This window comes from Aquimarina aggregata (genome assembly GCF_001632745.1).
Taxonomy (GTDB): domain Bacteria; phylum Bacteroidota; class Bacteroidia; order Flavobacteriales; family Flavobacteriaceae; genus Aquimarina; species Aquimarina aggregata.
Window position 1 is genome coordinate 173,015 of sequence record NZ_LQRT01000024.1, and the last position, 115,343, is coordinate 288,357.

Here is a 115,343-nt window from a genome sequence, read left to right on the forward strand (position 1 = left end):
CCCAAAGGCCAGCTGCTTCACCTCTTGCATTTAGAGGAGTTAGATCTACATTATGAGGAGCTTGTAACCATTTGTTAGTGCTTAAGCTTTTGAGGCCTACCTTATTGTTTCCTAGAGGTTTCCATTCAAATTTGGTCCAACTTCCATTTCCACCTAGGGCATCTACAATAGCGTTAGAGTCATTACCGATTATACGAACAAACTTATTTGAAGCTAATGATCTTAATGCTATTCCCGTTCCACTTGGATGTTCTTCGATTTTAAATTTTTGACGGTCACCAAAAATTTCACTTTGATTAGCATATAAGTCTTGATTTAATTCTACTACAGATGAAATGAATCTTTTGTCACCTCCTGATTTTTTTAAAGTAATGATACTGCCAATTGGTGCTTCAGTAGTAGTTGAAACAGGCTGGAATTCCCATTTTACTTCATCACCTAATGTAAGATTAGATCGTACTCCGTTACTATCTATTGCTATTGCAAATATCAATTTAGTAGAAGATCCATCTATAGAAAAGACACCTTGTCGTTCGTTACCGCCTGGGAAGATTTCGAAATCTTCACCAGCTTTTACAATACTCCAAAAAGGTAAAGTGGATCCCGAACTGTAATTTATTAAAAATGGGAGTACGTTTTGAGGTTGATTAGTGATAACATCAAATTCAGTATATCCAACATGAGTTTCCATGTATCTGTTATTTCCTACGTTCTGAATGAAATATGAATATGGAGGACTAAAAGTGATTTTCCATTGTGTGTTTTCATTAGAGTCATTGCTGGTTAGAATTCCACTACCATCATCACTAGAAATTAATTTTTCTCCATTCGCTTTATTCACGATTTCATATATGCCATTAGCAATAACTGGAGGAGCGGGGCTAAGTCTTTTAATATCTTGTTGTAAAGAATTGTACCCATTAATTGAAAATTGAGCATTATTTATGGGTAATTGCACCCTTATACTTTTGTTTTTTACTAGGCCTAAACCAGGGTTATTGGTAACGTTAATATCGTTAGAGAGTATTTCTGCAGGAATAGGTTCTCGATCTCTGGACTCATAAAAAGCAAAATCAATAGAATTATTACCAATAGCGTCAGCATCAGTAAAATCATTTCCTACAATTGTAATATTGCTACTAGCATAGGCAGATATAAAGAAATTGTAAGAACCAATAATTTTATTATTAGTGAATTCGATGTCTTCAACAGGTTGTAGATCTCTATCTAGTTGGCATATTCTTGTGCGCAAATTTATATTAGGCACTTGACAATTAAAGGTGTTATTTTTGACAGTTATGTTATTGGAAAACTCTTCAATATGCACTAAGTCTACAGCTCCAACTCGATCATTAAATATAGAGTTATCAATAGTCAAATTTTCACATCTCGATATAGCAATACCAGAGTCATTAATTATGCATGTATCGAAAGTCGTATTGTTCATGTCCCAGATTACTGGATATTCTGAGTTTCCTGCGTCAAAAGACACCGCTCTGTCATCAAAGCCTATAATATTGCTATCGGGATTGATTAAGCAATGTTTAAATAAAGCTCTAGGAGTTGAATTTGATCGTCCAAATCTATTTGCCCAATATCCTGTTCTTCTATAATTGATTAGGGATAAATTATTCATTTCAATTCCAACACCATTTCCAGAATGGAAAGTATAAGCGGCTCCATCTAATATGACATTGTTAAACTCTAAGCCTTTGTAGTTTAGTTGGTTAACTGATATAGGGTTAGACTCGAGATAAGTTGAGTGTCTAGCATCAATAAGAATATCAAATACACTTTCGCCTTGGTTTTTTCGAACAAGAGAAATGTTTATAAACTTCACATCATCTGATCGTATAGCAATGGTAGGTACATTATTTAATGTGGTTTGAATGCCAGAGGCGCCAATCTGTTGTTCATCAAAGCCTATAGGGGTTTTACCTTGAAAAGTAATTGATTTTGATATTGTAATAATTTTTAAACCATTTAAGTCATTCAGGTCATAAGAGTCACTATTAAATACGATAACATCTCCATCTGATGCCTCGTTAACGGCTTGTTGTATTTTAAGCAAAATATCCCCATTATTTCCATATTCTGAATCAAATAAAATGGTTTTTGCATGAGAATTTGTAAAGCTCAATAAGGATAGTGTTAAAAATAAGAATGCAGAGTAGAGAACATTCTTTTTCTTAAAAAAATAGATTTTAAATTTGTACATAATTTTAGGTTTTAAGTGTTTACGTGTTTAAAGTTGTAAATGGACTTAAATTTTATTCTCAGACAAAATTCATAAACTAGACTTGAACTGTACAGTGGGTATATTCTCATAGACAAAATTAAATCTAAATAAAACTGGATTATGTTTTATATGTAAATACAGTCGATTTAACACATCTTAACGCACTTTAACAGACCAATAAAGTAATAATCAACAGTTTTTTTCTACTAAATGGCTGAGATATAGATGTAATGCGATGATCTAAAAGCCAGAAATCATGAAAAAAATATACTGCCTACTGTTTATACTACTTCCATTTGTTGTAAATAGTCAAAATGAATGGAAAATAGCAAAGTCCAATAAAGGTATTCAAATACAAGTTAGAAAAACGGGAAATAGTCCTTATAAAGAATATAAAGCGATAACCTCGATCAATACATCATTAGATCAAGTGCTGAGGGAGTTATTAGAAGCCCCTGAGTATATGGAAAATTGTAAGGAAGGGATTAGTCATCTGGTAAAAATAAATAAGCAGGGGGATTATATATTTTATGCAAAAAATGAATTTTCGTGGCCAGTAAAAGATCGAGATGTTGTTTCAAGAATACGTATAGAAAGAATTTCTAAAACAGTAATCAAATTAAATATAGATGCTGTTCCAGAAGAAGTCCCTAGATTAAAAAACACACTTCGTATACAGGAAATGTCTGGGTTTTGGTTGCTAGAAGAAAAAAATGGAACAGTAGCAGTTACTCAGCAACTTTATATAAATCCAGAAGGATCATTACCTCCATTTATCACAAATTCATTATTGGTTACGGGGCCTTTTAAAACATTTTTAGAACTTAGAAACAAACTAGAAAAAGCAAATTCTTAATATTGATTTTATAAGACTTTACTTTTCATTAATATGCTTGAAAAGTAAAACGTATATTTGCAAAAAATTATTACGCTATTTTATGAGGAAATTACTTATTGTAGGCTCTGTTGCCTTTGATGCCATTGAAACTCCATTTGGAAAAACAGATAAAATTTTGGGTGGAGCAGCGCCTTATATAGCGCTTTCTGCATCCAGTTTTAATATTCCATCTGCAGTTGTATCTGTAGTTGGAGATGATTTTCCAAAAGATTATCTAGAAATGTTAAAGAAAAAAGATATTGATACTTCTGCTATAGAAATTGTGCAAGGAGGGAAAACATTTTTCTGGAGCGGTAAATATCATAATGATCTAAATTCTAGAGACACCTTAGATACACAACTTAATGTTCTTGCAGACTTTAGTCCTGTAGTTCCTGATAATTATAAAGACGCAGAAATTGTAGTTTTAGGAAATCTAAATCCACTAGTTCAGTTAAGTGTCTTAGAGCAAATGGTATCTAAACCAAAACTTGCTATATTGGATACGATGAACTTCTGGATGGAAGACGCTTTTTTAGCAGACCTTAAAAGAGTTATTGCAAAAGTAGATGTTATTACCATTAATGATGAAGAAGCAAGACAATTAAGTGGTGAGTACTCTTTGGTGAAAGCGGCGAGAGTAATTTCAAAAATGGGTCCAAAATATGTGGTGATTAAAAAAGGAGAACATGGAGCCTTACTTTTTCATGAAGAAGAAATTTTCTTTGCACCCGCATTACCATTAGAAGAGGTTTTTGATCCAACTGGTGCAGGCGACACTTTTGCAGGTGGCTTTGCAGGATATTTAGCCAAAACGGGTAATGTTTCCTTTGAAAGTATGAAAAACGCGATTATTCATGCTTCAAACTTAGCCTCTTTTTGTGTAGAGAAGTTCGGAACAGAGCGAATGGAAAATTTAAGTCGAGAAGAAATTCAAAAAAGGCTTAAGCAGTTTAAGCAATTAACACAATTTGAAATAGAATTGTCATAAATGAAAATATAGCCCTGAAATGATTTTGGGGCTTTTTTAATTATACTATAACACAAACTTAGAATACTGGAATACAATGAGTGATGCGTTAAAACACGAATGCGGTATAGCATTTATTCGATTATTAAAGCCATTGTCTTATTACAAAGAAAAATATGGCAGTGCATTTTATGGAGTTAATAAAATGTACTTAATGATGGAAAAACAACATAATCGAGGACAAGATGGAGCAGGTTTTGCAAGTATTAAATTAGATACTTCACCAGGAGAACGATATATAAGTAGAGTTCGTTCTAGTAAATCTCAGCCCATACAGGATATTTTTTCGCAAATAAATGATAGAATTAATAAGGAATTAGTTGATCATCCTGAGTACGCAGATGATGTTGATCTTCAGAAAAAAAATATACCTTATATAGGAGAGGTGTTATTAGGGCATGTACGTTACGGTACCTTCGGGAAAAATAGTGTTGAGAGTGTTCATCCTTTTTTAAGACAGAATAACTGGATGCATCGTAATCTTATTGTTGCAGGTAATTTTAACATGACAAATAACGACGTGTTATTTGACAACCTCGTGCGACTTGGGCAACATCCTAAGGATAAAGTTGACACGGTTACTGTAATGGAGAAAATAGGGCATTTTCTGGATTCAGAGGTTGCTAAATTGTATAAGAAATTAAAGAAAGAAGGTTTTAACAAAATTGACGCATCTCCGCAGATTGTTGAACGATTAAACGTAGCTAAAATACTTAAGAAATCATCAAGAGATTGGGATGGTGGATATGCTATGGCAGGAATGTTAGGACATGGAGATGCTTTTGTGCTTAGAGATCCAGCAGGAATACGACCAGCGTATTATTATAAAGATGATGAGGTAGTAGTAGTAGCATCAGAACGGCCAGTTATCCAGACAGTTTTTAATGTTGATTTTGATGATGTTAAAGAACTTGATCCCGGAAAAGCGATTATTGTAAAGAAAGATGGTAATACCTCTATAAAAGGGATTATAGAACCTTTAGAAAGAAAAGCTTGTTCTTTTGAGAGAATTTATTTTTCAAGAGGTAGTGATGCAGAAATTTATGAAGAAAGAAAAAAATTAGGTAGATTATTAATGCCTCAAGTTCTTAAAGAAATTGATCATGATACAGTAAATACAGTTTTTTCTTTTATTCCGAATACTGCCGAAACTTCTTTTTATGGTATGGTAGAGGCGGCACAAGATGAATTAAATAAACAGAAGAATGAAACTATTCTTTCTGAAAAAGAAACACTTACAGATGAGCGTCTTTCAGAAATTTTATCGTATCGACTGAGAACAGAGAAAATTGCTATAAAAGATGCTAAACTGCGAACATTTATTACAGAAGATAGTAGTAGAGATGATTTAGTAGCTCACGTATATGATGTTACTTATGGAGTTGTAAAACAAGAAGATAATTTGGTAATTATTGATGATAGTATTGTGAGAGGTACAACACTAAAGAAAAGTATTATCAAAATGATGGATAGATTGAATCCTAAAAAGATTGTTATTGTCTCTTCTGCTCCTCAAATTCGTTATCCAGATTGTTATGGAATTGATATGGCAAGATTAGAAGGGTTAGTTGCTTTTAAAGCGGCACTAGAACTTTTAAAAGAAGATGGTAATTATGACTTGGTTGAGCAAGTTTACGAAAAATGTAAAGCTCAAGAAAACCTAGAAGATTCTGAAGTGCAAAATTTCGTAAAAGAAATTTATAGTGGATATTCAGATCAAGAAATAAGTGATAAAATAGCTGAATTATTAAGCGACAATTCTGTAAATGCAGATGTAAAGATTATTTATCAAACAGTCGAGAACCTGCATAGCGCCTGCCCTAAGAACCTTGGAGATTGGTATTTTACAGGAGATTACCCAACAATTGGAGGAAACAGAGTCGTAAATAAAGCATTTATTAACTTCTTTGAAGGTAAAAACGAAAGAGCGTACTAAAAAAGCATAAAAAGTTTGTTGTTAAAAAGGGTTAATTTGTGTAGTTCAACAATTATTTTGACCTTTCATCTAAAACATTTTTTCACAATGAAATAACGCTTTATATTAGCAGAGCCATAGCATAAGTAGGTTAAGTTCATGGTAGATTTGGGGCAAAAAAAGGTGGACTTTCCACCTTTTTTTATTTTATGACAATTCGTAAGTTATACATATAAAAAAAAGAGTCACAATATTGTGACTCTTTTTTCTTTTAACAAAGAAAGAATAGTAAAAACCTATTTTCCTTGTGCATATCTACTTGAAACTTCATTCCAATCAATAACATTAAAAAATGCAGATACGTAATCAGGACGACGATTCTGATAATTTAAGTAATAAGCATGCTCCCAAACATCTAAAGCAAGGATAGGAGTACCTCCGCATCCAATACCTGGCATTAAAGGATTATCCTGGTTAGGCGTAGAACAAATTTCTACTTTACCCCCAGGATGAACACATAACCAAGCCCAACCTGAACCAAAGCGCGTACCCGCAGCACTAGCAAATGCGCCTTTAAAAGCATCAAAAGATTCATATGCTGCATTTATAGCATCTGCAAGCTCTCCAGAAGGCTTACCTCCACCATTAGGAGACATTACTTCCCAGAATAAGTTGTGATTATAATATCCGCCACCATTATTTCTAACAGCAGTATTATTCATGTCTAAATTAATAAGTATGTTTTCAATAGTTTTGCCTTCAAGATCAGTTCCTTCGGTAGCTGCATTTAATTTACTAGTATATCCTGCATGATGTTTGTCATGATGGATTTCCATAGTACGAGCATCTATATGAGGTTCTAACGCATCAAAAGCGTAGTTTAATTTTGGTAATTCGAATGACATAAAATTTATTATTTTGATTAATAAAAATACAAATGACCTCAAATTTAACAATTAGAGTGGTGAATAAAAATTTATAATTGTTATAAATTGATTAAATCAGAATATTGCTAAAAAAAATCGTATTACTTATAGATTTATAAATATCTCAGGGTTTCAGAATACCTGATTTTGTATTTTAGTAAAAAAAATTGAATCCTAATATTCCTTTTACCATATATAACGCTGCTGCCGGAGCAGGAAAAACATATACCTTAGTTAAGGCATACTTGATTACCGTTCTTAAAGGTGAATTTAGAGATAGTTATAAGAATATTTTAGCTATTACATTTACAAATAAAGCGGTTGCCGAGATGAAAACTAGGGTTTTAGAAAATCTCGTAGCTATTAGCAGTACCGATACTCCTATTAAATATCAAGGGTTATTAGATGAATTAGTTTTAGAGACAAAAATACCTAAAGAGAAACTTAAGTTAAAAGCCAAACGAACCCTAAAGAGTATTCTACATAATTATGCAGCCTTTGATATTGTTACTATAGATACGTTTACGCATCGAGTATTAAGAACATTTGCGTACGATTTAGGGATTCCTATGAATTTTGAAATTGAAATGGATTCAGACGCTTTGATCGAAGAAGCTGTAGCTGGCGTAGTTTCAAAAATAGGAGTGGACAAAGAGTTAACCAAACTTATTATCGATTTTGCATTAAGTAAATTAGATGAAGATAAAAGTTGGGATATTACCTTAGAGCTAAATAAGGTAGCCCGGTTATTATTTAGTGAAAATGATAGAGAACATTTAAATAAACTTTCTAAAAAGAAGATTGCAGATTTTGAAGCTTTTAAGAAATTGTTAATCCATAACAGTAAAGAACTAAGCAAAGCTGTAGTATCAGAGTCTAAGAGTTTGTTGGTCACAATTAATGAAAACGGACTAGCTACAGAAGATTTTACAAGAGGCTCTATCCCAAAACACTTTCAAAAATTAGCAGCAGGAGAGACCGCTGTAGATTTTAAACCAGTTTGGAAACAAGATATTACGAATGCTACTTTTTATGGAGCAAAACTAGAAGAAGATAAAAAAAGCCTAATTGATAAAATTCGCCCAGAAATTGAGGAAACTTTTTTAACTACTAAACAACAATTAGTACAAATACAACTTCTTAAAAACATCATAAAAAACCTCACTCCTCTTTCTGTATTAAATACAATAAATCAGGAATTAATCAAGATAAAAAAAGAAAGAAGAATTCTACTCATTTCAGAATTTAATACAATTATCAGTAATACTATTAAAGATCAACCGGCTCCTTTTATTTATGAACGTTTAGGAGAACGCTACCGAGATTATTTTATCGATGAATTCCAAGATACTTCAGAATTGCAATGGAATAACTTAATACCATTAATAGATAATGCAGTTTCGACAGAAACACTATCTGGAAAAAGAGGTCAGGTTACAATTGTAGGTGATGCAAAACAGGCTATTTATAGATGGAGAGGAGGGAAAGCAGAACAATTTATCGACCTTTCTTTTGATAAAAACCCGTTTTCAGTACAAGAAAAACAAGTTCTTAATCTGCCTAGAAATTATAGAAGTCATGAAGAAATTATAAAGTTTAATAATAACTTTTTTACTTTTCTGTCTGGTGAATTTAGTGATGAAAATCACCGACAATTATATCTTCAGGGAAATCAACAAAAGGTCAACTCAAAAAAAGATGGTTATGTAAATATATCTTTTATCGATGCCGCCAATGCTGAAGAAGAAAACGAGATATATCCAGAAAAAGTACTCGAATCGATAATCGAACTATTAGAAAAAGGTTATCGGGCAAATGATATATGTATTATAGTTCGAAAACAAAAAGAAGGTGCTGTATTAGCTGATTTTCTTTCAGAAAAAGGATTGTCTATTATTTCGTCAGAAACATTGCTAATTAATAATGACCCTCAGGTAGGTTTTATTATAGACTTACTCTCCTGGTTCACATACCCAGAAGATTTCTTGGCAAAGGCTAATGTTTTGCACTTTCTTATTGATCGATTAAACATACAGGACAAACATTCATTTTTACAAAAAATGATGATTGCAAAAAAAGACTTGTTTTTACTTGAGTTAAAGCAATTAGGAATAAACTTCGATTTTGATCAGTTAGCACTAAGACCTCTTTATGATGCAGTAGAGTATATTGTTAGTAGTTTTAATTTGGCTAATGTTAGTCCTGCTTATATACAGTTTTTTTTAGATGTAGTATTTGCATTTACCCAAAAACAAACTGATGGGATAATAGGTTTTCTTTCTTATTGGGATGATAAAAAAGAAAAATTAAGTATTGTGGCTCCCGAAACCGAAGAAGCCATTAAAATTATGACGATACACAAGGCTAAAGGACTTGAGTTTCCTTGTGTGATTTATCCGTATGCCAATATAGATGTATATAGAGAAATAGAACCTAAAACGTGGTTGAATGTAGATAAGGACGTATACTCAGGTTTTGAAGAAGTATTTATTGATTATAATAAGAATATATCAGAGTATGGTAGTTTTGCTCAAAAAACAATTCAGGAACGCCAAGCACAATTAGAGTTAGATACTTTTAATTTGTTGTATGTAGTTCTAACTAGAGCCAAAGAGCAGTTATATATAATTTCAAAATATGAGTTAAGTAAAAAAGGAGATAGTAACCCAAATAAATTTTCTGGAAAACTAATCAAATACTTACAAGAAAAAGGAGATTGGATCAAGGATGAAAAAAAATATGAATTTGGTAACCCCCTAAAACCAAAAGAAACAGAAGTTGAAACAGAACATAAAGCAAAAGCAATAAAATTATCGCGTTTTGATGATGTATCTAAAGTTTATAAAGTGAATATTGTTACAAATTCGGGAAAACTCTGGGATACTGCTCAAAAAGATGCTATAGAAAAAGGAAACCTGATACATGAGTTAATGGCATCTATTTATACATATGATGATATAAACAGAAGTATTGAAGATAAGTTCGTTAGGGGAGAAATCACCTTTTTTGAGAAAGATGTACTCAAAGATGAGATAAAAAATGTGGTAAAACACCCGAAACTTTTTAAATACTTTTCTTCAGAAAATAAAGTGTATAACGAAAGGGATATTATTTATAATGGCAGGTTATTTCGACCCGATAGAATTACGATTGACAAAGAAGGACTAACAAGCATAATAGACTATAAGACTGGTATTTACAGTGATTCTCATGCCAATCAAATAAATGAATATGGAAATATTCTACAAGAAATGGGACATGTAATAGAGAATAAAATTCTTATTTATTTCGATGAAAGTGTCACTTTAAAATACATATAAATAAACGATTATTTTCATAATTACTAAAAGAAATTTAAGGATAAAAGGTATTTTTATCTTATAATTGTATCGTAATTGCGAAGAAAATTATGATAATTTTTCTTCAGATCAGTTAAAATTGACATCATTTTTGGGGATAATAAGCTAATACAAAAAATATTAGTACTTCTCAAAGTGGTTATATTTACTGGCCTATTAAGAAAGATTTATTAGATTTGTCTTTGACAGTTATGTTTAACATATTACATTTGCTCTAATTAACACTTAAAAATTAAATTATTGAATATGAAACATCTTAGCAGATTTTTAGCGGCTTCGTTACTAGTACTAGGCTTTAGTACTGCGAACGCACAAGATGAAAACAATCCTTGGGCGGTTTCTATAGGCGTTAATGCCGTTGACATCTTTCCTACGGGGGGAGACCTTATTAATCAGGGAGAAATTTTCGACGAATTTTTTAATGCTAGTGACCACTGGAATATCCTTCCTTCTGTTTCCACATTATCTGTTGGTAAGTATATAGGAGATGGTTTTACTTTTACAGTAACTGGGTCAGTTAACAAAATCGAAAACGCAGGAGAACTTCCTGACGGAACTGATGTTCCAGCAGACGATTTATCATACTACGCTGCAGATGGTAGAATTAGCTATAGTTTTAAAAATGCATTAAAATCAGGTTGGTTTGACCCTTACTTAGGTGTAGGTGGTGGATACACTTGGGTAGACGAAAATGGTGCAGGAACATTAAACGGTTCTTTAGGTTTTAACCTTTGGTTAACTGAAAACTTAGCGTTCAATGTGCAGACTACTTACAAGCACGTATTCGAAGATTACGATATTCCTGGTGCAGGAGGTAACTTAAACTACCCTCCAACACATTTCCAACATTCTGCTGGTCTTACTTTCGCTTTCGGAGGTAAAGATACAGATGGTGATGGGGTATATGACAAAGATGATGAGTGTCCAGACGTTCCTGGTTTAGAGGAATTCAATGGATGTCCTGATACAGACGGTGATGGAATCACTGATGCTAAAGATGACTGTCCTGATACTGCAGGTACTGCAGAATTTAATGGATGTCCTGATACAGACGGTGACGGTGTACCAGATCCTAAAGATGAGTGTCCTACTGTTGCTGGTTTAGCAGATCTTAACGGATGTCCTGATGCTGATGGTGACGGAATCACTGACGCTAAAGATGAGTGTCCTAACGAAGCTGGTCCAGTTGCTAACAACGGATGTCCTTACCAAGATAAAGATGGTGACGGAGTATTAGATAAAGATGATAACTGTCCTGATGTTGCTGGTACTGTTGCTAACAATGGTTGCCCAGAAGTAACTGAAGAAGTTCAGAAAAAACTTAATGAGTACGCAGCTGAAGTATTATTTGACTCTGGTAAATCTTCTATCAAAGAACAGTCAAATGCTAGACTTGCTGAAATCATTGCTATCTTAAAAGAGTACCCTACAGCTAAATTTACTATCGAAGGTCATACAGACAGTCAAGGTAGAGCTACAAACAATCAGAGATTATCTGATTCTAGAGCTAACGCTGTAAAAACATACCTTACAGAAAATGGTATCGATCAGTTTAGATTATCAGCTATAGGATATGGAGAAGATAAGCCTATCGCTAGTAATAAAACTAGAGCTGGTAGAGCTAAAAACAGACGTGTAGAGATCAACTTAGTGAAATAAGAAATCTCTTAACAATAAATCATGAAAACGTCCCGATAATTTCGGGACGTTTTTTATTTTTAGAAAATTAACAATCCCAAAAATATCACTTAGCTTTCTAATGAAAGTATGGTATTCAAAATTGTAAACGCTTGAAAAGTTTTCTAAAAGAAGTATTATTAGAGTTGTACACCACAACCGAAGATATATCTAACCTTATCTTTTTGGTGCCCAGTAAAAGAGCAGGTCTTTTTCTTAAAAAAGAACTTTTAGATATCTATAGAGAACAACCTATTCTTGTTCCTGAAATTCTTAGTATCGAAGAGTTTATTACCAAATTATCTGGACTACAACAGATAGATACTATACAAACAGTATTCGAATTTTATGAAACGTATTTGAGTACTAACACACATTTACCAAAAGAAGATTTTGAAACTTTTACTACTTGGGCTCAAACCTTGATTTATGATTTTAATGAAATCGATAGATATTGCATAGATCACAAGAGCTTTTTTGCTTATTTATCAAGCATACAAGATATCAATCATTGGTATTTACAGAAAGAAAAGACAGAGCTAGTACAAAACTATATCCAGTTTTGGGAAAGCCTGTTGCACTATTATGATAGCTTTAAAAACAGACTATTATCTAAGAAAATAGGATATCAGGGATTATTATATCGCAAAGCTTCCGAAGATATCAAAGAGTACGTAAAAACCGAAAAGAGGAAACATATTTTAGTAGGCTTTAACGCGCTAAACAATGCAGAACAAATTATATTCCAAACACTTTTAGAAGCTAATCTGGGAGATGCCTATTGGGATGCGGATACTTTTTTTGTCGAAAACAAGTATCACGAAGCCTCTTTATTTTTGAGAGGTTATAAGGAACAATGGGAATATTATAAAAACAATACTTTTAAATGGATTAAAAATAATTTTTCTGAAGAAAAAGATATAAAGCTTATAGGAGTTCCTAAAAATGTTGGACAGGGTAAGTGTATCGGTCAGATACTAAAAAAAATTCCAAAACAAGATATAGAAAAAACGGCATTGGTATTAGCAGATGAAGGCTTATTGCAACCGTTATTAAACGCAATGCCAAATACGGTTGAATCTGTAAATATTACTATGGGATTGCCACTTAAGGAAATTCCGGTTTCAAGCTTTTTTGAGCTATTATTTGAGTTACATAAAAATGACAATCATAGGGGACTATATTATAAGTCGGTTCTAGAAATTTTAAATAGCCGTCCCGCTTATTGGCTTTTGGGAGATACAGCTAAGCAATTAATAAATACTATATCCAAAGAAAATATAGTGTATGTAACACTTAGAAATTTACAAGATCAATGTTCAAGTAAAGAGATAGAGATACTTGATTTGTTGTTTAAACCTTGGGATGGAGTTGCTATAGCATTAGAACATTGCAGAACTATTGTGCAATTAATTAAAGAAAAACTAGATAAAGATAAAGATGCTTTAGAGTTAGAGTATATCTATCAATTTTATCTGATATTCAATAAACTGTTTACATTATACAACACATACAAGTATATTACTACTATCGGAGCTTTATACACCTTGTATAAAGATATTTTAATGTCTGAAACTCTTGATTTTTCGGGGGAACCTTTTAGAGGCTTACAATTCATGGGTATGTTAGAGTCTAGATGTTTGGATTTTGAAACCGTAATTATAAGCTCTGTAAATGAAGGAGTTTTACCTGCTGGTAAAAGCACAAATTCTTTTATTCCTTATGATTTAAAAAGAGCATATAACCTTCCGACGTATAAAGAAAAGGATGCAATATATACGTATCACTTTTATAGATTAATTCAACGTGCCAAGAATGTGTATTTGATCTATAATACAGAAGACGAAGGTGTAGGAGGAGGAGAAAAGAGTCGATTTTTATTACAATTGGATATTGATAAGAGACCTAAACATACAGTAACACATTATACTGTTTCGTCTAATGTTCCTAAGTTTAATACGCAATCACATCAGGTAGGAAAAAACAATGCTGTTTTAATAAAATTAAGAGAACTAGCAGCGCATGGATTGTCCCCATCTGCCCTAACTTCATACATAAGAAACCCAATAGACTTTTATTACAAGTATGTTTTAGGGATTCGTGAAACAGATGAGGTTGAAGAGACCATTGCTGCCAATACCTTAGGAACAGTAATTCATAATACCTTAGAAACGTTTTATAAACCCCTTGAAAATAGTTTTCTTTCTATAGATGAAATAAAAAGAATGAGAGATGCTATAGATACAGAGCTTCAGGCAGAATTTAAACGAGAATATGCAGACTTAGATATCACTCAGGGTAAAAATCTCCTAATTTTTGAAGTAGCAAAACAATACATTCGTAATTTTTTAAAATCTGAAGAGAAGGTAGTAAGTGAAGGAGGTAAATTAAAGATCATTGCTATAGAGAGTAATTTAAAAACACAGGTACAAATTCCTGAGTTAGATTTTCCAGTATATATAAAAGGAAAAGTAGATAGAATTGATGAACTTGATGGTCAATTAAGAGTAATAGACTATAAGACTGGAAAAGTAACAAGAAATGATGTAGTATTAATGGATTGGGAAGTAATTACTGAAGATTATAAATATAGTAAGGCCGTGCAGGTTTTAGCCTATGGGTATATGCAACATAATGAAAACCCAATTTCTGAAGCCTTTACAGCGGGTATTATTTCTTTTAAAAACCTTAAAGAGGGATATCTTAAGTTTGGAACAAAAGAAAGCATCAGAAGTAAACCTAATCATAACATTACAAACGAGACTTTTGAAGCATACCTTTCCCAATTAAAAAAATTGATTCTTGAGATTTTTAATATCGAGATCCCATTTATCGAAAAAGAAGTATAGAGCAATGATTAAGAATGAAAACCTAAGCATTAAAGGAAAGCATAATAAACCAATCATGATGGATTTTTCCTATGTTTCAAATAAAACAAGAAAACCAATTGTAATATTTTGTCATGGTTATAAAGGTTTTAAAGATTGGGGAGCTTGGAATTTAGTTGCAGAAATGTTTGCTAAGGCTGGATTCTTTTTTGTGAAGTTTAACTTTTCTCATAACGGAGGAACAAAAGAACAGCCAATAGATTTTCCTGATTTAGAAGCATTCGGTAATAACACATTTATCATAGAGTTAGATGATCTAGAAAACGTTTTGGATTTGATAACAGCTTCAAGTTTTAAGCATAAGAACGAAGTTGATAGTACTAAAATTACATTAATAGGACATTCTCGTGGGGGAGGCATTGCAACAATTAAAGCCACCGAAGACCATAGGGTTAACAAGCTAATTACTTGGGCTAGTGTTTGTGATTATAAAAATAGATTTCCAAAAGGAGAAACGCTAAAGCAATGGAAAGAAGATGGAGTAATGTTTGTAGAAAATGGAAGAACAAAACAACAAATGCCACATTATTTTCAATTTTATACCTCTTTTGTTGATAATGAAAATCGTCTTACCATCAAAAAGGCTGTAAAGAATATTAAGGTACCACATTTAATAATTCATGGCACAAAAGACCCAACTGTAAGTGTTAAAGAAGCAAAAGAGATTCATTCCTGGAACGACAAAAGTGAATTATTTCTTGTAGAAGACGCAAATCACGTTTTTGGAGCAAAACATCCTTGGGAAACAGAGATTCTACCTCACCATTTACTAGAAATTGTTGAAAAATCGATGCAATTTGCAATACTTTAACAGATTTGTGTTGAAGAAAACACAATGTTTTTCTTTTTTTTTTGTTTATTTGTCAGTATGAAGTCAAGTAGACACATCATAGCATCCATTTTCCTAATGATTTTCAGTTTCATTCAGTTGGCTGATCTTCATGTTTTGGACCATGATGCCAATGATGTTGATTGTACTATTTGTCAATTTGCTTCTCAGGATCATAATGATGATTTTATATCAGCAGAGATAGTAATGCTTCCAGATGCTGTGATTATTCCGGCAGATGTGGTTCGCAGTACATACGAGAATCGATATTTTAAAACAAATAAGAATCATTCCTTTCTAAATAAAGCTCCTCCTGTAGCTTAATTTATTATTTCAACTTTTTTATTGACAATTAACTAGTAGCACTATTATATATGCTATTAGTATATCCATTATTTTATTTAACGAATGAAAAGACACACATGGTTATTAGTGTTTCTTCTCGGGATTAACCTCTTATCAGGACAAGACTGTAGTCAAATACTATCTGGTCGAGTCATAGATTTTCATGATGGGGTGCCCTTAGAAGGAGCAACGATAACATTTGATAACCGCACAATTATGACCGACAATAAAGGTTCATATAGTATAGATGGCTTATGCAGAATATCATACGCTTTTACCATATCTCATAAAGATTGTAACTCTCAGGTAGTAACATTAGATCTAGCTAAAATATCTTCAAAAGATTTTTACTTAGAACATCATCTTAATGAGTTGGAAGAGGTAAATGTAAACGAAAGTAAAACAAAAACATCATCGTCTCAAGAGGAAACAATTGATAAAAATATCATAGAGAGATACAGCAATGCTTCTCTAGGAGATGCTCTAAAAGAGATAACAGGTGTGTCTTCTTTAAACACGGGATCAACTATTGTTAAACCTATTATACAAGGTCTCAACGGAAGTAGAGTACTAATTATGAATAATGGTGTAAGAATGCAAGATATGGAGTGGGGAGACGAACATGCTCCAAATGTCGATATTAATGTAGCTAACAATATTACAGTGGTCAAAGGCGCATCTGCATTAAAATATGGAGGAGATGCTATTGGAGGTGTAATTATTATGGAATCTAATAAAGCTCCAGCCAAAGATACCCTATTCGGAAAAACAGTTCTTTCTGGAGGCACAAATGGAAGAGGTGGATCTTTAACTTCGAAATTGACAAAGGCTTATGAAAGCGGAATGTTTCTAAAAGTACAAGGAACTCTAAAAAGATTTGGGGATGTAGAAGCTCCGGATTATGTTCTTTCTAATACCGCAATTTTTGAAAAAGGGTTTTCTGCATCATTTGGAGTAAATAAATTTACCCATGGTTGGGATGTGTTTTATTCTTTTTATGCTAATGAGTTGGGCGTTTTAGCATCATCTCATATAGGTAACGTAGATAGACTTATTGCTTCCATAAATAGTGGTGAGCCGGATATTATTCGTGATTTTACTTATGATATTGAAAATCCAAAACAAGAGGTGACTCATCATTTGGGAAAAATAAAATATTTTAAAAGATTTGAACAGCTCGGTAAATGGACTACTCAATATGATTTCCAACTCAACAACAGATTAGAATTTGACATTAGAAGAACCGAAGAACGTAATAAAATACCAAGTATAGATTTAGAATTAACCACTCATTCTATAACCTCGGATTTTGAATTTGATTCTAGCGAAAAATATAAGTTTACCGCTGGAGCATTATTTAGATATCAAGAAAATTTTGCAAACCCACTTACAGGAGTGAGACGTCTTATTCCTGATTACAAGAAATATGATGCAGGAGCATTTCTTACCGTAGCATATGATTTAAAGGAAGATTTAATTGTGGATGCAGGAATTCGGTATGATTTTAATCAAATTGATGCACAGAAATTTTATTTGATCTCACGATGGGAAGAAAGAAATTATGATCAAGATTTTTCAGATATTGTTATTGATAGAAATGTAGCTGGATCACAGTTTCTAACAAATCCAGTTTTTGACTATCATAATGTTTCAGGAACAGCAGGGATTCAATACATATTTAATGATGACTATGAGTTTCGTTTTAATTATGCCTTATCCCAACGAGCTCCTAATCCGTCAGAATTATTTAGTGATGGCTTGCATCATTCTGCGGCAAGGATCGAATTAGGAGATCTTAGAATCGATCAAGAAACTTCTCATAAAATATCTTTATCCCTTAAAGATAGTCATGAAAAATGGGGATGGGAAGTGGCTCCATATGCTAATTTTATTCAAGATTATATTCTTTTAGAGCCAGTAGGTACAGAGTTAACTATTAGAGGTGCTTTTCCTGTCTGGCAATATAGACAAACGAATGTTAGATTATTAGGAGTGGATGCCAGAGCATATGCAAATTGGCACACAAACTGGATAACTGATCATAAGTTTTCCTTGGTAAAAGGACAGGAAACAGATGATAAACAAGCGTTAATAAACATGCCTGCTCCTAATTTTAATAATAAAATCACATTTACTAAAACAGAGTGGTATGATTTTACAGCTTCTTTAGAGAGCCAATACCATTTTAGACAAAATGAATTTCCACCAAATATAACGGTGTTTTCTCCCGATAGTGGACAAGACGTTTTACTAGAGATAAATACGCCACCTTCTGCCTATCATTTACTCAATTTCAATACAGGTATGAAATTTAAGATGGGAGATAAAAGTTCTTTAAACCTTGGATTTACAATTAACAATTTAGCCAATACAACATACAGAAATTATCTAAATCGTCAGCGCTATTATGCAGATGATTTAGGTAGAAATTTTTTATTACGAATATCAATTAACTATTAAATTTTAAAATGATGAACTTAAGTAAATTTTTAACCGTGTTTTTTGCAGCAGCCTTGATACTAACGTCTTGCTCAAGTGATGATGACGCTCCACCACCAGTTACTCCAGAAGAAGTTGTTACAACAATGGTAGTAACACTTACAGATGGTACAGATACGGTTACCCTTCGTTTTTTTGATGAAGATGGCGCAGATGGCCCAACTGAACCTACAGGAACAGTAAGTGGTGCATTAAAAGCAAGCACAACATATACGGGTTCGATTAGTATCCTAAACGAAACCGAAGACCCTGCTGAAAATGTTAATGAAGAGATTCAAGAAGAAGCAGACGATCACCAGTTTTTTTATATACCTACAAATTTAGGGGTTTCTACTACCTATACGGATAAAGAATCTGATTATGAGAATGCAAACGGAGTACAATTTACTTCTGAAAATCCTGTGGGATTAACATTTACAATGACAACGACAGCTGATACGGGCGATGGTATGTTAAGGTTTGTTTTAAGACATGAGCCTAATAAAGATGCTGCCGGAGTTTCTGGAGGAGACATTACGAATGCAGGAGGAGACCCAGATATAGACTGGACGTTTAATGTATCCGTAGAATAAATTTTAAAAAAATCTCCCGGACCAACACGGGAGATCTTTTAACCTATACTAGTATTATAAAAATTTAATTGTAAACATAGTGTGGTTTACGTTTTTTGATTGATTCATTGTGAATCATCCCCCATAGCAAATCAAAAAACAGAACCACTTCAATACAGAAAAATTGCTTTTTTTATTAAAGATTGAACTATAAATTTTAACTGATTAATTTATAAATTTTACTCTTATGACCTATTTTAAAAAAACATTTTTTGCCATTTCGATCGCATCACTTTGCCTGTGGTCGTGCCAAGAACCCGAAATTGCAGAAGAATCTGCAGAAACAATACCGCAAATACGTATTGATGAAATTAACCACACGTCAAAAGATATATTAAAGAAAGTGTTTGCAGAAGCCTTGGCTAAATCTTTAAATGAAAGCGTGTCACTTAGAATGCTCTTAAAAGAAGAATCTCTAAAAAAGTTCGATAATGATTATGATGTTCTTTATCACATGATAAAAGATCGTCAGCTATTAGATGGTAAAACATTAAGAACTACACTTGAAAATCACTTAGGAGAAGAAAAATTATTAGAAATAGAACAGGAATTACCAACTCTTACGATTTTTATCCCTGAGTTACCAGAAGACTCATTTTCTGCCGATATCTGGGATGCCACTACACAAATACCTCATGTGGCGTATAATGTAAAATCAACTAATGATGTACCTGTTATAAAAAGCAATAGCGAAATCTTCGTTTTACCATCACACGAGATACCTCTATTTCCGGTTATTGTAGTAAAAGAAAACGAAAGAGTAATATTAGATGGGAAATCCAGTTCTAAAGGATTTTCAACTAAAAACAGTGAAAAAAACATACTAAAAACCAATGATGGAATTAGTTTTCGGTTTTTAGATGATTCTTTCAATAGAAATCTAAATAAAGAAAATGAATCTTTTTCAGAAAAAGATTTGGCAAAATCCACTGTAGATCCAAAACATATAGCTGCTTTTGATTTTTTCGAAAACCAAGCAGGTTGGCAAAGAGATCATTTATATTATAATCAGTCTCCTACAAGTCCAAAAGGCCCATTTTTATTTGATTTTCAAGAACACATTACTTCTTTTAGACTAAAAGGAGGAGGAGGATGGTCTAATGGCGTAGTCGCATACAACAAAATTGCAGATCAAACGGGTGACCCTAGGATAGGGATACAATACGTACAAGGATATCCACAAACCTATGGTAGTTGGACAGATGGCGTTTTTGAATTTAAGGTAACGGCTCTTATCAATGCTAAAAATGGTATTGGTTCAGAGTTTATAACATACTTTCCCGTACAGGCACGAGATCTATTCCGTATAAGAAGATCAACACCTTCAGGAGAAGATTATAATACATTACGTTTAAGACACTTGAGAACTAAAAGAGTTAATCTTAATCTTCCTCTTATCAAATGGGATTTAGATCAGTATGCATCTACTATAAAAATCGAAATAGAAGAAGTAGATAGAACAGAGGCGATAACCACAACAGATACTAGAACAGTAAAATATGCAACTAATTTTGGTTTTGATATAGGATTTGGTAAAAAAGTAAAAATAGGATTAGAGTTTGGTGCTTCGCGAGAAGAGACCAAAACACAAACTATTACAAAAACATATACTGCAGAAAATGATAGACTAGGAGCTATCATCGCTGATTTTGCAGATGATTGTGTTAGGAAAAGCTCGTCTAATAACTATTCTGTAGGTAGAAGATATACTACCGGGTGGTTTGAAATAGATCTAGCGCCTTTACGAGTGCAATAATAAAAGAAAATTGATTGAAACTATGATAATTTGTATAAGTTGAGTTTGTAGTATTATATGCAATTAAGTTTCAATTTAAACCCTTTGGAGTAGTTACCAAAGGGTTTTTTATTTTTTAGAAACTATGTTATTTAATTTTTTTGAGAAACTAAAAGTCATTTGCTTGATGCATATGCTGTTAAATATGTCTTAATTACGCAACCTTTTAGTCTTTTTGACGTCTTTTAATTGGAATATATACGCTATTGTTTTTACAAAAATAAATAGCAATTAAAATTGGGGTTTTATTATCAATTTCTATGAAAGTTTTAACAACTTTAAGATGGGGTATTTTGCATCAAAGTTGTTATAATTATAACACATCTTTATGAATACTTGGTATAAATTTTGATGAGTTAAGAACAATGTATTAAGTCTATTTAGTTTTTGGCCAAAAAAGGACTGAGAATATATTAATAAAAGAGGCTTAATTATTTTAAAAAGAATAGTGAAAATTGATTTTCAATGCGTTAATAGCAATCGTTTTATCAAGATATTATGGCATTGTTAAATGTGAATTATCATAGATTAAATGTTAAAATATTTAAGGGATACCGCTTATATTCGTGGCGTAAAACCTAACCATATAAATAGTACAATTGAAACTATCATAATTAGTATAAGTTGAGTTTGTGTTAAATACAATTAAGTTTCAATTTAGACCCCTGGGAGTAGTTACCCGGGGGTTGTTTTTTAGAGTAGTACCTGCATCAATTTTGACTTATTTCTCCTGCTAATAGGAATCCTATTTTCACCAATATACACTACCTCTTTTTTTAAATCAAAACTTTCAATCTTTTTTATATTCACCACACAAGACCTATTAACTTTCATGAATTCTGAAGAATTGATTTTATCAATTAACTCTTTTAGAGAAAGCTTTATTCTTATTTCTTCTTTAGAAATGAGTATTGAACAGTATTTTCCTTCGACGTTGATTAAACAGATATCAGAAATGTTTATTTTTTGTAATACTTTATCCGTTTTTACAATAATATAGTCTTGCTCTATTTGAGAGTCTGAATGCTTAAAAGTTTTATAACTGAAATTATCTTTTTTATGCTGGCAAGCTAACGCAAAGGTTCTTTTGAAATTTTCTTTATCCAGAGGTTTAGTAATATAAGAATAGGGAAATGTTTCTTTTGCTTTGTTAAACGTAGCTTCATCAATTGATGAAGTTAGATACATAATAATAATAGGAAGATTATTTTCACGAACATATTCAGCTATTTCTATTCCGCTTCGTTTTCCTTTTAGATTAATATCCAACAGGATTAAATTTGGTTTAACAGCTTTTATTAAACGAAAAGCTTCTTCAGAATCCCCTGTGCTGTTTAATGAACTAATTTTCATTTCAGTTAATAGGACTTCTAATGCATTTACATAAATGACATCGTCCTCAACAATAAGTACTCTCACAATACAAATTTAATATTTCAATAATTAAAGTTTACTTTCAAAACGTAGTATAGCTATTTTTCTTTATGCAACATAAAAGAAAATTTGATTAGGTTTTAAGACGTTTATGTTATTAATAGCAAATACCATTCCTTTATAAAAAGAAATCTGATGTTTTGTCATAACAAAAGAGTATTAGGGGTTTGTCAAAGAGATAGTTACTAGGTTTCTAGAAACTAATCTTGAGCACTAGGAAAAGTTACATGAAATTGTGATCCGATATTCAAAGAACTTTCTACCTCTAGTTTTAAGTTGTTTAGTTTTATAAATTCTTTGCAAAGTATTAAGCCCAAACCACTACCTTCTTCTCCCCTAACACCGTAATTACTTTTTTTATATCCTATGTCAAAAAGTTTTTCTAAAGCATCTTTATCCATACCAATTCCATTATCTTGAACAGTAAACTTAATAGTTTTATCACCTGTGCACGTCGCTTTTAATTCTATCAGACCTTTTTCTTCTGTATACTTTATGGCATTGCTTAATAAGTTTCTTACAATACTAGTTGTCGTATTATAATCCGCATATATGTTTGTACTCTTGTCGATTAAAAAGAGAACTTGAATCCTATTTTTTTTAATACTTTCATCATATTGATCAAGGCATTCAGAAACTAGCGTATATAAATTTATTTTTTGAGGGTTAATGGTAATCATATTTTGTTGCGCCATTGCCCATTTCAAGAGGTTGTCTAGTAGATTGTTTAATTTAATCGAAGAACCTCTAATTTTATGAGATAATTCTTCTATTTTATCTAGTTCTTTATTTTTAATAAAGTGGTCTATTAAGTAGGGAACTTCTTGAAACGAAATAAGTGGGCTTCTTAGATCATGTGCTATAATGGCAAAAAAACGATCTTTTGTTTTATTAAGGATCTTAAGTTCATCGGTTCTTTTATTAACCACGGCCTCTAGTTGTCTTTTTTGTTGTTGGACATACCTAATGCGAAATGAATACATTACATATAAAGAGGTAAGGACTAATAATAGTAGTGTTGCTAGAAACCATGGAGTTGCCCAAAAAGGTGGTTTTACGAGAATAGAAATAGTGATTCCTTCTTCATTCCATACTCCATGATTGTTAGAAGCTTTGATACGAAGGGTGTAGTTTTTCGCAGATAGGTTAGTAAGCGTGATGGTGTTTTTAGTACCTAGATTAATCCAATCTTCATGCAGCCCCTCTAGCTTATAGGCATACTGATTAAGGTAATGATTGTAAAAGCTCAAGGCAGAAAAATCAAACGATATTACCGTATCTTCATGTGATAATTCTAAGATTCCATTAGATGAAAATGCTTGATGTAAGGGAATTTCTTTATTAAACTTTTTAAACCTGGTTAAGGCTACCTGAGGAATAAAGGTGTTTTTTTTTATTTCTTCAGGCTGAAAAGCATTTACTCCATTTGTACCCCCAAAAAACATTTTTCCTTCTTTGTTTTTAAAATAAGCATTGGCATTAAATTCATTGCCTTGTAAACCATTACTCTTATCATAATTAACAAAGGTTTCTTGTACTGGATTGAACATAGATAGGCCTTTATTAGTGCTTAGCCATAGATTTCCACGCTTATCTTCTAATATTCCATATACAACATTATTTGGTAAACCATCCTTAACGGTATAATGTTTAAACGATTCTTTATCTCTATCAAAAAGATTTAGCCCACCCCCATTCGTTGCAATCCAAAAGTTTCCTTTTTTATCTTCATAAAAAGAATGGATAAAGTATGAATTGATTCCGTTTTTCTTATCAGGTCGTTCTTTATATCGTATAAATTTTTCTGTATGTTTATCAAACTTAGCAAATCCATGGCCTTCGGTTCCTACCCAAAAAACACCTTTTCGATCCTTGTATATTGTATTTATTTTGTTTGAAGGGATACTGTAAGGGTTTTGTGGATCTGTTCTAAAAATTTTAGAGGATTTATTGGTTATGTCCACAATGTATAACCCATTAGAGGTTCCAATCCATAATTTGTCTTTGCTCTCAGGAACTATATCAAAAATAAAATTGCAGTTACCATAGAGATATTTAGGGTATCGGGTAAATTTTTTTTGATATTTATCTAGTAAGAATAGACCTTTATCATGTATACTAATCCAAAATATGTCTTTTGATATATTTGGATCATTATAGATTTCATAGACATCCATACCAACCATTTTAGAATACGTTGTAAAGTCATCGGCATAATGTTGTAATTTACCATTTTGGATATCGATAAGATCAAGCCCGCCGTACCCACCTATCCAGATGTTTTTATCCATATCCTCATAGATTGAACGAATACTAGAAAAACCTAAGCTGTTTTGATTATTTTCATCTCTTTTATAGGTTTCAATGGTATTAATAGCGGGAGCTAGCATGAATACTCCGTATCCCATTGTGCCTAACCAAACAATTCCTGATTGATCTACCCAAATGGTTTTAATTGAGTTTTGAGTTCCTTTTATAGGGTAAAAGCTAAACGTACCATTTTTAGGGTTAAAAACTTCTAATCCGTAATTAGTAGATTGCCATATGAGACCACTTTTGTCCTGGATCATGATCCCACTATGATATAAATAGTCGTTCCTTTTATAGTTTTTTTGTGTTGACCAGTTTGGTTTATAAAAAACACAAGTTTCTTTAGTCGCAAGATTTATTTGCTCTAAGGATTTGTTATCATGCCTACTTCTGTATAATAATAGTTCACCATAATTATTTTCCTGAATCATTTGATGACTATATCCAATATTGTTTATAACTGTATTATAAGAGGTTATAAATTGTTGTTTTTGAATATCGAAAATATAAATACTAGTATCCTCATCTTTTAAAGCTTCAATGTATAAACGATTTTCGGATTTATTACTTTTTATACGAGATATAGCTTTATCATCATTAATCGTATATCTTTCGGTTTTATTTGTATTAAGGTTGAATTTAAGTAGTTCTCCTTTAGATGTTCCTATCCAAACAATTCCTTTGGTATTGGAGTAGATTGTCCTTATTATATGTTGCGCGTTTAGATGTTCATTTTCAAAAAATTGAAAGCACTCTGTAAATGGGTCAAAACTATATAACCCGTTTAAAGTTCCTATCCATAGTACGCCGGTAGTATCTTCATAAATAGCAGTAATAACATTATTTTGTATACTACAGGGATTATCGTAATAATAATTATAGATTTTAAATTCGTATCCATCATATCGATTAAGTCCATCTTTGGTTCCGAACCACATAAACCCTTTTTTATCTTGAATAATACTAGATATATAGCCTTGAGAAAGTCCATCGTTAGTAGTTAAATGTATGTAAGATGAGGGGTCTTCTTGAGCGTATCCGCAATTAATTATACTGCTAAGAAGTACACTAATTAATAGATGATAAATTTTATTTTTTTGCATTCTCTAAGAATAAGTGGTACCTGTACAAAGCTGATTTTTAAGGCTGCAATAGTATTTCAATTTTGAAATAATCAAAAGTATAAACTCTAAAAATTATCTTAAAAATTTCTTTAAAATCACTCATACCAAAAAAACAACCAGTTGTACCAGTTAAAGCTAAAAAAGGAAGTCAAAGTTATTGAAACAGATACATCTAGTTCTCTTAGCGTACTTCAGTTTGACATAGTTTATTAATATGTCTGAAAAAACTTTATAAAACCGCTTATTCCTATTCTAAGACCAGTCGATTCGTATTTTTTGAGGATACTAAAACACGTTTCATCTTTACCGAATCTTAAATCAATAATTTATAAAACAATAAAAAATGAGTAAAAAATTTCACTTGTTATTTGCAATTATGATGGCTTCAACATTGTTAGTTTCATGTAATAAGATATTTCTAGGTAAAGGTACTTGTAAAATTGGTTCTGTTGAAAAGGAATTTACCAAGGCTAACTCTTTTAATAAAGGAGTTCTTGCTTTATCAAATGGAGATGATGAGTTTGTATCTTTCTTTTTTCCAATCCCAACGACCTTTCCCACAACGTATGATATGAATACAAGAAAAATAATCACAGTTGACTGTTCTGTTAATGGTAAACAATATAGTGCCACTAATGGGGCTTTAGGTTTTGGAAGACAAGGTTCATTTACTATTAAAATTACAAAGTATAGTAACTCCAGAATTTCAGGAACGTTTCAGTTTACTGCTATTAATGATGATCATGAGCAAATAGTTATTAAAGACGGAATCTTTAATGAAATTCCGGATTTAGAATTTTTTAATAAGAAACTTGGGCTAATGGAAGACAAACCGTCCCATACTCAAGACCCGCAAGATCCTAAAATAGAACACCAATCGAAGGAAAGTAAATCATTTCACATTACAGAGATTCAAGATCAAGAAAAAAGTAAAACTGAAGAAGAACTAATTTCTGATATCAGAGAAAAATTTGGTGCTATTAACTATAATATTAATTCTTATACAAAAGTCAAAAAAGACGTAATGGAAGAAAGTACAGAAGGTGGCGAGCTTGAGGGTTATTTTAAAAACACTGAATTAAGGAAAATGATAACGACTTACTACGGCGAAATGGGTAAGCTAATAGAAGAATACTATTTGTGGGACGATCAATTATTTTTTGTTTTCACACATGAACATTACTATGATAAGCCAATGCATATGGAAGGTTCAAAGGTTTCTAAAATAAATGAGAATCGATATTATTTTTATAAAGATAAGCTAGTAAGGTGGCTTGATCCACAAAAGAAAAAAGTTGCCAAATCAAAATTTACCGAAAAGGGGACAGAAATACTACAAAAATCTAAAAAGTTGAAAGAAAAAGTAAAATAAAAGCATAAGACAGAACAATCGTAACCAGCGAGTATGGTTAATGCTTATAAAATGACCAGTAATACCGCATGTAGTAAATAAAGGAGATTTGATACTTTAAAAGGTATCAAATTGATTCTCTTTGTTTTATGAAAATTAACTTGTTTGTCTATATACTTAGAAACCACTTATTCCTATTATAAAACCAATCGAATCCTATTTTTTGAGGATACTAAAACACGCTTCATCTTTGCCCGACAGTAATTCAAAAGATATATAAAAACTTCAAAAAAATGATTAAACAACTTTACTTATTATTTCTAGTCACCGTTGCTTCAACGCTATTAATTTCATGCAGTAATGATGATGATAGTTCACCTGATTTGTCAGATACTTTGGCGCTCGACGGTATTTGGAAGCTAACTAGTTTAAAAACAGAAAACGGAAAAATATCACCAGAGGATATTTCTTTAATAGCAGATTTTGAAATGATCGGAGAATATTATGGTCTCCTGATTGATTTTATTGAACCAAATATTTTAACTCAAACTGGTTTTTATGATCTAAGATTAAGAGCTGCTGGGAATGAGGAATTTGTAGAAGATATTGAAGTAGTTATACCTCCTGGGAGATGGTCAAAAGAAGGGAATGAGTTAACTATAAGTTTCAATAACAATACGCTAACTTTTGTTATCAACAAAATATCTAAAGACAAGATAAGCCTTGTAGCCGATCTTAATTCTTACTTATCAATAATGAATGTCTTCGAAGATGAAGATGAACCTAAACTTACGTTCAAAGGCGAGATTGTTTTAGAATTAACAAAACAGAACTAGAAAACGCTTTTTTTTGCCTCCAGATCAAAAACAAAGGCTTTTAGAAAGTTACTTTCTAAAAGCCTTATCATAATCGTTTATATATACTTAGCAAATATGTAAAATGCTTAGAATGCATTTAATAAACCGCCCCAGTATAACAATACAAATAAAAACAGACAATACTAATTAAAACCACAACCACTAGAATTTTAATAATAGAAGTTCTATAGATTATCAAAATAGTATAAAATGAAAAACAAATACTTTATAATTTACGTAATAACAGCACTATTGAGTTTAACTAGTGCAACGGCTCAAGAACAATTATGGAAAGGAACCTTTGAGGGTTGGGATTTTGGTTTTAAAGACGGAAAAGGAAACCGTGACGAATTTTGGAAAATCCAACCTAACGGAGAACTACATGCTATAGGAGGCACATGGTATGACCGCCAAAGTGGTATGCGCACAGCAAAACCTTACAGTAATTATGAATTAACATTAGAATATAAATGGTTAACACCAGGAAGTGGTGATAGAGATGGTAACAGTGGTATCTGGATTCATGGAGAAAATAATTTTGCTCAAGATAACGGTGGATTTCCAAATTCTATAGAAGTACAGCTTAAAAAAGGAGAAGCAGGAGATCTTCTTAGAAAAGGAATGGATATAAAAGCTAGGCCTGGCTATCTTAATAAAGGTAAATATGGAAATGGAAGAATAAGACATGAACAACTACCAAGACGTAGTGACCCTAAAGGTACCATAGAGTATTTTCATAAAGAATGGAATACAATGACCATACGATGTGAAGAAGACCTTATTTCTGTATATCTAAACGGATTTTTGATTAATCAAGGGAACGTTTTTAAAAATGGAAAAGCTGTAACATCTGGATTTATAACATTGCAATCTGAATTAAAAAATCTAGCTTTTAGAAACATTTATATTGAAGAAATAGAGAATACAGAGCGTTGTTCTATTAGTCCTATAGTATATGACAAACATGGTATTACTAATAATATAAGTAGAGAAGATGATTATGCTGAAATTGAAATTGGAGGCTATGTAGTATTATGTGCGATTACCCAGAGTGAAGGAACTTGGACCTGGACAGGACCTAATAATTTTAGTGATGTAGGAAGGTGTATTACTATTCCAAATGTTCAAGAAGATCAATTGGGAATCTACACAGCTACTTTTGCTGGAATCAATGGATGTAATGCCTCTCATAACTTTGAAATAGGACTTGAAAAAGATATATCTGGCACCTATCATTTCATTAACGTAAAAACTAAAAAGTACTTGGATGCAGATCCAAATACAGTGGTAAAACAAGGAAATAATGAAGCAAATGATAATGATACGCACTGGAACTTGATCCCTTCTACCCCTGGGTATTTTTTTATAGATAATGATAAGAATGACCGAGGGCCTTTGATGGCAGCATCTTCACTACATAATAGTATATCTTATGAGGCAGAAGAATTGCTTATGACTCCAGCTCCTCGAAGAGAGTGGAAAGCGATCAAAGTTGGTTATAACACTTACCAGTTTTTATGCAAAGATGAAGCAAGAGGATATTTAACAGCAGTGGTTGGTAATGAAAAAGTAATAAATACAAATAACTTAATAGGAGACGGAGTAGCTATAGAATGGGAATTGATTCCTGTTTCCAATAGTAAAAAGTCTGATAATAAACTGACTATAAATAAATCAAATCACAGTAATATTCTGGTTACCCAAGCCGCTAATAATGGATCATTTACGGTTCATTTTAACGGACAAAAAATATCAGATCTAATAATTTACAATATGACGGGTCAAAATGTGTACAAAAAAACCTTTGGAGAGCAAAAACCTACGAGTCATTTATTAGTAAATCAAAATTTTGTGTCAGGAATATATATACTACAAACCATAGACGCAAATGGTAATACGAAAAGTACCAAGTTTATGGTTGACTAGTGTAGAATAATATTATATGATGATCATCTTGCCTTTATCAATTCTGAATCAGAACATAAATCTGTTATTGAATTTAAAATAATTATTCCCAAGTGATTAAAAAAAATCAGAATTAAAAAAATGATATAACATCCATCATATTAATAATGGAAAAAAAGTAAGTAAGAATCTGTTTTTAACACATTAAACCCTATCAGATATGTTTAACAATGTATGGCTCCTTTTTATGTCTGATAGTTAGTATACAGGAGTTGAAATAATAAATTAATATTTAAATTATGAGAAAAATTTTAGTACTAGCTGTAGTTACTTTATTAGGAATGACAACTACAAATGCACAAGTTAAATTTGGTTTTGGTTTTGGTTATGCAGTACCTTCAGGAGATATTGCAGACATTACTGATGGTGGACTTTCCGCGCACCTTGAATTAGGATATGGAGTAACAGAAAATATTGATGTTTCTATTTTATGGCAAGGTGATTTCCTAACTGGGGCTGATGTTCAAATAAACGACATACAATCATCGGTATCTTACGGAGCTGTAGCCTTAGGAAGTTTCCTTGTAAATGGCCGTTACTTTTTTACAGACACAAAATTTAAACCTTATGGAAGCCTTGGATTGGGATTAACTAATATAGGATCGATAGAAATAGAGTCTAATATTACTACAGTTCAAGGGAATGTTGGGAGTACGTCTAACTTTGCATTTCGTCCAGCTGTTGGTTTTAAGTATGGTGTTCTTAATATGAATGCTGCTTATCTGAATGCAGGTAAAGTAGGCGATACTTCAATAAGTGATTTTACGGTAAATATTGGTCTGTTATTTACTTTCGGAGGACAATAGATTAGAATCAAATTAAAATACTAAAAAAGAGACTGTATAAACCACCCAATGTTATGCATAAAACAAAAACCTAGACATAATTATAACAAGTATTGATGTTGAAATAATTATTTACGAGTACTATAGAAAGGTTAAGTAATTAAATGAATTCTATAAAAGTAAATTTATTTAATTGAAATACAAAAAAGACCTTCAGTACAGTACCTTACAATTGAAACTATCATGATTAGTTAGTATGAGTTGAGTTTGTGTTTACTACAACTACGTTTCAATTTAGACCCCTGGGAGTGGTTACCTGGGGGTTGTTTTTAACATTTACGAAGATCAGATAATTTAAGTTGTAATTTGAAATACAAAAGGAAAGAGTATGAAGAAATTTTTTTTTCTATAAGATTTTCATCCGTTAAATCTGTTTAAGCTGTTTTTTGTAAGATGTAACCCAAGAGGGTACTTCTACTGTGTTAACTTTATTAAGTATTAATTCAGTTTTCTCTCTATTAGGCGAATTTTTAAGGACTATTGTATCATTAGAATAAACCCAACCACCTTTTAAGATATCGTTGCTAATAATGTCAAGAAAAAAGTAACCGTTGATATAATGACTATTTAACCATTTGAACTCTCCATATATTCTCTTTTTTGTTATTTTAATATTATAAAAATGAGCCAAGAAGTTTTCGTTGTCTTCATACAAATAGGGCATATGAAATTTATCGTCAATAAAGAATCCGTAATATGAAGATTTAGTAATTGGGCTTTCCCAAAGCCCAGATAAAATATTTAGGTGATGATGATCAAAAAGGTTTGAGTCTATAGATTCATTATTTTGTTCGGTTAAATTTGATAGAATTTTTTCGATTTGGTTTACTCTTATTTTCAATCCTTCATTGACATCATTATAATTAAGAAGTAAATTTTCATACTTTTCATTATCTGATTTCCTTTTATCAGGAAAATTTAAGGAATTTAACTTAACCTCTAGATCATCCCACCATTTATCAAAGATTATGTCAATTTTATTATTGGGTAAATCAAGAGAGTCAAATAATTTAATAAGTAGTTTTTTTAACCCACTTTTATCTATTGTTAAGGTTTGAAATTGTGAGAGTGGACTTTTAGATATTTCAGAATCTTTTATATTAATAAGAAGCGGTATAACCATAGAATTATTTATGTGCTTAGACAATGCACCTGCCTCAAAATTTATCCAAGGAGACATTAAATTTTCGTTAGTTAAACAAATTATACCTGCATTACATTGCTCTAATTCTTTTGCTAGTTTATCACTCCATCTATCACCTGGACTTAAACTAGAAGAAGATATAAAAGTTGGGATGTTTGGCAAAATACAATTTAACCAATCACCCAATATTGTTGAAAATTCATTGCTTAATTTTCCAGACCAACTAATAAATATTTTCATACAATTTTTTAGAAGAGGTTTTAATCAAAATGATGATAATGAATAGAATCAAGGAATATACCTTAAAAATAAGATAAAAGTATGAAGTTATTTCTATTTGAAGTAATGAAAATACTAATTTTACCTTAGATTATATAACTAAAAAAAACAAAAACCTCTTTTGTAAGCAACACGTTTACTAAGAGGTTTTTTGAAACAAAATGTATCATGGCAATACATAATTCTTAGCACTAAAAAATTAAGAATATCATATTTAGATAGCAATAAATTAAAAATGTAAAATGGAATATAATAAACCCCCCGTCTAATAACATCCTATCTTTAAATCTTTTTTTTATCTAAACATCGATTTGTATTTGGCTGATATGTTTGTATTAATAGAACAACTGATTCATACAAAATCCTTTGTTACTTTTGTTTTTTTTTGACTTATATGTTGTTTAGAATAAGGTTTTTTAGAAAAAGAAAGTGAAGAAACCTATTTTACAAGGGAGATTTAACGGATAATAACTGCGTTCTATGCCCCTATTTTATTAATCTTTATTTTATTATTTTTCCTAATCGTTTGATAATCATTTTTTTGTTTTTCAATGATTACAATCGTATTACATAATATTGAAATAGCAAATTTTTTTTTGAATGATTCATTTCGATATTTTTTATTCTAAAAAAACCTTATGAGAGTGTGAATAAGATTAAGAAATACTCTTAAAACCAAATAAAGATGAAAAAGATCACCTTTGTACTATTATCTATTGTTATTGTTACAATAGTGTTGTCATGCGAAAAAAAGGAAACATTAAATGAACTTTTAGGTAAAACTACAATGCTAACAACAAGTCAATTAGAGAAATTATTGGCACTTGGTGTTAATGTTGATAATGTAACACTTGAAAACCTTAGACTTTTTGACGGGACACTTGAAAAGAACCTTGTATTAGGTGATATTACAATTCCTGTTGCAAAAATAGATGAGTATGTAACCTTAAAGACTTCAGAGAATAATAAACAACAACTCGAGGTATCAAATATTGTAGCACCAGAATATCGAAATATAAAAATTGTTGGGTATTCTGGAGAAGGGTTTGCGCTAACTTCAAAAATGCGAACGGCACTCTCATGGGCAGTTTCAAATTATAACAATTTATCTACTACTCTTAATTTTTCACTTACCTATGGTACCGATACTGATACAGCTGATATTATAGTGTATAAAGTTGAAGGAGAGGCAGGAGGTTCTGCTGGATTTCCTTCCATTAATGGAAAACCGTATAAATATGTTAGAATTAATTCAGATACTGATAATCTAACTATTAATATGAATGAGCATATAATCACACATGAGATTGGACATTGCATAGGGTTAAGACATAAAGACTGGATGAATCCTTGCGGAAAAGGATTGATCTCGGATGTAGAATTTAAATTAATTCAGGATAAGTCTGCATTTCTTTTTGAAGACTCGATTATGCAATCCTGTTTCTCATCTACTAGCGATGGCGAATTTACAGATGCCGATAAAAACCTAATAACTTTTCTATATCAAAAAAAGTAAAACATCTTAGTACGCTATTTCAATGTATGTGATGTTTTACATAACAATGCTAAGACACAAATCATATAAATATAGTTCACAAAAGTTAGTTTAGAATTTGCAACGATTGTTCTTTTTTTATAGTCCTATTAATATGGCTTACGATGTTAAACCAGGTCATAGTGATAATGGATAATTCATGAATTTGATTTTAGATTTTGTTTTGGTTAGTGGTATGGTTTTTATCATGATCATATTGTTCTTGTTAATTCAACAAAAAGAACAAAAATTACCTCAAAAAATACTTGTTTTGTTTTTTGTTCTTGTACTATTTATCACGACGTTTTTTTATGCTTTATCACATTATATCATATGGTTGATACGCCTTAGTTTTGTCCCTAATGATATTAGTTTTTTAGTAATAGGACCGTTATTATTTTTATATGTTAAGTCATTGTTTTTAGAAGAAAAAAAACTTGTAAGAAGAACATTGATTCATTTTATTCCAGCTGCCGTATACGCTATTGGCGTTGCCATTCCTACCTTGCTATATGATATTTTTAAGAATGATACACTAGCCTATGTAGTTTCAGAAAACATATACATTTTTTTAAAACTGGGAGATGTACATTTTATAGTATACCTTATTATTTCATTGAGATTATTAGCAAAGTACAGAAAGTTAACAAAGAATACACAGGCTAATGTAACGGCATATGATTTTAATTGGATAAAGATTATGTTAAGAGGAGCATTGTACATTGTTATATTCAATCTAATTATTGATGTATATGAATCTTTTTATGGAAATTTTGAATGGAATTTCGAGTACCTCTCTGTAATGTCTATGATTATATTAATTGTATATCTAGGGTATTATGGCGTTTATCAATCCAAAGTGTTACTACCTGACTTCTTATTAGAAAATTCTAAAGTAATCACTTCTGCTAGTTCAAAAAAACGAATATTAACCAATATTCAAAAAGAAGAATTTGAAGTGTTAGAAAATAGATTAAATCACATTTTAAAAACAAATAAGCCTTATCTAGATGAAGATTTAACACTAAATAAATTGGCCAAGGAACTTGCTACTACAGATAAGAAACTTTCTGCATTATTAAACCAGTACATGAATACGACTTTTTACGATTTGATTAATACCTATAGGGTAGCAGAAATGAAAGAAAAGATGCAATCCGAGTTGTATCGTAATTATACATTATTAGCAATTTCTTATGAATGTGGTTTTAAGTCAAAAACTAGCTTTAATAGGATATTCAAAAAAGAAATGGGATGTTCTCCTTCAGTATACCGAAAAACGTTTAGTAAATAAGTGCCATTGCTTCCATTGGAGCGATTCTGAAGGTCTAAATTCATTGGTTTGTGTCTTAATCAAAAAATCAAAACAATGAAAAAAACAATGCTTACGATAGTTCTCTTTACTTTTGTTTTAACGCTACAATCTCAGAAAACAAGTGTAGAAAAATCTATTTTTGGACTTCAAATAGGTGCGGTTGGAGTTTGGGTTCATCATGAATTAAAGTTATCAAATCAGATGGTATTGCGTAGTGAAATAGGCTTTGATATTAATAGTGGAAACAATGATTTTTATCCAGACACGAGTTTCTTGTTGACCTCGGTACTTACTCTAGAACCACGCTGGTATTATAACTTGAATAAGCGTATTAGTAAGGGAAAAAGGATAGATGCAAATAGTGGTAATTTCTTTTCCTTAAAAACAAGTTATCATCCAGATCTACTTGTGATTTCAAATAGCGACGAGAGTATTAATGTAGTACCAGATATTTCAATAATTCCTACTTGGGGATTAAAAAGAAACATAGGTAAACATTTTAACTATGAAGCAGGAGCAGGTATAGGTTACATATATTATTTTGCTAAAAATGAAGGGTTCACAAAAGATAAAGGAGAAACTGCTCTTAATTTACATTTACGAATTGGATATAGATTTTAATTTTTCTAAAATATGTACTCTTTTTAGAAAAAAGAAACCCTTCTATAGCATGTCTATAGAAGGGTTAAGAGTGGAGCATATCGGAGTCGAACCGATGACCTCTACGCTGCCAGCGTAGCGCTCTAGCCAGCTGAGCTAATGCCCCATTTTTTATTGAACTCCTCGTAGGATTAATAAAGGAATTCTACTTTCAAAATCTTTTTTAAGAACGGTATTTTTTTCCCAAAGTTTAGCAAAAAAACCTCGTTTTCGTCTAAAAACACAGAGAAGGTCAGGGTAATGCTCATTTAAATGTTCTAATACACCCTGAAATAATGTTGCATTTTCAGAAGATTTATAAGAACTAGTAATCTCTCCTAAGTCTTTGTCGAATTCAGAATCTTCGGGCAAAAAATCAACTGTTTTTACCTGAAGTAACTTTAATTCAGCACCAAAAGCCTTCAAAACTTCTTTTATAGGGTTTAATGCGTTTTCTTTTTTTATGATACCAGATTTAACGGCCATAAGAATATTCTTGATAGGACTAAAACTATACATTTCAGGAATAACCAATATAGGGATTATAGTCTTCTTTACTAAGCTTCCAGAAATTTCATTTAGATAATACGGATTTTTAATGTCGCTATTTTCGGGGCTTAAAACAATAAGATCTATAGCATGTTCTAGATTAAACTTAGGTATTGATTCTAATAAATCTCCTTCTAATGGTAATGCTATTATTTTTACGCCTTTTTTATCAAGAGAAGCTAGCCTTTCTTCAATAGAAGATGCTGTTATTTCCTTAAGAGTTTTATTTACAGAAGGAAGACTACCAGCCCTAGGTAGTTCTTTAAAAACTTGAGCTACATATATTGTACCGCCTAGCTCCTGTGCCAGATCTATAGCATATTGTATTAAAGAGAGCGTGGTTTTTTCATTAGATAGCCCAAAGGGGACCAGTATATTCTTCATTCTAAATATTTGATTTGTGTGATTCGTTGGCAAAATTACAACTTTATACTTTTCTTGAATAAAAAATATGCAAATATGCACTTTGCAATATCATAAAGTTTATTAAAATAAGTGTCAGAATATAGTTTGTGTATGCTAACTACAGGATAAAGTTAGTATTTTTGAGCTTTCAATAATTTTATGATTCGCAAAGCACAACTCGCTGATTTAACTACTGTTTATGATTTAACACAAGCTTGTGCTCAAGCCATGATTGCCAACGACATTTATCAATGGAATGAGCACTACCCAACCTTAGAACGTTTTCAAAAAGACATAGAATTACAAGAATTGTATATGCTCGAAGAGAATGAAACATTTTACGGCATTGTAGTACTAACCACAATAATTGATGAGGAATATGTACCCGTAAAATGGCTGACAGAAAATGATAGAAATTTGTATATACATCGTTTAGCAGTTCATCCTAAATATTGGGGAGATGGTTATGCGCAACGACTTATGGATTTTGCAGAACAGTACGCTAGAAATAATGAATACACATCTTTACGATTAGATACCTTTAGTCAGAATAAAAGAAATCAGAAGTTTTATGAAATGCGTGGATATAAACGCTTAGAAGAAATTTATTTACCAAAACAAAGTATACACCCCTTTTACTGTTACGAACTAATACTATGAATAAAACTATTGGTTTTAAAAATATTAACCGACTTGCCGTGCCTGCCATAATAGCTGGTATTGCAGAACCACTGCTTTCAATAACAGATACTGCTATTGTAGGTAATATTCCAGAATTTGGAACCGAGTCATTGGCAGCTGTTGGTATTGTGGGTTCATTTTTGTCTGCTTTGATTTGGATTTTGGGACAAACACGAAGTGCAATTTCTGCTATTATTTCTCAATATTTGGGAGCAGGTAAGATAGAAGAAGTAAAAACACTTCCGGCACAAGCTATATTTTTTAATGTGGCCTTGAGTGTAGTGCTTTTATTATCAACCGTATTTTTTGTTGAAGAAATTTTTAAACTCTATAATGCATCTGGGCTAATTTTAGAATATTGTGTAGAATACTATGATATTAGAGTTTGGGGCTTCCCTTTAACCTTATTTACTTTTGCGGTTTTTGGTATTTTTAGAGGGCTTCAAAATACTTTTTGGCCAATGATAGTTGCACTTATCGGGGCACTAACCAATATAGGACTGGATTTTGTTTTGGTATATGGTATCGAAGATGTAATACCTGCAATGGGAATTAGAGGCGCTGCATGGGCAAGCTTGATTTCTCAGTTTATTATGGCGATTCTTGTTTTTGTTTTACTAGTGGTTAAAACTAATGTAAGTTTAAAATTGAAATTTCCATTAAATAAGGAGTTAGGAAGATTGGTTACTATGAGTCTTAATCTTTTTGTACGTTCAATAGCCTTAAATACAGCTTTGTATTTTGCTACAGCTAACGCTACAAAATATGGTGACGAATATATTGCTGCATATACAATTTCTATGAATATATGGATGTTTACTGCCTTTTTTATAGACGGTTATGGGGCAGCTGGAAATATTTTAAGCGGTAAGTTATTAGGAGCAAAAGATTATAAATCCTTATGGAAATTGGCAAAAAGAGTTTCTACTTATGGAATAATGGTAAGCCTGGTTTTGGCACTTTTTGGATTCGTGTTTTATAGAAGCATAGGACAAGTTTTTACTACAGAAACACTTGTGCTGGAGACGTTCTATAGTGTGTTTTTTATTGTACTAATTGTACAACCTATAAACGGATTGGCTTTTGTTTTTGATGGAGTTTTTAAAGGTTTAGGAGAGATGAGTTATCTTAGAAATGTTTTACTGGGAGCAACATTTTTGGCCTTTATACCTACCTTATATTTGTGTAATTTTTTTGATTTGAAACTTTACGGAATTTGGATAGCATTTTCTATCTGGGCACTTTTTAGAGGAATAGCATTAATACTAAAGTTCAGAAAAAAATTCAAATCCCTGTCGTTATGATGCAAGTGACCTAATAACCCCAATAAGCGTTAATACATACAATGATCCCATTAAAATTTCAAGACGATATTTTTCGAAATATTTTTTTATCATGATTTAAGTGTAAAGATTAAATAGTATTAATGAAATATGTTTTTTAATCACATATTTTACATAGACTTTCTAATTAAAAAGAAAGACAAATAGCCCCACAGAATATGCTAATATTAAAAAAAGCCCAATCCTTAATCTGTTTTTTTCAAAAAATTGTTCTAACATGTTTTAAAGATAAGTGTTGTAAGTTATTTTTAAGGTGTTGTTGAATGTGTATTTATTATTAGTTTTTAACATGAAATAAACATAATTATAGACAAATTTTTATGGTTATGATAATATTATGAATTCAAATAGGGATTACCTATTTTTATCTCAAAGCAATACTAATGACAAAAAGATCTAACGGAAGCCTATATGTGCACACCGAAAACAAAATCGGAATAATAGAATTTGGACACCCAGCGAGTAACTCTTTTCCATCAACGTTGCTAGATAGGTTAGAGAAAGCTATTTTGCAATTATCAGATGATGAAGCCACATATGTTATCATATTAAAATCAGAGGGAGATAGAGCATTTTGTGCAGGAGCCTCTTTTGATGAATTAATGTCCATTACAGATCTTGATGAAGGAAAACGATTTTTTTCGGGTTTTGCGAAAGTAATTAATGCGATGCGCCTTTGTAAAAAACCAATTATCGGAAGAATTCAAGGTAAAACTGTAGGAGGTGGAGTAGGTTTAGCATCTGCTTGTGATTATTGTTTGGCTACCGAAGCGGCCTCGATTAAACTTAGTGAGTTAACAATAGGTATCGGACCCTTTGTAATAGAACCAGCAGTATCTAGAAAAATTGGATTATCGGGTTTTGAAACTTTGGCTTGGGATGCATCGCAATGGAAAACCGCATATTGGGCCAAAGAACAAGGACTTTATGCCAGAGTTTTTAGCACTATCGAAGAGCTTAATAAAGAAGTGCAATTATTTGCAGAAAAATTGGCAAGTTATAATCCGCAAGCACTACAAGAAATGAAAAAAATAGCATGGAAAAATACGAATCATTGGGAAAACTTGTTATTAGAACGAGCAGCTATCTCTGGTGAATTAGTACTTTCAGAATTCACAAAAAACGCATTAGCAAAATTTAAAAAATAATGCACAAAATTGTGAGACCATATTTAGTATATACATTGTTAATAAAAGTATCAATCAAATGAAAAGTAAATTAATTTATATTCTGTTTATCATATGTATATCAGGTTGTAAAAAAGCAACTACCAAAAATGATACTGAACTGGCACAAGAAACTCAAAATAATCCTGTAGAGGTTTCAATGGACACCAATGCAGCAAACTTTTTAAAGGATTCGTCGGTTACAGCACTTTCTATTGGTATATATAAGGATGATAAAACATACATAAAACATTATGGTGAAATAGATAGATCAAAAGGAAATCCACCAAATGATAAAACACTTTTTGAAATTGCTTCTATAACCAAAACACTTACCGGAACGCTTGCTGCTCAAGCTGTATTGGATGGCAAATTAAATTTAGATGACGACATTCGAAAGTATTTAGATGGTGATTATAAGAATCTTGAATACGAAGGTCAGCCTATTTTAATAAAGCATATACTTACACATACCGCAAGTTTGCCTTCAAATAATAAAGGAATCAATGAGCTATCCAGAAAAAATGAGGATAGTCTATCTTTTAAATTTGCCGAAGTTGAAGGAAAGTATAGTAAAGATCTTTATTTTAATTATTTAAAAGAAATAACGCTAGATACTGTTCCAGGAACAAGGTATAGGTACTCTAATCTAGGAGCTAATCTTATGGGACATATTTTAGAAACTACTTATGAAAAGTCATTTTCAACCTTATTAGATGAATTTGTTTTTAAAAAAGCGGGAATGACCAATACCAAAATGAATCTAAATGAAGAGGAACATAGTAGGTTAGCTAATGGGTATGATCATAAAGGTAATCTAATGCCTCATTTCCCTATGCCGATTAAACTTTGGGGTGCTGCCGGAGCATTAAAATCATCAATGCCAGACCTAATAAAGTACATGCAGTTTCAATTAGACAATTCTAATGCTGTAGTTCAAGAATCTCACAAAAAAATCTATCAAGAAGATGACGATGAATGGGTTGGATATTTTTGGCGCGTAGATGAAAATAAAGAAGGAGCATTTTACCATCATCACGGTGGTATGTTTGGAGCTAATACATATTTCTATGTATATCCAGAATATAAAATGGGTATTGCAGTTACTACTAATGTTGGTGGGGGTAGAGCAGCATCAGTCTTAGGCGAAGTAGCAGATGGATTGTTAGATGATTTAAAGCCTTTTGGAGAAAAATCAATTTCCCGTGCAATTTCGAACGTATGTTTCGAAGATGTAGATAAAGGAATTCAGTATTATCACCAGTTAAAAAAAGAAAACCTTAACGGATACAATTTTTCGAATGAAAATGAATTAAATGTGTTAGGATACCGACTTCTTAGAAAAGGAAAAATCAAAGCCGCTATAAAAGTGTTTACACTGTTAGTAGCCGAGTTTCCTGAAGCTTCAAATCCTTATGATAGTCTTGGAGAAGGGTATTTTGAAGATAAGAACTATGAGTTATCTTTATTAAATTATAAAAAGTCGTTAGTATTAAATCCAGAAAACGATAATGCTAAAATGATGATCGAGAGGATAAATAATATAAGTAGAAAATAACAAATGGAAATATTGAATTTTTTAGGAGGAAATGGATTATTCTTAATTTTAGGAATAGGTTTAGCAGTGGTATATTTTATAAATAGAAGAAAGAGAAGGTAATCTTCCTTAACTTTGTAAAAATTTATAAAATAGGCAATGAGTAAAATTCGGATCACCAAACAATTCTCTTTTGAAACAGGTCATGCATTATATGGGTATGACGGTAAATGTAGAAATGTACATGGCCATAGCTATAAGTTAAGTGTAACCGTAATAGGCACTCCAATTACAGATACGTCTCATGTAAAATTAGGAATGGTAATCGATTTTGGAGATCTTAAGAAAATTGTAAAAGAAGATATCGAAGATGTGTTTGATCACGCGACTGTATTTAATAAAAACACACCGCACAAAGAACTTGCAAAAGAACTTGCAGATAGAGGTCATAATGTGATTTTAGTAGACTACCAACCTACTAGTGAAAATATGGTCATTGATTTTGCTCAAAAGATCAAAGATAGATTACCTGGTAATATTCAATTACATTCACTTAAACTGCAAGAAACTGAAACATCCTATGCAGAGTGGTTTGCAAGTGATAATTCTTAAGTGAGAAACTCTATTGTGCTATATAGATGATGTGTAAAACCTTTTACGCCTTATAGTGGATTTCCTATATTTACATTTCAAATAAAAACTATGAACCTTCCTGAAGGGAAAAATATATATTTTGCAAGTGATAATCACTTAGGGGCTCCTACATCAAAAGAGAGCTTTCCTAGAGAACAGGAGTTTGTGAAATGGTTAGACGAAGTTAAAAAAGATGCAGCAGCAATTTTTTTGTTAGGTGATCTTTTTGATTTTTGGTTTGAGTATAAGACTGTAGTTCCTAAAGGATTTACAAGAACGTTGGGTAAACTCGCAGAAATTACAGATTCTGGTATTCCTGTATACTATTTTGTTGGTAATCATGACTTATGGATGAATGGTTATTTTGAAGAAGAATTAAACATTCCTGTATATCATAAACCCCAAGAGTTTATGTTTAATACGACAACTTTTTTTATCGGACATGGCGATGGATTAGGCCCGGGAGATAAAGGATATAAAAGAATGAAGAAAGTGTTTACAAACCCTGTGGCTAAATGGTTTTTTAGATGGTTACATCCGGATTTGGGGGTTAAACTAGCACAATACTTATCTGTAAAGAATAAGTTAATTTCAGGAGATGAGGATGTGGTGTTTTTGGGTGAAGAAAACGAATGGCTTGTGCAATATTGTAAAAGAAAACTCGAAAGCAAACATCGAGATTATTTTGTATTCGGCCATAGACATTTACCTATGGAGATCAAATTAAATGAAACATCGAGATATACAAATCTTGGTGATTGGATCACTCATTATACATATGCAGTTTTTGATGGTAAAGATTTACAATTAAAAAAATATAAGTAATAAAAAGGAGTAGTTCATAAAACTACTCCTTTTGCAATATTTTGACGATTGATTACTTTAATATCATTTGTTTTACAACAGTTTTATTACCTACTTTTACTTTTACTAAGTATAAACCAGCACTACCAACAACATTACTAAATTCATTTAGTGAAATGGTATTAGCTCCTGATCTTAAGATTCCTAAATCTTTTTTTGCAATACTTCTTCCATTTAAATCCATAATCTCTAATGTAGATGATACTTTGTTTTGAGTATCAATTTGGAGATTAACATTACTTAGGGTAGATGGATTAGGATATACACTAATATTTGTACTCAAAAGGTCTCCACTTTTACTGGTAGCGATTCTTGATGAAGAAAGTCCTTTGATTACGAATTTCTCCCATGCTCCAATAGCTCCTCGATTACAATTAGCCGCACCATTACCATTTTCATGACTTACATATTTTCCATTGTTTCCTCTAATAGCATATACATCACCTCCTTGGGATACTAATGTGAATTTTTCCCAAGCTCCAACGGCATTACGATTTGCAGTCATGCGCTTATTTCCATTCTCAGAGCTTACATATTTTCCATTACTAGCCTTAATGCTTACAGTACCGTTTCCTGCAGATTGAACTGAAAATTTTTGTTGGTTTCCAGCGCTACCACTGTTAAAATTCATGTTTGTGCTTAAGTACTTATTGATAGATTGACCCTTAAAAGTAACAGATCCGCCGCTATTATTACCACCTCCGTTATTTCCACCGCCATTACCGCCAAATCGTGCTCTGGTTCTTAACCACGCCATGTCATATCCAGGTCCTTTACATTTACATCCTTTGCTACCTTGATCTACACGACCAGGACATACTTTTTCATCCTTAATTCTCTTACCTTGTATAGTGATTGCATCTCCGTGTCCTGGTTCATTACCACACTGTATGGTATTGTATCGTGGATCTCCGTTTCGTATGTTTCTGAATTTAGGATGCTTTTTAAGCTCATCACAGATGTCTTTAATATTTCTTCCTTGCCCGTTGATGGTGATTTTGAAATTACCAACACCATGATCAAAAGAAGATTTACAGAAACAAAGATCATTTGCTTGATAGCTATCTGTCCATGAGTTTGCGTTAGGAACTATTTTTACACCTTGGTCATAGGTATCTTGACCGGTACATCCTGTATCAGGTACTTTTGCAAGAGAACCGTCAGCCTTAGGATTTGATTGTGCAATTACTGAAGTAATGCTTAGAGCAAGTAAAAAAATGAAAATAGATAATTTACGTTTCATAATTGTGTAGTTAGTTTAAATGAGTTAGTTTGAAATTTTATTGTTATTGTATCAAAGGTCTGACTATAAGTGTATAAACTACGTTTAAAAGGAGTACATTAGGGGTACATTTAAGTATTCAAGAATACATAAAGCATACTTTTAAGAGAATTAAAGTGATTGAAAAATAAAGTATAGTAAGAAGAGCTATACTTATTGAGAAATTGGAAGCTTCAAAATCAAAACAGATATTCCTATTAAAGAATTAGACAAAATAAGTTTATCATGGTATAAGTTTAGTGAGTAAATCTACTGTATAGAATTTAAACTTTCTGTTTTTTTTGCCTTAATGAAATGATTTCTTCAGGAATTTCAATACCTATTTCTTCCGAGATTTTAAGAGCTTTTGAGTGTTCTATAAAAATCACCTGATTATTGAAAATGGCTTCGATGAGGTAATGGTTACCATTAAAATAAGCACCTTTTACTTCTGCTTTTATAGTTGATTTTGAATTTATGATTAATTCATAAGGATAAATAAGAAGAATAGTTTCATCTTTTGTATCAGAAAATGAAGAAAGTTTGATTTGATTTACTTCTCCAAAAAGAGAAGCGATATAGTAATCTGTGGGATTTTGATACAGATCAACCGTGTTTTCTTTAGCTACTATTTCACCATGTCGAATGACAATGGTTTGATCTGTAAAAGAAAGAATATCGGTTTTATCGTGGGTAGCAGTAATACTTGTGATTTTATTTCTGATAAGGTATTTATATAAATTTCTACGTAACGCACTCCTTCTAAAATTATCTATGTTTCCGAAAGGCTCATCTAGTAATAATATTTCAGGTTTTTTGGCAAGTGCTTTTGCTAGAGCTACTCTTTGTTTTTGTCCGCCACTTAAGTTTTCAACTTTTATATTTGCAAATGCAGTCATTTCTACTATTTCTAGTAACTCATTTACACGACCCTTTTTAAGGTCAGGTTCAAAATTAGAGAGATACTGGCCAATATTTTCTGAAACACTTCGATACGGTTGTAATTCAAAACCCTGGGACAGGTATTTCATATTTTCTTGACCTGGGATTAAATGGAAACTCGGGCCTAGTATTTTTTTATCTTTCCAATATAATTCACCTTCATGTACATCCAGTAGCCCATAAATGATCTTAAGTAATGTGCTTTTACCACAACCACTAGCTCCAATCAATGCAATGTGTTGTCCTTTTTCAATAGTAAAAGAGACATTTTTTAAAATCGGTTCGGTAGTATACGCAAAGGATATATTCTGTACTGTAAGCATACTCAAATATATTGAACTTTGACGAAGTTATACACTAAAAAATCCGCTTCTTTTAAGAGAGCGGATTTTTTAATCTATGAAATTAATAAGATTATCCTTTTACTTTATTATTTACTTTTTCGGGTAATACTTCATATCCCATATTGTGAAGTGTAAAACTAAATATATCGACATATAAATCCATAGTTTTAGTAACATTTCCACTCCCATGCCCAGCATTGGTTTCGATACGTATTAATGTAGGATTATCACCAGTTTGTTTAGCTTGTAATTCTGCTGCAAATTTAAACGAATGTGCAGGTACTACTCTATCATCATGATCACCAGTAGTCACCAAAGTCGCAGGATATTGTACACCTTCTTTTACATTATGAACAGGCGAGTAGCCTTTTAGATAATCAAACATTTCTTTATTATCTTCTGCTGTTCCGTAATCATAGGCCCATCCTGCACCTGCAGTAAAGGTATGATAACGCAGCATATCTAAAACACCAACAGCGGGTAAGGCTACTTTCATAAGGTCAGGGCGTTGCGTCATCGTAGCGCCAACTAAAAGTCCACCATTTGACCCACCACGAATGGCTAGATAATCACTAGAGGTATATTTTTTTGCTATTAAAAATTCTGCGGCAGCTATAAAATCATCAAATACATTTTGTTTTTGCATTTTTGTTCCCGCATCATGCCATTTTTTACCATACTCTCCACCCCCTCTTAGATTAGGTACTGCATAAATACCTCCTTGCTCCATCCAAACTGCATTTGCTATGCTAAAAGAGGGAGTCAAACTAATATTAAACCCACCATAACCATATAAGATGGTGGGGTTTTTACCATTTAATTCGATTCCTTTTTTATGTGTAATTATCATTGGTACTTTGGTACCGTCTTTTGAAGTATAAAATACCTGTTTGCTTTCATAATTGTCTGGATTAAAATCAATTTTAGGTTTATAATAAATTTTTGAATCCCCTTTTTCTATATCATATTTATAAATAGTACCAGGTGTTTTATAGTTAGTAAATGAATAATAGAGTTCTTTCTCTTCCTTTTTACTTCCAAAACCATTTGCACTGCCTACTCCTGGTAACTCGATTTCACGAATTAGTTTACCATTATAATCATATTGTAATACTTTGGATATTGCGTCGACCATATATTCTGCAAAGAAATACCCTCCACCAGTACTAGGACTTAATACATTTTCGGTTTCCGGGATAAAGTCTTTCCAGTTTTCAGGAGTTGGATTAGCTGCATCTACGGTAACAATTTTTTGATTTGGAGCATTTAAATTGGTAACCAAATATAGTTTTGAACCCACGTTATCAATGATATAGGTGTCAGAATCAGTATTATCAAGAATAGTGATTAGCTTGCTATTTGGTTTAGAAATATCTTTTATATATAATTTATTTCCTTTGGTATAAATACGAGCACTAATAATTAGATATCGTCCATCTTCAGTTACATTTCCATTAACATATCGGTGTTTTTGTTCTGGTGTACCGCCAAAAATTAATTGATCTTCTTTTTGAGAAGTCCCTATCTTATGAAAAAATAATTTATGCTGATCTGTTTTTGCAGATAGAGTACTTCCTTTGGGTTTATCATAGCTAGAGTAATAGAATCCTTCATCACCTCTCCAGGAAGGTCTAGAAAATTTTATATCCATTGTGTCTTCTAATATTTCCCTCGTTTCCGTATTATTGATTATTATTTTACTCCAATCACTACCGCCTTCAGAAATTAAATATGTAAAAAGACTGGCATTTTTTGAAAAACCTACACCGTATAAATAAGCATCACTGTTTTTACTAAATGTATTTGGGTCTAGAAAAACTTCTGGAGCATCACCTTCATTTTTAAAACGGTACAATACATCTTGATTTTGAAGACCGTCATTTTTATAAAAATAGGTATAGTCACCTTCTTTAAAAGGAGAATCTACTTTTTCGTAATTCCAAAGATCAGAGAGACGCTTTTTTAAATCTTCTCTAAAAGGAATGTTTTCTAGATACCCAAAAGTAGTTTTGTTTTGAGCTGCTACCCATTTACCCGTTTCTTCACTTCTATCATCTTCTAACCAGCGATAAGGGTCTTTAACTTCAGTGCCAAAATACGTATCAACAGTATCTACTTTTTTAGTTTCAGAATAGTCTACTGCCATGCTTGTTTTTGAGTTTTGTTCTTTAGTTTCATTTTTGCATGCTACCGTTAAAACAATAATTGATAGCATAAACAGTCTGTTTTTCATAGTGTAATCCGTTAGAATTTTGACAAATCTATCAAAACGAGGGTTTTAAAATGCTAAAGAAACTATAAAAAAAGACTGCTCCTTATTATAATCCATGAAGAAAAATGGGTTTCTTCGGTATTACTTTGGGGTATAGTAGTACGTCGGATTACGATGTAAGAGCAGTCAGAATTTTCTGTAAGAAACAAAAAAAATTGGACTTAGAAAAGTGTTTTGTACTTGGTCCAATGTTTATATATCAAAAAAGTGTTTACAATAAAAACAAAAGCACCAGGACCTATATTTGCAGGGTCCAATGTACCATGGAATAAAATGATATTCACAGATATAGGTGCCATAAGGATCAAGGCAAAGGGTACCGCTTTATTAGTTACTAATAAGAGTCCTACAATCACTTCGATAAGCCCTACTGTTTTTAAAATATAGCTATTTGCAAGTGCACCAAATAGTATTCCTGCTTCTGGATTTGCAAATTCAAAATCTGGAAGAAATCCTATAAATTTATTACTTCCAAAAATGATTAACATTACTCCTAATAGTATTTTTAGTGCTAAAATTAATTTTTTCATTTTTTTGTTTTTTCTGGGATTAAATTACTGTATTAGAGACGAAAATGTTAAAAACCTTACAAATTTAGATGAGGAATAAGATGAAAGAAATACCTTAGACCAAGGTTCTTAATGAAGGGGTTTATATATTTTATAAACACGTAAAATGCCTTTATAAACTAAAGACAAACATCTTTTAATCGACAAATTAATGAAACTCACACATCAAATAAAGTACATTTTCCTTGCATGTATATTTCCTATTTTTTCTATTGCTCAAGATTATTTTTACAAGGATAAACAACCATTTAATTCTGAAATCCCGTCTCCAGAATCTTTTCTTGGATATTCTATCGGTGAACAGCATACGCGACATGATCAAATAGTCGCCTATTTTATTAAACTTGCCGAGATTTCTGATAAGGCTTCGATAACCATTTATGGAAAAACACATGAGAACCGAAAACTTGTTATGCTTACTGTTTCTAGTACTCAAAATATAAATAACCTTTCTTCTCTTAAAGAACAACATTTAACGTTTACAGATCCCAATAAAACTGCTACTAATTATGATGAAATACCAGTTTTTGTTCAGTTAGGTTATAATGTGCATGGTAATGAACCCTCTAGTGCAGAAGCAGCCATGTTAACGGCATATACGCTAATAGCTTCTACTAGTGAAGAAGTAACGCAGTATATCGAAAATGCTATTGTATTTATTGATCCTACAATTAATCCAGATGGTCGAGATAGGCATACACAGTGGGCAAATCAATTTAAAGGTAGCCCTTTGGTAAGTGATAATTATGATGCAGAACATAATGAAATGTGGCCTAGAGGTCGAACCAACCACTATTGGTTTGATCTTAATCGGGATTGGTTACTAGGGATTAATCCAGAAAGTAAAGGAAAACTAAAATGGTATCATGAATGGTATCCAAATGTAGTTACGGACTTTCATGAAATGGGAACAAACAGCACTTATTTTTTTGAACCCATGAAACCTATAGGTTCTCAAGATCCTATAATGCCCAAAGAAAATTATAAAGATTTAAATAATCTATTTGCTCCTTATTTTTCAAGTGCATTAGATAATATAGGGTCTTTTTATTTTACAAAAGAAGCTTTTGATGGCACATATCCGGGTTATGGATCTTCTTATCCTGATTTGCAAGGAGGCTTAGCATTGTTATTTGAGCAAGCGAGTTCTAGAGGACATTTACAAGATACAGATTATGGCACTATTTCATTTCCGTTTACAATTCGAAATCAATACATATCTAGTATTGCCACTATCAAAGCAGCGGTAGAGAATAGAGTGGTACTTCGTAAATATCAACAAGACTTTTTTAAATCGGCAGTAAATACTACTCTAAAAAAAGGGGTTAATGCCTATGAGTTTGGTGATTTGTATGATCAAAACCGTAATAAGGCTTTTATTGATAAATTACTACTGCATAAAATTAAAGTATATAAGAATGGAAAACGATTTGTAGTTCCTGTAAAACAGCCGCAACAACGAATGGTACAAACAATTTTTGAGACTTATACTAAATATCGCGATAGTGTGTTTTATGATGCTTCTGCATGGAGTTTGGCTAATTTTTATAATATGAAATATAAAGTAGTACCAGCTACTAATCTTAATGAACAAATTTCTACAACCGATGATCTAGTAAGTTTTGAAAAAACAGAAAAATCTAATTATGCTTACATTCTAGATTGGGACGATTATAACGCACCAGCAGCCTTGTATCATATGCAGTCACAAGGATTAAAAGTAGCTGCCGCGTTTAAACCTTTTAGTAGTATGACCTCTGTAGGAGAGAAAAACTTTAATTACGGTAGTATTCTTATTCCCGTAAGTAAACAAGAAAAAACTAGTGATGAGGTATATGCAATTATTAAAGAAACTCAGAACAAATTCAATGTTCCTGTATATGCAACTAATTCTGGATTTAGTACTAATGGAATTGATTTAGGAAGCCGAAATTTTCAGAAATTAGATACTCCAAAAGCGGTATTACTTGTGGGTGATGGTGTTAGTTCTTATGAGGCAGGTGAGGTTTGGCATCTTTTAGATACTAGAGTGCATATGCCAATTACCAAGTTACAGATTAACGATTTTGATCGTTTGCCATTAGAAAAGTATACTACTATGGTAATGGTTTCAGGAGGGTATAAGCAATTAGACTCTCTTCGTCAGAAAAAGATAAAAAATTGGGTAGAGCAAGGAAATACGTTAGTGACCATATCCAGAGCCTCTAAATGGGCAATAGATAAAAAAATAGTAAAAGAAAACCTTACCAAAAAACCTAAGGATACTACAAAAAACAAAAAAGTAAAACGATTGCCGTATGTTGATGCCGGAGAAAACATAGGTCGTGAACGTTTAGGAGGTGCTATTTTTGAAGTAGATCTTGACATTACACATCCATTAGGTTTTGGATATCGCAATAGGTCATTACCAGTATATAAAAATAATGAAGTATTTGTGGTGCCCAGTGAGAATCCGTATGCTACTGTAGCAAAGTATACAAATAATGCACACATAGATGGGTATATTTCTATCGACAATTACGAAAACTATTTGAAACCATCAGCGTCTTTAATTGTAAGTAAACTTGGGGGTGGACGTGTAATTTTGTTTGCTGATAATCCAAATTTTAGGGGATCCTGGTACGGTACTAACCGTTTGTTTTTGAATGCATTATTTTTAGGTAATCATATTAACGTTCCTAAGGTTGAGAAATAAGTATCCAATAAATTAAAACCCTCGTTATTTAAAATAACGAGGGCTGTAATTTATATATAATTGGTGTAGATTAACCTATCAATTCGTTTTGAATAAGATACTCACCTATCTGTACGGCATTAGTCGCAGCACCTTTACGTAAATTATCTGATACTACCCACATGTTTAAGGCATTCTCTCTAGAGTGATCTCTACGAATTCTGCCTACAAAAACATCATTTTTACCTTCTGCATAAATAGGCATTGGATACGTATTGGTATCTGGATTATCTTGTACGGTTACTCCAGAGGTATCATTCAATAGCGTTCTTACATCGTTTTCAACAAATTCATTTTCAAATTCCAGATTCACGCTCTCACTATGTCCCCCAACAACAGGTATTCGTATTGCAGTAGCAGTAACAGCAATTGTACGATCATCAAGAATTTTTTGTGTCTCGTTCACTAATTTCATCTCCTCTTTGGTATATCCATTTTCTTGAAAAACGTCACAATGCGGAATGGCATTACGGTGAATAGGATAAGGATACGCCATTTCTCCTTTTTCACCAGCATATTCGTTCTCTAACTGTTGCACTGCTTTCACGCCAGTACCTGTTATAGATTGATAAGTAGAAATAACCGCACGATTGATTTTATATTTATCGTGTAATGGTCCCAAAGCCATAACTAATTGTATTGTTGAACAATTAGGATTAGCAATAATTTTGTCTTCTTTGGTTAATGCTGTGGCATTAATTTCTGGTACAACTAATTTTTTTGTTGGATCCATTCTCCAGGCAGAAGAATTGTCAATAACAGTAATACCAGCTTCTGCAAATTTTGGAGCCCATTCTAAAGAAGTATCTCCTCCTGCAGAAAACAATGCTACATCAGGTTGCATCTCAATAGCGGTTGTTAATCCAACTACAGTATATTCTTTATCTTTATAAGAGATTTTTTTACCTATTGATCTCTCTGAGGCTACAGGGATTAATTCTGTTACAGGAAAATTTCTTTCCGCTAATACTTTTAACATTACGGTACCTACCAAACCAGTAGCACCAACAACAGCAACTTTCATATTCTACTTATTATATTTTAGTGTTTCTCTATTTCAGAAACTTTTATTTTTAAAGCCTACTTCATTTTTGATGATACAAAAATCGTATAAACTGTTTAAATTTCCTCAAATGTGCGGAATATTTCTAGTATGACAATTATTTTACATAAAAATATAGAAATTAGCATGATTTGTTATATATAAAACAAATTGTAAAAAAATAACCGCCCAATCAAGGACGGTTTAGTTAGAATATGTAGTATAGCGGTAGCTATAGATAATTCTTGTATAACAATTACTGCTTTTTCAGAAGATCTCTTATTTCGGCAAGTAATTCTTCTTGTGTAGGACCAGCAGGAGGTGCAGGTGCAGCCTCTTCCTCTTTCTTTTTAGATTTTTCATATGCTTTAAGCACAATAAAAATAAATAATCCAACAATGATAAAGTTGATTATCGCTTGTATTAGATTACCATACGTCATTACAGCAGCTCCAGCCTCTTTAGCTGCGGCTAGGGTTTCATAGGCTTGTCCGTCTAATGAAATGAATTTTTGAGTAAAATCTGTTCCTCCTGTAATAACACCAACGATTGGCATAATGATATCGGCTACTGCCGAACCAACAATTTTGTTAAAGGCGCCACCAATTACAACAGCTGTGGCTAAGGCAACAATATCTCCTTTTAGTAAAAAAGATTTAAAATCCTTAAAAAATCCCATATTGATTATATTTAGATAATTAGTATAGTACTAATTTAACGAAAAAAAACAGCGTTTGTTAAAATTATCTTTATTAATACGCATTTCTTTTCGATAAAAATCAATTATCATCGATAACAATACGTTTTACGCGTTGCGCTATTGCGGTTAATAGCTCATAAGAAATGGTTCCTGATAACTCAGCGACTTTAGCAGCATCCGAATTGGCGTCAAAAATAGAGATTTCATCACCTTCTTCACAATCAATATTTGTAACATCAACCATAATCATATCCATACATACATTGCCAATGATAAAGGCCTGTTTGCCTTTGATCATTACAAATCCTTTTTTATTACCATATTGCCTACTTATACCATCTGCATGGCCAATCGGAATAGTGGCAGTTTTTGTAAAATCACTAGCCTTAAATGCTCTATTGTATCCGACTGAGTCTCCTGGTTCTAACTTATGAATTTGAGAAATTACCGACTTTAAAGAAGCTACGGGTTTGAGTTGAGCGTCATATTTAGCATCATTACCATAGCCATATAATCCAATACCTGCACGTACCATATCAAAATGGGCCTCGGGATAATTAAGTAATCCAGAAGTATTAGATTGATGCAGTAATGGTCTATATCCCAATCTCTCTATCATAATATCTGTTATTTTTCTAAAGAGGTTGATTTGATGCACTGTAAAATCTCTTTCAGAATGATCTTCACTTGCAGCTAAATGAGAAAGTATAGCTACTATTTTTATACTATCAGTTTTAGAGAGTTTGTCAATAATATGATCAATACCATTTTCACCAAACCCAATACGATTTAGTCCACTATTAAACTTTATATGAATAGGATATTCTTTTTGTTTATTTAAAGTCGCTACCTCAATGAATTTTGTCAACGTTCTAAGGCTATAAATACTTGGCTCTAAATCATATTTGATTAACTTTTCAAAGTTTACAGGCTGAGGATGCAGTACTAAAATGGGTGTTGTAATACCGGCTTCTCTTAGAGTAATTCCTTCAGAAACATACGCAACAGCAAAATAATCTACCCCTATTTTTTCTAAATGTGTAGCCATTATCGCCGCATCGCTACCATATCCAGATGCTTTTACAACAGCTAACATTTTTACGGTAGCATCGATCTTACTTTTTAAATAGGTATAATTGTGAGTAAGATGGCTAAGGTTGATTTCTAATACAGTTTCTTTTACACTACTACTCATTCGATTTCTTAGATATTTCCTTAGGGTCTTTAACGTCCATTTTGCTTACCTTTTCTTTTAGCATAGCTTTATAATATGCTCCCCGACTTAGAGGTTCGTACTCCTCGGTTTCACCTAGTAAGACTAAATCATCTTTTGTAGATTTGCGGTAGCTAAACTGTGCCAAGTTTCCTGTTCTTGTGCAAACGGCGTGTACTTTAGTAACATATTCTGCGGTAGCCATTAATGCTGGCATTGGTCCAAAAGGATTGCCTTTAAAATCCATATCCAAACCAGCAACAATTACTCTAATTCCTTGATTTGCTAAATCATTGCAAACAGCAACAATTTCATCATCAAAAAATTGAGCTTCATCTATTCCTATCACATCACACGTGTTTGCTAATATTCTAATATTTGCGGCTGCTGGTACTGGAGTTGATCTAATCTCATTTGAATCATGAGAAACCACCATTTCATCGTCATATCTTGTGTCGATTGCAGGTTTAAATATTTCAACTTTTTGTTTTGCAAATTTAGCGCGTTTTAACCTGCGAATTAATTCTTCGGTCTTGCCCGAAAACATAGAACCACAGATTACCTCTATCCAACCAAATTGCTCTTTATGATTTACTGTATTTTCGAGAAACATTTTGTATTTTTCAGCATCAATTAAAGAAATCCCTTCTCCTTAACATACCAGATGAATTTTAAAACCACCTAAAATGGTTATTGATTTACATCTTTTTTTGGTATTGCATTAAAGATGAGGTAAATTTATTAAAAAACAAATAGCAGTATTATAAACGAATAAGAAAGTTATGAAGAAGAAATTGGAAGCCGAGCTTATTAGTATTGCTCATAGAATATTACAACTTAAAGGTAGCGGGACATTACTCCAGTTGCAAGAAGAAGCGAGACAGGTCTATGAAAAATTAACTATTCTTAATTTTTCTGAGAGCCATTTTGCAGGTCCTCAACCAACCATTGGGCAAGTTAGAGCCGCTATTGATCAAAGTGTTTTAGAAAAAGAAGTAAAGATTGAAAACAAAATTCAGGAAACTGAAGGAATAGAAATTTCAGAATTAGAACCGATTATAAAAGAGGAACCTGTTGTTGAAACGATAGTAGAGCCAGAATTAAAAGAAGTAGAACAAATAATCGAAGAACCAAACGTTGAGCATAAACCGGAGTTAGTAATCGAAGAAATTAACGCTCGAGTTACAGAAGATCTTTTTGTACCCGCAATTGCCAACGAAGATAAAGCAATAAATAATTTACATAGTACTGAAAATAGAGCCAATAAAGATCAAGAAGATTATAAAACGCATGCACGATCTACATTCGAGACCGAAACTCAAGATGAGAGGCCTAAATCACTTAATGAACAGCTTCGTAAAGATATCCATATTGGGTTAAATGACCGATTAGCGTTTATCAAGTATCTTTTTGAAGGTAGCGCTCCAGATTATAATCGTGTATTATCCCAACTTAATACATTAACAAATAAAAAGGAAGCTCAAGAGTTTATAATAAACATGGTGAAACCAGATTATAACCATTGGGAAAATAAAGAAGAATATGAAGAGCGCTTTATAACTACTGTGCTTAGTAAATTTGATGAGTAGATACGATAGTTTAAATGATAAAAAATAATCATACTCGAAATGTTTTGGATATAGTTTCCGACAGATATTAAGAACTAATAATAAAATTGTAATGAAAATTGTTTATTGGATTGCTACTGTTGCATTGTGTGCTATAATGTTATATTCTGCTCAGATGTATTTTTTTAATACAGAAATGGTTAAAGGTTTTTTTGAAAGCTTTAATTATCCAACTTATATAGTAATTCCATTAGCAGTGGCAAAATTGTTAGGTATTGCAGCAATACTTACCAATAAAATAAAATGGGTTAAAGAATGGGCCTACGCAGGTTTCTTTTTTGATTTGGTATTAGCTAATTTAGCCCATGCTAATGCAGGACACCCTATTGGTTTCTCTGTATATGCAATAGTATTGTTGATTGTTTCTTATGTAGCAGGAAAAAAAGTAAGACCTTAATGTCAAAATTATACCTTGTCCCAACACCCATTGGCAACCTAGAAGATATAACTTTTAGAGCACTTACAGTACTTAATGAAGTTGATTTAATTCTTGCAGAAGATACTCGCACAAGTGGAAAATTATTAAAGCATTTTGAGATTTCAACTCCTATGCAAAGTCATCATATGCATAATGAACATAAAACTGTTGATCGAATTATCCAAAAATTAAAAAACGGAGAAACTATTGCTTTAATTAGTGATGCAGGAACCCCTGCAATAAGTGATCCAGGGTTTTTATTAACAAGAGCCTGTGTCGAGCATAAAATTGAAGTAGATTGTTTACCAGGAGCAACAGCTTTTGTACCCGCATTAGTAAATAGCGGTTTGCCAAATGATAAGTTTGTTTTTGAAGGGTTTCTGCCTATAAAAAAAGGAAGACAAACACGATTAAAGATACTTGCAGAAGAAACAAGAACTATGATCTTTTATGAATCTCCTCATAAACTTATTAAAGCATTAACAAGTTTTGTAGAATATTTTGGCGCTGACCGACAGGTTTCTGTGTCAAGAGAATTAACCAAAATGTACGAAGAAACGATACGTGGAACAGCACAAGAAGTACTAAATCATTTTGAAGCTAAACCCCCTAAAGGAGAGATTGTAATTATCGTAGAAGGAAACAAATAAATACATTTAAAACAAAATTTAATAGCACATATAATGACTATTACAACATTTATAGAAAAACTTAAAACTACACCAAAAGCCATTTCATTTCAGGAAACCATGCAAGTGATTGAAGATCATTATGATTTTGAACCTACATCATTTACCAATGGAGAAATAACAAATAATACAGGTCAAAATTCAGGTTCTTGTAAGTTATTTGCTTTTGCAAAATTACAGCAACTTAATAGTGAAGAAACTTTGCATTGTTTTGGAAATTATTATACCGATGTTTTAAATACTCCAGCGGGTAATGATCACCAAAATATTCGCAATTTTATGAAAACAGGATGGAATGGGATTTCTTTTTCTAATGATCCTTTATTGCTAAAATAAAAACATCTATTTTTTTGATTGTTTGAACTTTTTGGTCATTTCTTTATGCCACAATCGCTGTTTTGGATTTGTCAAAGCTAGAGAAAAAGGACTGTAAATAGGCATTAGAATTTTTTCATGAGTAGTAGAGATTCCTAGGTTGATTTGCTTATCTAGATTTAGATCTGGCTTATAGATAGGCATTTTAGTACGCTTTTTTGATATTGAGTGATCTTTAAAAGGTTTAAATTCATGCTGTTTTGTAACTTTTTTCTGGCTATAAGTACTTATAGATACAGAGAATATAAGCATAATAGTCATATATGTTAAGCCATGTACATTCATGATACTATTTTATAAATTAGATAGTTTACGTTGTTATACTAACTAAAGATAAATTCAAAAGTTGCAAAATCGTTGAAAAGTAAACCATTATTCACCATTTTAGGAATAAGTGCACTAGTTTTTTTATTATGGCAACTTCCTTATTTTGGTTTTATACAGTATCCTTTTTTATTATTAGGTACTTGGTTTCATGAAATGGGCCATGGTTTAACTGCTGTATTGCTAGGAGGCAAATTTTATTATTTAGAGATTTATGAAAACGGAGGAGGAGTTGCATATTCTGATGTTTCGTTAAGTTATCTCAACACCAACTTGGCTAGGGCGATGACAGCAGCAGGTGGTTTACTTGGACCTGCAATTTCTGGAGCGATATTGATTACATCTGCAAAAAAGAAAGTTACTTCTAAAGTTACACTGTGGCTCTTAATTATTGTCATGGTAGTATCTTTACTTTTATGGATACAAGAACTATTAGCATTAGTAGTTTTAAGTGTTTTTGCAGCTATTTTATTTGGTATAGCTATACTAAAGATCAGAAGACTAGAAATTTTTACACTTCTTTTTTTAGGAACACAATGCGTATTAAGCACGTATTTGCAAATAGGGTATTTATTTACAAAACAATTTGAAAGAGATGGAAACATCCAATATTCAGATACACAAATGATCGCAGTACATCTATTTGGAACCTATTGGATGTGGGCAATATTAATATTAATACTTACTATTATTCTTGTTTATAAAAGTTATCGATATTATTTAAAAAAATAAAGTTGTTAGAAAACGTAGTTTTCTAACAACTTTTATCTTACTGAGAGCAAATTAATTAAGCCTCTGGATATAAAGTAACATAATCACCACTGGATACAGGTGGACTAACCTCCATTTTATTTTTTTTAATAACAATCTCTACAGGTCTATCACTTTTTGCATCATTAGCAGTCAAGAAACAAAAAAAGTTAGACTTACATGTCCATGTTTTACGATCGTCTTTGTACCGTATCCACCAATAATCCTTTCCCGTTCTACCGATTCCTGTCCAATACCCAGCTTTTAAAGCAAATATTCGTTCGTTATTGTCAATCAGGTCAAAACGTTCAATATCATATCGATCACTTTCATATCGGTGTATAAATTCTATTTCTGTAATTGGTGTTCCCCATTCATTTTTAATGTAAACATCACTCCATGAATTTGGACGTCCTTTTTCGAACTCTAAGGTCTGGTTTTCTAACGCTTCACTATATGATAAGTTTTTCATACTATTTGATTTTAAGTTTCTGCTATTTATAAGTTTATAAAAATATCAATTGTCACAAGCACCAGCGATGTCACGAGAAATGGTTTCAGTTTCTATAAGTCGATTAATTATATTCGTCCCACGAACAGTAACTTCGATATAATCATCTTGTATATCGGTGATAACACCTGTAAAGTTGTTAAAAGCAAACTGCGTAGTTATTTCTTGTCCGGTTAGGGCTTCGCTATTTTCTTGATAAGTTCCTTTAATTCTAAAACGTTGTACATAAGGTATTCTCACATTTTCATAGGTTTGATAGATATCTGCTACCGTAATAGCTGTTTTGGGAGGTACTTGTTGGGTACGCTCTGTAGAGATTTGTGTAGATCGACTTTCTTCAAAGGCGCCAGATCTGGTGCTTGTATTGGTTCTTGATTTACTAAAAACGTAGCTGCCAGTAACTGAACTTTTAACAGAGCCTCCTGCACCAAAGAACTTAGTAGATACCTCAGCCTCGATAGTTACAGAAACCGAATACTCTTGGCTTGAGCTAACCGACATCGACTCTTCCCAACCTAGTATTTCTTTAGTTTCTAGAGATTCGGATCTGCCTACTGTTTGTTGTAGGTTGCCGCTACTACAGTTTCTTAAGGTACTGTTATATGCTTCTGAAGTTCTCGAAGGTGGTAGTATCGGTCGCATAAATTTTGATTCAATAGGTTGTATGTCCCAATCAATATCAAAAGATAAAATTCTGAAATAAGCAGGATCGACATTGTTATTTCTTGCGTTAAGACGATCTCCTAATAAGAAAAGAGGATTTCCTGTAAAAGTAGGAGTTATGGTATATAGACCAGTTTCAACTTTATCAATTTTGAACTTATAATTTGGAGGTATACCTGTATTATTGCCTCCATTTCTAATTAGATTTGCTTTACTCTGAATTCGTAGCTCCGAATTGGCAGGAACAATATATAAGTAATGTATATCATCCCCGTTATGCACAGCAATGGTAAATACTCCTTCCTCACCAGGTACTTGGACAAATCTATAGGTTGTAAATAATCCGGTGTTTTCTGAATTATAATCTAGATCAGCCAATTGGCTAATGATAATTGGAGTATTTAAAAGTACAGTATTTGTATATAAAGTAGAATTAGGTGCTCCATATATTTCATCACTATTTGCAGTAGCAAGTTGCATAAAATGTTTAACATCTTCTCGAATACTAACCTTGGCGTATAGATCTTCAAGTGCATCTGCAGTTATTTCTTGTGCTATTGGGCTAGAAGTAAACGAGAGTTTTGATATTTCAGAAGATGCTAATTCAGTATTGGTTTCATCAAAAATTTTAATGGTTAGTGCAACACCATTTTTGAGTTCAGTTTTTGCCTCATCAGACAGATTTTCATTTTTTAGAGATAAGTTGGCGGTATTATTGAATTGATCAAAAGGTATTTTTTGACTGTAATTACCTGTCGTTGCAGTAACTGTAATATCAGCGGTCGTTGGTTTGTATCCTTTTCTGGCAATAGTCCTAGCACTTATACTTATTCCTATTTCTCCTGCATCAGTTTCAAATTCTTTTAAATCGATACCTGGTAATTGCTCTATTTCTGGAATTGGTTGTTCTCCTATTTCTCCGTCATCATTACTACATCCCCATAATATTAATACTAAAAGGATGAGTGTTTTTAAAATAATTGTGTGAATTTTCATAATGTGTTTTTCTAGTTAATTTTTCCCCGCTGATTTACAGTTTTGATATTCGTGTATAAATGAATACTCCAAAATTGAGATTGCTACTTAATAAATAAAAGACTGTAAATACTGTAAAAATAAATCCGTGGAAAATCCTTGTTTGGCACGGGTAAATACGGGTTAATTAACTGATAGTTAGATATAAATGGTTTTTTTGATTAGTTTTAGAGTACTATAAACAGTAAAAAATCAAAACAATGGGGGATTTAATTTCAGAAGAAGAATTTGAAAATTGTACTACACGATGGTGCGAAGAAAATGTATTGAGTTTGGCACATCATTTTCATGGATTGCATAAAACTCAGTATGAAAGAGTAACTCGCTTTGATATGAAAGGTGTCGAAGAATTCAGAACTATTGATAAAATAGATAAAATAAGAATTTGTTTAGCGCTTAAAAAAGTAAAGAAAAAAAACAGGAAGAAAGAAATTACATTTTGTCCTTACCTTCAAATCAATGAGGATAAAGGCTTAAGTTTTGAACTCATACCTACTACAGAAAGACCACCATTATTTCCAAAGTTGCCAGGCTCTAATCGTGTTCCAGAAATATTTAAACATATGGTTTGGAAAAATTGGGATCAGGTTGAGATGCATCATATTGATGATCTTTTTCATTGTACTAATAAAGAAAATCAAGAAAAAAACACTGATAAAGAATGTATAGTAAGAGTGCGATCTTTTGAAATAACAGGAGCTGATATTATTAAGGCTATAAATGATAAAAAAGAAATAATTAATGAAATTATTCTGTATCCCGGAATTGATATGAATAAATTTAATACAAAAGAGATGATTTCTTTTACACCTGTGTTGGGAATTAAACCTAATCTTTTTGAGACTAGTGGTACCAATAAAATGGGTCTCATAGAGTCTAATGATGATGAAACTTTTATAGAATATAGTTTGCCATGTCCTCCCACTTGTTAGCGTAACTATTTAATTAGATATTAATGAATAAAGAACTTTTTTTCATAATAGGCAATATCTCTTCTCTTGTCATAATTGTGCCAATAGTATTTGCTATATTAAAATATAACAGATTAAATAAGGTACAAGTAAGCTTGGGTTATATTTTAATTTTGGTATTTATTGTGGAACTGATTACAAATATATTTTGGCACAAAAAAATTAATAATTTACCGATATTTCATTTTTATGCCATTTTTGAGTTTTTATTGATTGTCAATATCTATAAAAGTGCTTTGTCAGGGCTATTCTCAAAAGGAGTTTTTATTATTTTGGCAATTGGTTTTACGGCATTTGCAATTATCAACATGTTCTTTTTTCAGAATATTTTTGAATTTAACTCTAATGTCACAACGGTAATGGGAGTATTAGTCGTCTTTTTTGCATTAAGTTATTTTTATAAATTACTAAAGGAAGTACGGTATAGTGCATTAGAAACTAATCCTATGTTTTGGATAAATTCGGGCTTCTTGATTTATTTTTCGAGTAATTTAATACTCTTTTTTATTAATAATAACCTGTTTAAAGAAGCTTCAGAGGCAAGTTATATGGTTTGGGGACTTCATGCTATTGTTAATATCATATTAATACTGTTTTATACGATTGCCATATGGGTGAAACCGAAGGAACAATAACATTAAAGATAATAATCATTGGTATGGGAGTAATTTTTCTATTATCTCTATCCTTGATCGTATTCTTTGTTATATACCAACGCAGGTTATTGGCACAACAGAAAAAGCATCAAAAAATAGCATCAGATTATCAAAAAGAACTATTACAAACTTCTATTTTAAGTCAAGAAGAAGAACGCACTCGAATTGCAAAAGAATTACATGATGATGTTGGTGCTATGCTTACCACAACTAAACTATATTTTGGACAAATTATACCAGAATTACCTCCTGAAGAATTAAAAGAGATTACAGACAAAACAAAAGTCTTTTTGGACGATATGATTCGTAGTGTACGCAGTATCTCCCAAGATTTAAGACCAGTAGTTTTAGAAAAATTGGGATTGATAGAAGCGATACAGAGTTTGATTCAAACGCTGAATGATTCAGGTAGAATTAAAGTATATTTTGATAATAATACAAATAATGTAGTACCAAAATCAAAAGAACTAAACTTGTATAGAATTGTTCAGGAGTTGATTACAAATACTATTAAGCATGCAGAAGCTTCTGTTATCAAGATTATATTGAAAAATGAGGGAGACGGGTTGATTATTTTATATGAAGATGACGGAAAAGGGATAGACCAAGAAATGCTTTTGCATAAAAAAGGATTAGGACTTAAAAATATAGAAAGTAGATTATCTGTACTATCAGGAAGTATGAAATTCCTTAAAAAAAATGAGGGAATAAAAGTTGAGATTAGATGTATGTAGCTATACATCAGAAGTTAATTACCACATAATTATGGATACTATAAAATTAGGACTAATTGATGATCATAATTTATTTCGCGAAGGAATAAAATCTTTATTACTTAAAATGTCTGGTATTTCATTAGTACTAGAAGCAGTAAGTGGGAGGGATTTTTTAACTAAATTAAGCAATATAGTTCCAGATGTTGTTCTTTTAGATTTAGAAATGGAAGATATAAATGGAGTAGAAGTCACACAAAAAATACAAGAACTATACCCAGATCTAAAAATTATTATCCTTACTATGCATAAAGAAGAAAGAATGATTTCTTATTTAATGGAGTTAGGAGCTAATGGATATTTATTAAAAGATACAAATCAGCAAGAACTAGAAGAGGCTATACGATCTACGCACCAAAAAGGATTTTACTTTAACGCTTTGGTTTCTGAGGCATTATTAAAAGGTCTTAAGAATAAAGGAGCAAAACCTCAAATCATAGGTAAAAACTACCAGCTTACGAGTAGAGAGTTAGAGGTGTTAGAATTAATTACTATGGAATATACGACCACAGAAATAGCCGACAAACTTTTTCTGAGCGCCAGAACAATTGAAGGTCATCGTAAAAACCTAATCAGTAAATTAGGGGTGAAAAATACAGCTGGATTAATAATGAAAGCGGTTAGAGACAATATTATTTCGATTTAAAAGCAATCAATACGAATTAAAAAGACCTGTTAATTTTCTCAAAACTAACAGGTCTTTTTAATTCGTATTGATAATATTGAAATATTAACTAGACATGTTTACCTTTTTCCCAACCATGTTTGCCTAGGTATTGTTCTCCAGATTCAATAGCACCTTCTTCTACCATGGTACCCATAGAATCATTCCATCTATTTAGGTATCCAAATAAGGAAATAACACCTAACATCTCTACGATTTCACCTTCGTCCCAGTATTTATATAATTCTGTTTTAATTGTGTCATCAACAGCATTGGGAATAAGAGAAGCAGCAAGAGAAAAATCAAGAGCTGCGCGCTCTGCATCACTAAATGCTGAATGAGTTTTATATTCCCAAATATTATCTAGTTGTTCCTGCTCTGCACCATAACGTTCTGCAGCTCTAATAGCATGAGCCTGACAATATCTACACCCTGTAGCATTACTGCTTACCCATGCAATCATACGTTTTAAAGCAGATGTAACTCTACCTTCATTAGCCATAACAGCTTTATTTAGATTTATAAACGCTTTAGAAATGGCTGGTCTTCGTTGCATTGTTAATACAGAATTTGGGCAAAAACCTAAAGTTTCATTAAAGAATTCTGCTAATTCTCTAGTTTCTGGATCGTGATCCGCAGATAATGGAGTTACTAATGGCATATGTATGTGTATTTTTGATTGTAAGTATAATTTTTATGGCTAGCAAAATACAAAACTAAAGTCAAATCAAGAGTGGTCAAGATGTTTTTTGTACTTTGGATTTTTAATATTGGAATATACTTTACGAATGAGATGGACACTAAAACCAAAGCCCGAAATAACAGCGGTAAATACTTTGGCAAAAGCACTAAATGTTGATACGATAATTGCCACACTTCTTGTACAAAGAGGCATTCAAACCTATGATGAAGCTAAAAAGTTTTTTAGACCATCACTAGATGAGTTACACGATCCTTTTTTGATGAAGGATATGGATAAGGCTGTTGTGCGAATAAAAAATGCTATTGAAAGTGGAGAAAACATAATGGTATATGGTGATTATGATGTAGACGGAACAACTTCTGTAGCGTTACTGTCGTCATATTTAAAAACATTATCACCACAAGTAACAACATATATTCCTGATCGATATAATGAAGGGTACGGTATTTCTTATACAGGAATTGATTATGCTCATGATAACGATATCTCTCTGATTGTTGCTTTAGATTGTGGTATTAAAGCTATTGAGAAGGTAGCTTATGCAACATCTAAAAATATTGATTTTATTATTTGTGATCACCATAGGCCAGGTGATAAAATCCCTGATGCCGTTGCAGTTTTAGATCCAAAACGTGAAGATTGCGAATATCCATATAAAGAATTATGTGGTTGTGGTGTAGGATTTAAATTGATTCAGGCGTTAGCCATAGATCAAAATCAAGAAATAGAAGATTTATTACCTTATTTGGACTTGGTGGCAACTGCTATTGGAGCGGATATTGTGCCTATAACTGGAGAAAATCGCATATTGGCATTTTATGGGTTGCAAGTTATTAATGCTGCACCAAGAGCTGGTTTTAAAGCAATGTTATCCGAGGTAAAAAAAGAAAACTTAACCATTACAGATGTAGTATTTATAATTGCTCCTAGAATTAATGCGGCTGGAAGAATGAAACATGGATTACATGCCGTAACATTGCTTACAGAAGAAAACTATGAGATAGCATTACAGTATGCATCAGAGATAGAAGTATACAATAGTGATCGAAAAGATGCCGATAAAAGCATAACAAAAGAAGCATTAGCACAAATACTTCATCACAAAGAAGAGGATAGATATACTACAGTTGTTTATGACGAGAAATGGCATAAAGGAGTTATTGGTATTGTAGCATCTAGATTAACAGAGACCTATTATCGCCCCACCTTAGTATTTACTAAAAGTGGTGATAAGTTAGCCGCTTCGGCGAGATCTGTTAAAGGTTTTGATGTGTATAATGCACTTAATGAATGTACAGATTATATAGAGCAGTTCGGTGGACATAAATATGCAGCGGGTCTTACATTACTCGAAGAACAGTATGAGGCGTTTAAACAAAAGTTTGAAGAGGTTGTTTCTTCAACCATTGATACAGCATTATTAACTCCTGAAATAGCAATAGATACAGCAATAGAATTTGAACAGATAACCCCAAAGTTTTTTCGAATCTTAAAACAATTTGGACCTTTTGGACCTGGAAATATGACTCCCGTGTTTATGACAGAAGGTGTAAAAGATACAGGATATGGTAAATGTGTAGGCGAAGATGATAAACATCTGAAATGTAAAATACAAAAGAATGGTATTGCTATTGGAACAATAGGTTTTGGTCTGGGAAATAAGCATAAGATAATAGCCAGTAAACAAGATTTTAAGGCAGCCTTCACGATTGATGAAAACGAATGGAATGGAGTTGTATCTCTTCAATTAAAGTTAAAGGATATCAGTGAGTAAATAAAACTAATATTTTGTTTATATTTATTTAGACTGATTATAAATAATTTAGTATTTTTGAGTTTAAAATAGAACTCATGATGAATGCTATTGACAAAATTTTTAGTAATCAGCTTGGAATTTCTTTTTTCTGGAAGAAAGAAGAGGTTAGTATAACACCCCGCATACAATTAGTATTTAAGGATATCGGATTCTTATTAAGTGTTAATGAGTTAAAGGATTTTTCTAATGCTTGTACTATTGCATTACAAACCCAATGCGCTGCATGTAAAACCCCCAAAACATGTAGGTCTTTATTGTTAAAAACTCCTTCAGATAAGATTGATCTAGCAGTAAATAAAGAAGAACTTGATCAAATAAAAGAGCTTATTAACGAAACTATTTTTCGTGTAGAACTTAAAAACTGGATGCGCAACTTGTGTCTTAACTAAAAGAATTATTTTCTTATGAAGTCCATTATCTTATAAGAGATTTCTTCAGCTTTTGTTTCTTGAATAAAGTGTTTTTCGTCTATGATATGAATGTCTTCATTTTTTACATTTAAAGCATTAGCAGCACGTGTTTGCTGTGGCGGCCATTGTAACATAGTATCGTGAATTCCCCATATTACAGAAACCGGTACAGTAACGTTTTCAAAGACATCAGAATAATCAGGTAGTTCATTACAGGTTTGACTAAAAAAGTAATACATAGCTTTAGTCTTTCCTTCTAACAATGGTGTTTTATAACCTTCGACATCTATTGAGTTTAGTGTATTTTCTTTAAGACCTTGTTTAAATAGGCTTTTTAATAAAGTATTTGTAGAAACTCCATTTCTATAGGCCCACATAGCGGTTTTTGCCATGCCTCCTGGTTTCATTCGAACAGGAGGATAAAATCCTTCTTCATAAATAATAGTATTTAAAACAATGAGTTTTTCTATTTTATCAGGAGCTTGTCTCATTAACTCCCAAGTCCATAAACCACCAGCATCATGCATAACATGAGACCATTTTTCTATACCCAAAGATGCCATAAGCTCTAATAAACGTTTGGCATGATTTTCTGCATTATAAAGCTCAAAACCATCCGGAGAATCGCTAGAACCATACCCTAGCATGTCAGGAATTATGACACGATAACCACTGTCTACAAGGGGTTTTATCATTTTACGATATAACCAGCCAGAGGTTGGAACGCCATGAAGAAGGACAATTACAGGTCCTTTTCCTTGGTCTACATATTTTATAAGTCCATCATCTGTAGGGAATAACCTTTGATCTGCTCTAAAATCTTCATAGGTAATCTGATTTTTTCTGATTTTGGTATTTTCGTATGGTTTACATGAAAATAATAATATACCCGTAAGGATAAGTACAAAAAACTTCTGCATGGTAATGATGATTTATAAGTGGGCAATTTACTTAAAATCATTTTTGTATGCTATAAGGTTTTGAAATTTAATAAAAAGACAATCGCGTATCGAATGTTTTTAAAGCAATGGCTTAACATAATACTACTTGGACAGCAATTTTTATTAACTTCTTTGTTTTTCACATCTCTTGATTGTTAACTTGACAACCATACTCAAACATTGCATCCTGATTTATTGAAAAGTAAAACTTCTACTCGGTCCATTAAAGTTTCCAGTTCGAGAACTATATATCAATTGGTACCAATCGCTTACCTTCAAAATATTAGTCTGGTTTTTAATTACTTTTTGAATATAATCATCATAAGTAAGGATAGACTGATATGATATTAATTCTACTTTTTCTACTGTTAGGGTGCCATTTGTATGTGCTGTTGCTACTGGATGTATAATACTATCTGGAAGTTCTGGGATAATGATTTTATCATTGTCTTTACTATTAAATGTTACATACCAACCAAATGTTGAACCATCAATATCGATACATTGCGCTCTACCCACGACATGATCATTGCCTTGTACTGATAAGTCGATTTGATTATTTGAAAATGTGTAGTCGAACGTCACATTCGGAATTTGATAATTGCTCAGGGGAGCTCCTTTACGTTCAGTAAAATAATTGCCAAATCTAAAAGTATGTATATAGGAGCTGAATGAGTTATTCAAGTAATACTGCATAGGGCTATCTACAACACTTCCTCTATTAAAATGGTAGATTTGATTATAATTACTAAAATCATTTTCTTCTTGTGACATTGTGCCATAAACACCTAAATATGAAGAAGTATTTGAGAATGTATTTGTAGAGTTTACTACAAGTTCACGAGATTCAAGATTAGTATCACTGAAATTTGCTTTATCCAGTATGTAATCTTCTCTTATTGGCTTGTCAATAACAAGGTATTGGTATGAATTTGGTTCATATACATAAAATGAATTAAACTGATTGGTATTTTGGGGTGTCGTATACGTGGATAGATTTAAGTAATTTTCAGTAGTATTCAAAAAACTAGTATACCCAGATTCTGCATCTTTCAATGATCTTAAAGACCCTTGCGCTTTACCACCTTGTCCTATCAAAATATCATTAGAGAGGAAATTAACTGTTGGTATTTGAACGCTGAAACCATTTTCAGCACTTGGTCGAATAGGTTCGGCTAAATTAAGTATTTTAGGGTTGTTTCTAGTCAGGTTTTGATGTGTAGAGATTCCTGTAGCATTGCCATTATCTTGTAAATAAAATGACAACATGAATTCTGTAGTGGCATCAAATTCTTCAGGAGTATTTAAAATAATTTGTCGATCGTCTCTTAAAATTTCTTTAGAGACTACTAGTGAACCATCCATGCGAGAAATAAAAACAACAGGAAAAATAATAGCCGGATTTAATCTGTTTTCTGGAATATTGATAGTAATAAGTCTTCGATAGATATTTACAGGTATTTCTAAAGTGGTTGTATTTCCTAAAGTATCAATCGCTATAATTGTAAATGCTCCTTCTCCAACTCCAAAGGTTTCAGGATCAAATTTGTAATTTATCTCGGCGCTTATATCTGTTACAATTAATGACTCATCATTAAACTTAATTTCAACAGAGGTAATGTCAGAGTATAGATCTGTAATCTCAGGGTTTAAGGTAAGAGATTGATCAATTATCATTTCATTGGTAATACTTTCAAGATTAATTTCTGGTCCACTATTATCGGATATAAAATTCACTTCAAAAAATGCTTTGTTTTCGGCAAGATCAATTGCTTCAATCTTTAGCTTATTTTCTCCATCTGATAAGGTTGATGTATCCAAGTTTACCTCAAATTCGGTTTCCTCAGTAATTTCTGATATTAAATTATCATTGACATATATATTGACCCTTGCAATGCCTTCATTATCCAATGCTTTAAACGTAATTGCATTCGTATTTCCACTAAGAATTGTTTCTTCTTGCAACGAAACTTCACTTATCATAGGTATTTCATTATCAATATTTATAAGTTGTTCTTTTGAGGAAACATTTCCAGCTTTATCAGTTGCCGAAATTTTTAAAGTATAATCTTTAAATTTTCCAGTTAAGCTTTTAGAAGAATACCCAGAAATATCTATTGTAATTAGAAATGGTGGAGTGGTGTCTTCACTTATCTTTTGATTGTCTATAAAAGCCTCAATCTTATCAATACCATTAGCGTCCTCAGCGTCTATTTTTATTTCAAGTTGTTGACTTACAACAATCGCAGTTTCTTCACTAGTATTTGGGAAACCAGTAAAAGAAATCTCTATACTTGGAGGGGTTATGTCTGATTCTAGAGGGTTAGTGTCTTCACTATCACAGGAATAAGTGAGCAAAATAATTGTAAGTAAAAATACAAAAGTGCTTGAGTAGTTGGTCATGATTAGTGTCTTAAATAGAAGTTGTTTAATATATGTGTAATGGTTAGGCAAAATGTTATCCAAGATGCTTCTTTTTTATTCATAAAATTCTTATAAAGTTGAGTACGGACCTTATAATTCTTATAAATACAATGTTAATGGTTGAACTAATTTAAAAAAACTAGCACTACTTATTTTTAATATACTTTTTTTATTAAAATCTCTTTTCCGTTAAAATTAAAATACGCTCCTTCTGTTTTACCTAGTATTAATTTACCAATAGGAGAATTGGCTGCCAGTACAAAATAGGGTAGTTGCTCGATTTCTACCTTGCCTATAGAAATACTTAAAAAATACTGCCCTTGAGAGGTAATAATTAAACTGCCTAGTCGTATATGTGTAGAGGCAGCTAAGTCAATTTTTGCAACTATTTGCTGTAATTTTTGTACTTGAGCTAATTGCGCTCCGGCTTTTTCACGTTCAAGTTGTAGCATGGCACGACCAGTTTCATGTTTATCTCCTGCAGTGCTTTTTGTTTCTGAAGAAAGCGATTCTTGAATATCATGTATAGTTCCTTGGATACGCTGTAATCTTTGTGCTACGTATTCTTGGCATTTATGAAGTAAAGCTTCTTTAATTTTGTGTTTACTCATTATTGATTTTTAGACTTTAATAAAAAATAAAGTGGGTAATTTAGGATATGGGTTTCATGAAATATTTTAAAACCTAATTTAGTATAAAAATCTCTATTACTTTTTGTAGTAGTCTCAAGATATATTGGTTTTGATGATCCGTAGAAATAAAGTACTTCGTTTAATAATATAGTGCCTAAACCTTTATTTTTGTAAGAAGGAGAAGTACCCATAATCCACAAATGTAAAAAAGGGTGTTTAGGATGGTATTTAGCCAAAATTTTCTCTCTTTTCAAAACCCTAAAAGCATTTCTAAACCCAGTACACCAGATGGCAAGTTCTATTTCCCATAAAAGTGTCTTTAAATTCGTTTTTTTTCTTTCAGAATCTAAGAATAAGACACAACTTTTCTCATTATCACTTAGAAATATATCTCCAAAAGTGAGTGCCATGTTAACTTGATATTTCATTAATCGACGGATTCGTTTTTCTCTTTTATGATCTTGTTTTACTACAAAATTTATAGAATTTGGAAATGTTTCGGTTATAAATGTAGCCGATAAAATAGCTACTACTTTTTCTTTATGCTTAAAAGAAGCTTTTTTCATTTAGCCAATTGCGCATTGTGATTAATGATCTTTAAATACTAAAGTACCATAATTATTCATCTGTATAAAAATCCATTCTTTTCTTTTTTGGGTATAATCCGATGCAGGGGTTGCGAGATACTTTAAAGGATTAGGTAGTATTGCAGCAATTGCTGCCGCTTGTTCTTTATTAAGGTTTTCTGCAGGGATGTTAAACCAAAACTTTGCGGCTGCTTCTGCACCATAAATACCATTACCCATTTCGATACTATTTAGATAAACTTCTAGAATACGCTCTTTAGACCATAACTTTTCAATTAAAAATGTAAAATAACTTTCTAATCCTTTTCTAACCCAACTGCGTTGTGGCCATAAGAATACATTTTTTGCTGTTTGTTGTGAAATAGTACTAGCTCCTCGTAAACGTTTTCCGGCTTTGTGCTGTGCAATTGCCCGTTTAATAGCTTTTGTATCAAAGCCATTATGTTCAATAAATCGTTGATCTTCACTACAAATTACTGCTAACTGCAAATTTTTTGAAATCTTAGATAAAGGTTTCCAGCGATGTTGTATGGTATGTTTTTTTTGTAATTTTCTAATGATCATTAATGGTGTTCCAGGAACATCAATCCACCGATAGCTTAATACCCAAACAGGGCTAAGTAATAAGAACGCCACAAAGCTTTTTAAGAGAATGCGAATAATTTTTTTCATCTGTTAACTTTTATTGTCATTCAGTTTGAATAGAGTGATCAAAAAATCATTTTACTTATTTCATTTTATAACTATGTTAATAGAAACTAATTTATAGTAGATCTGCTAATTCTGTGCCAATAATACTTCCTATGGCAACGCCCATTCCTCCTAATCGAACTCCGCAAAACACATTATTTGATAGTTGTTTTACAATAGATTTTTTTTGAGACCCTACTCCCATTATGCCACTCCAGGAATAATCAATTTCAAAAGTAGTGTCTGGTAAAATAACATCATGCAAAAGCTCTTTTAGTTTATCTTGAACCACAAAGGTTTGAGCAAGTTCTGTAGTTTCTTCTGTTTTAAAATCTAGATTTCGGCCTCCTCCCAAAAGAACTCTATCATCAATATTTCTAAAGTAATAGTACCCTTTTTCTAAATGAAATGTGCCTTTAATATGCAAGTTTTTAATTGGTTTTGTAATTAAAACTTGAGCACGAGCAGGTTTTACATTATCAACTCCCAATAAAGAAGCAAAACCATTTGTAGCAATTAATACTTTCTTACTATAAAACGTAAATTGATCTGTTTTTATTTCTGTAGAGGTGTTAAGATCATTTATTTCTGTAACATGACAATTGTTTAAGATATGGATGCCACATGATTGTACTTTATAAAGAAGTTGCCTCATCATCTTTCCGGTATCAATTTGTCCTTCGAGCTGATTTACAATATACTGAGGTTGGATATTTTTAAAACGAAAAGAGTTTTCTTGAGAAGTAAATACATTGTCTTTAAAAATGGATTTTAATAGTGTATTTATATACTCTTTTTTAGAAATACATTCTTGGTATAAGATTTTATCATTTTTGGTAAATAATTCATATCCCTTATAGTGCTTGTATCCTATGGCTTGATCTCCTAAGGTTTTTCGTAAAATATCAAGACCATTAACTCTTTTTTGAATGAGTTGTAAAACTTCTTGTTCTGTGTGTGAATTTAGATCGTCAAGGATTTCCGATAAACTTCCAAAACAGGCAAATCCAGCATTTTTAGTACTAGCACCATTTGGGAGCATACCGCGCTCAAGGATAAGAATTTTTGATTTAGGAAACTTTTCTCGTAACCTTAATGCGCTGGTAAGACCAACAATGCCACTGCCTATAATAGTAAAATCTACAGCCGTTAACCACGATTTATATTCCCAATAGCTAAAATTCATTTTTAATATAAGAGAATAAAAAAACCTCTAATTAGAGGTTTTTTTTATGTTAGTCTTCTGGATCTTTCATTTCAAAATCTTCCATAAATTTAGTGGTGTAATTTCCAGAAACATAATCTGGATGATCCATTAATTGTCTATGGAAAGGAACTGTAGTTTTTATTCCTTCGACTACAAATTCATCTAAAGCTCTTTTCATTTTGTTGATTGCTTCTTCACGTGTTTGCGCAGTGGTAATCAACTTAGCGATCATAGAATCGTAATTTGGTGGAATAGTATACCCACTATAAACATGTGTATCAATACGCACACCATGACCTCCTGGAAGATGTAAATTGGTAATCTTACCTGGAGAAGGTCTAAAGTCTTTGTACGGATCCTCAGCATTGATTCTACACTCGATAGAATGTAACTGCGGTATATAATTCTTGCCAGAAATTGGTACCCCAGCAGCTACTAGAATCTGCTCTCTGATCAAATCGTAATCTACAACTTGTTCTGTAATTGGGTGCTCTACCTGAATACGAGTATTCATTTCCATAAAGTAGAAATTACGGTGTTTGTCTACCAAAAATTCTACTGTACCGGCACCTTCATATTTTATGTATTCTGCAGCTTTAACGGCTGCAGCTCCCATTTTCTCTCGCAATTCATCAGTCATGAATGGCGAAGGAGTCTCTTCGGTTAGTTTTTGGTGTCTTCGTTGTACAGAACAATCTCTTTCTGATAAGTGGCATGCTCTACCGTTACTATCACCTACTATTTGGATTTCGATATGACGTGGTTCTTCGATGAGTTTTTCCATATACATATCATCGTTACCAAATGCAGCTTTACTTTCTTGTCTAGCAGATTCCCAAGCGTTTTGAAGGTCTTCTTCTTTCCAAACGGCACGCATACCCTTTCCACCACCACCAGCACTAGCTTTAAGCATTACTGGGTAACCGGTTTCTTCAGCAACTTTTAAACAGGTCTCAAAATCTGGAATAATACCTTCGCTTCCTGGTACACAAGGGACACCAGCTTCAATCATAGTAGATTTAGCAGAAGCTTTATCTCCCATTCTATCAATCATTTCTGCACTGGCACCAATAAATTTTATTTCGTGCTCTTCACATATCTTAGAAAACTTAGCATTTTCAGAAAGAAAACCATAACCTGGATGTATAGCATCTGCATTGGTAATTTCTGCAGCGGCTATAATATTTGACATCTTAAGATAAGATTCGCTACTAGGTGCGGGTCCGATACAAACTGCTTCATCTGCAAAACGCACATGTAAACTTTCTGCATCTGCTGTAGAATATACTGCAACCGATTTGATCCCCATTTCTTTGCAGGTTCTGATTACTCGCATCGCAATCTCACCTCTATTTGCAATTAGAATTTTTTTAAACATAACTTTTAAAATTTAAAAATCTCAAATTCCAAGCTCCAAATCCCATATGAAATGGATTTTGTGAATTTTGTGTTGGAATTTTAGAATTGGGTTATGATGGATCTACTAAGAAAAGTGGTTGATCAAACTCTACCGGAGAAGAATCGTCTACTAATACTTTTACGATTTTACCAGAAACTTCGCTCTCAATTTCGTTGAAAAGCTTCATTGCTTCTATAATACAAAGCACATCACCTTCTTTTATAGAGTCACCAACTTCTACAAAAGTTGGTTTGTCCGGAGATGGTTTTCTGTATAATGTACCTATAATAGGAGATTTTATAGTTATGTATTTTGAATTGTCTTCGTCTGAACTAGTTTCTGTAGCTACCGGAGTTGGAGCTGCAGGAACAGGTGCCGCAGGAACAGGTGCTACTTGACTAGCAACTGTATTGCCAACAGGAATCTGTTGAACAAATGTTGTCTCTTTACCGTCTTCTGACGCAGTCTTAATGGTGATTTTAATGTCATCCATTTCTAACTTTACTTCGCTAGCTCCTGATTTGGCAACGAATTTAATTAAATTCTGAATTTCTTTTAAATCCATAATGTTGTGGGTATTGTGTGTTATAGTTGTTTAGGAATTGTAGGCCCATTTAAGATATACAGACCCCCAAGTAAAGCCTCCACCAAATGAGGCAAATACGATATTATCTCCTTTTTTGAGTTGTTTTTCGTAGTCGTGCAATAGTAAGGGCAGTGTAGCCGATGTTGTATTGCCGTATCTTTGGATATTCATCAGAACTTTTTCCTGATCTAATCCCATTCTATTTGCTGTTGCATCGATAATACGCTTGTTAGCTTGATGTGCTACAAGCCAGTTTACATCTGCTCCAGTTAAATTATTACGTTCTAAAATTTTTGAACTGGCATCTGCCATATTAGAGACAGCGTATTTAAATACCGTTTTTCCGTCTTGTTTTACAAAATGAAGTCTTTTAGCAACGGTTTCTTCAGTTGGAGGCAATATAGATCCACCGGCTTCTATTTTTAGAAACTCTCTTCCGATACCATCTGTACGTAAATATTCATCCTGTAACCCTAAACCTTCGTCGTTGGGTTCGAATAAGGCAGCACCGCCACCATCGCCAAAAATAATACAAGTTGTGCGATCGGTATAGTCTATTATAGAAGACATTTTATCTGCTCCTATTAAAAGAATTTTTTTATACCTGCCAGATTCGATGTAACTAGCTGCGGTAGACATTCCATATAAAAAACTGGAACAAGCGGCTTGTAAATCATAAGAAAAAGCATTTACAGCTCCAATTTGTGAAGCGGTATAGGCTGCTGTTGCAGCAACGGGAAGATCTGGAGTAGCGGTGGCAAAAATTACCATATCTATCTCTTTTGGATCTAGATTTTTCTTAGCAATTAAGTCTTCTGCCGCTTTAATACCCAAAAAAGAACTTCCTTTGTCTTTATCTTTTAGTATTCTACGTTCTTTAATACCTGTACGACTGGTAATCCATTCGTCGTTCGTGTCAACCATTGTAGCTAATATATCATTAGTTAACACATAGTCTGGCACATAAGCGCCTACAGCTGTGATAGCGGCTGTGATTTTACTCATATCTTAGTTTTAGTTTCATCATCACATTATTTTAATGATCTGATAGAATTTGCCCAAAGCTATTTTGCATGATCTGCAAATAAATTGATTATTGCTAATCAACTTAAATAACTCATTTCAAGGACTATAGTGCAAAAAATGCCCAAAAAGTTATTGAAATTACTAAATTATACACAAATATGGCGCAAAATAACTTGATTTTGACACATATTCAACTAAAAACAAGAAAACTCTCACATTTGTGAGAGTTCTCCGTGAAACTTTAACAGTATACTTACGCTACTTCTTCTTCTGTATTGTCGATTACAATTTGACCACGGTAGTATAATTTACCTTCGTGCCAGTGAGCTCTGTGGTATAAATGCGCTTCCCCAGTAGTTGGATCAGTAGCGATTTGTGGTACAGTAGCTTTATAATGAGTTCTTCTTTTATCTCTTCTCGTTTTCGATATTTTTCTCTTAGGATGTGCCATTGCTTAGCTATTATTTATCGTTTAATAAGTTTTTTAATTTATCCCATCGAGGATCTGTTTCCTCTTGGTCTTCTACTATTGTGTTTTCTGTTGGACTTAATTCGTCTAACTTTTCAAGTATATCAGATTTTAATGTGCCATCTTCTACGCCAGGATGAACTCTTTTAGATGGTATTGCTAAAACAATTAGCTCATAAATATATTGTTGAATGTTTATTTCATACTCTCCATGCGGAAGTATAAGAATTTCTTCATTCTCATCATTATATTCATTTCCAAATTTAACTACAAGAAATAATTCATTCTCAATAGGTAAATCAAAAGGTTCATTCGTAAGATCACAATTTACATTTACAGTACCTGTTGCTTTAAATTGAAGTTCAAACATAGTCGTTTTCTTATTGAACTCTAATTCAGTCTTTACTGCAGCTGCATTAAATTCGTCATACTCAAAATGCTCAAAGAACGTATTGTCAATCTGATACTCAAACTGGTGTAAACCTTGCTTTAGCCCAACAAAAGGAATAGTATACTCTTTAAGTTGTATCATGTCATCATCAGTTTCAAGTGCCTACCAATTTGGTAAAGGCGGGTGCAAAGATAATAAAAAATCGTTATGAAAGCATTTTTGTAAACAAAATTATATCAGATTGTTAGTGTATAATCATGTTTACGGATCACAGTATCAGATTTTAACACTTTATCGATGGTAAAATCCTAGTCTCTCGGTGCTTTATTTTGTGGCTTTCTAGGTTGTTTTTTTAACGGATTTTTAGTGATCTCAGCATATTCATTTCTTCGTTTATATATTTTTAGAGCAGAAAAAACCGCTTCTTCAAAAGATCCATGATCAGCCTTGTTTTTTCCGGCAATTTCAAAAGCTGTCCCATGATCTGGAGAAGTTCTTACTTTGTTTAGTCCGGCGGTATAATTTACTCCCTTACCAAAGGATAACGTTTTAAACGGAATGAGTCCTTGATCATGATAAGAAGCGACTATTGCATCAAATGTTTTATAATTACTTGATCCAAAAAAACTATCAGCTGCATATGGGCCATATACTAATTTTCCTGATTCATTGATTTTTTGGATAGTAGGTTTTAATACTTCTTCATCCTCCTTGCCAATAACACCGTTATCTCCACTATGGGGATTAATTCCTAACACTGCTATTTTTGGTTTTGAGATTCCAAAATCTTGTTTAAGTGCAGTATGAATAGTGTTTATTTTTTGTTCTATTAATTGTGGGGTGATAGTGTCTGCAATATCTTTTACAGCTACATGATCGGTTAATAAACCCACTTTTAGATCATCTGTAATCATAAACATTAAACTATTGCCCTCTAATTGTTGGTCTAAGTAATCGGTATGTCCTGGGAATTTAAATTCTTCAGATTGTATGCTGTGCTTATTTATTGGGGCTGTCACTAAAACATCGATCTGGTTTTCTTTTAATGCTCTTGTTGCGGCTTTTAGAGATTTTATGGCATAACCTCCTACTTTTTCATCTTCTGCGCCAAAGTTGATATCGACAGCTTCTTTCCAAACATTTAAAACATTAATCTTGCCATCTAAAATTTGAGATGTTTTGTCAATACCATGAAGATTAGTATTGATTTTATAATGCTTTTTCAGGAAAGAAAGGATTTTTACCGAAGCAAAAATTACGGGTGTGCAAAAATCTAGCATTCGCGAATCTTCAAAAGTTTTGAGGACTACTTCGCTTCCAATACCATTAAGATCTCCAATAGAAATCCCTAATCTTATTTTCTGTTCTTTCTTCATTTTTATGAGTATTTTTGAAATCTAAAAATCAGACCTCAAACTTCAAGGTCACAAATTTAACTAAATAATTTGCATTTATGTTCACAGGAATCATCGAAGAATTAGGAACGATAGTATCACTGCATGCAGATCAAGAAAATCTTGATATTACGGTACGAGCTGCTCTTGCCTCTGAGGTAAAGATAGATCAAAGTGTTTCGCATAATGGAGTTTGTCTAACTGTAGTTTCTATTCAGGATGATACCTATACAGTAACTGCTATTAAAGAAACACTAGATAAGACGAACTTAAACACACTTAAAGAAGGTGCTATAGTAAACCTAGAAAGAGGTATGAAGGTTGGAGATCGATTAGATGGTCATATTGTACAAGGGCATGTAGACCAAGTAGCAAAGTGTATTGCTATTTCTGAGGCCGATGGCAGCTGGTATTATACATTTAGTTACGACCCGAGTTTAAGTAATATCACTATAGAAAAGGGATCTGTTACTGTTAACGGAGTAAGTTTGACGGTAGTTAACTCTAAAAAGAACGAATTTAGTGTTGCTATTATCCCGTTTACATATGAGCACACCAATTTTAATACTTTTGAAACCGGTACGATTGTAAACCTAGAGTTTGATGTCATAGGTAAATATGTACAAAGGATAACACAGTTAGGGTTATAATAGTGTAGATGAAAAGCTGTATTTTAATCATAATATCCGTATTTGTTGTATGTTCTTGTGCTAAGGACACGATTCTTTTTGAAGATAATTTTGAAGGGCATACTCTGGGCAATATCCCGAATAAGCCTTGGAAAAAAAGTGGAGCAGGTACTGTTGTTATTGATACGTTGAAGTCATTTAGTGGAAATAAATCAGTACATTTTATTAGCGGTGAAGGGTATAAAAATAGAGCTTTTATAGGATTAGATCATATCTTTCCAATAGCAAAAAATTGCTATTTTGGGACTATGAAGATGTATGTTGAAGAAGCTTCGCCTAATGGTGTACATTGGACAATGTTGCAGAGTTCTGGGAAGGTTCGGGGTCAAAATTTTTCTGCTGAAATTAGGTATGGGGGACAGCATCAAAAACATTTAATGGCTAATTATGATACACAAGGCTTAAAAAGTGATTGCTGGAAGCATTCTCAGATAAAAATTCCAGAAAAAAAATGGTTTACGCTAAAATGGATGTTTGATGGAGATCGTAATACCATGAAATTATGGTTAGATGGTACAATAGTAGAGGCGATTACTGTAAAAGACTACGGAGAAGGCTGTGCTTTTGATGAGGTAAATAATAAATGGATTTTTCCTGTGTTTGAAAATGTGCTGATGGGTTGGGTAGATTATCAAACAGGTGGAGGTACAAGAAATGTATGGATAGATGATGTGGTTATCACTACAAAGTAATCAAATAGATAATTATTGACGCTCGTACTTAGCATAAAACCATAATTTTGGTGTGAGTGTAGTGTCATCACTATCATAATATCCCCAACCTATTATTTCGTAAAAATTTTTAGATACTGTTTCTTTGAAATACTCAATTTTTTGTGGCTTTTTTTCATCCCTTTGCCATATGATTGTATTGCTTCCTTGAGTACTTCCTTGATGGATTACTGTTTCATCAGGTTTTCTGACCACACACCACATTTGACCATCTTGAATTTTATTAACTCCTTTACTTGTAATTTTTTGACCTGTATCTGGATAAAAGTCTGTAATAACAACTGTTTGAAAGAGTGCTGTTGTAGAAGTGTATACCTGTTTTACATCAATGCTATTGATTTGGTTTAGTCCTTCTTTCTTTAGATTAGATAAAGAAATATTTTTCAGATCTATTTTGTCCTTTGATAGTCGTTTGTGATCCTCAAAAATCAGAAATTGCCCTTTCCAAGTACCATCAAGTATACTAAAGACATTTTTGTATTGATTGTCTTTTTCTGTAGTTTTAGGAATGGTCTTAATATTATCTATAGGCGTCTTGTCCTGGCAGCTAAGTGTAGTGCAGGTTAGTAAAATAATAAGGATGTATATTTTTTGTGCCATTTATTATATATGACAATGACTACCTTATTTAATAGATATTTGACTCTTAATTTTAAGAAGAAATAAAACTAATTAAATTAGCTCTACTTCATTAAACTTAAAAAGAGAGACTTTATCTCTTCCAATTTTTAAAAGCACCCCTCCTAGATCATTCAAATTAGAGCAGGATTCAAAATCCAATACTTTACCAAAATACTGACTTTTTCCATCAATGACTTTGTATCGCATAATTCGTAATTTAATTTGACTTGTTTTCCCAATTTTTAATTCTAGTTGTTCTTTCCCCAAAAAACATACCAGAATACAACAAATACTCAAGTAAATGTAAATGTCATATGGCGTTTTTAAAAATAAACTTATCAGGTTTTATTAACAATGCCAATAAAAATATAGAGTTAATTATTTGTTAATCATCAGGTTGTAAAATAAGAGAGGTAAGGCTGAATATGAGGTTAATGCACTAAGTGTTGAAAAAAACATTAATTTATATCTTAACAAAGCTATTGGAATCATTCCAAATTTTGTATCTTTGTTTTGGAATTATTCCAACATCCTGAATCAATCACAGATTAGAATTTTAAGACTTTTTTCACTTATTATTAAGGTATTATTTTAAAGTCGTGGCATGCGTTTTGTAAAATTACTAGTAACCTAAATCGTATGACTATGAAAAGATAAATACCTAATGCAAATGATTTTATGTTATGAGTGGTATGAACTATGAAATACAAAACCGAAAGCTTAAATCGTATAAGCACACTTTTGATTATAATTTTTGTAAAAGAAAATATAACGAATATGCCCGTATGCCCTTAAAAGAGTTTAAAAAATGCTTAAAAAACCCACAAAAATTGGGAGAAATAGGTCATTTATGTAGTTTTATTCTATGGGTCAAAAATAAAGAGAAACATGAGTATAGAGATAGTTTAGGAGACTATGGTCTTATTCATTTACTTTTTCATTGTTTAGAAAGTAAACATAATGCAGAAATACACGCAGAGTATATTCATATGCTTTTTAAAGAAGATATTAAGTTATCATGATTTAATGTATTTGTCCAATTATTAAAGCTTTAGTTGAATATGTGCTTTGTTAAAAAGTTTTACAATAAAGAGCATGATTAATGAAAATAGTAATGACCAGCATATTCCTGGTAATCCGTAACTAAAGTAATCAGGTATAATCTTAATATTGAATGTTAAATTAAAGTAGATAATGATACCCGGAAGTATGTAAATAAGTAAAGGATTTGATGCTGCTGGTATAATAAAATTTGACCAACGTACTACTTTTTTGATTTCGATTAACCAATAGATAAAATAATAAATAAGAACACAAAACCCAACAGAATATAAACACCATGAAGGCGTAGCTCTAATCTTAGATACTTCATAATAGGGGCGCAATAGGTATCCTAATGCAAAAACCAGGAGAATGAAAATAATAATATTACGATGAATTTTTGGGTGTGATTGTTTTTCAAAGAAAAATAGGGAAATAATGACACCAGATATCACAATAGAGGCATGTGCAAAATGTCCAGCTACAGTGCCAAGCCATGTAAATCCTGTTTTTTCACTCCAACCAGCAGCATTTAATATGGTAATTGCCAGAAAGAATCCAAGAAAAGCTATCATTAGCGTTTTATTACCGTTGCCTGCCCAATAGGCTAAAAAGGTAATCAAATACGCCCAACCGATTAAACCTAGAATTCCCCACCATTTTACCGTCATCCCCCTAGCACCAGAATCTTGGATATAAACAAAATACATGAGTATTAGAATGAGTATTGAGGTATATTGTAAACTCCATTTTAAAGTTTTAGAGAAGTTAGAAGGGTAGTTATTCCATATAGGAATGGGTAGACTGTATGCTAAAAACCCCCATAAAGCTATAGGTATAATCATTTTTGATGCGTCATAACCGTATGATGTATTTACCATATATAGCCCCATAACAAGCAATGCTATAGTTCTTTTTAGTGTATGTTTCCATATAGCTATAGGATTATCTTGTTTTTTTAATCTGGTATTAATGGCAAAAGGGATAGACATACCAACAATAAATAAAAAAGCAGGAAACACTAAGTCAACAAATGTCATTTTATCTTCATGTGAAAGTGCATGCTTCATCCATAAAGGGATATGCTGAACTCCAGAAAGTTCATTCACAAAAATCATTGCAAATATGGTAATTCCTCTAAATACATCAATCGAAGTAATTCGCCCTGTAAATAAGTCTTCTTTAATGGTCATAAAAAGATGCGTTGCTGTTTTTAAAATTACTTAAATTTTGTAAGTTGATACCATAAAATTCGCCAAACAACATAATAGCATAAACAAAGTGCAATTTTTTGGTTTTTTATTGCAATTACGTCATTCTTTGTGGGGTATTTGATGCTAATAAATTGCAATTCGTTATTAATTACATACCTTTAAAATTAAAACACAATCATCATGAAAACGACACAGATTAAGCAACTTATGTATATCGGGGTACTCCCCTTTTTATTGCTAACTTCTTGTAAAACAGATACGACTAATGCCGATCTAAAATCAGCACTTACTTTATATGCTTCTTTTGACAAAGGAGTGTCTGCTGATTTTGCACTGGGAGATAAGAATTTATATACGGTGCCTTCTAGAAAAGCTCGAGATTCTGCTCAAATAGGATTGCATAAACACGATATTAGTATTGCAAAAGAAAAAGGACGTTATGGAGATGCACTTTTATTTACAGAGAGAAGTCGAGGAAATATCTATTATCCTAGTGAAAAAAACATAGCATATAGTATATCAAATTGGAGTGGTGCTGTTTCTTTTTGGCTAAAACTTGATCCTGCCACGGATTTAGAACCGGGATACTGTGATCCTATTCAGATAACCGATGTAAGTTATAATGATGCTGCAATATGGGTAGATTTTACCAAAGAAAACCCAAGAGATTTTAGATTGGGAGTAATTGGAGATAGAGAGGTTTGGAATCCAAATCCACAGGGTCCAGATAATGAAAATCCTATATTTAATAAACAATTAGCGGCTGTAAAAAACCCTCCATTTGGAAAAGATAATTGGACACATATCTTGATTAATTTTTCAAACCTTAATACGAAAGAAGGAAAGGCTTCATTGTAAATTTGTTTCTTGCCTTGGCCTGTTTAGTTTTATGTTTGTAAAGAGTAGTACTTCGTATTGCTAAGGCAGATAGTTAAAAATATCAAAAAACAATTATGAATCGTATCAAGAAAACTAGCCTATTAGTCTTTATTTTAATTTCAAGTTTAAGTATTGGGCAATCTTCAAGTGATGTTTCAATGATAAAAGAACATTTAACGAAAATCACAAAGTCCAAAGTATATAGAAATCATACTAACATTGAGCAATTAAATAAAATCGCAGATTATATTAAAACTGAATTCTCGAAATACTCAGATGAGGTATCATTTCAGGAGTATAGTGTTGAAAATAAAAAATATAAAAATGTTATTTGTTCTTTTGGTTTAGAGCATAAGAAAAGAATTGTTATCGGGGCGCATTATGATGTTTGTGGTAATCAGGAAGGAGCAGATGATAATGCTAGCGGAGTTGTGGGCTTAATCGAATTATCACGCTTACTACAAGGTAAAAAAACGAATTACAGAATCGACTTAGTGGCTTATACGCTAGAAGAACCTCCGTATTTTAGAACAAACAAGATGGGTAGTTTTATTCATGCAAAATCTTTACATGACGCTAATATTGATGTTTACGGTATGATTAGTCTTGAAATGATAGGATATTTTAGTGATGTACCAAATTCTCAACATTACCCAGTCGCTTCTTTATCCTCGATTTACGGAAATAAAGGAGATTATATAACCCTAGTAAATAAGTCAAATAAACAAAAGTTTGCCAGAGATTTCTGTTCGATATTTAAAAGTAATAAGACAATAAAAACGACAATATTTGATAATCCGATGTCATTAGAAAGTGTTGAATTGTCGGATCATCTTAACTATTGGAAATTAGGCTATGATGCTTTAATGGTTACCGATACAGCTTTTTTAAGAAATAAGAATTATCATAGAAATTCGGATAAAATGGAAACACTGGATTTTGATAAAATGGCTAAAGTTATAGATGGAGTCCTTTTGACATTACTAAAAATATAATGACGCATTTAGTATTGCTTTTAATGGTAGATGAACATCTGTATACGTTAAAACTTAGGTACTCCAGAAAGATCAGGAGGTAGACTAAGTGTTTTTGTAACCGATTATTAGAATCGCAGTACAGAGTAGACTTCTGATTGTTTTTATTAATTACAATAAGACTAAGATATAAACTCAAGCGGTGTGACGTATTCCAATAATACTTAAGTCTATATCAAAAGTCTTATAGTGCATTTTAAACCTATGATTACCTATGTATAGATTGAGAAGCTGCGTTTGGGAGTTCTCTAACAAATACAATAGCGGATTTTAGGTATACCTTAAAAAATTTCTTTAAAAACATCATCATTACTTTTTTATATAAAACGCATTATTCTCTTTAGCACCTACCCCTTATGGTGTTAAAAAATTCAAAAGAGTTGTATTTAGTAAGTTTTGAACGTTGTTACACTTGTGATCATCTAAGAAAGTACACGATTAGATATGTACTTACCAATGAGATGTTGAGACTGTCATTTTTTGTATTATAATTGCATGCTTAAGCAGGTAGTTTTAATGCGCAAATATTGTCATATTAAAAAATATCTTTTAGTACATTTAAACAACTACATTAGGACGATATGAAAAAAAGCAAATCAGCTCCAAAAAAAAATAGAAGACCTAAATCTTCTCAAAGCTTGGGAAAAGCACCAGGTACGGTAGTATATATTGGTGAAAAAGAGCATTTGCCTACCAAAATTGAAATTCAGGATTATACCAAAGAGGTATATCACGTTTCAGAAACAGATCGGGTAGAAGATATATTTACATTTAAAGGTAACGATCGTACTACCTGGATTAATGTTAATGGATTAAGCCATACCAACGAAATCACCCAAATAGGTGAACACCACGGTTTGCACCCTCTTTTGCTAGAGGATATTGTAAACACCGATCAAAGACCAAAGATTGACGAATACGATACGTATCTTTTTTTGGTGCTCAAAATGATGTACTTTAATAAGAATCATGAGTTTATTGTAGAACATATATCTATCGTTTTGGGTAAAGATTATGTGATTACTTTTCAAGAATCTGATGAAGATATTTTTGATCCAGTACGTGCACGTATTACCAATCCCAAAAGCCGCATTCGAGGATCAGGAGCAGATTATCTAGCATACTCTTTGTTAGATGCGATTTTCGATAATTATTTTGTGGTCATTGATAATTTAGGAGATAAAGTAGAACTATTAGAAGAACAACTTTTTAATGAAAAAGCGGGGGATACGATTACACAAGATATCCAATCTTTAAAACGAGAAATACTACGTATTCGAAGAAGTATTTTACCACTTAGAGAGGTTATTGGCAGGGTTGTAAAATCAGAAACGGGACTCATTCAAGAAAAAAATACCGATTATTACAGAGATTTATATGACCACATTATCCATATTCATGAAAATATAGATGTATACCGCGAAATGATATGGGGACTTATGGATATGTATATGACTACTATTAGTAATAAAATGAATGGTATAATGAAGGTGTTGACTATTATATCTACCATATTTATACCACTTACGTTTATCGTAGGGGTGTACGGAATGAATTTTGAAAATATGCCTGAGCTAAAATGGAAATACAGCTATCTCGTCTTATGGGGCATCATGATTATGTTATTTGTAAGTCTTTTGATTTTCTTCAGAAAGAAGAAATGGTTATAATATAATTTTTAATTAAATCAGTTCTAGTAAAAGTAGTTGTTTTATATAATGTACTCTTAAGTCTATATTAAGAATATATAAAACGATCATTATTCATTTTAAAAATACTTGTTGAACAATGACTAACTAGTTATGAAAATAGGTTTAATAGTAGAGTGTTGGAAAAATTTAAGAATGAAGTACGATTATTTTAATGAGTACTAGAATTTTTTTGAAAAAAATAATCAGTTCCAGAAAATGAAACTAATAGCACTTATTTTTGTTTATGATCAAATCCGTTAAATGGGATTTTTATGAATAAATAGAGACATGAATTTTTTCCGGAAAGATATTGAACAGGAAAACAGAAAACGACTGAGACAGCTACTTGACAAAGTAAAAGTTCAAAGTTGTCCAGATGAATGGAAATTTGAACATTTTGCTGTAAGTGGATTAACAGAAATAGGCTTCTCTGAACTGAATCCAGATGTACTATTAGTGATTTCAGGAAATGGCAGAGGGTTATTTGATTGTAGTAGTTTGAAAAAAAATGAACGAGATAACACTACTGATTTTGAGATTGACTATTCTAATCTGACCTGTTATGGGATAGGAGAATTAAAAGAGGAAAAGATTAGAATCTCAGGATTACACGGTGGTGGTTTGCCATTAGGAAATTCAAATGGAGATAGTATAGAAATAATGGCATTAGATTGGCCCAAAATTGATATTATTTTTCAGCCAAAGTGGTCATCAATTTATGCTGAGAAAGATGGAAATAAATGTTTTAGAATTTATTCATCTGATACCTTAAAAACCTATGGGTTTTCTAGCAATGGAAATTACTTTATAATAGCAACCAGTAGTGATTTATTAATATTTAAGAAGAAAGAAACCTAAAAATGTAATGCAAAAAATAGTTACCTACAAGGCGATATATAAGGATAGATTTGGAGAAGAGAAGATAGAGGTAGTCAATGATTTTGAAACTTTATCTTTTCAGTTAGGGAATCTTAAATTTAAGAGTAACACTTTTGATTTTGAATTAGAAAATTATCAAAATTATTCAAAAGATCAGCTCCAACGTTTTACGTTTAATAAGATTCCTTATCTAAATGGAGGGTATTGCTATGATTTATGCAATTGCGAGTTTACTTTTTTTATACCGATATCAATACTAAGTATAAAAAATCAGAAAATAATAGAACGAGAATTAGTTGTAAGCCTTGAGTTAGGTAAGTCTTTAAAAAATGGTAGCTTAGACAAAATTGATCTACAAATGAGCATAGAATTAGATAGCAAAATCTATAAAGCAAAAGGAATGGATTTTGAACATCTTGCCAATAATTTATTGCATCAGTTTAAGGGCTTCTATAGATTCAAAAATTGTTTCGGATGCCAATTCTCTGATTATAGTGTTTATGGACAGGATATCTTTGGTACCATGCTATGTTTTAAAAATCAGAAAAAAGAGTATAATGAAGTTAAAAGCAAAGAAGCATACTTAGACTTAGAGAGAGAAGATAAAGTAGTGCAAGAGATTTTTCTTTGTGAAGAATTTGAAGTACGACAAGGAAATACGGGATACCGAGGATAAAGCAGGTGTCTAAAAATAATTAAATAAATGAACTATATAATACTAGATCTTGAAGCAACCTGCTGGAAAGATCGAAACATACAAAAACAAAACGAAATCATTGAGATTGGAGCGATAAAAATAAATGAACAAGGTAAATCCTTAAGTGAGTTTTGCGAATTTATCAAACCCAAACACAATCCCGTTCTATCAGACTTTTGTAAAGAGTTAACTACAATAACACAAGAAGAAATTGATGCCGCAGATACTTACGAAAATGTAATTGATCGTTTTAAAGGTTGGATAAACCTCAATGAGCCCTATGTTTTATGCAGTTGGGGGTTTTACGACAAAAAACAATTTCAAAAAGACGATGAGTTACACCAATTAAACACAGAATGGTTAAAAAACCATATTAGTGTAAAACATCAATATGCAGAAATCAAGAACCTAAACAAACCAATTGGAATGGGCGGTGCCTTAAAAAAAGAAAAACTCACCTTGGAGGGAACACATCATAGAGGAATTGATGATGCCAGAAATATTGCCAAAATATTCAAAGCTCATTTTGGTAAATGGAATGTAAAATGAATTTAGACGATTTATTAGACAAAGTGGTTTCAAAAGAAACATTCTTTGCTTTTGTAAAAGCACTTAAAGAAGATAAAATAGATGAAGATGAGAAGGAAAAGAAAAATCCTTCTTCACCATATGATTCTGGAGCAAACGGTTGGGAAAATAATTCGATTCCTCACTTTCTAGATTCACTTGAAGCCTTTGGAGAAGATAGTCAATACATCACAGAAGAACCAAGTTGGAAAAACTTTGCTTTGTTGTTATATGCAGGGAAGTTTTATGAATAAATACCCAAAACTAGAATCTTATAAATTGAGAAAAAGAATAAGAAATTAAAAATTTAATAAAGCAATAAAATTATTTAGATATGAAAAAAATAAAAACTTTAAAAAAACTATCTAATCTTAATAAACTAAATAACAATTTAAAATTTAAAGTAAAAGGAGGTACGGATCTCCCAAGAGATAGGAACAATGTTCAGAATCCACTTGGCGTACACAATTAAATCTGAATTACAAATCCTTTGAATTTATCTAAGAGTCTAACTATAAATCCATATCAAACTATAAAAAAGTGTGCAAATTGCTAAAAACAAAAAAGAGTTACGATATATTTCAATCGTAACTCTTTGGTTTTAAAGGTGGTCCCACTTGGGCTCGAACCAAGGACCCCCTGATTATGAGTCAGTTTTTTGCAATTTGATTTTCTCATTAAAAACCTTGTTAAGTGTTGTAAATAAAGAAGTTGATGGTTTTTTGTTTTGATTTAATTTGTTATTCTGTATGCACATTTTGTAGTTTTGTATGCAAATCGTATGCACATTGTATGCACAAAGAATCTGATCATGATGATAACATATTCGATCTCTATATATCTTGATAAGAGAAGACCAAAATCTAATGGAAAGTATCCGATAAGGCTTCGGGTTTTTACACCTAACCCCAGAAAACAAAAACTATATCCTACTGCGTTTGATTTTACCGAAAAAGAATTTGAAAGTATTTGGTTAACAACAAGAACCAGAAAAGAGCATAAAGAGACACGGTTAAAGCTACAAGCTGTCGAAAATAAAGCCAATGAAGTTGCTAGTCAAATTATTCCATTTTCTTTTACACAATTTGAAAAGAAACTTTACCGAAAAGTTGATGACGGAGTCAAAGTAAGCTATCATTATAAAGAAAAAATATCCGAGTATAAAAAGTATGATCGTATCTCGACAGCAGATTCTTATCAATGTAGTGAGAATGCATTCAAGAAATTTATGGAATCTAAAAGTCAAAACTATGATAATTTAACGCTCTTAGATATTAATAAAGAATGGTTACAAGATTTTGAACAATATATGCAGAATAAGGGGAGATCTTTAACGACGGTAGGGATATACCTAAGGCCTTTAAGGGCAATTTTTAATAAAGCAATTGATGACGGAGAAATAGAGAAAGAATTGTACCCTTTTGGGAAACGAAAATATCAGATACCAACTTCAAAAAAAGTCAAAAAAGCATTGAATAAAGAGCAAATGAAAAAGTTATTTCAAGCCAAACCTACTAACAAAGAACAACAAAAAGCTAAAGACTTTTGGTTTCTATCCTATAATTGTAATGGGATGAATATGAAAGATATTGCTCAATTAAAATATAAAGATTTAACTGATAACAAGATTGTGTTTTACAGGGCAAAAACATTATTCACTTCAAAAACAGACTTGAAGCCTATAACTGTTTATCTTAATAATTATATCAAACGGATTATAAATACCTATGGTAATATAGAAAAGCTTCCGAACAATTATGTTTTTGCTATTTTGGAAGGTAATGAAACACCGGAAAGACAGCAGGTAAAAATCAAGAATTTTACGCGCTATATTAATCAACATCTTAAAAAACTATGCGAAGCTAATGAACTACCTGGTGCAATATCTACCTATTGGGCTAGACACAGTTTTGCAACCTTATCTGTTCAAAAAGGTGCTACTATGGAGTTTATGCAAGAAAGTCTAGGTCATAAAGATATGGCTACCACGCAATCTTATTTTGCTGGTTTTGATGACGATACCAAAAAAGAGTTTGCAGAGAATTTGATGGATTTTGATTGAAAAGCTTATTGAAATTTGATACATATTTAAAGTATTGAGCTAAAGAAATTTGTTTATAGCTCAATATTCGAATATATTTGAGCTATAAATAATAATTTTATGGCTCAACTATATAAAAAATGGAATTGGAAACATGATTTGTGGCCACATTTTACCTATGATGAAGAAGCATTAAGAGGATTAGAATTGCAGTTTTCTCAAAACACAGGAACAGTTTTGGGAATTTTAAAACATGTAAAAGAGTCAGAAAAGGAAGATTTTCTAGTAGATATATTAAGTAATGAAGCTTTGAAGACCTCAGAAATTGAAGGAGAATATTTAGATCGGGATAGTGTACAATCTTCTATTAAGCAAAACTTAGGGTTAATTACAGATAAACGAAAAATACCACCTGCAGAATACGGTATTTCAGAAATGATGGTGGATTTATACCTTCACTTCGATAAACCACTTACGCATACGCAACTTTTTGAATGGCATAGAATGCTTACTAATGGCAGACGTGATCTAGTAGACATAGGAAAATATCGTACACACAAAGAACCTATGCAGGTAGTATCAGGAAGGTTAGATAATCCAAATGTGCATTTTGAAGCTCCACCGTCTAACCAAATGCTAAAAGAAATGGAGCAGTTTATAAGATGGTTTCATAACAATCATTTTGAACAAAAACAAGAACTACTGTCTATAGCAAAGGCAGGTATGGCTCATTTATATTTTGTATGTATTCACCCTTTTGAGGATGGAAATGGACGAATTGGTCGAGCTATTGCCGAAAAATCTATTACCCTTAGTACAAGAAAACCTGCTCTTATTTCGCTTTCACAAACTATCGAAAGTGCTAAAAAGGAGTACTATAACGCATTAGAGATGTATAATACAACCTTAGATATTACGGGGTGGTTGGAGTATTTTGGAAAAACTATTTTACAGGCGCAAGAAAACACTTTGAAACAATTAGATTTTCTGATAGAGAAAACCAAATTTTTTGATAGTTATAATAGTCTGTTAAACGAGAGACAACTTAGAGTAATACAAAGGCTTTTTAAAGCAGGGCACGAAGGTTTTCTTGGTGGATTAAGTGCAGAAAATTATGTTCGAATTGCCAAGACATCCTCTTCAACAGCAACAAGGGATTTAGTATATTTAGTAAGGCAAGGTGTTTTTACTAAAACAGGAAGTTTAAAAAGTACTCGTTATTTTCTAAACATCAAGCGAAATATATAAATAAGAGTGAGCTATCAAAATAATTTTCACGATATAATGCACGACATAATTTTGCAATCTTATCTTTTATGCAAGAGAGTTTATTTTATAAGTGAAACGAAAAGGAGTTTGCTAAGAACTTGATGGATTTTGATTAATTCTTATTTTTTGAAATCTGCTCTGCCATTAACAAAGCATTATAAAGATTTACGATTTTACCAGATTTTGAGAGTTGAGAAAATGGAACTCTAGGTCCTTCAACATTACCAGGAGGTCGCACATTTATATGATATACGTTTCCAGATTCCAGAATAATATCTTTTACTTGAGCAGCCGTAAGCTTAGGGTATCTTGATCTTATCAAAGCAGCAATACCCGAGACAATAGGGGCAGCAAATGATGTACCATCTTCACTAGCATAGGTGTTATTTACAGTAGTAGTATACAAATCTTGACCTGGAGCAAAAACATCTACATTCTTTTTACCGTGATTAGAAAAATAAGCTGATAGTCTATAATCTAAAAAAGTATTTGATGCACCAACATTTATAAAATTCTGAGAAACCTCTTCATTATTAATATAATCTAAGGGGTAAAAATTGTAAATATCAATATTTTTACTATCATTACCAGCGGCATGTACAAGTAGTACATCTTTGTTGTTGGCATATTTTATAGCATCAATAACCATTTCTGGATGTAAAGAGAAGAATTTACCGAAGCTCATATTGATCACTTTAGCACCATTATCCACGGCATACCGAATTGCCCGAGCAACATCTTTGTCATATTCATCACCTTGTGGTACAGCTCTTAAAATCATTAATTTTACTTTATCTGCAATACCATTGATACCAATATCATTATTTCTTGTAGCACCTATCATACCCGCAACTGCAGTTCCGTGAGTATCTATAGATTTATCCTCAATAACAATGTTATTTCCATAATTTGTATCACTAAGATTATTAAAATCATCCTTCGAAACCTTTCTATCATCATAAGCATAATTTAATTTATAATTCTTAATATCATTCACATATTTTGCATATTCATCTAGCGATTCTTGGGTTAAATCATATGTCAAAAATTCGTGAAGTTTTTTTACAGGCTCTCTTAGGTCAGAGTTTTTAATGGTATCTATTGTTTTTAGAACTTCAAAATTATATTCTTGATTAGGAAAATATTTATTCAACTTTTGGCGAATATTTTTTAGTGCAATATTTTGATTTGTAATATATCGTATCTCCTCATCCAAAGCACTTTTCTCTTTTTGATAAAATTTTATTGCCTGTAGAATTAATGAATCTTTCTCTTCTTTTGGTATAACAAGCCCTCTTTTAGTTAGATATCCTTTATTTTTTAATATCCTTACATATTCCCATCGAGCATAATAAGTATTTTCTCCCTTATGATTACCTAGAAAGTTCCAGCCATGAATATCGTCGATGTAACCATTATTGTCATCATCAATATTGTTACTAGGTATCTCTTTTTTATTAATCCATATTTGATCTTTTAAGTCTTCATGATAAATATCAGTACCCCCATCGATTACTGCGACAACGACAGTATCTCCTGTTTTTTTTGATAGAATTTCTTTGTATGCTTTTTCAGAACTTATTCCTTGAATAGTATCTAAAAAAATATCTTTATGCTGCCATGATTTCCATAATTTATTATTTAGCTGTGTTTCTCGACTATTCATAAAAACTATGTCTTTTGAAAAATTATTTATTTCCTGCGTAAAACCAGAAAAATAAAATGAAGCAAGCATAAAGAATATTTTTTTCATCTCAGATAGAATTAAGTTTGTTAATGATTTAACATCTGCGTGTTTTACATATACGACCTCCTCTCGATTGAGGTTTTAAACCATTATCATCACCACCACGAACGATATTTAATTGATCAGAATTGAGTGTTGAAATTTTTAACTTAACAAATGGAATAGTTTTTTTTGTTTTCATTTTTCATTTTTTTATAGTTATCAAAATTACTATTTTTTACTATCTGACCATTATATAAATGTAACATGTTACTATAAATTCATGAATTTATAGTAATTAATTTTGTTAAAAAAATGATTTTCAATACATTAGTTAGGAATGCTTTATTTGACACTACTCTCTAATTTTTTAATAAAATAGGATGGTTTAATACTGGTTTTCTTATAAAAAGCTTGAGAAAATGAAACGGGATTACTAAAACCGACAGTTTCAGCGATAGCCTTAATGGTATATTTTCTAAACATTTTATCGGATTTTAGTTTTTCAATAGTATACTCAATTCTTAGGTCGTTAATATAATCGGTAAACTTTTTTTGCTCATACTGGTTTATAAAAACTGATAAATATTTAGAATTTGTATCTATACTTTTTGCTAAATTTGAGATAGAGGTGTTCTTATTGAGATATTCTTTATTGTATTTGAATTGTTGTAAACCTTTTTTTATAGTATTCAGAATGTCTTCAGACAAATAAGTTAAAGACGGTTTTTCATTTTCTAGTTTTGGATCTTTTTCGTTGGTACCTTTTGGATTAATTAATTGTTCGAATTTTCTTTTATAGTTCTTTCGTTTACGATAATTAAAAATTAAGACTAATGATAGAATGATCAATATGGCGACCAAAGAAATTATACTTGTTGATTTTAAAGAGTTGGATTGATTAAGGTTGGATATTATTTTTTCTTTTTCTATAACTAAATTTTTGGTCTCAAAATCCTTAATTATTCTATCATTTATATATTTATAGTTAGAACTTAGTATGCTATCTACTATAATAAGTTTATCAAGATATAATAACTGATTTTCTTTGTCATTTTTTTCTTTGTAATAATTAATCAAAGTTTTGTATCCCAGACGTATTTCAGGAAATACATCCTTAAAATCTCTAAATAAACTATCTATCTCTTTAAACTGAAGAATGGCTTTTTCTTTTTTCCCCAGCTCAAAATAAGATTTTCCTAAATAAAGTCTACAAAATAATATATTCGATTGATCCTCAAGCTTAATTAAATTAGGTAATGCTTTTTTTAAACTATCTCTGGATTTGTTGTATTGTTTCTTGAAAAATAAATTTACACCTTCATTCATAACAAAATAATAATACATATCATTATCATTATTTAGTAGAGAAATTTTAATTCCCTCTTTATTAATAGTTGTTGCTGTATCAAGCTTAGATAATTTAGTATAGGTGTCAGAAAGTGAAAGTAAAGGAATTAATTTATGAAAATATTCTTTAGGATATTCTGATCTCTCAGATAAGACATAATCATAAAATTCTTTAAAAATATCAAGGGCTTCTTTGTGCTTCCCGATTCTACTTTTTAATAAGCCTATATTAAACTTAGAATTATAGGCCAATAAAGGATTATTATCTTTAGTAAGATTAAATGAGATAAAATAATTATTTAGAGCTTCTTTATAATTCGCATTATCAAAATAAAAATCTCCTTTATTATAATATAATATGGCTGGATATTCTTTGTCTTTGGTAGGATTTTTTTTTGAAAGCTCAATGCCTTTATTCAAAAAGGATAATAACAATGAATCTTTTGAAATTATACTAAGAAGATAATACCCTTTAGCCATCTCTAAACTATCTTTTCTATCAAATCCCTTTTTTATATAGGTCTTTGAGTATAGTACTTCATGGATACCTAAAGAGTCTTGATAGAATCTGTTTTCCAAATCTTCAAATGATATTTCTTTTAAAGAATCTGGTATCTTAAATTTATTTACTTCTTCAATATTTGAAAAATCTTCTTTTTGTATCTGTGAAAAAGAAGAAATAAATATAACAAAGAACCCCAGTTGTAAAAGCCTGATCATAAAAGGTTAGATAATATTTATATTCTATTAGTAGGAGTTAAAACTAATCAAAATTAACAAATAATAACTGGTAAAGAATTAATTAAGACCAATAAACGCTAACTCTTAGTCAAAATACAATATCAATAGTCTCCTACTAAATTGTACTTCAATTTCATGAATTTATACTTCAATTTCACGAATCCTTACATACTTCCCTTGCATTAACCCTATTCCCACCCATACATTTGACTCATCAAAACGCATAAGATGGGAGGACCAACACACCACAAGAAACATCAATTTATCCATGTTATTTTAAAAACATTTCACTTAAAGATGGATGTATTTTTCTATAACCTGGTACATCATCACCGCTATGAGATTATCATGTATTTGTGGATCACAAAACTATATGCTCAAGACAAATCTATAGACCATGCCATACAAATCCTATATAAAGCCAGAAACATGTTTTTGTTACCCAATTGCGACCAAAAGAAATCATAACACAAGTATACATTTAAAATTATAACATAATGAGAAATAGTATCGAAGATCAATTAAACCAGGAAGAAAATATAAAGCTAGCTATATGATCATCCAATTAGAAACTAATTTTTAACCGTATGCGAATTACCTCAAAAACAGAAAACTATAGTTGAGTGAGTGCAAAAGACCTTCTGATGGGCTAAAACAGCCCTCAGTTGGCCTTATGAGGTACAACTCTTAAGCTGGGGCTCTAAAATTAGAGGAACGGAGCCTAATTTTCACAATTATATATTATTACCCCAAGATTAAGACTTTATCAAGGAAAACAAATAATAAAAAATCAAAAAAGGGAATTACAATGAATATTTTAATCAAACAAATCGAAGTGATAGAAAGAATAGATCAATTAATCCGATTGCAAGCTACGGGTACTCCAGAAGCATTAGCTTATAGGTTATCGATCTCAAAGACCAAACTCTATAGAATACTTAATATCATGAAAGATTTAAATGCACCTATTCTTTATGATGTAGCTGTACAAAGTTTTGTATATGAAGAAGCAGTAGGGTTTCAGTTTGGGTTTTATAGCTCGCACGTTAGAGAGTATGCTTAATCCTTCGAGAACCTCAGTGTTCGATAACAAGGATTGAGGTTTTCGAAATCCGAAATAGAAAAGTCAAAATGCATAATCTAAAGATAAAGTAAGATTATGGATGAGTATATGGTTTTTTTAGAAAGCCAGATATTGACGATGATGAATTCAGGTATCGTTTATTGATTAAAGGAGCATTTGAGATTCCGGCATATACTATGCAGGATGTTCTGTAAAATGAAAACGAGTAACATAGCTCAAATGAACAAAAATTATGAGTAGATCCTATGATCTATCGTGTTACTAAATCAAAAATTCTCGATATCAAAAGATGAGCAAAAAGAAAAAAAACCATCGAAAGACAACTTGGCGAGTTAGTAAGTTTGAAGACTTCAAAAATAGTAGGTAATAAAAAACTCGTAATTTTTTTGAAAGATTTATCCGTAAAAAGGAGTGAAGAATAATTACAAATCAAAACATAAAAATCAACATCAAGGAATTGAGCATAACAAAAATTAAGGACTACTTAGATAATGTTAGAAATAAACACGAATTAAAAGAAATCATCCATGAATTCATCTAAGCTTATAATTGGAAACTTGGAGACACGATTTTTTAATAAAAAAGAGTAACAAATAAAAAAACTCAATTCCGAAAAATGAAACTGATGCTTTTTATGTTTGTTCAACTTAGTTCATATTAAGTTAGAAAGAATCTTAACATAAATAACTGCAAACACTTATAATTAAGTTTTGCTAGTAATAGTATTTGTTGCGCAACAAATAGGTCGAAACTGAAAAACCTTTAATAGAGTAAGTGATATTTTAAATTTAAATAAATGAAAAACGGAAGATTAAGTCTTGATGCTTTTAAAGCTAAAGCTGACAAAATTGAAACAAATGAAATCCTTGAAAAAGTGCAAGGTGGTGAATGGGGTGATTGTCATGGTTACTTAGGTGCGGTCAGTAAATTTATTTCTAGCGACTATTGTTGTTTGCCATAAATTATAAATCTTTTTACGGGTAGTGGACTTTAACACTACCCGTGATTATATTTAATCAACAGGATGAAATATAGTATACTTTGGTGTTTTAACAAATATGCTCTCTCAAAATTATAACTTTTAAAAATCAAAAAATATAATGAATATAGATTTTCAGAAACAATTATGTAAGCAAGGACTTGCAAAATTTTCAGAATATATAAAACTACTTCTTTATAAGGAAAATGAGAATATTTTTGATATACTAGATTTTAATGATGATAGTATCTATTTGAACCCTCTTTTTTTCTCTTACTTCAATGGAGAAAAAAACAAACAAGATCTTCAAAGTATAATCTTTAGCTACCAAAAGGAAAATATCTCAATAAAATCAATTGAATTAACTACAGATGAGTTTGGAAGAATATATCTACCAACTATAGGTTGGTTTCAAACTAAATTAGCAAATGAAACTTTAAATTTTGAAAAAGAAAATTTAGTGCTAAAAAAAAATGATTCGATCATTAATTATAATTTTGAAAATATTGAAATGATTGATGGTACAACAGTAGAAATATTAAAATATCCTATATCATTACTGAAGAAAAGTTACTACAATGTAGATAATGAAATTATTGAGGTTGAAATTGAAAAGATTACAAGAATACAATTAAACAATATTACTAGAGCTTATAATATTATTAAAAATAATGCCCCAGAGCATTTTGAATTAATAGAAATGTGTAATTCCAAATCTGTCATTTTTAACGTCGACACTTATCAAAGAAATTCTTTTGCAGATGTTGCTGCACATGGTGTCGGATTTTATAATGCTTATCAAAAGGAGTATGATGAGGTTTTTTTTATTGATGATATAGCACATCAAACAGGTCATGTTATCTTTTCTAATATGATTTTCGAAATCGAAGATTTTTTGAAAATAGAAAAAGAAACGATACTCGAAGAAATTAAACAGCCAGATGGTTCAGTAATAGAAAACAGAAATTTACATATCGTTTTTCATGCTCTCTACACATATTACACTACTTTTATTTGCTTGGATGCTTGTATGAGTAACAATGTTTTTAAGGGAAGGCAAAAACATGAAACTTTAGGGAGAATCTGTTTTTATTTAACTAAATGTCATAAAGATTTATTATTAATTGATAATCCTATATCTTCAAGTGAAGAATCAAAAAGAATCTTCACAGAAAAAGGATTATTAATATATAAAATGGTTAAAAATAAATGGATAGAAATGTATGAAAAGTGGTTTGATGTAATTGAACATTTTAATCTGAAAAATCAACTTTACAACTTTTCTTATTCAAGATTTATTAAACTAAACCCGTTAAATGAAAATATTTATTAAACTATTCATTTTAATAAGCTTTGCTAGTTGCAATTCTAATAATAGTTTTGAATTATGTGCAGGAAACACGCACCCCTACTATCATCCAATTTTGAAATATAAAGGGGGGTTCTATGAAATAAAAAAATATTTTTATAAAAACTATAGAACAAGTCATGGAGCCAATAATTCAGGAATCATTAGAATACAATTTCAGGTGAATTGTCTCGGAGAATCTGGAAATTATGATATTGAAACATATAATCTCGAATATGATGATAGTGTTATTGATAGGAAAATAATGAAGCAACTCGTAGATCTAACTAAAGAATTAACGGGGTGGATTCCGGCAAATAATGAAGAAGGAAATGCTGTAAATAGTCATAAGTTTTTTGCATTCAAAATTATTGACGGTCAATTAAAAGACATTTTACCCAAATAATGAAAGAAATTAAGGTTAGGAAATGGGAATGGAAGAAAAGACTTGTGTATGTAATAGTGTCTTTGGTATGGATTATTCTTATTCTAGGAATTATTTTTAATCAATTGGTTTATGGGGTGATATTTCATGTTGGCTATTCAAATGTATATTATGGAAACAATGATAGAGGAAATTGGATAATGAACTATGCCATTTCGAAAAAGAAAAATCCTGATGGACAAATTTATCATGCGCTATCTGTTCAAAATACAAAAAATGGCAACTATAATGTTGCAATTGAAGCACTAGAAAAAGCTTACAAAATAAAACCAAAGGAAGCAGGAGCTTATTACGGATGGGTTTCATTGTACTATTACCGTGATTATGAAAAAGCATTAAGTATACTAAATGAGTATGATGATTCTACTCCAAATTTTTCTGATGCTCCAATGGGAGAATGCGTTCATTATTTAAAAGGGCTTGCATATATGCAACTTGAAAATTATGAATTAGCTATCAATGAGTTTAATATTTCAATTAAAAATACTTCTCGGCAAAATGGGGAAGATTGGGTTAGTTATTTAGTTTTTTTGAATAAAGGAAGATGTTTATTAAAGCTGAAAAAATATAATGAAGCTATTTTATATTTTAAGAAATCTCTCAGTAATTATGATAAATGTGCAGAAGCATACTATTTTATAGGAATTTCCGAATTAGGACTGCAAGAAAGTCAAAAAGCCTGTGAAAATTTTAATATAGCACTTGAATTGATTAAAAAAGGCTATAAATCATCAGATCTTTATGTGGAATTGTTCCATGAAATCTATGAGCAACAAGTGGCAAAAAGTATTTTAAATAATTGTGCAAATTAATGAAGAAGAGATTTCCTTTTTACAAGCAATTAGATATGAAGGATTGCGGTCCAACATGTTTAAGAATTATAGCTAGATTTTATGGAAAAATATACAGTATTGATTATTTAAGAGAAAAAGCTCATATTACGCAACAAGGTTCTACTTATGGAGGAATAGCAGAAGCAGCTGAAATAATCGGGATGCATTCTTTAGGTGCTCAGTTAACGTTTGAAAGTTTGGCTAGCGAAGCACCTTTTCCTTGTATTGTACATTGGAGACAACGACATTTTATTGTAGTATACAAAGTTGAAAATTATGAAGTTTATGTTTCTGATCCCGCTCATGGACTAATAAAATATACCAAAGAAGAGTTTTTAGACGGTTGGATTCCTAAAAAAGATAAATCTTCAGATTCTGAAGGCTCGGTACTTTTATTAGAACCAACACCAGAATTTTATAATAACAGCTATGATGATAAAGAGAAAAGTGTAGGTTTTAAATTCTTGTTGCCTTATTTTAAGAAATACCGGAAAATTCTATTCCAAGTTTTTCTTGGTCTTTTTATTGTTACATTATTACAATTGGCGATGCCATTTTTAACACAAGCTGTTGTTGATTATGGTATTAACTACCAAAATTTAAACTTTATTTATTTAATTCTTGTAGCTCAGTTAGTTTTCTTCTTGAGTACTACATCTGTAGAAATAATAAGAGATTGGCTAATGCTACATATGACTAGTAGAATTAACATACGTCTATTATCTGATTTTTTGATGAAATTAATGAAGCTGCCCATCTTGTTTTTTGACAGAAAAAATATAGGAGATTTATTACAGCGAATACAAGATCATACTAGAATTCAAAATTTTTTATCATCATCGACATTAGGTGCTTTGTTTTCATTTGTAAATATCTTTGTGTTTAGCCTAGTATTGGCATATTACAATTCATTCATATTTAATGTTTTCTTTTTGGGCACTCTAATGTATTTAGGTTGGACAATACTATTCTTAAAGAAAAGAAAAGAGTTAGATTATAAGCGTTTTGATTTAGCGTCTGGAAATCAAAGTAGTGTTGTTCAGTTACTTAACGGTATGCAGGAAATAAAGCTAAACGGTTCTGAAAGAAGGAGAAGATGGGAATGGGAGACTATACAGGCTCGGTTATATAAAGTTTCTATTAAAAGCTTAGCACTTCAACAAACTCAAAATATTGGAGGTACCTTCATAAATCAGCTTAAAAATATAATAATAACCTTTTTAGCTGCAAAAGCAGTTATTAATGGTGAATTAACTTTGGGGGCAATGTTGTCTGTACAGTATATACTTGGTCAGCTTAATATTCCTGTTAATAGTTTAATCACTTTTATTCAATCTGCTCAAGACACTAAAATTAGTTTAGCAAGAATATCTGATGTTCACTTAAAAGAAGATGAAGAGAATAAAAAAGAAGATACTGTTAAACAATTACCTAACGACAAATCAATTTTAATAAATGATTTAAGTTTTAGATATGGGAGTAAACATTCGCCTTTAGTTCTGAAAAACTTGAATTTAATTATTCCTGAAGGTAAGATTACTGCAGTAGTTGGAGCTAGCGGAAGTGGTAAAACAACTCTTCTAAAGCATCTATTAAGAATAGTTGACCCAGCAATGGGAAACATTAAAATAGGAAATACAGCCCTTAATAACTTAAGTGTATCTTTCTGGAGAACCAAATGTGGATCGGTAATGCAGGAAGGTTATATTTTTTCTGATACTATCGCTAGAAATATTACTGAATCAGACTCCGAGGGTCTAATAGATAAAAAAAGGCTACTCCAAGCTGTTAGAATTGCAAATATTGAGCAATTTATCGAATCACTACCAATGGGATATAATACCAGAATTGGTGCAAGCGGCATGGGTATAAGTGGAGGGCAAAAACAACGAATCTTGATAGCTAGAGCTATATACAAAAACCCGGATTATTTATTTTTTGATGAGGCAACTAGTGCCTTAGATGCCACTAACGAAAGTGAAATCATGAAAAAGTTAAATGCTTTTTTCAACTCTAGAACTGTCGTTGTCGTTGCCCACCGTTTAAGTACTGTTAAAAACGCAGACAATATTATTGTTTTAGAAAACGGAGAGATAATCGAGCAAGGGAGCCATGAAAAATTAGTTATCAAAAAAGGAGCTTATTTTAAATTAGTTAAAAATCAATTAGAACTTGGAGGTTAGTTAGCTATGAAAATTGATGAAATTGAACATAATAGTGAACGGATTAGAGAAATTTTGGCAAAACCACCTGCTAATATTCTCAAATGGGGAATTACAATTATTTTTCTTATTATATGTATTATGTTTATTACTACCTGGATGATTCAATATCCTGATATCATCCAATCACAGGCTATTATAACAACCGAAATACCTCCTCAAAGAGAATATGCTAAGACTACTGGAAAATTAGAGGCTCTTTTAGTTGAAGATAATCAGTTTGTAAGTAATAATCAACCTTTAGCAATTATTGAAAATTCTGCAAATTACAAGGACGTATTTAAACTTAAATCTGTAATTGACACTACAACAATTAGTAATAAATTTTTTAGTTTTCCTATAGATAGTCTTCCTATTTTATTTTTGGGAGATATCGAGTCACAATATTCATTATTTGAAAATAGTTATATCCAATATAGTCTTAACAAGGAACTAAAACCATTTTCTAATGAAGCAATTGCCAATACTTATTCATTGTCTGAATTAAGTAGAAGGTTAAGAAATTTACAATCGCAAAAAGCATTAAGTAAGACTGAACTTGACTTCAAAAAAAAGGAATTAAAACGACACAAAAATTTATTTGAAAAAGGAGTTATCTCTTCACAAGAATATGAAAATAAACTGTTAGAGCTAGCCCAAGCAAAACGAAGCTTTAAAAACTTTGAATCATCGGTTTCGCAAATTAGAGAATCAATTAGTGATGCTAATAAAATATCCAAAGGAACGGAGATAAATCGAAAAAAAGAAGAAATGATATTATTAAAAAATGTTATTCAATCTTTTAATAAACTCAAAAAAAGTATTAAAGACTGGGAATATCGGCATGTTTTAAAATCCAACCTAGACGGGGAAGTATCTTTCTTAAATTATTGGAATGCAAATCAAAATATTAACCAAGGAGATTTGGTGTTTACTATTATACCAACCAAAGATTCACCTCTAATAGCAAAACTAAAAACACCTATTGAGAATTCTGGAAAAATTAAAATTGGGCAGCACGTAAATATTAAACTCAGCAATTATCCATATGCTCAATTTGGAATTCTTAAAGGAATTCTTAAAAATATATCTCAAATTCCTGATGGAGATGGATTCTATATTATAAATGTTGAATTACCTCAAAAATTGATTACATCCTATGGAGAGGAAATAAATTTTAAACAAGAAATGAGTGGTATGGCTGAAATCATTACAGAAGATTTACGTTTGATAGAACGTTTCTTTTATCAATTTAAATTAATATTTGAAAGATAAGCTCTATTACCTTAGAAGATTGTTTAATTCTTTCTTTTCATTGAGAATAATAAATCCAATAAATAATAATAGTATAATTGAAGAAACCCAATAGTTCTCTTTAAAATAGATAAAAGATACTAAAGAGAATAATATTGAAGTAGTTAAATACATCCCTATCTTAAAAAGATTATATGGAATCTTGAAATATTTTCTCCCATAGAAATATGAAATAAGAGTCATTGCAACATAAGTGAAAAGTGTTATCCAAGCACAAGCCATAAATCCAATTTTAGGTATTAAAACTAAATTTAAAACAATTGTAAGAAATGCTCCAAATATTGAAAAATACATCCCAAAATATGTCCTGTCTGTTAGCTTATACCATATTGATATATTATGGTAAATACCTAAAAACAAGTTTGCTAACAAAACAATTGGAACTATGGCTAATGCCTCCCAATAATCAGAATTAATAAAAAGTTTAAAAAAATCAATATAAACAACTATTCCCAAAAACATTACTGCTCCAATTATTACAAAATAAGTCATTACTTTTGAATATACTTCTTTAGCATTTTTTTTCTTAGCTTGATTAAAGAAAAAAGGTTCGGCTCCTAATCGAAACGCCATTATGTATAAATTCATAAAAATGGATAACTTATAACAAGCACTATAAATACCCATTTCTTCATCTCCTATCAAGCGCTTTATTAAAAATTTATCTAAGTTTTCGTTTATTATATAGGCAATTCCTGCAATTACTATTGGCCAACTATATAAAAGCATTTTTCTTAAGAGTTTAAAATCAAACTCAAGTTTAAAATTAGACAAGTATGGTATTAATAAGAGAAAAGAAATAATACTTCCAATGATATTAGCTATGAAAATATAGTTTACTAAATTTTCATCATCAAAGGTAATTTGAACGATTGGAGGTAATATTTTTCCCTGTTCTATATAATCTGGAATATATTTTAAAAATACTAAGTTTATACTAACAATGGTCAAAACATTAATTATTTTGATAATTGTATATTTAAAAGGCTTATTGATTGCTCGCAAATATGCAAAAGGTATCATTGCTAATGTATCAAAAACCAAAATACCTATAAATAGTTTTAATCTTAAAGGATTATCTTTAAAGTTAAATATTTTAAGAAAAAAATCAAAGAAAGTAAATAGTGTTAAGGCAAAGATAATTGTGATGAAAAGTGTACTTAGAAACCCAGTGGATATTAACTTATTTTTATTTATTTCTTTATTATAAAATCGAAAAAAAGTTGTCTCCATTCCAAAGGTTAGTAAAACAGCAAAAAGAGAAGCCCAGATATAAAAATCAGTATTTGTAGCGTATTCATTTCTTTCTAATGTGTCGGTATGTACTTTAACCAACAAAAAGTTTATGATTCTAGGAAAAACAGTGGCAAAACCATAAATAACTGTATCTTTCAAAAATCCTTTTAATACACTCAAAATTATAGTCTAATTTTACTGATTGGAAACATTGATATTATTTCGGGTGATAGTTTGCTAATTTAATAATAAGTATTTTATAAGTTGACAAAAATAGGTTCTTTATCTTTTTGCTATCCCCAATTTCACAAAACAAATTCATTTTTTAAATTAATTATCTGTTTCGGAGCAACATCATAACGTAGGGAAAATTTACTCTTGTTTTCTGCTTTTTTAGAGCTTCCAAAACAATTTTACTCTTGAATTTGGCAATAAATTTTCTTGGTAGCATAATACAGTAAATTTAAATTATTGCCCTGTTTTCAGGTAGAATTATAGTACTAGGAGTACAAAAGTTGTCAAAAGGTGGCACTACGGGAACTTATATAGATGTAAAGTTATTATTTGCAATCGCTCTAAAAACTTGTGCAATTGGGATTATAATAGTACATAATTATCCCTCTGACATTTTAAGATTACATTATTGTTTCTAAGATACGTGTTTTCTCTTTCGATCTTCAATTGTAAAATACAGTTCTGTGCTAGTTTTGATTATACGCACTAAAAGAAGTGTGCCAAAAATAATTTTTACAGTAGTTGTAATAACATCAGTTTTTTGAGAACTGTTTACTAATTTATTCATTTGTATTTTGGGTGTTTATTCTCTACATGCATTTCGAACTTCCTTAAATGATGTAATCATTTTTGCAGTAGTACTAAAAAAATATTTAGAGATATAGAGTACTCCAAAAAGTGCCCCCGATATCATAATAGTTTTGGTCATTGTTCTTGCAATAGGTCTTTTAAAAAAAGGCTCACTTTGTTTTGTAATCTTTCTAATGGTATGGATATTCTGCTCGGTTCTATTGCGAACAGGCGCTTTCCGTATTCTTTTTCTTGTTTGCATAATGGTGTATGGTTTTATACATGATGAATAGACAAATGCCATAGGCAGTTAGTACCAAAGCCTTTTTGTATATACGATTTTGATGTGTTAGTTCATTGTATTGTTCTTGATAAAAAGAAAGTTCCTCAGGGATATCTCTGGCAATTTGAAGTTCAGAACAATCTAGTATGTTAGGGTGTAGGTTCATGGCTTATGCTGTTTTACTAATTTTGAACTGTTGATCTGCTATTTTTGTGATACCATATTCATAGACACAGTTCCATAATATCCCTTTTATTTTCAAGCTATGAGTAGAGATTCCAAAATGATATCCAGCACCTAACAGAAAATCTCGGCTGCGTTGTACACTTTGCCGATCACCAAGAATAGATTGTAATACGTTTCGGTTATTGTTTAGCGTTTTGTTAATAGTAGCCATGGCATTCCTTTTTTGTTTGGCTTTTTCATTATTGTACCGAATCTGATTTTCTTTACATTCAAATTTTTGATTGCTTCGATTTTTGCTAAACTCTATGTTTGTCCATGGGTCAATTGCATTGTCTTCCATACGTTTAATTTTAGGCTAAGATATCCGAAAAGATGCAGTAAAAATTGCAGATACAGAGAAGTGAACGTAACATAACCGAATATAACGTAAGTTAACATATCGCAGTATAGATTGCTCTATTTTTAAGGATCTGAAATGTAACTTTTACCAGCCGCAAAGCACCATAATCCAAATTAATTTGTATTGCGATGGGGTTTTTTAGCATTTTCCAAATCTCCACCCTGGTAAAGTAATATATATTACTTTACCAGGGTGGAGAGTAGTATGCCCGAAACTAAAAATTTTCAATGATTATTTCAGTTTTGAAATTGGGTTTTCAATCGGCTGTAAGCGATAAAAAACTTCCCTTCCGTTTTGGGTTTTGATCAATTGACATGGAACCTCATTTGCATCTAGAATTTCAAAGTAGCTCCCAGATAATTCTTTAAGTCGTTCTCGTATGGTTCGATCTCCACAAGAAAATGTTTGACAGAGATCCATAATCAATTGCTTTCCAGAGACAATTCCAGTAACATAGGAAGATAGAAATTCCATGATTTCTCCAAGGTTTCCTTTTTTATTTTGAATTGCCGAAGGTTTTAATGAAATACCAGTATCTGCAAGGATTAATCGCTTGGTCGTTTCACAAAATTCCATTGTAGCAGGCAAGGGTCTTTTTCCGTTTCTATTTTTAGGGAAATGAAGCAGAATCATATCCGAGGGTTCAGGTTGTTTTTCGTTCTCAAAAGCAGTTCTAAAAGTAAAAGTAGCTTTATTCTGAATCTCAGTTCCTAAATGCCCTCTAGGTTTTCTTTCGGCAACAGAAGGGTTTTCATGAATCACTGCTATAAAAGTAACTAGCTTTTGATTGATATGCGTATTGATCATGTCGATCAGTAATAAACTGTCTTGAGTACTGTTAAAGTCCATGACACAATCCGATACTACATCTAATACTATGATCAGGTGTTCACCTTTCTCCAGTTCAGTTTGTACATTATCAATAAATTCGCACAAAGCGATAAAACGTTCTGCACGTGGAATATTTACGAGAGAGGTATAGGAGAAATTATTAGGTTTTTCCATAATGGAATACCCTGCATCTAATTGAATTTCCTGTAATGCTTTTGGAAATTGATAAGCAAGGTTACGCTCGGTATCAATATAGCATACATGACTGGGAATATCTGGGCTCCGTTCAAAACCTAAAAGTTCATTATTGCAATCTTCTTTCTTGAGCAACACACTGCACAACGTTTGCGCTAACCTGCTTTTATGTGTTCCTGATTTTCCCTGAATTACATGAACACTTTGTAGAAAGACCACACCTTCTTTGTTGTAGGTAATTAATGATGGAATTTCTTTTATTTCTGAGGTAATGGTTTCCTTTAATAGTTCCTGTACTTCTTGCAACTGCACAAGATATTTGCTGCCCATTTTTTTCTTCTTTTGTGAAGGTGGAATAATATGAATCGTTTCATTGGAAAGGATATTTCCACCTTTAAAAAAGTCGGAAATATCTTTGCCATCGTTAGCGGATAATTGCGGTAGGGTCGCTCTGTACAACTGAAACTTTTCTGCTAATTTCTGAGATTGTTCTTTACCAGTTTTATCCATATCATAGAGTACAATCACCTTGTTAAACCGTTCTTTGAGTTCTAGTATCAAGTCTGCGTGAGGAAGTGATGTCTCGCTATTAAAACAAATGGCATTATATCCTTTAGCAAATAAACTTAATACATCTTTTTCTCCTCCAGTAATAAAAAGCCGTTTACCAGTTTCGGGTAATTGTGAAATTCCAAACGTATAGTGTTCGGGTTTGCTACCGATCCATGAGAATTTATATCTCTGAGATAATGGTCTGTATACTTTGTAACAATCTTTGGTGATCTGATATCCAAAAATAGGATTGTGCAAGGTAGCATGAATATGGAAAGGATCTTTGTTTTCCTTAAAATGAGTTACTTTCAAAATAGGAAATACCCTAAAATGTTCTAAGTGGTCAGGAAGAATTCCATACGATTTCCAATAGGAAGCATTTTCTTGATTCCATGCCGATTGAAATTGAATTTCTGGTTGTTTTTTATGAACAGAAGCTCCTAGACCAAGATTGAAATCCAGATTAATGTGTTGTAAGGCTTCCATAAAAGAAACGCTTTTAAGTTTCATGATGAGATCAAAGACATCTCCATCACAATTGTCATCTGCAAAATCTTTGTACCTCCATAAACCAGACGAACTTTTGTAGATATTAAAAGAAGGTGTCTTTTGTTTTTGGGATAGAAACGGATTCGAAATGTGTTTGCCTTGTTTTAAGATTCCATGATTGTGGAAAGCTTGTAAGTAATAATTTAGCAAGGTATGTGAGTCCGTTAGGTTGATGATATTTTCTTTATTTAAAATTTTATTGATTTCCATAATTTTTATTTTTTGCGATGTCACGCTGAGCCCTACGACAAGCTCAGTGTGATATTTTTTATACTTGATTATTGATTAATAGTTTGTAATAGTCCAAAGCATTATCATATCGAGAAAAGCTACCTAAGCGAACATATCCATTACGGGATGTATCATTGGTATTAGAAAATTCTTCAATATGATAGGCCTGTTGACTAGGATTATAAAGAAGCATCCAAATCATAGTTCATGTCTTTATCACAGAGTTCTAGTATAAGTTCTATGGTGTATGGTTTGTAATAATACATTCGCTCATCTATTTTGATAGTGATTAAGGGGAGTTTCCCTGATTTCTTTAGCCTTGCAATTTTTTGCCTTGATATAGGTGGACTAAAGAGTTTACCCACTTCGTTAATGCTTAGAAATAATGCATTAGGACTTATTAATTCGTTAGGATTTTTCATCTTTTGGGAGGTTTTAGGTAGTTTTCGGCTTCAATTGCTGAGCCTACACTAGGTTTCCCGTTATGAATCCAATCAATGAGTACTTTTTTGGAAAATGTTAATGGTTTTCCGCGAGATAATACTGGGATCTCATACTTACTAATCTTTGAATACATAGTGGGTTTACTATACCCTGTGAGTTCGCAAGCCTCATTAATAAAAATGATATCCCGATCTACTTTAGGTCTAGATTGTCCTTGAATCCCTAATAGTTCTTGTACTTCTCTTTTTACAATTCGTCTGTTTAAATCTGTAAACTCTTCTACGGTAAGAGCATACAGGGGTTTTAATTGATCACTCATTATTTGTGATTTTTAGAATTAATAATGAGCATTGCGCAATGCTTTGTTTTCTTAGAATTCTGAGGCTAAATAACAAAGGATATCAAGGCACTTATAAAATGAATCGTAGAGCGTAGAGTATGCGTAGAGTGTTTTCTTTGGGAAGTATTGTAGTTGCTTAGATTTTGGTTTTTTCTCTATGGTGGAAATATGGTGGAGGGTAGAGTGGTCGTAAAAAAAACATATATTCACTCAAGAGTTTTCATTGTCAAATTTAATTACCTTTATATAGTTTGAGGTTAATTTGTTAAAATAAGTTTATAGTTGAATGGCAATAAATAAAAATGCACTTATACGATATCAAACTTTGGATAGGTGTTTTAGAAACCCTGGGAAAAGATATTATATAGAGGATCTTTTAGAAGCATGTAATGAAGCGTTATTTGAGTTAAACCCGAATTTATTGGGCATTAAAAAAAGACAACTTTACGATGATATAAGATTTATGGAATCTTCTCAAGGATGGCAAATTCCTTTACAAAGAATAAAAGATGGTAGACGAGCTTATTTTTATTATGAAGATCGATCTTTTTCTATAAATAATCAACCACTGAACGAATTGGAAGCAGAGCAATTAAAATCGGCTATGTTAGTTTTAGGCCGTTTCAAAGGCTTGCCTCAGTTTGAATGGGTAAACGAATTGTTACCAAAGTTGGATCAGACGTTTAAACTATCAAACCAATCTCAAGATATTATTAGTTTTGATACTAATGATTTTCTTTTAGGAACAGAATATTTATCACCATTGTTTAATGCGATTTTATATTCTAAACCTCTAACGATTACTTATAAATCATTTAAAAGTGATGATTTAAAAGTGCTAGATTTTCATCCTTATCATTTAAAGCAATATAATAATCGTTGGTTTCTATTTGGTAAAAATGGAGAATACGATAATCTTACGAATTTAGCTCTAGACAGGATACAAGATATAGAATCCTCTTCTATAACTTACAGGCCGAATACAAATATAGATTTTAATGAATACTTTGATGACATTATAGGGGTATCAATACCAGAAGGAGTTTCTCCAATTAAAATTATACTTAAAGCAACATCTGGACTTGCACCATATATAAAAACGAAACCTATACATGGTTCTCAAAAGAAAATTGAAGAAGATGAATTCGTATATACTTTTTCTATAGAAGTAATCCCCAATTATGAATTAGAAAAATTATTACTCTCTTTTGGAGAAGAAATAATAGTTGTTGAGCCTATCAGCTTGCTGGAAAAAATGAAATTTCGACTTCAAAATAATTTGGACTTATACAATTAATGCACTTCTAATGCACGCTTCCTATTTATGTTTATAGGCTGATTAAAAAAATGGAAATAGTGAATTAAATTAAAAAGTCTAAATATGAAACATAAAACAGCTATATATTACTCTACTAATGGACATCGTATAGAGGTAAAAGCAAGTGAGCTTAAAGTTAAAGAAATCTTAGCATCATTGGATAAGGTAATTCTCTATGATGCCTCTGAAACGGTTAGATTAACAACAGTAAATCACTCTATGACGCCCCATTTTAGGACAATACCAGAACATATTAATCGAATTGTCTTTAATAATGAATCAGAAGAGCATGATCATAAAATTGAAGAAGAACTTGAGAATCTAAGGAATGAGAATACACTTCAGGTATATTATTACAATAATCTAAAAGAAAAAACAAAGACAAAAATAATAAGACTGGATGAGTATATATGGAGTTCTGAAGTTACCAGATTTTATAGATATGATCTAATATTACGTCATGATATCATAGGAATCAAAAAAGAACTTAATATATCGGTCAAGCAACCTGAAATATGTATAGAGGTTATTGATACTAGTTTCTTGTCTGAAGAAGCTTTTAATTCTTTACTTTATAAAAGCGCAGAAGTTCCTTTTATAATTTTCTTTGTTTTTGTAGCTAATGGTGGAAATTATTTTAATACTATTGAAAACAATAATTTTAGAGTATCTTGTTTTATTAAAGATGGTAAATTTCATTATGGAAAAAATAAAATCAGGGCCTTTACTAATGAGCACTTAGATAATACAGGAAATCCTTATTCAATGTATTCTGCCGTAAAACTTTTTATTATAGATAAACTTAGAAAAGGAAAACAAGTCGATTTCAGAGTTTTGAATCAAATTTGTGAATAAAACATGATAGGGATTAAAAATGGACATCATTCTATAGAATGATGTTTTTAGTAATGAAACATTTGTATTTAATACAAATTTGCACAGTCTGTTCAAAAATATTTAATAGAATCAAATTATAAGAGATATTTTTGTTTTTAGTAATGAAAACTAATTTATTAATGCACTTGCACTGCACACATCCCAAATATATTTGCATAAGCAATATAAAATGTGTGCCTTATGAAGCTAAATGAACAAATGATTACAGGAGAATTAAAAAGCAGTATAGACAAGATCTGGAATGATTTCTGGACAGGAGGGATTTCAAACCCTCTAACGGTGATAGAGCAATTTACATATTTGATATTCTTAAAACGATTAGACGATAAACAATTATTAATAGAAAGAGAAGCGAATCTGTTAGGCGTACTTAAAGAGAAACCTATCTATACTCCAGAACAAGCTTCTTTAAGATGGAGTAATTTCAAACAAAAAGACCCGGAGATTATGTTTGAATTATTTACGAGAACACAACGAGAGTTAGATGATCTTACCGTCTTTGATTTTATGAAAAATGTAGGTAAAGATGGGGGCGTATTTGCTGAGTATATGAAAGGTGCTACTTTTATGATTCCTACACCTAAACTTCTAGATAAAGTAGTACAACAAATTGATGCATTACCACTAGAAAATCGTGATGCCAAAGGAGATTTATATGAGTATATGCTCTCTAAAATTGCCGAGGCAGGAACCAACGGGCAATTTCGTACGCCACGACATATCATTCGTATGATGGTAGAAATGACTAAACCACGAAAAGATGATATTATTTGTGATCCTGCCTGTGGAACATCTGGCTTTTTGGTGTCATCAGGAGAGTACATCCAGCAAAAACATCAGGATTGGTTTTATGAAGAAGATTTTAGAACACATTATAACCAAAAGATGTTTAATGGGATTGAGTTTGATCCCACGATGCTTCGTATTGGGTCTATGAATCTGCAATTGCATGGGATTGAAACCCCAATATTAGTAGGTAAGGATAGTTTGAGTAAAAGTAATGGCGATATTAATGATGCTTATACACTAATTCTGGCAAATCCACCATTTAAAGGAAGTCTGGACTATGATGATGTAGAAAGCAGTTTATTAAAAACAACTAAAACTAAAAAAACAGAACTCCTATTTCTATCTCTCATGCTTCGTATGATGAAGATTGGTGGCCGTGCAGCAGTAATTGTACCTGATGGCGTTTTGTTTGGCAGTAGTAATGCTCATAAATCCATACGAAAAGAATTAATAGAGAATCAACAATTACAGGCGGTGGTTTCTATGCCTGGTGGTGTTTTTAAGCCGTATGCAGGAGTAAGTACAGCGATTTTGTTTTTTACCAAAACTAATAGTGGAGGTACAGATAATGTATGGTTTTATGATATGAAAGCTGATGGTTTAAGCTTGGATGATAAAAGAAATTTATTAGTAACAGAAGAAGCCTTAGAACAATGTTTTACCGAACCAGAAAATATCCAGGAAGAAGTAAAAGGCAAATGCGATATTCCTAATATTTTATTAGATTGGGAAGAGGTACATGAAACCAAAAATCATAAAAAATTTCAGAACAGGAAATCGCAAAGTTTTATAGTACCTAAAACTGAAATCAAAGAAAACGATTATGATTTAAGTATTAATCGTTACAAAGAAATTGAATATGAAGAGATTCAATATGAAAAACCAGAAATATTGATTGAGGTAATCAAGCAATTGGATATAGAAAGGAAAAATTCATTGTTGAATTTGGAAAAGCTTTTAAAATGATTAAAAGTCTTGAAGATATATCTCTTTCTAAGGGAGAATATGGAGGTGGGTTTTCTGCAGTAGATTATTTCAGTGATGTACCTAGGTATATTCGAATAACGGATATTAAAGACAATGGACAACTAAAAAGTATAATAAAAGCTCCAAGTGGTAATCCCAAAGAATGGAATAAATATTTATTGAACGATGGAGATATATTATTTGCTCGATCAGGAGCGACTGTTGGCAAAACATTTTTATATAGAAAAGAATTAGGAAAATGCATCTATGCAGGGTATTTAATACGGTTTAGACCAAATCAAGAAATTGCTAATCCGAAATATGTTTACTATTATACCAAAACTCTAGAATATTATAATTGGATTAAAAATAAACAAAATGTTGTAGCCCAACCTAATATTAATGCTAAACAATATGGTCAAGAACTTAAAATACCCCTTCCTTCGATACTAATCCAACAAAAAATAGTAGCTATTCTTGACGAAGCAGATAAAGTACGACAGCTAAACAAAGAACTTATAACAAAATATAACGAACTCATCCAAAGTTTGTTTTTGGAGATGTTTGGGGATATTATAGGGAATGATAAAAAATGGGATATAACTACATTTGATAATGTTATTAGCTTGAAAAGAGGCTATGATTTACCTATCAAATCAAGAAATGGAGGAGAAATACCTGTTGTGGCATCTACTGGAATAGTTGGGTACCATAATGAATTTAAAGCTTTGGAAAATTGTATAGTAACCGGTAGATCTGGTTCTATTGGGAAAGTACAATTAATTAAAACTAAATGTTGGCCATTGAATACATCTTTATATGGATACAAGACCTATAATAATAACCCAATATATTTAGAGTATTTTGTTAGAAATTTTCAACTAAATCGATTTTCTAGAGGCGCTGGTGTTCCTACATTAGACAGAAAATTAGTGCATTCTGAAATAGTACCTTTTATAAATATTTCACTCCAAAACCAATTTGCAGAACGAGTACAAATTATAGAGCAACAAAAAGAACAAGCTCAAAAAGCACTACAAAAAAGTGAAGACTTGTTTAACAGTTTATTGCAAAAAGCTTTTAAAGGAGAATTAATCAAATAATAGTGTTATGGATTTTAAAACAATTGTTCATAACATTAATACTAGACAAATTGAAACATTTTCTACAGTACAAGAGTTTCGATCAAAAACAGGCATATCTATTTTATCAAGAAAGCATAGAGGACTATATTGGTTATGGACAAATCTGGATTTTTCAACTTTAAAAAAATGTACAACCAAACCTAATACCAAAGAAGTACCCATTGCATCATTAGTTAGCAATAGGGATGGATTAAAAAACATATGTGATCTAAAAAAAGGAAAATTTAGAGTGGTTTATAATGGTATTGGTGGTTATCATAAAACACCACCTTCATTTGGATTACGAGAGCGGATTAATCAGGAATTATATTGTAATGATCCTAGAACGGGGACATTAAATATCCTTAATAGAGATTTTAAACCAGAACATTGGGCAGTTTCATTTTTTGATTTTGACGATCCTTATAATACAGAAATCGTAAACGTATTAAAATCAGAAAATCCATATATAGCATTTGCTAAGGAGTTAGAAACCGTTTGGCGATTAGAATTTGGGATGCCTATTTTATGTAGATATTAGATTGATGTAACAAAAAAAGCTAGTATTTTAGAAGAAGAATGAACGTAAAAGGATAAATAGTATGAGTAATTTCCAATTTTTGCAAAAAGAATTTGATTTCTTATATAAA

108 protein-coding genes and 1 tRNA gene (2 of these 109 running past the window's edge) are annotated in these 115,343 nt (G+C 31.6%); 63 read left to right on the forward strand and 46 right to left on the reverse strand.

Annotated features, from left to right (window positions below; all coding sequences use genetic code 11):
* Window positions 1-2,218 carry the 5' portion of a T9SS type A sorting domain-containing protein gene (locus AWE51_RS16005; RefSeq protein WP_066315302.1) on the reverse strand. 284 nt of this gene lie to the left of the window's left edge, so only the first 2,218 of its 2,502 coding nucleotides appear in the window; its start codon is at window positions 2,216-2,218; its stop codon lies off the left edge, out of view.
* Between the two features lie 277 nt (window positions 2,219-2,495).
* Here AWE51_RS16005 and AWE51_RS16010 point away from each other — a divergent pair, with 277 nt between their 5' ends.
* The 3 genes from AWE51_RS16010 (at window position 2,496) to AWE51_RS16020 (ending at window position 6,082) form a co-directional block, all read left to right on the forward strand.
* A complete protein-coding gene (locus AWE51_RS16010) occupies window positions 2,496-3,095 on the forward strand; it encodes an START domain-containing protein (RefSeq protein WP_066315303.1) in 600 nt (199 codons plus the stop codon).
* Window positions 3,096-3,177: 82 nt separating this feature from the next.
* Window positions 3,178-4,107 carry a PfkB family carbohydrate kinase gene (locus AWE51_RS16015; protein ID WP_066315304.1) on the forward strand — a complete coding sequence of 310 codons (930 nt, stop codon included), beginning with the start codon at window positions 3,178-3,180 and terminating at the stop codon, window positions 4,105-4,107.
* Between the two features lie 76 nt (window positions 4,108-4,183).
* Window positions 4,184-6,082: an amidophosphoribosyltransferase gene (locus tag AWE51_RS16020; protein ID WP_066315305.1), complete on the forward strand. Its 1,899-nt coding sequence runs from the start codon at window positions 4,184-4,186 to the stop codon at window positions 6,080-6,082.
* A 275-nt stretch (window positions 6,083-6,357) separates the two neighbouring features.
* On the opposite strand, the gene AWE51_RS16025 is transcribed toward AWE51_RS16020, so the two are convergent.
* A complete protein-coding gene (locus tag AWE51_RS16025) occupies window positions 6,358-6,966 on the reverse strand; it encodes a superoxide dismutase (protein ID WP_066315306.1) in 609 nt (202 codons plus the stop codon).
* Window positions 6,967-7,154: 188 nt separating this feature from the next.
* Between AWE51_RS16025 and AWE51_RS16030 the strand changes: the two genes are divergently transcribed.
* The 8 genes from AWE51_RS16030 to AWE51_RS16065 all read left to right on the forward strand — a co-directional run bounded on the left by AWE51_RS16030 (window position 7,155) and on the right by AWE51_RS16065 (window position 20,951).
* Complete coding sequence (locus AWE51_RS16030; RefSeq protein ID WP_066315308.1) at window positions 7,155-10,307, forward strand: UvrD-helicase domain-containing protein; 3,153 nt, start codon at window positions 7,155-7,157, stop codon at window positions 10,305-10,307.
* A gap of 285 nt (window positions 10,308-10,592) precedes the next feature.
* A complete protein-coding gene (locus tag AWE51_RS16035) occupies window positions 10,593-12,005 on the forward strand; it encodes an OmpA family protein (protein WP_066315310.1) in 1,413 nt (470 codons plus the stop codon).
* A gap of 131 nt (window positions 12,006-12,136) precedes the next feature.
* Window positions 12,137-14,872 carry a PD-(D/E)XK nuclease family protein gene (locus AWE51_RS16040; RefSeq protein ID WP_066315313.1) on the forward strand — a complete coding sequence of 912 codons (2,736 nt, stop codon included), beginning with the start codon at window positions 12,137-12,139 and terminating at the stop codon, window positions 14,870-14,872.
* Between the two features lie 4 nt (window positions 14,873-14,876).
* Window positions 14,877-15,722 carry an alpha/beta hydrolase family protein gene (locus tag AWE51_RS16045; RefSeq protein ID WP_066315314.1) on the forward strand — a complete coding sequence of 282 codons (846 nt, stop codon included), beginning with the start codon at window positions 14,877-14,879 and terminating at the stop codon, window positions 15,720-15,722.
* Between the two features lie 57 nt (window positions 15,723-15,779).
* Window positions 15,780-16,064, forward strand: a complete 285-nt coding sequence (locus tag AWE51_RS16050; RefSeq protein WP_118504378.1) for a hypothetical protein — start codon at window positions 15,780-15,782, stop codon at window positions 16,062-16,064.
* An 84-nt stretch (window positions 16,065-16,148) separates the two neighbouring features.
* Entirely contained in the window at window positions 16,149-18,545 is a 2,397-nt protein-coding gene (locus tag AWE51_RS16055; RefSeq protein ID WP_066315318.1) for a TonB-dependent receptor, read from the forward strand.
* Between the two features lie 11 nt (window positions 18,546-18,556).
* Entirely contained in the window at window positions 18,557-19,156 is a 600-nt protein-coding gene (locus tag AWE51_RS16060; RefSeq protein WP_066315321.1) for a hypothetical protein, read from the forward strand.
* Between the two features lie 226 nt (window positions 19,157-19,382).
* Window positions 19,383-20,951 (forward strand): hypothetical protein, encoded by a 1,569-nt coding sequence (locus AWE51_RS16065; protein ID WP_066315323.1) that lies wholly within the window; start codon window positions 19,383-19,385, stop codon window positions 20,949-20,951.
* A gap of 732 nt (window positions 20,952-21,683) precedes the next feature.
* Here AWE51_RS16065 and AWE51_RS16070 read toward each other — a convergent pair.
* Complete coding sequence (locus AWE51_RS16070; protein ID WP_066315325.1) at window positions 21,684-22,409, reverse strand: LytR/AlgR family response regulator transcription factor; 726 nt, start codon at window positions 22,407-22,409, stop codon at window positions 21,684-21,686.
* Window positions 22,410-22,624: 215 nt separating this feature from the next.
* The gene (locus tag AWE51_RS16075) at window positions 22,625-25,837 is read right to left on the reverse strand and encodes a ligand-binding sensor domain-containing protein (RefSeq protein WP_066315326.1); all 3,213 of its coding nucleotides are present in this window, start codon (window positions 25,835-25,837) and stop codon (window positions 22,625-22,627) included.
* A gap of 364 nt (window positions 25,838-26,201) precedes the next feature.
* Between AWE51_RS16075 and AWE51_RS16080 the strand changes: the two genes are divergently transcribed.
* From AWE51_RS16080 to AWE51_RS16095, 4 genes are all read left to right on the forward strand, one after another.
* A complete protein-coding gene (locus AWE51_RS16080) occupies window positions 26,202-27,230 on the forward strand; it encodes a DUF6252 family protein (RefSeq protein ID WP_066315329.1) in 1,029 nt (342 codons plus the stop codon).
* Window positions 27,231-27,502: 272 nt separating this feature from the next.
* Complete coding sequence (locus AWE51_RS16085) at window positions 27,503-28,045, forward strand: hypothetical protein (protein ID WP_066315331.1); 543 nt, start codon at window positions 27,503-27,505, stop codon at window positions 28,043-28,045.
* A 231-nt stretch (window positions 28,046-28,276) separates the two neighbouring features.
* Entirely contained in the window at window positions 28,277-29,992 is a 1,716-nt protein-coding gene (locus tag AWE51_RS16090) for a family 16 glycoside hydrolase (RefSeq protein WP_066315337.1), read from the forward strand.
* A gap of 278 nt (window positions 29,993-30,270) precedes the next feature.
* Complete coding sequence (locus AWE51_RS16095) at window positions 30,271-30,837, forward strand: outer membrane beta-barrel protein (protein ID WP_066315339.1); 567 nt, start codon at window positions 30,271-30,273, stop codon at window positions 30,835-30,837.
* Window positions 30,838-31,240: 403 nt separating this feature from the next.
* On the opposite strand, the gene AWE51_RS16100 is transcribed toward AWE51_RS16095, so the two are convergent.
* Complete coding sequence (locus AWE51_RS16100; RefSeq protein ID WP_066315340.1) at window positions 31,241-32,260, reverse strand: toll/interleukin-1 receptor domain-containing protein; 1,020 nt, start codon at window positions 32,258-32,260, stop codon at window positions 31,241-31,243.
* A 724-nt stretch (window positions 32,261-32,984) separates the two neighbouring features.
* Here AWE51_RS16100 and AWE51_RS16105 point away from each other — a divergent pair.
* From AWE51_RS16105 to AWE51_RS16115, 3 genes are all read left to right on the forward strand, one after another.
* Window positions 32,985-33,815 carry a M57 family metalloprotease gene (locus AWE51_RS16105; protein ID WP_066315343.1) on the forward strand — a complete coding sequence of 277 codons (831 nt, stop codon included), beginning with the start codon at window positions 32,985-32,987 and terminating at the stop codon, window positions 33,813-33,815.
* Window positions 33,816-33,993: 178 nt separating this feature from the next.
* Window positions 33,994-35,127, forward strand: a complete 1,134-nt coding sequence (locus AWE51_RS16110) for a helix-turn-helix domain-containing protein (RefSeq protein WP_066315344.1) — start codon at window positions 33,994-33,996, stop codon at window positions 35,125-35,127.
* 75 nt (window positions 35,128-35,202) lie between these two features.
* The gene (locus tag AWE51_RS16115) at window positions 35,203-35,769 is read left to right on the forward strand and encodes a hypothetical protein (protein WP_066315346.1); all 567 of its coding nucleotides are present in this window, start codon (window positions 35,203-35,205) and stop codon (window positions 35,767-35,769) included.
* 71 nt (window positions 35,770-35,840) lie between these two features.
* Here AWE51_RS16115 and AWE51_RS16120 read toward each other — a convergent pair.
* Window positions 35,841-35,914, reverse strand: a tRNA-Ala gene (locus AWE51_RS16120).
* Between the two features lie 5 nt (window positions 35,915-35,919).
* Window positions 35,920-36,720, reverse strand: a complete 801-nt coding sequence (locus AWE51_RS16125; RefSeq protein WP_066315347.1) for a universal stress protein — start codon at window positions 36,718-36,720, stop codon at window positions 35,920-35,922.
* Window positions 36,721-36,900: 180 nt separating this feature from the next.
* Between AWE51_RS16125 and AWE51_RS16130 the strand changes: the two genes are divergently transcribed.
* The 6 genes from AWE51_RS16130 (at window position 36,901) to AWE51_RS16155 (ending at window position 42,926) form a co-directional block, all read left to right on the forward strand.
* Window positions 36,901-37,401 carry a GNAT family N-acetyltransferase gene (locus tag AWE51_RS16130; protein WP_066315350.1) on the forward strand — a complete coding sequence of 167 codons (501 nt, stop codon included), beginning with the start codon at window positions 36,901-36,903 and terminating at the stop codon, window positions 37,399-37,401.
* Entirely contained in the window at window positions 37,398-38,726 is a 1,329-nt protein-coding gene (locus AWE51_RS16135) for an MATE family efflux transporter (RefSeq protein WP_066315352.1), read from the forward strand. Before AWE51_RS16130 ends, AWE51_RS16135 begins: the two co-directional genes overlap by 4 nt.
* A gap of 422 nt (window positions 38,727-39,148) precedes the next feature.
* Window positions 39,149-39,913, forward strand: coding sequence for an enoyl-CoA hydratase/isomerase family protein (locus tag AWE51_RS16140; RefSeq protein ID WP_066315354.1), 765 nt, complete (start codon window positions 39,149-39,151; stop codon window positions 39,911-39,913).
* A gap of 58 nt (window positions 39,914-39,971) precedes the next feature.
* Window positions 39,972-41,489, forward strand: a complete 1,518-nt coding sequence (locus AWE51_RS16145; RefSeq protein WP_066315356.1) for a serine hydrolase domain-containing protein — start codon at window positions 39,972-39,974, stop codon at window positions 41,487-41,489.
* A gap of 138 nt (window positions 41,490-41,627) precedes the next feature.
* A complete protein-coding gene (locus AWE51_RS16150; RefSeq protein ID WP_066315357.1) occupies window positions 41,628-42,080 on the forward strand; it encodes a 6-pyruvoyl trahydropterin synthase family protein in 453 nt (150 codons plus the stop codon).
* A 90-nt stretch (window positions 42,081-42,170) separates the two neighbouring features.
* A complete protein-coding gene (locus AWE51_RS16155; RefSeq protein WP_066315359.1) occupies window positions 42,171-42,926 on the forward strand; it encodes a UDP-2,3-diacylglucosamine diphosphatase in 756 nt (251 codons plus the stop codon).
* Window positions 42,927-42,978: 52 nt separating this feature from the next.
* Here the strand turns inward: AWE51_RS16155 and AWE51_RS16160 are convergent, their stop codons facing one another.
* The 4 genes from AWE51_RS16160 to AWE51_RS16175 form a co-directional block, all read right to left on the reverse strand.
* Entirely contained in the window at window positions 42,979-44,208 is a 1,230-nt protein-coding gene (locus AWE51_RS16160) for a T9SS type A sorting domain-containing protein (RefSeq protein ID WP_066315361.1), read from the reverse strand.
* A 302-nt stretch (window positions 44,209-44,510) separates the two neighbouring features.
* Complete coding sequence (locus tag AWE51_RS16165; RefSeq protein ID WP_066315364.1) at window positions 44,511-45,491, reverse strand: ABC transporter ATP-binding protein; 981 nt, start codon at window positions 45,489-45,491, stop codon at window positions 44,511-44,513.
* Between the two features lie 91 nt (window positions 45,492-45,582).
* Window positions 45,583-47,745, reverse strand: coding sequence for a prolyl oligopeptidase family serine peptidase (locus tag AWE51_RS16170; RefSeq protein ID WP_066315369.1), 2,163 nt, complete (start codon window positions 47,743-47,745; stop codon window positions 45,583-45,585).
* A 200-nt stretch (window positions 47,746-47,945) separates the two neighbouring features.
* Window positions 47,946-48,314, reverse strand: coding sequence for a DoxX family membrane protein (locus AWE51_RS16175; RefSeq protein WP_066315371.1), 369 nt, complete (start codon window positions 48,312-48,314; stop codon window positions 47,946-47,948).
* A gap of 190 nt (window positions 48,315-48,504) precedes the next feature.
* Between AWE51_RS16175 and AWE51_RS16180 the strand changes: the two genes are divergently transcribed.
* Entirely contained in the window at window positions 48,505-51,048 is a 2,544-nt protein-coding gene (locus AWE51_RS16180; protein ID WP_066315374.1) for a M14 family zinc carboxypeptidase, read from the forward strand.
* Window positions 51,049-51,118: 70 nt separating this feature from the next.
* On the opposite strand, the gene AWE51_RS16185 is transcribed toward AWE51_RS16180, so the two are convergent.
* The 4 genes from AWE51_RS16185 to AWE51_RS16200 form a co-directional block, all read right to left on the reverse strand.
* Entirely contained in the window at window positions 51,119-52,111 is a 993-nt protein-coding gene (locus tag AWE51_RS16185) for an aspartate-semialdehyde dehydrogenase (protein WP_066315378.1), read from the reverse strand.
* Between the two features lie 274 nt (window positions 52,112-52,385).
* Window positions 52,386-52,808 (reverse strand): large conductance mechanosensitive channel protein MscL, encoded by a 423-nt coding sequence (gene mscL, locus AWE51_RS16190; protein WP_066315381.1) that lies wholly within the window; start codon window positions 52,806-52,808, stop codon window positions 52,386-52,388.
* A 100-nt stretch (window positions 52,809-52,908) separates the two neighbouring features.
* On the reverse strand, window positions 52,909-54,024 hold the full coding sequence (alr, locus tag AWE51_RS16195) for an alanine racemase (protein WP_066315384.1): 1,116 nt from the start codon (window positions 54,022-54,024) through the stop codon (window positions 52,909-52,911).
* Window positions 54,017-54,655 carry a thymidine kinase gene (locus tag AWE51_RS16200; protein WP_066315387.1) on the reverse strand — a complete coding sequence of 213 codons (639 nt, stop codon included), beginning with the start codon at window positions 54,653-54,655 and terminating at the stop codon, window positions 54,017-54,019. Before AWE51_RS16200 ends, alr begins: the two co-directional genes overlap by 8 nt.
* A 169-nt stretch (window positions 54,656-54,824) precedes the next feature.
* On the opposite strand from AWE51_RS16200, the gene AWE51_RS16205 reads away from it, so the two are divergent.
* From AWE51_RS16205 to AWE51_RS16220, 4 genes are all read left to right on the forward strand, one after another.
* On the forward strand, window positions 54,825-55,631 hold the full coding sequence (locus AWE51_RS16205; protein WP_066315390.1) for a hypothetical protein: 807 nt from the start codon (window positions 54,825-54,827) through the stop codon (window positions 55,629-55,631).
* Window positions 55,632-55,722: 91 nt separating this feature from the next.
* Window positions 55,723-56,067 carry a DoxX family protein gene (locus AWE51_RS16210; RefSeq protein ID WP_066315392.1) on the forward strand — a complete coding sequence of 115 codons (345 nt, stop codon included), beginning with the start codon at window positions 55,723-55,725 and terminating at the stop codon, window positions 56,065-56,067.
* Window positions 56,067-56,738, forward strand: a complete 672-nt coding sequence (gene rsmI / locus AWE51_RS16215; protein ID WP_066315393.1) for a 16S rRNA (cytidine(1402)-2'-O)-methyltransferase — start codon at window positions 56,067-56,069, stop codon at window positions 56,736-56,738. Before AWE51_RS16210 ends, rsmI begins: the two co-directional genes overlap by 1 nt.
* A gap of 33 nt (window positions 56,739-56,771) precedes the next feature.
* Window positions 56,772-57,113, forward strand: coding sequence for a HopJ type III effector protein (locus tag AWE51_RS16220; RefSeq protein ID WP_066315395.1), 342 nt, complete (start codon window positions 56,772-56,774; stop codon window positions 57,111-57,113).
* Window positions 57,114-57,119: 6 nt separating this feature from the next.
* Here AWE51_RS16220 and AWE51_RS16225 read toward each other — a convergent pair whose 3' ends face one another.
* A complete protein-coding gene (locus tag AWE51_RS16225) occupies window positions 57,120-57,437 on the reverse strand; it encodes a hypothetical protein (RefSeq protein WP_066315398.1) in 318 nt (105 codons plus the stop codon).
* Between the two features lie 72 nt (window positions 57,438-57,509).
* On the opposite strand from AWE51_RS16225, the gene AWE51_RS16230 reads away from it, so the two are divergent.
* Window positions 57,510-58,208, forward strand: coding sequence for a M50 family metallopeptidase (locus AWE51_RS16230; RefSeq protein ID WP_066315404.1), 699 nt, complete (start codon window positions 57,510-57,512; stop codon window positions 58,206-58,208).
* A gap of 55 nt (window positions 58,209-58,263) precedes the next feature.
* Here AWE51_RS16230 and AWE51_RS16235 read toward each other — a convergent pair whose 3' ends face one another.
* Window positions 58,264-58,698, reverse strand: a complete 435-nt coding sequence (locus tag AWE51_RS16235; RefSeq protein ID WP_066315407.1) for a hypothetical protein — start codon at window positions 58,696-58,698, stop codon at window positions 58,264-58,266.
* Between the two features lie 45 nt (window positions 58,699-58,743).
* Complete coding sequence (locus AWE51_RS16240) at window positions 58,744-60,396, reverse strand: hypothetical protein (RefSeq protein ID WP_066315410.1); 1,653 nt, start codon at window positions 60,394-60,396, stop codon at window positions 58,744-58,746.
* Window positions 60,397-60,635: 239 nt separating this feature from the next.
* On the opposite strand from AWE51_RS16240, the gene AWE51_RS16245 reads away from it, so the two are divergent.
* From AWE51_RS16245 to AWE51_RS16260, 4 genes are read left to right on the forward strand one after another with little or no spacing between them, the layout of a single operon-like run.
* A complete protein-coding gene (locus AWE51_RS16245; RefSeq protein ID WP_066315413.1) occupies window positions 60,636-61,367 on the forward strand; it encodes a hypothetical protein in 732 nt (243 codons plus the stop codon).
* 23 nt (window positions 61,368-61,390) lie between these two features.
* Complete coding sequence (locus tag AWE51_RS16250) at window positions 61,391-62,041, forward strand: hypothetical protein (RefSeq protein ID WP_066315415.1); 651 nt, start codon at window positions 61,391-61,393, stop codon at window positions 62,039-62,041.
* Window positions 62,017-62,796 carry a sensor histidine kinase gene (locus AWE51_RS16255; protein WP_082832477.1) on the forward strand — a complete coding sequence of 260 codons (780 nt, stop codon included), beginning with the start codon at window positions 62,017-62,019 and terminating at the stop codon, window positions 62,794-62,796. The genes AWE51_RS16250 and AWE51_RS16255 overlap by 25 nt, the downstream gene beginning before the upstream one ends.
* Window positions 62,797-62,827: 31 nt before the next feature.
* On the forward strand, window positions 62,828-63,481 hold the full coding sequence (locus AWE51_RS16260; protein ID WP_066316324.1) for a response regulator transcription factor: 654 nt from the start codon (window positions 62,828-62,830) through the stop codon (window positions 63,479-63,481).
* A gap of 88 nt (window positions 63,482-63,569) precedes the next feature.
* Here AWE51_RS16260 and AWE51_RS16265 read toward each other — a convergent pair whose 3' ends face one another.
* The gene (locus tag AWE51_RS16265; protein WP_066315418.1) at window positions 63,570-64,160 is read right to left on the reverse strand and encodes a carboxymuconolactone decarboxylase family protein; all 591 of its coding nucleotides are present in this window, start codon (window positions 64,158-64,160) and stop codon (window positions 63,570-63,572) included.
* A 127-nt stretch (window positions 64,161-64,287) separates the two neighbouring features.
* Here AWE51_RS16265 and recJ point away from each other — a divergent pair, with 127 nt between their 5' ends.
* The gene (recJ, locus tag AWE51_RS16270) at window positions 64,288-65,976 is read left to right on the forward strand and encodes a single-stranded-DNA-specific exonuclease RecJ (RefSeq protein ID WP_066315420.1); all 1,689 of its coding nucleotides are present in this window, start codon (window positions 64,288-64,290) and stop codon (window positions 65,974-65,976) included.
* 77 nt (window positions 65,977-66,053) lie between these two features.
* The gene (locus AWE51_RS16275; protein WP_157766133.1) at window positions 66,054-66,407 is read left to right on the forward strand and encodes a hypothetical protein; all 354 of its coding nucleotides are present in this window, start codon (window positions 66,054-66,056) and stop codon (window positions 66,405-66,407) included.
* Between the two features lie 5 nt (window positions 66,408-66,412).
* Here the strand turns inward: AWE51_RS16275 and AWE51_RS16280 are convergent, their stop codons facing one another.
* The 12 genes from AWE51_RS16280 to pdxA all read right to left on the reverse strand — a co-directional run bounded on the left by AWE51_RS16280 (window position 66,413) and on the right by pdxA (window position 78,156).
* A complete protein-coding gene (locus tag AWE51_RS16280; RefSeq protein ID WP_066315425.1) occupies window positions 66,413-67,348 on the reverse strand; it encodes an alpha/beta fold hydrolase in 936 nt (311 codons plus the stop codon).
* Between the two features lie 213 nt (window positions 67,349-67,561).
* On the reverse strand, window positions 67,562-69,772 hold the full coding sequence (locus AWE51_RS16285) for an Ig-like domain-containing protein (protein ID WP_066315430.1): 2,211 nt from the start codon (window positions 69,770-69,772) through the stop codon (window positions 67,562-67,564).
* 176 nt (window positions 69,773-69,948) lie between these two features.
* Window positions 69,949-70,404 carry a 3-oxoacyl-ACP synthase gene (locus AWE51_RS16290; protein ID WP_066315432.1) on the reverse strand — a complete coding sequence of 152 codons (456 nt, stop codon included), beginning with the start codon at window positions 70,402-70,404 and terminating at the stop codon, window positions 69,949-69,951.
* The gene (locus AWE51_RS16295; protein WP_066315435.1) at window positions 70,404-70,991 is read right to left on the reverse strand and encodes a GNAT family N-acetyltransferase; all 588 of its coding nucleotides are present in this window, start codon (window positions 70,989-70,991) and stop codon (window positions 70,404-70,406) included. The genes AWE51_RS16290 and AWE51_RS16295 overlap by 1 nt, the downstream gene beginning before the upstream one ends.
* 21 nt (window positions 70,992-71,012) lie before the next feature.
* Window positions 71,013-71,684: a monofunctional biosynthetic peptidoglycan transglycosylase gene (gene mtgA, locus AWE51_RS16300; protein WP_066315438.1), complete on the reverse strand. Its 672-nt coding sequence runs from the start codon at window positions 71,682-71,684 to the stop codon at window positions 71,013-71,015.
* A gap of 91 nt (window positions 71,685-71,775) precedes the next feature.
* Entirely contained in the window at window positions 71,776-72,888 is a 1,113-nt protein-coding gene (locus AWE51_RS16305; protein ID WP_066315440.1) for an NAD(P)/FAD-dependent oxidoreductase, read from the reverse strand.
* Between the two features lie 49 nt (window positions 72,889-72,937).
* Entirely contained in the window at window positions 72,938-74,287 is a 1,350-nt protein-coding gene (gene accC, locus AWE51_RS16310; RefSeq protein WP_066315442.1) for an acetyl-CoA carboxylase biotin carboxylase subunit, read from the reverse strand.
* Window positions 74,288-74,378: 91 nt separating this feature from the next.
* Entirely contained in the window at window positions 74,379-74,873 is a 495-nt protein-coding gene (gene accB / locus AWE51_RS16315) for an acetyl-CoA carboxylase biotin carboxyl carrier protein (RefSeq protein WP_066315444.1), read from the reverse strand.
* A gap of 30 nt (window positions 74,874-74,903) precedes the next feature.
* Window positions 74,904-75,899 carry a beta-ketoacyl-ACP synthase III gene (locus tag AWE51_RS16320; RefSeq protein ID WP_066315447.1) on the reverse strand — a complete coding sequence of 332 codons (996 nt, stop codon included), beginning with the start codon at window positions 75,897-75,899 and terminating at the stop codon, window positions 74,904-74,906.
* 274 nt (window positions 75,900-76,173) lie between these two features.
* Window positions 76,174-76,371 (reverse strand): 50S ribosomal protein L32, encoded by a 198-nt coding sequence (gene rpmF, locus AWE51_RS16325; RefSeq protein WP_025743674.1) that lies wholly within the window; start codon window positions 76,369-76,371, stop codon window positions 76,174-76,176.
* 10 nt (window positions 76,372-76,381) lie between these two features.
* The gene (locus AWE51_RS16330; RefSeq protein ID WP_066315450.1) at window positions 76,382-76,921 is read right to left on the reverse strand and encodes a YceD family protein; all 540 of its coding nucleotides are present in this window, start codon (window positions 76,919-76,921) and stop codon (window positions 76,382-76,384) included.
* A 167-nt stretch (window positions 76,922-77,088) separates the two neighbouring features.
* A complete protein-coding gene (gene pdxA / locus AWE51_RS16335) occupies window positions 77,089-78,156 on the reverse strand; it encodes a 4-hydroxythreonine-4-phosphate dehydrogenase PdxA (protein WP_066315452.1) in 1,068 nt (355 codons plus the stop codon).
* Between the two features lie 77 nt (window positions 78,157-78,233).
* On the opposite strand from pdxA, the gene AWE51_RS16340 reads away from it, so the two are divergent.
* Together AWE51_RS16340 and AWE51_RS16345 are read left to right on the forward strand one after the other, a co-directional pair.
* Window positions 78,234-78,824, forward strand: coding sequence for a riboflavin synthase (locus AWE51_RS16340; RefSeq protein WP_066315453.1), 591 nt, complete (start codon window positions 78,234-78,236; stop codon window positions 78,822-78,824).
* A gap of 8 nt (window positions 78,825-78,832) precedes the next feature.
* Window positions 78,833-79,555, forward strand: a complete 723-nt coding sequence (locus AWE51_RS16345; RefSeq protein ID WP_066315454.1) for a hypothetical protein — start codon at window positions 78,833-78,835, stop codon at window positions 79,553-79,555.
* A gap of 12 nt (window positions 79,556-79,567) precedes the next feature.
* On the opposite strand, the gene AWE51_RS16350 is transcribed toward AWE51_RS16345, so the two are convergent.
* Both AWE51_RS16350 and AWE51_RS26565 read right to left on the reverse strand, forming a co-directional pair.
* Entirely contained in the window at window positions 79,568-80,194 is a 627-nt protein-coding gene (locus tag AWE51_RS16350) for a hypothetical protein (protein WP_066315456.1), read from the reverse strand.
* A gap of 72 nt (window positions 80,195-80,266) precedes the next feature.
* Window positions 80,267-80,422 carry a hypothetical protein gene (locus AWE51_RS26565; RefSeq protein WP_157766134.1) on the reverse strand — a complete coding sequence of 52 codons (156 nt, stop codon included), beginning with the start codon at window positions 80,420-80,422 and terminating at the stop codon, window positions 80,267-80,269.
* Window positions 80,423-80,898: 476 nt separating this feature from the next.
* Between AWE51_RS26565 and AWE51_RS16360 the strand changes: the two genes are divergently transcribed.
* Window positions 80,899-81,237, forward strand: a complete 339-nt coding sequence (locus AWE51_RS16360) for a hypothetical protein (protein ID WP_066315461.1) — start codon at window positions 80,899-80,901, stop codon at window positions 81,235-81,237.
* Window positions 81,238-81,258: 21 nt separating this feature from the next.
* On the opposite strand, the gene AWE51_RS16365 is transcribed toward AWE51_RS16360, so the two are convergent.
* Window positions 81,259-82,449, reverse strand: coding sequence for a DUF5009 domain-containing protein (locus AWE51_RS16365; protein WP_066315463.1), 1,191 nt, complete (start codon window positions 82,447-82,449; stop codon window positions 81,259-81,261).
* A gap of 201 nt (window positions 82,450-82,650) precedes the next feature.
* Here AWE51_RS16365 and AWE51_RS16370 point away from each other — a divergent pair, with 201 nt between their 5' ends.
* The 10 genes from AWE51_RS16370 to AWE51_RS16410 all read left to right on the forward strand — a co-directional run bounded on the left by AWE51_RS16370 (window position 82,651) and on the right by AWE51_RS16410 (window position 91,506).
* Window positions 82,651-83,328, forward strand: a complete 678-nt coding sequence (locus AWE51_RS16370) for a hypothetical protein (RefSeq protein WP_066315466.1) — start codon at window positions 82,651-82,653, stop codon at window positions 83,326-83,328.
* Between the two features lie 95 nt (window positions 83,329-83,423).
* Window positions 83,424-84,344, forward strand: coding sequence for a M28 family peptidase (locus AWE51_RS16375; protein WP_082832479.1), 921 nt, complete (start codon window positions 83,424-83,426; stop codon window positions 84,342-84,344).
* A 620-nt stretch (window positions 84,345-84,964) separates the two neighbouring features.
* Window positions 84,965-86,053, forward strand: coding sequence for a magnesium/cobalt transporter CorA (gene corA / locus AWE51_RS16380; protein ID WP_066315468.1), 1,089 nt, complete (start codon window positions 84,965-84,967; stop codon window positions 86,051-86,053).
* Window positions 86,054-86,362: 309 nt separating this feature from the next.
* A complete protein-coding gene (locus AWE51_RS16385; RefSeq protein ID WP_066315472.1) occupies window positions 86,363-86,932 on the forward strand; it encodes a hypothetical protein in 570 nt (189 codons plus the stop codon).
* A gap of 7 nt (window positions 86,933-86,939) precedes the next feature.
* Complete coding sequence (locus tag AWE51_RS16390) at window positions 86,940-87,629, forward strand: DUF6304 family protein (RefSeq protein ID WP_066315474.1); 690 nt, start codon at window positions 86,940-86,942, stop codon at window positions 87,627-87,629.
* Window positions 87,630-87,656: 27 nt separating this feature from the next.
* Window positions 87,657-88,199, forward strand: coding sequence for a 3'-5' exonuclease (locus tag AWE51_RS16395; RefSeq protein ID WP_066315476.1), 543 nt, complete (start codon window positions 87,657-87,659; stop codon window positions 88,197-88,199).
* Window positions 88,196-88,471, forward strand: a complete 276-nt coding sequence (locus tag AWE51_RS16400; RefSeq protein ID WP_066315478.1) for a DUF7660 family protein — start codon at window positions 88,196-88,198, stop codon at window positions 88,469-88,471. Before AWE51_RS16395 ends, AWE51_RS16400 begins: the two co-directional genes overlap by 4 nt.
* Before the next feature lie 80 nt (window positions 88,472-88,551).
* Window positions 88,552-88,689, forward strand: a complete 138-nt coding sequence (locus AWE51_RS26570) for a hypothetical protein (RefSeq protein ID WP_157766135.1) — start codon at window positions 88,552-88,554, stop codon at window positions 88,687-88,689.
* Window positions 88,690-89,028: 339 nt separating this feature from the next.
* The gene (locus AWE51_RS16405) at window positions 89,029-90,279 is read left to right on the forward strand and encodes a tyrosine-type recombinase/integrase (RefSeq protein ID WP_198403840.1); all 1,251 of its coding nucleotides are present in this window, start codon (window positions 89,029-89,031) and stop codon (window positions 90,277-90,279) included.
* A 99-nt stretch (window positions 90,280-90,378) separates the two neighbouring features.
* A complete protein-coding gene (locus AWE51_RS16410) occupies window positions 90,379-91,506 on the forward strand; it encodes a Fic family protein (RefSeq protein WP_066315480.1) in 1,128 nt (375 codons plus the stop codon).
* Window positions 91,507-91,639: 133 nt separating this feature from the next.
* On the opposite strand, the gene AWE51_RS16415 is transcribed toward AWE51_RS16410, so the two are convergent.
* From AWE51_RS16415 to AWE51_RS16420, 3 genes are all read right to left on the reverse strand, one after another.
* The gene (locus AWE51_RS16415) at window positions 91,640-93,280 is read right to left on the reverse strand and encodes a S8 family serine peptidase (protein ID WP_066315483.1); all 1,641 of its coding nucleotides are present in this window, start codon (window positions 93,278-93,280) and stop codon (window positions 91,640-91,642) included.
* Between the two features lie 28 nt (window positions 93,281-93,308).
* A complete protein-coding gene (locus AWE51_RS26575) occupies window positions 93,309-93,455 on the reverse strand; it encodes a hypothetical protein (protein ID WP_157766136.1) in 147 nt (48 codons plus the stop codon).
* A 143-nt stretch (window positions 93,456-93,598) separates the two neighbouring features.
* On the reverse strand, window positions 93,599-95,323 hold the full coding sequence (locus AWE51_RS16420; RefSeq protein WP_066315484.1) for an AraC family transcriptional regulator: 1,725 nt from the start codon (window positions 95,321-95,323) through the stop codon (window positions 93,599-93,601).
* A gap of 829 nt (window positions 95,324-96,152) precedes the next feature.
* On the opposite strand from AWE51_RS16420, the gene AWE51_RS16425 reads away from it, so the two are divergent.
* The 7 genes from AWE51_RS16425 to AWE51_RS16450 all read left to right on the forward strand — a co-directional run bounded on the left by AWE51_RS16425 (window position 96,153) and on the right by AWE51_RS16450 (window position 103,509).
* Window positions 96,153-96,407, forward strand: a complete 255-nt coding sequence (locus AWE51_RS16425) for a hypothetical protein (RefSeq protein ID WP_082832481.1) — start codon at window positions 96,153-96,155, stop codon at window positions 96,405-96,407.
* 817 nt (window positions 96,408-97,224) lie between these two features.
* Entirely contained in the window at window positions 97,225-97,389 is a 165-nt protein-coding gene (locus AWE51_RS26580) for a hypothetical protein (protein ID WP_157766137.1), read from the forward strand.
* A gap of 139 nt (window positions 97,390-97,528) precedes the next feature.
* Complete coding sequence (locus tag AWE51_RS16430; RefSeq protein WP_066315494.1) at window positions 97,529-98,740, forward strand: hypothetical protein; 1,212 nt, start codon at window positions 97,529-97,531, stop codon at window positions 98,738-98,740.
* Window positions 98,724-99,161: a hypothetical protein gene (locus tag AWE51_RS16435; RefSeq protein ID WP_066315495.1), complete on the forward strand. Its 438-nt coding sequence runs from the start codon at window positions 98,724-98,726 to the stop codon at window positions 99,159-99,161. Before AWE51_RS16430 ends, AWE51_RS16435 begins: the two co-directional genes overlap by 17 nt.
* Window positions 99,161-100,012: a tetratricopeptide repeat protein gene (locus tag AWE51_RS16440; RefSeq protein WP_066315498.1), complete on the forward strand. Its 852-nt coding sequence runs from the start codon at window positions 99,161-99,163 to the stop codon at window positions 100,010-100,012. The genes AWE51_RS16435 and AWE51_RS16440 overlap by 1 nt, the downstream gene beginning before the upstream one ends.
* Window positions 100,012-102,216: a peptidase domain-containing ABC transporter gene (locus tag AWE51_RS16445; RefSeq protein ID WP_066315502.1), complete on the forward strand. Its 2,205-nt coding sequence runs from the start codon at window positions 100,012-100,014 to the stop codon at window positions 102,214-102,216. The genes AWE51_RS16440 and AWE51_RS16445 overlap by 1 nt, the downstream gene beginning before the upstream one ends.
* A gap of 6 nt (window positions 102,217-102,222) precedes the next feature.
* The gene (locus AWE51_RS16450; protein WP_066315503.1) at window positions 102,223-103,509 is read left to right on the forward strand and encodes an HlyD family secretion protein; all 1,287 of its coding nucleotides are present in this window, start codon (window positions 102,223-102,225) and stop codon (window positions 103,507-103,509) included.
* Between the two features lie 6 nt (window positions 103,510-103,515).
* Here AWE51_RS16450 and AWE51_RS16455 read toward each other — a convergent pair whose 3' ends face one another.
* Window positions 103,516-104,964 (reverse strand): oligosaccharide flippase family protein, encoded by a 1,449-nt coding sequence (locus tag AWE51_RS16455; protein ID WP_066315504.1) that lies wholly within the window; start codon window positions 104,962-104,964, stop codon window positions 103,516-103,518.
* Between the two features lie 311 nt (window positions 104,965-105,275).
* On the opposite strand from AWE51_RS16455, the gene AWE51_RS26175 reads away from it, so the two are divergent.
* Window positions 105,276-105,437: a JAB domain-containing protein gene (locus AWE51_RS26175; protein ID WP_317041839.1), complete on the forward strand. Its 162-nt coding sequence runs from the start codon at window positions 105,276-105,278 to the stop codon at window positions 105,435-105,437.
* Here AWE51_RS26175 and AWE51_RS26585 read toward each other — a convergent pair.
* The 8 genes from AWE51_RS26585 to AWE51_RS16480 form a co-directional block, all read right to left on the reverse strand.
* Window positions 105,434-105,586, reverse strand: coding sequence for a hypothetical protein (locus tag AWE51_RS26585; RefSeq protein ID WP_157766138.1), 153 nt, complete (start codon window positions 105,584-105,586; stop codon window positions 105,434-105,436). The genes AWE51_RS26175 and AWE51_RS26585 overlap by 4 nt on opposite strands.
* Window positions 105,587-105,601: 15 nt before the next feature.
* Window positions 105,602-105,850 carry a hypothetical protein gene (locus tag AWE51_RS16460; RefSeq protein ID WP_066315505.1) on the reverse strand — a complete coding sequence of 83 codons (249 nt, stop codon included), beginning with the start codon at window positions 105,848-105,850 and terminating at the stop codon, window positions 105,602-105,604.
* On the reverse strand, window positions 105,807-106,037 hold the full coding sequence (locus tag AWE51_RS26895; RefSeq protein WP_198403841.1) for a hypothetical protein: 231 nt from the start codon (window positions 106,035-106,037) through the stop codon (window positions 105,807-105,809). The genes AWE51_RS16460 and AWE51_RS26895 overlap by 44 nt, the downstream gene beginning before the upstream one ends.
* 3 nt (window positions 106,038-106,040) lie before the next feature.
* Window positions 106,041-106,397, reverse strand: coding sequence for a hypothetical protein (locus AWE51_RS16465; protein ID WP_066315506.1), 357 nt, complete (start codon window positions 106,395-106,397; stop codon window positions 106,041-106,043).
* 291 nt (window positions 106,398-106,688) lie between these two features.
* Window positions 106,689-108,794 (reverse strand): toprim domain-containing protein, encoded by a 2,106-nt coding sequence (locus AWE51_RS16470; RefSeq protein WP_066315508.1) that lies wholly within the window; start codon window positions 108,792-108,794, stop codon window positions 106,689-106,691.
* Between the two features lie 58 nt (window positions 108,795-108,852).
* Window positions 108,853-109,008: a hypothetical protein gene (locus tag AWE51_RS26590; protein ID WP_232517398.1), complete on the reverse strand. Its 156-nt coding sequence runs from the start codon at window positions 109,006-109,008 to the stop codon at window positions 108,853-108,855.
* Window positions 108,995-109,237 carry a hypothetical protein gene (locus tag AWE51_RS16475; protein ID WP_066315511.1) on the reverse strand — a complete coding sequence of 81 codons (243 nt, stop codon included), beginning with the start codon at window positions 109,235-109,237 and terminating at the stop codon, window positions 108,995-108,997. Before AWE51_RS16475 ends, AWE51_RS26590 begins: the two co-directional genes overlap by 14 nt.
* Window positions 109,234-109,578, reverse strand: a complete 345-nt coding sequence (locus AWE51_RS16480) for a helix-turn-helix domain-containing protein (RefSeq protein ID WP_066315513.1) — start codon at window positions 109,576-109,578, stop codon at window positions 109,234-109,236. Before AWE51_RS16480 ends, AWE51_RS16475 begins: the two co-directional genes overlap by 4 nt.
* 307 nt (window positions 109,579-109,885) lie before the next feature.
* On the opposite strand from AWE51_RS16480, the gene AWE51_RS16485 reads away from it, so the two are divergent.
* The 6 genes from AWE51_RS16485 to AWE51_RS16510 form a co-directional block, all read left to right on the forward strand.
* Window positions 109,886-110,896: a helix-turn-helix transcriptional regulator gene (locus AWE51_RS16485; protein ID WP_066315515.1), complete on the forward strand. Its 1,011-nt coding sequence runs from the start codon at window positions 109,886-109,888 to the stop codon at window positions 110,894-110,896.
* Between the two features lie 84 nt (window positions 110,897-110,980).
* A complete protein-coding gene (locus AWE51_RS16490; protein WP_066315519.1) occupies window positions 110,981-111,772 on the forward strand; it encodes a hypothetical protein in 792 nt (263 codons plus the stop codon).
* A 222-nt stretch (window positions 111,773-111,994) separates the two neighbouring features.
* Window positions 111,995-113,569, forward strand: coding sequence for a type I restriction-modification system subunit M (locus tag AWE51_RS16495; protein WP_232517399.1), 1,575 nt, complete (start codon window positions 111,995-111,997; stop codon window positions 113,567-113,569).
* Window positions 113,566-114,672, forward strand: a complete 1,107-nt coding sequence (locus AWE51_RS16500; protein ID WP_066315521.1) for a restriction endonuclease subunit S — start codon at window positions 113,566-113,568, stop codon at window positions 114,670-114,672. The genes AWE51_RS16495 and AWE51_RS16500 overlap by 4 nt, the downstream gene beginning before the upstream one ends.
* Before the next feature lie 7 nt (window positions 114,673-114,679).
* Window positions 114,680-115,234: a hypothetical protein gene (locus AWE51_RS16505; RefSeq protein ID WP_066315524.1), complete on the forward strand. Its 555-nt coding sequence runs from the start codon at window positions 114,680-114,682 to the stop codon at window positions 115,232-115,234.
* A gap of 61 nt (window positions 115,235-115,295) precedes the next feature.
* Window positions 115,296-115,343, forward strand: the 5' portion of a protein-coding gene (locus AWE51_RS16510) for a DEAD/DEAH box helicase family protein (protein ID WP_066315526.1). Its footprint extends 3,399 nt past the window's final position; only the first 48 of its 3,447 coding nucleotides appear in the window; its start codon is at window positions 115,296-115,298; its stop codon lies beyond the right edge, outside the window.

Coding starts and splice junctions, on each gene's coding strand:
- AWE51_RS16245 (WP_066315413.1), top strand. CDS start 60,636: ATGGGGGATTTAATTTCAGAAGAAGAATTTGAAAATTGTACTACACGA.
- AWE51_RS16235 (WP_066315407.1), bottom strand. CDS start 58,698: ATGAAAAACTTATCATATAGTGAAGCGTTAGAAAACCAGACCTTAGAG.
- AWE51_RS16345 (WP_066315454.1), top strand. CDS start 78,833: ATGAAAAGCTGTATTTTAATCATAATATCCGTATTTGTTGTATGTTCT.
- AWE51_RS16180 (WP_066315374.1), top strand. CDS start 48,505: ATGAAACTCACACATCAAATAAAGTACATTTTCCTTGCATGTATATTT.
- AWE51_RS16175 (WP_066315371.1), bottom strand. CDS start 48,314: ATGAAAAAATTAATTTTAGCACTAAAAATACTATTAGGAGTAATGTTA.
- AWE51_RS16290 (WP_066315432.1), bottom strand. CDS start 70,404: ATGAGTAAACACAAAATTAAAGAAGCTTTACTTCATAAATGCCAAGAA.
- AWE51_RS16255 (WP_082832477.1), top strand. CDS start 62,017: ATGGGTGAAACCGAAGGAACAATAACATTAAAGATAATAATCATTGGT.
- AWE51_RS16100 (WP_066315340.1), bottom strand. CDS start 32,260: ATGAAAATATTTATTAGTTGGTCTGGAAAATTAAGCAATGAATTTTCA.
- mscL (WP_066315381.1), bottom strand. CDS start 52,808: ATGGGATTTTTTAAGGATTTTAAATCTTTTTTACTAAAAGGAGATATT.
- AWE51_RS16155 (WP_066315359.1), top strand. CDS start 42,171: ATGAACCTTCCTGAAGGGAAAAATATATATTTTGCAAGTGATAATCAC.
- AWE51_RS16130 (WP_066315350.1), top strand. CDS start 36,901: ATGATTCGCAAAGCACAACTCGCTGATTTAACTACTGTTTATGATTTA.
- accB (WP_066315444.1), bottom strand. CDS start 74,873: ATGGATTTAAAAGAAATTCAGAATTTAATTAAATTCGTTGCCAAATCA.
- AWE51_RS16105 (WP_066315343.1), top strand. CDS start 32,985: ATGAAAAAGATCACCTTTGTACTATTATCTATTGTTATTGTTACAATA.
- AWE51_RS26585 (WP_157766138.1), bottom strand. CDS start 105,586: ATGAATAAATTAGTAAACAGTTCTCAAAAAACTGATGTTATTACAACT.
- AWE51_RS16470 (WP_066315508.1), bottom strand. CDS start 108,794: ATGGAAATCAATAAAATTTTAAATAAAGAAAATATCATCAACCTAACG.
- AWE51_RS16445 (WP_066315502.1), top strand. CDS start 100,012: ATGAAGAAGAGATTTCCTTTTTACAAGCAATTAGATATGAAGGATTGC.
- recJ (WP_066315420.1), top strand. CDS start 64,288: ATGAGATGGACACTAAAACCAAAGCCCGAAATAACAGCGGTAAATACT.
- AWE51_RS16390 (WP_066315474.1), top strand. CDS start 86,940: ATGCAAAAAATAGTTACCTACAAGGCGATATATAAGGATAGATTTGGA.
- AWE51_RS16035 (WP_066315310.1), top strand. CDS start 10,593: ATGAAACATCTTAGCAGATTTTTAGCGGCTTCGTTACTAGTACTAGGC.
- AWE51_RS16075 (WP_066315326.1), bottom strand. CDS start 25,837: ATGCAAAAAAATAAAATTTATCATCTATTAATTAGTGTACTTCTTAGC.
- AWE51_RS16295 (WP_066315435.1), bottom strand. CDS start 70,991: ATGAAAAAAGCTTCTTTTAAGCATAAAGAAAAAGTAGTAGCTATTTTA.
- AWE51_RS16110 (WP_066315344.1), top strand. CDS start 33,994: ATGAATTTGATTTTAGATTTTGTTTTGGTTAGTGGTATGGTTTTTATC.
- AWE51_RS26570 (WP_157766135.1), top strand. CDS start 88,552: ATGAAAAAAATAAAAACTTTAAAAAAACTATCTAATCTTAATAAACTA.
- AWE51_RS16475 (WP_066315511.1), bottom strand. CDS start 109,237: ATGAAAAATCCTAACGAATTAATAAGTCCTAATGCATTATTTCTAAGC.
- AWE51_RS16460 (WP_066315505.1), bottom strand. CDS start 105,850: ATGCAAACAAGAAAAAGAATACGGAAAGCGCCTGTTCGCAATAGAACC.
- AWE51_RS16405 (WP_198403840.1), top strand. CDS start 89,029: ATGATGATAACATATTCGATCTCTATATATCTTGATAAGAGAAGACCA.
- AWE51_RS16305 (WP_066315440.1), bottom strand. CDS start 72,888: ATGAATTTTAGCTATTGGGAATATAAATCGTGGTTAACGGCTGTAGAT.
- rpmF (WP_025743674.1), bottom strand. CDS start 76,371: ATGGCACATCCTAAGAGAAAAATATCGAAAACGAGAAGAGATAAAAGA.
- AWE51_RS16020 (WP_066315305.1), top strand. CDS start 4,184: ATGAGTGATGCGTTAAAACACGAATGCGGTATAGCATTTATTCGATTA.
- AWE51_RS16220 (WP_066315395.1), top strand. CDS start 56,772: ATGACTATTACAACATTTATAGAAAAACTTAAAACTACACCAAAAGCC.
- rsmI (WP_066315393.1), top strand. CDS start 56,067: ATGTCAAAATTATACCTTGTCCCAACACCCATTGGCAACCTAGAAGAT.
- AWE51_RS16085 (WP_066315331.1), top strand. CDS start 27,503: ATGATTAAACAACTTTACTTATTATTTCTAGTCACCGTTGCTTCAACG.
- AWE51_RS16430 (WP_066315494.1), top strand. CDS start 97,529: ATGAATATAGATTTTCAGAAACAATTATGTAAGCAAGGACTTGCAAAA.
- AWE51_RS16425 (WP_082832481.1), top strand. CDS start 96,153: ATGAATATTTTAATCAAACAAATCGAAGTGATAGAAAGAATAGATCAA.
- AWE51_RS16170 (WP_066315369.1), bottom strand. CDS start 47,745: ATGAAAAACAGACTGTTTATGCTATCAATTATTGTTTTAACGGTAGCA.
- AWE51_RS16160 (WP_066315361.1), bottom strand. CDS start 44,208: ATGAAACGTAAATTATCTATTTTCATTTTTTTACTTGCTCTAAGCATT.
- pdxA (WP_066315452.1), bottom strand. CDS start 78,156: ATGAAGAAAGAACAGAAAATAAGATTAGGGATTTCTATTGGAGATCTT.
- AWE51_RS16025 (WP_066315306.1), bottom strand. CDS start 6,966: ATGTCATTCGAATTACCAAAATTAAACTACGCTTTTGATGCGTTAGAA.
- AWE51_RS16495 (WP_232517399.1), top strand. CDS start 111,995: ATGAAGCTAAATGAACAAATGATTACAGGAGAATTAAAAAGCAGTATA.
- AWE51_RS16330 (WP_066315450.1), bottom strand. CDS start 76,921: ATGATACAACTTAAAGAGTATACTATTCCTTTTGTTGGGCTAAAGCAA.
- AWE51_RS16125 (WP_066315347.1), bottom strand. CDS start 36,720: ATGAAGAATATACTGGTCCCCTTTGGGCTATCTAATGAAAAAACCACG.
- AWE51_RS16045 (WP_066315314.1), top strand. CDS start 14,877: ATGATTAAGAATGAAAACCTAAGCATTAAAGGAAAGCATAATAAACCA.
- AWE51_RS16240 (WP_066315410.1), bottom strand. CDS start 60,396: ATGAAAATTCACACAATTATTTTAAAAACACTCATCCTTTTAGTATTA.
- AWE51_RS16205 (WP_066315390.1), top strand. CDS start 54,825: ATGAAGAAGAAATTGGAAGCCGAGCTTATTAGTATTGCTCATAGAATA.
- AWE51_RS16435 (WP_066315495.1), top strand. CDS start 98,724: ATGAAAATATTTATTAAACTATTCATTTTAATAAGCTTTGCTAGTTGC.
- AWE51_RS16150 (WP_066315357.1), top strand. CDS start 41,628: ATGAGTAAAATTCGGATCACCAAACAATTCTCTTTTGAAACAGGTCAT.
- AWE51_RS16285 (WP_066315430.1), bottom strand. CDS start 69,772: ATGACCAACTACTCAAGCACTTTTGTATTTTTACTTACAATTATTTTG.
- AWE51_RS16275 (WP_157766133.1), top strand. CDS start 66,054: ATGATGAATGCTATTGACAAAATTTTTAGTAATCAGCTTGGAATTTCT.
- mtgA (WP_066315438.1), bottom strand. CDS start 71,684: ATGAAAAAAATTATTCGCATTCTCTTAAAAAGCTTTGTGGCGTTCTTA.
- alr (WP_066315384.1), bottom strand. CDS start 54,024: ATGAGTAGTAGTGTAAAAGAAACTGTATTAGAAATCAACCTTAGCCAT.
- AWE51_RS16165 (WP_066315364.1), bottom strand. CDS start 45,491: ATGCTTACAGTACAGAATATATCCTTTGCGTATACTACCGAACCGATT.
- AWE51_RS16260 (WP_066316324.1), top strand. CDS start 62,828: ATGGATACTATAAAATTAGGACTAATTGATGATCATAATTTATTTCGC.
- AWE51_RS16360 (WP_066315461.1), top strand. CDS start 80,899: ATGAGTGGTATGAACTATGAAATACAAAACCGAAAGCTTAAATCGTAT.
- AWE51_RS16060 (WP_066315321.1), top strand. CDS start 18,557: ATGAACTTAAGTAAATTTTTAACCGTGTTTTTTGCAGCAGCCTTGATA.
- accC (WP_066315442.1), bottom strand. CDS start 74,287: ATGTTTAAAAAAATTCTAATTGCAAATAGAGGTGAGATTGCGATGCGA.
- AWE51_RS16050 (WP_118504378.1), top strand. CDS start 15,780: ATGAAGTCAAGTAGACACATCATAGCATCCATTTTCCTAATGATTTTC.
- AWE51_RS16465 (WP_066315506.1), bottom strand. CDS start 106,397: ATGGAAGACAATGCAATTGACCCATGGACAAACATAGAGTTTAGCAAA.
- AWE51_RS16265 (WP_066315418.1), bottom strand. CDS start 64,160: ATGCCATTAGTAACTCCATTATCTGCGGATCACGATCCAGAAACTAGA.
- AWE51_RS16370 (WP_066315466.1), top strand. CDS start 82,651: ATGAAAACGACACAGATTAAGCAACTTATGTATATCGGGGTACTCCCC.
- AWE51_RS16500 (WP_066315521.1), top strand. CDS start 113,566: ATGATTAAAAGTCTTGAAGATATATCTCTTTCTAAGGGAGAATATGGA.
- AWE51_RS26580 (WP_157766137.1), top strand. CDS start 97,225: ATGAAAAACGGAAGATTAAGTCTTGATGCTTTTAAAGCTAAAGCTGAC.
- AWE51_RS16400 (WP_066315478.1), top strand. CDS start 88,196: ATGAATTTAGACGATTTATTAGACAAAGTGGTTTCAAAAGAAACATTC.
- AWE51_RS16280 (WP_066315425.1), bottom strand. CDS start 67,348: ATGCAGAAGTTTTTTGTACTTATCCTTACGGGTATATTATTATTTTCA.
- AWE51_RS16250 (WP_066315415.1), top strand. CDS start 61,391: ATGAATAAAGAACTTTTTTTCATAATAGGCAATATCTCTTCTCTTGTC.
- AWE51_RS16420 (WP_066315484.1), bottom strand. CDS start 95,323: ATGATCAGGCTTTTACAACTGGGGTTCTTTGTTATATTTATTTCTTCT.
- corA (WP_066315468.1), top strand. CDS start 84,965: ATGAAAAAAAGCAAATCAGCTCCAAAAAAAAATAGAAGACCTAAATCT.
- AWE51_RS16505 (WP_066315524.1), top strand. CDS start 114,680: ATGGATTTTAAAACAATTGTTCATAACATTAATACTAGACAAATTGAA.
- AWE51_RS16095 (WP_066315339.1), top strand. CDS start 30,271: ATGAGAAAAATTTTAGTACTAGCTGTAGTTACTTTATTAGGAATGACA.
- AWE51_RS16135 (WP_066315352.1), top strand. CDS start 37,398: ATGAATAAAACTATTGGTTTTAAAAATATTAACCGACTTGCCGTGCCT.
- AWE51_RS16485 (WP_066315515.1), top strand. CDS start 109,886: ATGGCAATAAATAAAAATGCACTTATACGATATCAAACTTTGGATAGG.
- AWE51_RS16210 (WP_066315392.1), top strand. CDS start 55,723: ATGAAAATTGTTTATTGGATTGCTACTGTTGCATTGTGTGCTATAATG.
- AWE51_RS16320 (WP_066315447.1), bottom strand. CDS start 75,899: ATGAGTAAAATCACAGCCGCTATCACAGCTGTAGGCGCTTATGTGCCA.
- AWE51_RS16080 (WP_066315329.1), top strand. CDS start 26,202: ATGAGTAAAAAATTTCACTTGTTATTTGCAATTATGATGGCTTCAACA.
- AWE51_RS16490 (WP_066315519.1), top strand. CDS start 110,981: ATGAAACATAAAACAGCTATATATTACTCTACTAATGGACATCGTATA.
- AWE51_RS16440 (WP_066315498.1), top strand. CDS start 99,161: ATGAAAGAAATTAAGGTTAGGAAATGGGAATGGAAGAAAAGACTTGTG.
- AWE51_RS16055 (WP_066315318.1), top strand. CDS start 16,149: ATGAAAAGACACACATGGTTATTAGTGTTTCTTCTCGGGATTAACCTC.
- AWE51_RS16145 (WP_066315356.1), top strand. CDS start 39,972: ATGAAAAGTAAATTAATTTATATTCTGTTTATCATATGTATATCAGGT.
- AWE51_RS26590 (WP_232517398.1), bottom strand. CDS start 109,008: ATGCTTCTTTATAATCCTAGTCAACAGGCCTATCATATTGAAGAATTT.
- AWE51_RS16225 (WP_066315398.1), bottom strand. CDS start 57,437: ATGAATGTACATGGCTTAACATATATGACTATTATGCTTATATTCTCT.
- AWE51_RS16065 (WP_066315323.1), top strand. CDS start 19,383: ATGACCTATTTTAAAAAAACATTTTTTGCCATTTCGATCGCATCACTT.
- AWE51_RS26565 (WP_157766134.1), bottom strand. CDS start 80,422: ATGCGATACAAAGTCATTGATGGAAAAAGTCAGTATTTTGGTAAAGTA.
- AWE51_RS16385 (WP_066315472.1), top strand. CDS start 86,363: ATGAATTTTTTCCGGAAAGATATTGAACAGGAAAACAGAAAACGACTG.
- AWE51_RS26575 (WP_157766136.1), bottom strand. CDS start 93,455: ATGAAAACAAAAAAAACTATTCCATTTGTTAAGTTAAAAATTTCAACA.
- AWE51_RS16395 (WP_066315476.1), top strand. CDS start 87,657: ATGAACTATATAATACTAGATCTTGAAGCAACCTGCTGGAAAGATCGA.
- AWE51_RS16375 (WP_082832479.1), top strand. CDS start 83,424: ATGAATCGTATCAAGAAAACTAGCCTATTAGTCTTTATTTTAATTTCA.
- AWE51_RS16415 (WP_066315483.1), bottom strand. CDS start 93,280: ATGAAAAAAATATTCTTTATGCTTGCTTCATTTTATTTTTCTGGTTTT.
- AWE51_RS16010 (WP_066315303.1), top strand. CDS start 2,496: ATGAAAAAAATATACTGCCTACTGTTTATACTACTTCCATTTGTTGTA.
- AWE51_RS16115 (WP_066315346.1), top strand. CDS start 35,203: ATGAAAAAAACAATGCTTACGATAGTTCTCTTTACTTTTGTTTTAACG.
- AWE51_RS16140 (WP_066315354.1), top strand. CDS start 39,149: ATGACAAAAAGATCTAACGGAAGCCTATATGTGCACACCGAAAACAAA.
- AWE51_RS16015 (WP_066315304.1), top strand. CDS start 3,178: ATGAGGAAATTACTTATTGTAGGCTCTGTTGCCTTTGATGCCATTGAA.
- AWE51_RS16410 (WP_066315480.1), top strand. CDS start 90,379: ATGGCTCAACTATATAAAAAATGGAATTGGAAACATGATTTGTGGCCA.
- AWE51_RS16340 (WP_066315453.1), top strand. CDS start 78,234: ATGTTCACAGGAATCATCGAAGAATTAGGAACGATAGTATCACTGCAT.
- AWE51_RS16365 (WP_066315463.1), bottom strand. CDS start 82,449: ATGACCATTAAAGAAGACTTATTTACAGGGCGAATTACTTCGATTGAT.
- AWE51_RS26895 (WP_198403841.1), bottom strand. CDS start 106,037: ATGAACCTACACCCTAACATACTAGATTGTTCTGAACTTCAAATTGCC.
- AWE51_RS16480 (WP_066315513.1), bottom strand. CDS start 109,578: ATGAGTGATCAATTAAAACCCCTGTATGCTCTTACCGTAGAAGAGTTT.
- AWE51_RS16450 (WP_066315503.1), top strand. CDS start 102,223: ATGAAAATTGATGAAATTGAACATAATAGTGAACGGATTAGAGAAATT.
- AWE51_RS16350 (WP_066315456.1), bottom strand. CDS start 80,194: ATGGCACAAAAAATATACATCCTTATTATTTTACTAACCTGCACTACA.
- AWE51_RS16185 (WP_066315378.1), bottom strand. CDS start 52,111: ATGAAAGTTGCTGTTGTTGGTGCTACTGGTTTGGTAGGTACCGTAATG.
- AWE51_RS16090 (WP_066315337.1), top strand. CDS start 28,277: ATGAAAAACAAATACTTTATAATTTACGTAATAACAGCACTATTGAGT.
- AWE51_RS16200 (WP_066315387.1), bottom strand. CDS start 54,655: ATGTTTCTCGAAAATACAGTAAATCATAAAGAGCAATTTGGTTGGATA.